The sequence below is a fragment of the Sphaerimonospora cavernae genome, assembly GCF_042435035.1.
Taxonomy (GTDB): Bacteria; Actinomycetota; Actinomycetes; order Streptosporangiales; family Streptosporangiaceae; genus Sphaerimonospora; species Sphaerimonospora cavernae.
Map to the genome: position 1 here is coordinate 92,956 of NZ_JBHMQT010000037.1, position 92,857 is coordinate 185,812.

Sequence of the window (92,857 nt, forward strand, 5' to 3'; positions counted from 1 at the left end):
CAGCGCGTCAACATCGCCCGCGCGCTGATGAACCGGCCCGAGGTGCTGCTGGTGGACGAGCCGACCAGCGCGCTGGACCACCACCGCGGCGAGCGGATCGTCTCCCTGCTGGCCGACCTGACCAGGCAGAACGGCCTGGCCACCGTCATGGTCACCCACGACCTGGCCACCCTCGCCAAGGTGGACACCGTACACACCATGTCCGACGGCAGGCTCGCCGCCGGCGACGATGCCGAGGCGGTCGCGGCCGTGGGCGGCGGCCGTTCCCCGCTCTGATCCGGCCCGTTCGACTGTCTGCCGGGGAGGGGATGCGGGCTGCTCGGGCCGTCCGCTAGTGTCTGCTATTACCAAGCGTTTGCTTGCGTAAGACGCTGGGAGGCTCGTGCGGTGAGGGACTTCGAGGGCAGGCCGGGCGTGGCTCTGGTCACGGGAGGAACCGGCGGCATCGGCGCGGCCATCTGCCGTCACCTGGCCCGGCGGGGTTCGGCCGTCGCGTTCACCTACCGGTCCAACTCCGCGGGCGCGGAGGCGCTGACCGCCGAGATCGCCGAGATCGCCGAGCAGGGCGGCGCGGTGGCGGCCGAACGTGTGGCGCTGACCGACGCCGACGCGGTGCGGGCGTACGTCGAATCGATTCTCGAGAGGTTCGGCGCGATCCACACACTCGTACACGCGGCGGGCCCGCACGTGCCGATGATCCACCTGTCCCGGGTCAGCCCCGAACAGTTCGCCGACCAGCTCCACGCCGACGTGTCCGGCTTCTTCACCATCGCCGCCGCCGTACTGCCCGCCCTGCGCGAGACCCGGGGATCGATCGTCGCCGTGACCACCGCGGCCACCCGCCGGTATCCCGTACGCGACGGCCTGTCCGCCGGGCCCAAGGGGGCCGTGGAAGCGCTGGCCCGCGGGCTCGCCGCCGAGGAGGGCCGTTTCGGCGTCAGGGTGAACTGCGTCGGCCCCGGCATGCTCACCGACGGCATGTCGGCCCGTCTGCAGGCGTCCGGCGACCTCGACCAGCGGGCCCTCGACGTCGCCATGGGCAACATCCCGCTCCGGACCTTCGGGTCCGCCGACGACGTCGCGGAAGCGGTCTGCTTCCTCGCCTCCGACCGGGCCCGGTTCGTCACGGGTCAGAAGCTCGACGTGGACGGCGGATACGGCCTCTGAAGCGACGAAACGATCAGGAGTGGACGTGGCGAACGGCATTCATCTGGGGTTCACCGCCGGGGACGTCGTCCTCGTCACCGGCGCCGGGAGCGGCATCGGCCGGGCGACGGCCCTCCGGGCCGCCGAACTCGGCCTGCGTGTGGCCGCCTGGGATCTCAACGGGACGGCGGCGGACGCCACGGTCGCCCGCATCGCCGAAGGCGGCGGCACGGCGATCGCGGTCAGCGCCGACGTGTCGAACCCGGCGGACATCGCGGCGGGGTTCGCCGCGAGCCGAAACCGGCTCGGGACCATCCGGTACCTGGTCAACAACGCCGGGCCCTCCTCGGCGGACGAGTTCGAGTTCGACGAGGCACTGCGGATCGCGGTAGGCAGCATGCGCCGGATGACCGACGCCTGGCTGTCCGGCGGCACGCCCACAGGCGCCGCCCTGGTCAACGTCGCCTCCGTCGCCGGCAACGTGGTCGGCACCGCATCGGACTGGTACTGCGCGGCGAAGGCCGCGATCGCCGGGTACACACGGCATCTCGCGGCATACCGCAGTCACGAGGTGCGCAGCAACGCCGTGGCCCCCGGGATGACCGACACGCCGCGGCTGACCGGCTTCGCGGAGAGCGAGGTCGGACAGCGCGTCCTACAGCGGATCCCGCTGGGCCGGATGGCCGACCCCGACGACATCGCGCATGCGATCCTGTTCCTGCTCTCGCCGCTCGCCGCGTACATCAACGGCGTCGTCCTCCCCGTCGACGGCGGCTGGACCATCACCCAGTGAGCACATCCTGAAACTTCCCGGCCGAGTCGGACAATCCGTCTTCAGCCCCATTTAGTTGGATTTTCACGTGATAATCTTCGCGTGAATCGGCTGAATGGGCGGACCCTGCATTCCAGGCGATTGTTTCTCCAGCTCGGCGGGGTCGCCGCGGCTGGAGTGCTCATCCCGGTGGCCTGTGCCGTACGGGCCTCATGCGCCGGACACGTCGGAGAAACGGTCGACCGGGCGTGGGATGGTTCCTTCACGGATGCCTTCGCCCTGCTGCGCCGCAACTGGCGGGATGTGATGGCGGGGTCGGGGTTCGACGCGGCGGCCGAGCCGTACAGGAAACGCCTGGCGGCGCTGGGGCGGACGGCTGCCCGGCACCGGGACGCCATGGCACCGACCGTCACGTCGCTCTGGCCCGATCTGGCGTTTCCCTCCTTCATCCGCATCCCGGCGCGGCTGCTGGCCATGGCCCGCGCGTACGTCCTGCCGGGGACCGGGGTGACCGGCGACGCGAGCTTGGGCGCCGCCGTCGCGGCCGGCATCGACCACTACCGGCGGCACGTGTACGTCGCGGGTGCCGACCCGGTCGGCAACTGGTGGGACTGGGAGATCGGCGTCCCGAAAAGGCTGCTTGACGCCGCAGTGCTGATCGGTTCACACCTGACGGATGAGCAGGGCGGGGCGCTGGCGAAGGCCGTGGACCATTTCGTCCCGGAATGCCGCCTGGACGATTACAGCGGCACCAGCACCGGGGCGAACCGTGTCGACCTGTGCACGGTGACCCTGCTGCGCGCCGCCCTCGGGTCGGACCCCGGCAGGGCGGCGCTGGCCGTCGCGGCGCTGGCCCCGGTGTTCTCCTACGTCGACGAGGGGGACGGGTTCCACCGGGACGGCTCCTTCCTGCAGCACACGAGGGTCCCCTACCAGGGCGGGTACGGCGCCGTGCTGCTGACCGGCGTCGCGACGCTGCTCGCGGTGCTGCGCGGCTCACCGTGGGAAATCGACAACCGGAGCAGGCAGTTCGTTTTCGATCTCGTGGAGAAGTCTTTCGCGCCATTCGTACACGACGGTTTCTGCATGGACGTCGTCCGGGGGCGCGGGATAGGACGGGAGCCGTACGGCGACCACCGGCGGGGACGCGAGATCGCCGCCGCGATCCTGCTGCTGAGCGAGGCGGCCCCGGCGCGTGAGCGCATCCGCTGGCAGGGCATGGTGAAGGGGTGGGCGGTGCCGGACAGCGGCAGGCCCATGCTCAAGGCGGCGCTGAACAGCGATCTGGGGTTCCACGCCCGCCTCGCCTCGATCATGACCGATGACGCGATCCCGGCGGCGGGCGAGCCGACCGGCCATCGGCTGTTTCCGAGCAGTGCCCGTGCCGTGCACCGCGGGCCGGACTGGTGCGCGGCGCTCAGCATGGCCTCCAGCCGGGTCGCGCACTATGAGTACGGCAACGGCGAGAACCTGCGGGGCTGGCACACCGGCTCGGGAATGCTCTGCTGGTGGGCCGGCGACGGCCACGGCGACCAGTATTCGGACGGCTACTGGCAGACGGTCGATCCGTACCGGCTGCCCGGCACGACCGTCTCCACTCGGCGACTGCCCGACGGCGCCGGCGAGGAGTGGGGTGAAACCTGTCCGCCGGCCCGCTGGGTGGGCGGTGCCACCGATGGCACGTACGCCATGATCGGACAGCATCTGCACGGCTTCGAGAGCAGCCTGGAGGCGTTCAAGTCGTGGCTTTTCCTCGATGACGCGGTGGTCTGCCTGGGCGCCGGGATCACCTGCGCCGACGGCGTCCCGGTCGAGACCGTGGTGGACAACCGGAGGACCGACGCGACGCTGATCGTCCACGAGGCCGCCGGCTGGGCCCACCTGGAGGGGCACGGCGGCTACGTCCTGCCCGCTCAAGCAGGTGGCGGGCGGATGCACAGGCTGCGCGAGGAGCGTAAGGGCGACTCGACGACCCGGAGCTATGTGACGCTCTGGCTCGACCACGGCGTCGACCCGGCATCAGCCGGCTATGTTTACCTGCTCCTGCCGGGCGCGAGTCCAGCGCGGACGTGTGCCCGGGCTTCCGATGCCGGATGGGTGCGGGTGCTCGCCAACACGGCCCGCCGGCAGGCGATCCAGGTTCCGTCGCTCGGCATCACCGCCGTCAACTTCTGGAACGCCGGAACCGTGGGCGGGTTGACCGCCGACGGTCCGTGCGCGGTTCTGGTCAGGGAGATCGGCGACGGTACGGCGACGCTGACCGTGTCGGACCCGCGGTGTGATCTGAGCGGGTTGACCGTCACCTGGGACCGGCCGGTCGCCGGGGTTCACCCGTCGCCGGTTGACGACCTGGTGAGCGTCACGACCGGGGACAGGCTCACGTTGACCTTCGGCCGTCTCGCGGACCTGGCCGGCTCGTCGACGACGGTCACCGTACGAATGTCGTAACGGCGGTAGTTCATTTCAGGCTTCTCATGACGCGCCGGACGGACCGAGAACGTACGGTGGTGTCATGCGGAAGATCATTGAGTTGCTGGGTTATGCCGTGGGCGCCTATCTGGTCGCCCGTGCCATCATCGCGCCGTTCGTCATCGACATGTCGGACCCGGCAACGTATCGAAACGACTGGGGCGGACCCAGCCTCGCGGGTGTGCTCGCAGTGCGCTGCGGACTCGGTGTCATCGCGGCCATGCTGATGGCCTGGCCACTCATCCGCCGCCGCTCTCGCCGCAGCCGCGACCAGAATCAGACGTCGTCGAATTCGATATGAAAGCTGCTCGAGTAGCCCGGGCCGGAATTCTCGGTCTCCCGGCCCCAGGACGGGGCCTCCCCTGCGATGAATATCTCGATCGCACTGAACGCGTACCCGTCCTGAGGGCGGTCCTCCCAGGTGAAGTGCACGTGCTGACCGGGTGACAGCGACCGGTAACCTCGTCCGAGCTGGGAAATCATGGAGAAGTGCGCGAACACCTCGCCCGGGACCTCCGGTGAGTCGAGCACTCCCCACCCCTCCTCGTCGTACCAGGCGGCGACCACACCACGCGTCATCACTCCACGATCGCACGCGCTCAGCCTCGTCTTGCCGTCGATTTCCCAGCAGCAGCGATCTCTGTGGGTAGGGTCAGGACATGGAACTGGTGGCCTGCGCCCTGATCGTGTTGACCCTGTTCGAACGTCTCTGGAGGTGGGCGGCCAAGGTACGGAAATCCGGTCGCTCCATCTCGGCGAGCGGATTCGACGAGTTCACGGCCGCATTCCTCGCCACGAAACGGACGCAGCTGGAACAGCAGCAGAGCGAGACGATGCTCCGCGACGACGAGACCGATGGCGCCCCACCCGCCAACCGCATCGACCTCACCCGCGACAAGATCACCATCGTCGTTCCGGACCAGAAATAGCTCCCTCACCACGACGCCGCGAAGGTGTCTCCCCCCGACAGGCGCTTGATCAGCCGCAGCGCTGCCCCCCGCGGGTCGTCCGTCCCCAGTTTTCTGCTCACCTGGCATGCGGCCTTGCCGTACATCCGCTGATCCGCGAACGCCGCCCTCAACCAGGCCGCAAGGGTCACGGGAAGCGCTTCCCGGGAGTCGACCAGGCATCGGTCCCCGGCTGTCTTGGGGGCGAGGTATCGGGGGTCATCGCTGACCAGGACGGCAAGACCTTCGTCGAACCACTGCGGGACCCGGCTTCCGCTTCCTCCGAGTCGGGCGTGGAGCTCGACGTGGGACAGCTCATGTGCGGCGATCACAGGGTCGATGCCGCGCGGGGACAGCATCACCGCGCGGTCCAGCACCGCGATGCCACGCTCCCGTCCGCCGCCGATCCGGCGGTAACACTCGTCCGTCAGGCATGCGAGGATGCGCGGCGAACTCTCCCTGCCTCCGTAGAAATCGCTCACCCGCTGATTCGCCTGCTCGGCGATCGCGACCACCTGTCGGCGCTGCGCATCCGACAGGCCCGACTCGACGTACAGGCCGGGTCCCAGCCGCTCCATCCGATAACAACCGGGGCATATCGTGGCCGCGACAGAGGGGAATGCCACCGCGACGACCACCGCTGCTGTGACGACGAGTACGGCGGCGACCCCGCCCAGGAGCAGCAACCTTCTTCTACCGCGGTTGCCGCAACCGGGGAGGCGAACCTACAAGACTCTGTTGTAGGTTCGCTAGACCTACAACATGCTGAGTCTTGTGTCTCGCAGTGCGCAGGCACCGGTGTCCTACGCGCCTCCGTATGGTCGCTACCCTCACTCGCCACACCTCCAGCCAGCGCCCGCGCGATCCCATGTGCAGGGGGCGATGCCGCCGCGCTAGGGAAGCATGCGAGTTCCACAGCACGAGACCGTGTCCCGAATATGCCCTGAGCCGTGGTCAACCACGAGGAAACACGGGCACTGACGGATCAAGGAACGAAGAAGCCCCCGACTGGCATCTCTGCTGGTCAGGGGCTCTTTTTTCTGCTGGTGGCAGGTCCAGGGTTCGAACCTGGGTAGGCTGAGCCGACGGTTTTACAGACCGCTCCCTTTGGCCGCTCGGGCAACCTGCCTCGTCTTCCGCTCGTTCGCGGCGACAGGTAGAAGAATAGCGGACTTCCCGGGTGCACGTGACATGCATTATCCCTGGATGCGTCTCCGGCGACCGCTGAGCCCACATCGGCGCACGTGACGACAGCGCGGGCCATAGTGGAGAAATGATCAGATGGGCGCGACACGAGGACCTCGCGGGACTGGCGGATCTGGAGCGTGCCGCGGACGGGATGTTCGCCGACGTGGGCATCGTCTTCCCGCCCGGGACGATGATCGAGGAATGCGATGATCCCGGGCGGGTCATCGTCGCGGGCCGGCCTCCGGTGGGTTTCGCCATGCTGGGACACGTCGACGACTGCGTGCACCTTGATCAGCTCGCCGTAGATCCGGAGCACGGCCGTCGGGGGATCGGGACACGGCTGCTCGACGCCGTGTGCGAGGCGGCGGCCGCCCTCGCGCCGGCCGTGACGCTGACGACCTTCCGGGATGTCCCGTGGAACGCCCCCTGGTATGCCCGCCGGGGCTTCGCCGTACTGCCTCCCGAGCAGTGGGGGCCCGAACTGGCCGCCCTGGTCGAGCATGAGCGGGCGCTCGGGATCGAGCTCGCGCCCCGTGTTGTGATGCGCAAAGAGCTCTGGCCACGCGAAGGCCACTAATGTCGGAGGGAACGAGGAGAGGACACTGACACCGATGGCCGACAGCAGTTTCGACGTGGTCAGCAAGATCGACCGGCAGGAGGTCGACAACGCTCTGAATCAGACGGTCAAGGAAGTTGGGCACCGTTTCGACTTCAGGGGCACCGGCGCGACCATCTCCTGGTCCGGGCAGCAGAATGTCGAGATCAAGGCGAACAGCGAGGAGCGGGCGAGCGCCGTGCTTGACGTCTTCAAGGAGAAGATCATCAAGCGTGGGCTGTCGCTCAAGATCCTCGATGCGGACGAGCCGAAGTTGTCCGGCAAGGAGTATCGCCTGATGGTCGCCCTCAAGGAGGGCATCGACCAGGACAACGCCAAGAAGATCTCGAAGATCATCCGGGACGAGGGGCCCAAGGGCGTGAAGGCCCAGATCCAGGGCGACGAACTCCGGGTCAGCTCCAAGAAGAAGGACGATCTCCAGGAGGTGATCGCTCTGCTGAAGGGCAAGGATCTCGAGATCGCCCTCCAGTTCACCAACTACCGTTAGCTGGGCGAAGCGCGAGGCTGTGACCTGCATGATGAGCGCACCCCTGTCTTCGAGGTGCACATCGAGTGCACACCGCCGAGCGCCAAGTTCACGATCGTGCTCGTGCGCTCCTGCGCCTCGGGCCACTCCCCCACGTACGTGTTGAGCGTCACCGTCGGAGTGGAGTGGCCCAGGGCCCTCTGCTCCGTCTTCACCGATGCCCCCTGATGGATCACCGCGTCGCGAGGTAGCGCCGAAGGCAGTGCAGGCCTGTCCCCTTCGGGATGCCCGCCGATCGGGCGGGTGGCGACCAGTAGTGCGACCAGGTCGCCCGGTGGATCGGGTTGAGCGTCGGCAGGCTGAATAGGAGCCGTACCGTGCGGCGTACCGGCTTACGCGGGTCCGTCTCATCGTTGATCTCGACCTCGACCGGGCCGTACGTCTCCAGGTGCCGGGCCAAGGCCACGCTGACCACATCGGGCAACTCGACCGTGCGCGCCGAGGTCTTCGTCTTCGGCGGTCCAAGGTACGGCTTCCGCCCTGTCACCGAGACGAGTTCATCCCGACGGCCGACCAAGTGCACGCCCTCGCGGACGCGCTTCCCGGAACGGTTCCACGCGATGGTCTACCTCGCCGCGGGCCGCGTTGTTCCCGGCCTCATGGATCGGCGGCCATCACCAGCGGACGTGTTCGGAGGCGTGCGCGCGGCTCGCCCGCCGTCGCGCGCTGGCCGTGGCACGCGAGAGGGCCGCCGCCAGGAGTTCCTCAGAGAACGCGGCGGCCCTGGCCTCGTAAAGGCCAGGGCCGTTCCGCGCTTACGGGTCAGGCACGTTCAAGTGGGCGGACGTTGACGCCAGCCTCGTCGATCTCGTAGACGATCGCATACTGCCGGGGGCCGGAGTCTTCCCAGCCTGGGGTGTAGCCGCCAGTCGCGTGAATGGCCGTGCGAAGCCAGCTGCCTGCGGTCTCGATAGTTTCGTCGACACTGCCGGCCTCAACGGTGAGCTCGAACTGAACGGCGTTGTCCGTCGCATCGGAGCCATAAGCAAAGTCCAGGAGCTTCCCGTTGCAGTCCTGGAGGCTGGCTAGTTCGTCAGCGATCTCATCGACGACGTCACCGAGGTCGTCGAAGTCGCCTCGTACCGATAACGCGGCCTTCATCGCATACTTCACAGAGCGTCTCCATTCCAGCAGCCAGTGCGCTTAAGCCATCCCCTTGCATTGCGTTCGTAGTTGGGATCGGACGGTGTTAGGTGTACCCCTCGCTGGTGCTTCCCGCACGGGCAACGCATTGAGTAGTATCGCTTACGGCGAGTAACCGTCCAACCCTTACCCTCGCCCTCTTTGAGGAGATCCTCCAGCTCCTTGACCGGATGCTTAGGTCTCTGCGGCATATGTCCGCTTCGCCTTCTCTATGCTCGATATTACGAAGCCAATGCGCGGAAGCGTAGACGGGGATGTTCCAACCTCGTGACGAAACGAAGATTTCTCACCTTTGAGATGAGATCGTCACCTTTGCGTCACTAGCGGCCCCGAGACGAGTGCGCCACCACAGGCCGACCAGAGCCCGCCTGCCGGAGCTCGTGGCAGGCGGGCGGTTGGATGGGCACACCTGGTACGCGGTTGCCGACCGAGCTGGAGATGGCAGGCCAGTACGGCGTCTCGCGGATATCCGTCCGCCGCGCCGTGAAGGAACTCGCCGCACAGGGCCTGCTCACCGTGGTGCACGGCCGAGGGACGTCCGTGAGCGACCGGGCCGGCGACGTCGGCCAGGCCGACGCCAGCGAGTAGCAGCGCGGCGGTGCGCGCCTGGGAATGGACTGCGCCGCCGCTGGGCCAGCCGCCCTATGCTCCGCCGGCCCGACAGCCAATCCCTGTTTCGCCCTGCCGTTCAGGGTCACGGGCCGGGCGTGACGAAAGCGTTCGTCATACTTCGCCTATCTCCCAGGGCATGAACAGGTAGAAACCGGGGCCGTCGTCGCTCACGCCGCATCGTCCGTCAGGAGCAGTCCGGCCGCGCGGGTCAGGGCGAGGCCGAGCCGGTGGCCGGGGCCCGAGGTGGCCGCCAGCGCCACGACGCGGCCGAGGGTGGCCGCCTGTGCGGGGGCCCGCGTCCCCGCGCCCCCTCCCCCGCGGTCCTGCGGCGATCTTGCCGCCTCTCTCGCCACGAATCACCGCCACCTCACCGCCACGCACCCTAGCAGTTGCCTTAGGCAACGATCTTATATACTTGCCCAGGGAAACCAATTTCGGCGGCCGCGACACCACGCCGCGGGCCTCTGCCGTACGACCCGCACACCGTTCACCGGCACATGCCCATGCCGTACGGCACGGCCAGCGAAAGGACTTTTATGGCGACGGGGCGACACACCCAGACAAGGAAGGCCACCGGCCACCAGGAGGCGGCCGTCCCGATGACTCATCGGGAGATCATGGAGGCCTTGTCGGGGCTGCTCCTCGGGATGTTCGTGGCGATTCTGTCCTCGACCGTGGTGGCGAACGCACTCCCGACGATCACTGCGGAGTTGCACGCGGACGAGACCACCTACACCTGGGTGATCACCGCGGCTCTGCTGGCGACCACGGTCTCCACCCCCATCTGGGGCAAGTTCGCCGACCTGACGAGCAAGAAGCTTCTGGTCCAGATCGGTCTGATCATCTACGTCATCGGCTCGGCGATCGCCGGCCTCGCGCAGAACCCCGGGATGCTCATCGGCGCGAGGATCATCCAGGGCCTCGGGGCAGGCGGCATGAGCGCCCTCTCCCAGGTGATCATGGCGGCGATGATCTCACCGCGTGAACGCGGACGCTACTCGGGCTACCTCGGCGCGGTGTTCGCCGTCGCGACGATCGGCGGCCCGCTGATCGGCGGCATCATCGTCGACACCTCGTGGCTCGGCTGGCGGTGGTGCTTCTACGTGGGCATGCCGTTCGCGATCATCGCGCTGATCGTGCTGCAGAAGACCCTGCACCTGCCCGTTGAGCGACGCGAGGTCAGCATCGACTGGGGCGGGGCGACGCTGATCACCGCCGCGGTCTCGCTGCTCCTGATCTGGGTCTCGTTCGCGGGCGACAAGTACGAGTGGATGTCGTGGCAGACCGGGGCGATGGTCGGCGTCGCCGTCGTGCTGACGCTGCTTTTCCTGCTGGTGGAGTCGAGGGCCCGTGAGCCGATCGTCCCGCTGCACCTGTTCCGCATCCGGACCCTCAGCCTGGCCGTGGTCGCCAGCGTGCTGGTCGGCATCGCGATGTTCGGTGCGACCACGTTCCTCAGCATGTACTTCCAGCTCGCCCGCGGCGAGACGCCGACGAAGGCCGGGCTCATGACCCTGCCCATGATCCTGGGCCTGGCGGCCTCCTCGACCATCGTCGGGCGGATCATCACGAGCACCGGACGGTGGAAGGTCTTCCTGGTCACCGGGGCGTTCTCCCTCACCGCCGGGTTCGCGCTCATGGGCACGCTGCGCTACGACACCAACTTCTGGCTCGCCGCCGTCTACATGTTCTTCGTCGGCGCCGGGGTCGGCATGACCCAGCAGAACCTCGTGCTGGCCGTACAGAACGAGGTGCGGCCGGAGGAGCTCGGCGTGGGCAGTTCGGTGGTCTCGTTCTTCCGTTCCCTCGGCGGCGCCATCGGTGTCTCGGCACTCGGCGCGGTGATGGGCGACCGGGTCGCGATCTACCTGCGGGACGGCCTGACCGCGCTGGGCGTGCACGCCACGGCGAGCGGCGACGGCGCGATCCCCAAGCTCTCCTCGCTGCCCGCCCCGGTCCGCACGGTCGTCGAGGCGGCGTACGGCCACGGCGCGGCCGACCTTTTCCTCTACACGGCGCCGGCCGCGTGCCTCGCCCTGATCGCGATTGTCTTCATCAAGGAGGTCCCGCTCAAGACCGTCGGCGCCCTCCACCAGCGGGCCACCGCGGAAGCACGTGCGTAATCTTCACCCCCGATTTGATCATTCCGACTACGTTGGGGCGTGTCGGTGGGAGCCAACGGGAGGAGGCGGCGGACCATGCCGGAGCCGGCGGACCTGGCGGCGTCCGAGGAGTACGCGGCGTTCTGCGAGGTCGAGCACGAGTTGGGCGTCCTCTTCCGGCGCGCGCACGCGCTCTCCGCACAGATGGGGCGTAATGTGCACCCCGAGCTGGAGCCCGGGGCGTACGGGCTACTCGTCCGCATCGACCGGGTCGCGCCCGTACGGCCCAGCGATCTCGCCGCCTATGTGGGTGTCGGCAAGGCGACCATCAGCCGGCAGGTGAAGGTGCTTGAGGGGCTTGGCCTGGTCGGCCGGGAGCCCGATCCGCTCGACCGGCGGGCCCATCTGCTGGTCCTGACCGAGGAGGGCGGGCAGCGGCTCGGCCGGGCGCGGGCCGCCCGCCAGCAGCAGCTCTACGCCCTGCTCGCCGCCTGGCCGGAGGAGGACGTACGGCTGCTCGCCCGGATGCTCCGGCGGTTCAACGCCCTCACCGAGACGACGCCGCCGGCGCCGCCCCAGCCGGGCTCGGCTCAGGACCCGTCTCAAGAGCCGACGAGTCCGTAAAGGGGAGATCGGCGAAAGGACAGCTGGCAAGCCCCGTTAGGCGTGTGTTACCACATCCTCCCCAACCAGGGGCCAAGCCGTCACCTCAGGTCCTCTACACTGCGCCTACTACGCAGTACGGCTCGCACCAAGAACTGAGGAGGCCGTGTGGCTCCCTGGTCCACTTATCGGAAAACGGCGGGAATCGGCGCGGTCGCGCTGGCGACGGCTCTCCTGATCTCCGCCTGTGGCGGAGAGTCCACCACGACCACGGCGGAGGGTTCGGCCGCCCCTTCAGCCGCCGGAGGCGTCGAGCTGGTCAACCCCGGCAAGCTCACGACCTGCACGAACGTCCCCTATGAGCCCTTCCAGTTCAACGACGAGAACGGCAAGGTCGTCGGCTTCGACGTCGACATCGTCGATCTCGTCGCCAAGAAGCTCGGTGTGACCCAGGACATCGTCGACATCGACTTCGCCGCCATCAAGAGCGGTGCCGCGATGAACGCCCGCAAGTGCGACCTCGCCGCGGCCGGCATGACGATCACTGACGAGCGCAAGCAGAACATCGACTTCTCCGTGCCCTACTTCGACTCCACCCAGGCGCTGATGGCGAAGAAGGGCAGCGGCATCACCTCGCTCGAGGACGTCAAGACCAAGGGCCTCAAGCTGGGCGCCCAAGCCTCCACCACCGGTCTCATGTACGTCAAGGACAAGGGCTACGACCCGGTCGAGTTCGCCGACTCGCCCAAGGAGCTGAACGGCCTGCAGGCCGGACGCGTCGACGTGATCATTCAGGACCTCCCGGTCGTGCTGACCTGGCTGAAGAAGTCGGACGTCGGCGAGAAGTTCGAGATGGTCGCCAGCCTGGACACCGGCGAGCAGTACGGCGTCGGCATGAAGAAGGGCAACACCGAGCTCCTCAAGGTCGTCGACGAGGCCATCAACGCGGCCAAGGCCGACGGCACGTACAACGAGATCTACAAGAAGTGGTTCGGCACTGAGCCCCCCGCTTCGTCATGAATTCCGTGAGTGAGCAGGAGGCGGCCCTCCCCGCAAAGGGAGGGCTCAGCCCGCGCAAGAGGCAGCAGATCGGGCGGGGCGCCCAGTACGCCGTGCTGGTCGTCGTCGTGGTCGCCCTCGTCGCGATCGCCGACTGGGAGCAGATCCGCCAGAACTTCCTCAACGGCGACGTCGCGGCCAAGGGCCTGCCCGATCTCTTCACGGTGGCATTGAAGAACACCGTGATCTACACGGTCTGCGGGTACATCCTCGGCTTCGTGCTCGGGTTGCTGCTGGCGCTGATGCGGCTGTCGTCGGTCGCACCGTACCGGTGGCTCGCGGCCGGCTACGTCGAGGTCTTCCGCGGCCTGCCGGCTCTGGTCATCTTCCTGATGATCATCAACCTGCCGATCGCCTTCCCCGGGCTCGACATCCCCGGAGACGTGTACGGTCAGGCGGCGCTCGGCCTCGGCCTGGTCTCGGCCGCCTACATGGCCGAGACGTTCCGCGCGGGTCTGCAGGCCGTTCCGAAGGGGCAGATGGAGGCGGCACGCTCGCTCGGCATGCCGTACATGCGGGCGATGGTGTCGATCATCATTCCGCAGGCCGTCAGAATCGTGATCCCGCCGCTCACCAACGAGTTGGTGCTGCTGTTCAAGGACAGCTCGCTGGTGTTGTTCCTCGGGGTCACGGCCGGCCAGGTAGAGCTGGCCAAGTTCGGCAACGACCAGGCCTCCACGTACGCCAGCCCGACGCCGATCTTCGTGGCCGGCGTGACCTACCTGCTGATCACGATCCCGCTGGGCTACGTCGCCCGGCGGCTGGAGGCGCGTCAGGGGGCGGGCAGATGAGCACGGTCGAGATCAAGGACCTGCACAAGTCGTTCGGCAGCCTGGAGGTCCTCAAGGGCATCGACTTCGCCGTCGAAACCGGTCAGGTGGTCTGCGTCATCGGGCCGTCCGGGTCGGGCAAGTCGACGCTCCTGCGCTGTGTGAACCTCCTCGAGCAGCCGACCTCCGGCAAGGTGGTCGTCGAGGGGATCGAGCTGACCCATCCCGACGTGGACATCGACGCCGCGCGGCGGCGGCTCGGCATGGTGTTCCAGCAGTTCAACCTGTTTCCGCACCTCACCGTGGTGCGCAACATCACGATCGCGCAGGAGCGGGTGCTCAAGCGCAAGCGCGCCGAGGCCGAGCGGATCGCCAGGGAGAACCTGGAGAAGGTGGGCCTCCTGGAGAAGGCTGACGCCTACCCGGCCCAGCTGTCCGGCGGTCAGCAGCAGCGCGTGGCGATCGCCCGGGCCCTGGCCATGAACCCGACGCTGATGCTCTTCGACGAGCCGACCTCGGCGCTCGACCCCGAACTCGTCGGCGACGTGCTGGGGGTCATGCGCCAGCTCGCCGAGGACGGCATGACCATGCTGGTCGTCACCCACGAGATGGCGTTCGCCCGCGAGGTCGCCGACCGCGTGGTGTTCATGGACCAGGGCGTGATCGTCGAGGAAGGCCCGCCTCAGCAGGTCATCGGCGACCCTCAGCATGAGCGGACCCGCGAGTTCCTCCGCCGCGTCCTCCATCCTGGGGACTGAGGGTCCCGGCTCCGCGGCGAACCAGCGCAAAGGCGGCCCAGCTCAAAGGCGGCCCGGCGATACCCGGCGGTGGAGATCCTGCCGGGTGTCGCCGTGGCCGTCGGCCACGCTTGCCCGACGTTCCGCCCCACACACGCGCCTGGCCACCCGGCTCTTTTCCGGCAGACCCGACTAGTGATCACAAATGCCGAATGCAATCATGTTTCGGCACAAACGATCACTAGGTGGAACAAAAACCATGAACAACCCGGAACTCGAGGAGAAGGCCGGCGTCGTCGACCTGCTCGAGCGCAGCGGCTCGGTCATCCTGCCCGTGGGCATCTCCCTCTACGCCCTGCTCTACCTCGGCATCCAGCAGGTCTACGGCATCTTCAACGTCAGCCCCGAACAGGCCGGCATCGACCAGGCGACGATGTTCGGCCGCCTGGTCGGCACCCTGATCCTGCTCGTCATCGGCGGCACACTGCTCATCGGCGTCGCGGTGGCGGGTTTCTGGCTGCTGGACAAGGCAACTTTCGGGCGGCTCGCCCGGTTCGCCCAGGCCGTACGGCAGCGCCCCTGGGCGGCGGCCGCCGTAGGGGCGCTGTGGTGCGGGGCGAGCTACTGGGGCTTCCTGGGCTATCTGGGGTTGGGCGACGGCACGACGCTGACCGCGATCGTGATCACTGCGGTGTCCATCGGCGTACTGTCGTTCCTCGTGCCGTTCCGGCTGCTGCGCTCGCGCCCGGTGGGCCGGGCCGGGATGAAGATCGTGGTCGCCGCGTTCACCGGCATCGGTCTGGGTTTCGCGTTGATGGGCCAAATGGAGAGCGACGCGCTCGCCGTCGCCGAGAAGGGCGAACCGGCCAGCCTGCTGCTCAGCATGGTCGGATTCCAGGACCAATGGGTCGTCGCCACCGACCGCGAGAGCGGCGAGCCGCTGCGGGACGGCGAGGAACTGCTGCTGCTCGGCGAACGCGAGGGCGCCTATGCGCTGTACGACTGCGCGAACCAGGAGACCTTCCGCAGATCGATCGATGCGACCGTGCTCCAGCAGATCGTCCTCGAACCCGATCGTCCCGAGGGTTACAGCTGCCATGCGAAGCAGAAGCGGAAGTCATAGTGACCCGCGGTGGGCCGCGGTGGGCCGCAGTGGGCAGCCGCACAAGCGAGTACGTGGCGACGGCTTTCGTGGCTCATTCGTGACGCAACCTTTCGCCCGGTAGCCGCATCTACCGAGATAACGAAAGGACTCGCCATGAAAAAGCCAGCCCTCCTCACCCTGGCGGCAGCGGCCGCCTCCGTCGCCTCCGTCGCCTCCGTCGCCTTGGTCGGTGGGACGCAGGCACAGGCGCTCACGGTTTCCGCCTCCGCCACCTCGGTGACCGCCTCGGCCGCACGCAACACCCTGGCAACCTCCATCCCATCCGCCGCCCGCACCGCCACCACCTCGGCGGACAAGCGGATTCGGTACGTCTGGGTGAAGGAGTGCGGCAAGGGGGACGCCACCGTTCCATGCGGCCCGTGGACCGTCACGCTCGCCAACGGCAAGGACGTCCGCCTGACCGACGCGCTGGTCTTTTCCCTGACGGCCAAGGGCAAGGTCGACACGGGAGTGATGGCTCCGGTGACGGTCAGCGGCGACGGCAACCGCGTCGCGTACTTCCGGAAGCCGGACGGCAAGCTGGTCGTCCGGGACGTCGCGAAGGGCCGGGTCCACGTGCTGCCCGGATCATCGGCCAAGCCGCCCAAGGGCGTCACCATGTCCGACGTCGTGCTGACCCTGTCGCCGGACGGCGAGATCGTCGCGATCGACTATGGCGACAGGAATGAAAAACTACCGAGCCTGCTCGTGGACCTGCGCAGCAAGAAGATCGGCAAATTGAAGGGCAACCTCACAGTCGAGGGCTTCAGCCCGGACGGCAAGCACGTCCTCACCAGACGGGTCACCAGCGAGAACACTACGGAGTTCGCCGCCTACGACCTGGACGGCAACAGGACGAACAGCCAGGTCGTCCCCCAGGTGGTGGCCAACAACTCCCCGATCGCGCTGGCCGACGACGGCACCTCGATGGCGCTGATCATCAACATGTCCGGCACCAAGAGGCGGCTGCGCACCTACGACCTCGCCAGCGACACGGTCGGCGACTACGTGGACGTCACGGCCCCGAAGGGTGAGGACGCATACAGCCTCCGATGGACGCCGGACGGCGGCCTGGCTCTCTGGGCCCTGCGCTGGGACCGCGAGATGAACTTGCGTGGCGTAACCCTCCGCGGCCTCGATCCGGCCACCGGCGCCACCACCAAGATCGACTCCTTCAAGTTGCGGTCCGACCTCTGGAACTGGTATCTGCCCAGGTGACCCGTAATGCCCTCTCGCCTGGGCATTCAACGACGGTAGCCGGCCATCCGTTCGAGGCGGGCGATGCGCTCGGCGATCGGGGGGTGGGTTGAGAACATCCGTCCGATCCCGGCGCCTCGGAACGGGTTGGCGATCATCATGTGACCGGCGGAGGCGAGCCGGGGATTCTCCGGCAGCGGCAACCGGCGGACGCTCATCTCGATCTTGCGCAGCGCGGAGGCGAGCGCGAGCGGGTCGCCCGTCAGCCGGACTCCGGACTCGTCCGCCGCGAACTCACGCGATCGCGAGATGGCCATCTGGAGCATGCTCGCGGCCACCGGACCGAGGATCATCAACAGCAGGGTGCCCAGGAAGCCCGGCCCCTCATCGTCATCGGAGCCGAAGAACATCCCGAGGTAGCCGAAGTACGTGATCATCGTGGCCAGCGCGCCGGCGATCGACGAGATCAGGATGTCCCGGTTGTAGACGTGTGACAGCTCGTGCCCGATGACCCCCCTGAGCTCACGCTCGTTGAGTATGCCGAGAATGCCGTGCGTGACGCACACCGCCGCGTTGCGGGGGTTGCGTCCGGTCGCGAACGCGTTGGGCTGCATCGTCGGGGACAGATAGAGCCGGGGCATCGGCTGACGGGCGTCATAGGACAGCTCCCGGACGATCCGATAGAGCACCGGCTGCTCGACCTCGGACACAGGTCGCGCCCGCATGGCGGACAGCGCGATCCGGTCGGAGAAGAAGTAGGCGACGCCGTTCGTCACCAATGCGACCACCAGGGCGACCCGTACCCCCGCGCCGCCCCCGAGCCAGGCCCCCGCCAGCAGGATCAACGCGGACAAAGCCCCCAGAAGGACCGCCGTGCGCAAACCGTTGCGGTGCACACCCCCTCCTTCCGACGCGGTGTGTTCCGCCATACCAACGTGCATGGCCTGGGCGAACGTTCCCATCGGCGTCTTGGGACGTGCTCAGCCGACGGCGGACAGCACCACCTGCGGGGCCACGGAGAAAACGACGGAGACGAGCGCGGCCACGCCGACGGCGATGACGGCGGGGACGGTGGAACCGGCGCCTTCTCCGGCCTCACGCGCCCCGAGGACGGAGCCGGTACGGCTCTCGCCCGCGGCCTCCGGGGTGAAGAGCCGGGCCGTCCAGGCGATGTAGTAGTAGAGCCCGATCACGGTGTTGACCGCCATCACGACGGCGAGCCAGCCGAGCCCGGCGCCGACGACCTCCCGGAACACCACGATCTTCGCGAACAGTCCGGCGAGTCCGGGCGGCAGACCGGCCAGGCAGACCAGCGCGAACGCGAGCGCGAGACCCGCCGCCGGGCTCCGGTGGACCAGACCCCGATAGTCGTCGATCTCGTTCCGGCCATGGCGTCGTGAGACGACCATGACCACCGCGAAGGCGGTCAGGTTCATCGCCGCGTAGAACACCAGATACGCGACGGACGCGGCTACCGCCCCGCCGATCCCGTCCCCGCCCGCCGCGTCGACCGACGCCCCGATCTCAGACGCCCCGATCTCGGTCGCCCCGGTTATGGTCATCCCAGCTCCGGACGTCTCAGCCCTGCTGGAAGCGACCGCGGCGAGCGGCGTCAGGATGTACCCGGACTGGGCGACCGACGACCAGGCGAGCAGCCGTACGGCATGGCGCTGCCGAACGGCGAGGACGTTCCCCGCGGTCATGGTCAACGCCGCGACGACCGCGACGACCGGGGTCCACACCCCGGCGAGGCTCGGCAGTGCGGTCGTGAGGACGAGAATGAGCCCGGCGAAACCGGCCGCCTTCGAGACGACCGACAGCAGCGCCGCCACCGGAACCGGCGATCCCTGGTACACGTCTCCGGCCCAGGTGTGGAACGGCACAGCCGCGATCTTGAAGGCGAAACCGGCCACCACCAGCACGACCGCCACGATCGTGACCTCCGAGGTCGTCCCGGCGGCGTGTCCGGCTTCGTAGGCTCTCGCGAGACGGTCGAGATGCACCGAGCCGGTGATGCCGTACAGCAAAGACACCCCGAACAGCGTGATCGCGGTGGAGACGACGGACACCAGGAACAGCTTCAGAGCGGCCTCGGAGGCCCGGCCGTCATATCGCCTCAGGCCGATCAGCGCGAAGACCGGCAGTGACACCAACTCGAGCGAGACCACCAGCATGATCAGATCGCGGGACGCCGGCAGCAGGACCGCCCCGGTGAGCGTGGCGAGCAGCAGGAAGTGCCACTCCCCGACCGGGATGCGCCCGCCGGACAACTCGGTCATCGACAGCAGCACGATCACCGTTCCGGCGGCGAGCACCAGCCCGGCGAACAGCAGCGCGAACCTGTCGGCCACGAATGAGCACGAAACGGCGTCGCCCGCTCCGCCCAGCGAGGACGGCACGCAGAACGTGCGCCGCGCTCCGCCGGGAAGGCGTGAGCTCGCCGCCGCCTGAACCGCCACTACGGCGAGGGCCGCCAGGACACCGCCGAGCGCCACCAGTCCGAGTGCCCTCCCCATGCCGGGCCGCCGCGGCAGGAAGGCGTCGAGCAGCAGCACGAGACCCGCCGCGGTCGCGAGGATCAGCGGCGCGGCGATGGCGGCGTAGTCGATCGACTGAATCACCGGAGCCGCTCCGGTCCCCAGGGCGCTTCTCAGCGTGCCATTCAGGGTGCTACTCAGTGTGCTACTCAGGGCGCTGTTCATGGCGCCACCGTCCCCGAGGCGAAGACCGCCTGAACCGCGGGCGTGGTGACGGCGAGCAGCGCCTTGGGCCACAGGCCGAGAAGCACGATCAGCACGACCAGCGGCACCCAGGCCGCCAGCTCATGCGACGTGACGTCGACCGCTCCCCCGGACTCGACCCCGTGAACGCCGTGGGTGACCCGCGACAGCATGCGGAGGAAGTAGGCAGCCGTCAGCACCGCTCCGGCGCCGCCCACCGCCATGAACGCCAGGAACAGCGGGCGGGGCAGCACGGCCGCCGGCTGGAACGCCCCCAGAAGGGCGAGCATCTCGCCCCAGAACCCGGCGAGGCCGGGCAGTCCGAGCGAGGCGACGCACGCGAAGGTCAGCAGCGACCCCATGTGTGGCAGCCGGCGGAGCATTCCCCCACCGAGCCGGGCCATGTCGGTCGTGCCGTACCGCTCCTTGACCGCGCCGGCGAGAAAGAACAGCAGCCCCGTGATCAGCCCGTGCGCGACGTTGGCGAACAGCGCGGCGTTCATGCCGACGGGGGTGAGGGTCGCGAACCCGAGCAGCACGAAACCCATGTGGCCGACGGACGAGTAGGCGATCATCCGTTTGAGGTCCCGCTGGGCGAGGCAGGCCAGCGAACCGTAGATGATGCCGATCACCGCCAGCGCCCCCAGCCAGGGGGCGAATGCCGCCGCGCCCTTCGGAAGAACCGGGATGGCGATCCGGGCGAAGCCGTACGATCCCATCTTCAGCAGCACACCGGCCAGCAGCACGGAGCCGACGGTGGGGGCCTCGGTGTGCGCGTCGGGCAGCCACGTGTGCAGCGGCCACATGGGCGTCTTGACCGCGAGCCCCGCCCCGATGGCGAGGAACGCCAGAATCTGTGCCGATCGGGACATCCCGCCACCATGCCGCTGGGCCAGCACGACCATGTCGAGCGTCCCCACCTGAGCCCAGACCACGAGCAGGCCGATCAGGAGCACGGCGGAACCGAGCAGCGTGTAGAGGATGAACTTCACCGCCGCCGCCCGCCGCCGCGTGCCGCCCCAGAGGGCGATCACGAAGTACATCGGGACCAGCACGACTTCGAAGAACACGAAGAACAGCAGCAGATCGAGCGCGAGGAACGTGCCGACCATCCCGACTTCGAGCACGAGCAGCGTGACGACCAGGGCCCTAGGCCGTCCGCCCACCGGGGGGTGGCGGGTCAGATGGACGAAGCACAGGAACGTGAGCAGCGTGGTCAGCACGACGAGCGGCAGCGAAATGCCGTCGACCCCGAGATGGAACCGCAGGTCCAGACCGGGGATCCACGGCAGGTCGGTCTGAAGCCGCATGTCCCCGCCGAGTCCGCCCCCGCCGGAACCGCTGGGGCCCCCGGGACTGCTAGGACTGCTGGAACCGCCCTGGCCGTACGGCACGGCGAACGCCGCCACGGCCGCCAGAGCGAGAGCGAGGACCACCCCGGAGACAGCGGTCCCGAACGTGACGGCGATGTCGCGGGCCCGGAAGGCGGGCAGGGCCAGGGCCGCCGCCCCCGCCAGGGGCACGGCCACGAGGACGATCAGGAGCCAGCCCATGCGCCCTCCCACATTCCCCTGATCGCGCCGTGGTCAGTCCTGCGTGTCATGTCAGGATCACCGCCGCCATCACCGCGATCAGCAGCAGCCCGGCCACCAGACCGGTGACGTAGAGCTGGGCGTTGCCGTTCTGGGCCAGCCGGACCAGGCCGGACAGGCCCATCGTGGCCCGGCCCGAGCCGCGGACCGCACCGTCGATCACCTGTGCGTCGGCACGCACGACCCCCCGGGCCAGCCGCAGGATCGGGCGGGCGACCAGCGCCGTGTACGCGGAGTCGACGTGGAACGCCCGCTCGCACGGCACCCGGAACGGGCCGAGCAGCCTGGCCGGATCCTGGGCAGGGTCGCTGCGCCACAGGGCGTAGACGATGCCCGCGCCGAGCAGCGCCACGACGAGGCTCACCGCCGCCGATCCCCAGTCGACGCCCCAGTTGAGACCCCAGTCGACTTCCGAGCCCACGCCGCCCTGCCACGTGAGCCACAGCCAAGCGAATCCGAACAGCAGGGCGGGCACGGCCAGCACGACGATCGGCCAGACCATCGATCGGGGCAACGATCGAGGCACCGGCGGCGGCCGGACGCCGCTCGGCCCGAAGAAGGTGCGCAGCCAGGCACGGGCGGCGTAGGCGCCGGTCACGCCGATGGTCAGCAGCGCCGAGCCGTACAGGAACGGCTGGGCGGCGCCGTTCGAGTGCTCGATGACCGAGATCACCGCGTCCTTGCTGAAGAAGCCGCTGGCCGGGGGAAGCCCGATCAGCGCGGCGAAACCGATCGTCATCGTCCAGAACGTGACGGGAAGCGCCGTGCGCAGCCCGCCCATGCGACTCATCAGGTTCGACCCGGCGTGGTGGATGACCGCGCCCGCGCACAGGAACAGCAGCGCCTTGAACGCGCCGTGCGACAGCAGATGAAAGATCGCCGCCTGGTCGCCGCCGACACCCCCATGCGCCGCGACGCCGACCCCGGCGGCGAGCGCCCCGGCCATGTAGGCGAGCTGGCTGATCGTGGAGTACGCGAGCACACGCTTGAGATCGTCCTGCGCCAGGGCCGCGAGCGCCGCCCCGAGCATGCCGATCGCGGCGATCACGGCCAGCACGTCGAGCGTGGGCCGCGCCCCGAGGAACAGCGGATAGAGCCGGGCGACGACGAAGATGCCCGCCGCGACCATGGTGGCGGCGTGGATCAGCGCGCTGATCGGGGTCGGACCGGCCATCGCGTCCGGCAGCCAGGTCTGCAGCGGCACCTGCGCGCTCTTGCCCGCGACCCCCATGAGCAGCAGCAGCGTCGCGGCGATCAGCGTGCCGGTCGGTATGTCGGCCCGCAGCACGTCGTCGATCCGGAAACTCCCCGCCGCCATGCCCAGCGTGAAGATCCCGAACAGGAACCCGACGTCACCCAGCCGGGTGACCAGGAACGCCTTGACGGCGGCCCGCGAGTTCGCCCGGTCCTCCCACCAGTGCCCGATGAGCAGGTACGAGCACAGGCCCATGATCTCCCAGCCGACGTAGAGGACGATCAGGTCGCCCGAGTAGACCACGAGCAACATCGCGGCGGTGAACAGGCTGATGAACGCGCTGTACGACGGATAGCGGGGATCACCCCGCATGTACCCCACCGAGTAGACCTGCACGGCCAGCGCCACCACGACCACAAGGATGCCGGTCAGCACTGACAATCCGTCACCGCGCAGTGACACGGAGATCGGGACCGATCCCGTCTCGACCAGCGTCAGCGTGCCCTCCACCCGGCCCGGCAGGAAGGAACCCCAGAACCCGGACCCTCCGGGCCGGAGGGGGGCGACGCTTGGTGGCAGGTCGAGGGCCAGCCGCAGGGTGAGCCACAACGTCAGCGCCGTCGACACGGCCGCGGCGGTGACCGCGAACCACGCCGCCCGGCGGCCGGCCACCGGGTCGCGAGGTTCCGTACGGCTCCCGCCGCCGACACGGCCCGCACTCCATCGCCACCCGACGCGGGAGCCCAGCAGGCCCGCGACGGCCGCGGCGAACGGCAACAGAATGATCAGGGCCACGATCGCGATCACGTCGCGGCCTCCCCGCCCCCGTTTCCGCCTCCGCTCCCGGTCTCGGCGGCGTGTTCGGCGGCGTGTTCGGCGGCGTATTCCGACAGGGCCCGCAGACGGTCCACGTCGACCGTCCGCCTGGTCCGGAACACGGCCAGCACGATCGCCAGCCCCAACCCCACCTCGGCGGCGGCGATCACGATGACGAACAGCGTGAGCACCTGCCCGGAATGCAGCCGGTCCCGCAGCCACACGTCGAACGCGACCAGGTTGAGGTTGACCGCGTTGAGCATCAACTCAACCGACATCAGCACGAGGATGGCGTTGCGCCGGGCCAGCACACCGTACACACCGATCGAGAACAGCAGCGCGGACACGACGACCGGATAGACGATGTGCACCCGGGTTCACCGCCCCGGGCCGTACGGCGGGCTCGTGGCCGGCTCGCGGTGGACCGGCCTCACTCGCGCGCCCCGATGTCGGTGCGGGACAGGACGATGGCGCCGACCAGGGCGGCGAGCAGCAGTACGGACAGCGCTTCGAACGGCAGCACCCAGGTGCGGAACAGGCTCGACCCGAGAGTCCCGGCCGTTCCCTGACCCGGTTCGAGTGGGATGTAGGCCGCGTGGAATCCGGACACCACGACGCTCACGAGCACGCCGGCGGTCGCGACTCCCACCACCGCGGCCGCCCAGCGGTTACCCGAGTCGAGGTCGGCCGACCGTCCGATCGGCGCACGGGTCAGCATGATGCCGAACAGCAGCAGCACGACGATCGCGCCCACATAGATCAGCACCTGCACCCAGGCGACGAACTCGGCGGTCAGCACGAGGTAGCCCCCGGCCAGCGCACCGAAGCAGACGACCAGCCAGAGCGCGGCGTGGACGAGTTGCCGCGTCGTGACGACCAGCAGAGCGGAGCCGAGCGCCACCATCCCGAGCAGCAGGAAGACGATCTCGGGCCCGGACGGCGGCCAGAACCCCGGCTGCGCCTGGGAAGTCACGACTCCTCCTTAGGCCCGTCCTTCTTCCTCGTCGACGGTTCCTGTGAGTCTTGGGAGCCTTGCGAACCTCGCGGCGGCTCCGGCTCCGCGGGCCGGGAAGGCTCCGGCTTCGGGTCCTTGGGAGCCTTCGGCAGCGCTCCCGGCGGTCGGATGGAGCGGATGTCGCGCATCGCCCTCGGCGGCTCCCTGCGCGCCGACGCACTCGGGCCCGGGGAGACCTCGGCCGTGCCCGACGGTACGGCTGTCGCCGCCTCGCCGGCGGACTCCGTCCGTGCCCCGGCCGCCGTTTCCGCCTTCTCCGCCTCCGCCGTACGGCCCGGCGGTGCCGTACGGCCTGGCCGGGACGGCGTACGGGTGGCGGGACGTGAGGCCGCGGCGATCTCCTTGGGCGGCTCGGCGCCCACCTCGTGTGATGGCGGAGGAGGAACGGTCTGGGCCCATTCGCCCAACCGGTCCTTCTCGTGGATGAGGTCGCGAATGTCGTACTCGGCGTATTCGAACTCCGGAGACCAGAACAACGCGTCGAAGGGGCAGACCTCGACGCAGATCCCGCAGTACATGCACAGCGAGAAGTCGATCGCGAACCGGTCGAGGACGTTGCGCGCACGGGGGCGCCCGCCCTCCGGCGCGGGGAGCGTCTCCTTGTGCGAGTCGATATAGATGCACCAGTCGGGACACTCTCGGGCACAGAGCATGCACACGGTGCAGTTCTCCTCGACCAGGGCGATCACGCCCCGGCTGCGAGGAGGAAGATCGGGATGGACCTCCGGGTACTGCTGCGTCTCCGATTTGCGCAGCATGTGCCGGAGGGTCACGGCGAGGCCCTTGGCCAGCCCTTCTCCTGGTATGCGCGCCACATGCAACATCATGGCGCACTGTCGGCCCGAGGTGAACGCGCACCCCCAGGTCTCCACATGTCCACAGCCGGCCGCACGGTTGTCCACGGGTTGTTCATAATGTTGCGGGACGGAACCAGCAAAGTTCGCGACAAATACATAGGGTCGGCACATGACCGGTGTTGGAGGACAAGGGCCCTACGAGCCCTATAGGGGGCAGCAACCATATCCATCCGGACAGCAGAACGGCTCGCCGAATCCCTACCAGGCCTATCCGGTGCCGCCTCCGCAGCCGTTGCGGCAGCGGCCGCCGAGACCGATGCCCCCGCAGCAGCAGCCGTTCACCCCTCCTCCACCGCAGCAGCCGTTCATTCCTCCTCCACCGCCACAGGCACCACAGCCCCAGCCGCAGGGCGGTCCCGGCGTCGGAAGCGTCCTCTGGGCGCTGACACCCATGCTCACCTGCGGTTTCGGCTCCCCGTTCACGATGTTGTTCGCGGCGGTGAAGCGCCGTAGTGCCTGGCTTGGACTGGCCTCCGCCGCCTATGCGATGGCCATCGCGCTGTGGATCGTCATCGTCGACTCCTACGACTCGGAGGACATCCCGGTCGGGCCCGGCCTTCTCATGTTCGCCGGCTTCCTCGGCAGTTGGGCCGGTGCCACCGTGCACTCCTTCATCATCAGACGCCAGGTGTTCGGGGTGCCCGGGGCGAGCGCGAACGACCAGGCGGTCGCGTACGCCCAGCACCGGCGCGCGCTGCGGGAGCAGGCGAGGGAACTCGCCGAGCGCGACCCCTCGATGGCGCGCGAACTGCGGATCGGACGGCCCGATCTGCCCCGACAGTACGACGACGGTGGGCTCGTCGACGTCAACCACGCCCCGGCGCGGGTGATCGCCGACCTGCCCGGGATGACTCCCGCCCTGGCCGAGCAGGTGGTGAAGGTCCGCGAAACAGTCGACTCCTTCGTCTCAGCCGAAGACCTCTCCGCTGCGGCGTCCCTGCCGCCCAATCTGACCCCCGAACTCGCCGAGTACACCATATATCTCCCCTAGTAATCGGGTAATCGCCATTACCGGGGCGCATATCCCTGGCTGATCCTCCGACGCTTCCCTACGCTTGACAAAGCGTCAGCCGTCTCGCTGGAGGAACCGGTGCCGTCACCTGAGGTCGTGCAGTGTAGAACGGACATGGCCGCCGCGGCCGCCGCCGTACACGAGGTCCTCGACGCGCTCGGCGCCGTACCGGGGATGTTCGGCGACGCCACCTGGAAGGGACCTGCCGCCGATCGTTGGGCGGCTGACTGGAACGCTCGAAAATCCCAGCTCACCGCGCTGCTGCACGCCGTGCTGAGCGAGCAGCCGCACCTGGTCGCCCGGCTGGAGGAGGCGACGCGCCGAAGAGCCGCCCTATAGGTACGTCGTGCCGAGAAGGGGATGTAGTGGGGGAATTCGTCGGCGTCAACCCCGTCAACCTTGCGGAGTTGGCCAAGCGTCTGCAACGGCTGCATGAGGTGCTGATCCGAAATGGGCCAATAATTCAGCAAAATATGCAGCAGTGGGGCAGCGACGTCAGCTTCGCCCCGTTGCCACGCCTGATCGACTCGGCGCTGAACGACACCCGGGACATGGACGCCCGCACCACCAAGGCGCACGGCCTGGCGAACGAGAACGGGTGGGATCCGGCACCGCTTTCGGAACTGCTGTCCCCGGGCCGTCGGCCCTCCCCGGCGAACAAACCCGGCTTCATCGGCCCGCGTTCGCCGTACGTGCAACTCGACTGGGCCACCACGGGTGAGAGCGGCTATCAGGCCGAGCAGGACGTCCAGGCGATGAAGGACGCCCTCACCGGCACGGACCCGGAGGCGGTCCGGGTGAGCCTGTCGGGAGTGCGGGAGCACCTCACCCAGCATCTCAACGACAAGCCCTACCTCGCCGCGTTCTGGGCGCAGGCCGCGCCGCTGGCACTCCAGGCCGCCCGGGCGCTCTACAACCGAACGGGAACCACGCTGTTCAGCGCGGAGAGCGTGAGCATCCTGCGGGCGCTCGGCTCGTCGCTGGCGGCGGCCGGCCAGATGCGCGTCGGCACGGGTAAGGACAGCCGTCCACTGCTGTCCCCGCAGGCCAGGGCCGCGATCACCAGGAGTTCCGACCCCTGGTCGGTCGGCATGCTCTTCAAGTACGGCCCCGACGGCAAGTCCTGGGACTCCCACTTCCTCGCCGAGGTCACCCGTTCCATGCTCGACGCCCGCGCCGCCGGCAAGGTCCACGTCCCCATCCCACCTGACCACGGCGGCATCCTTGACCGGGATCGCGCTCTGTACCAGAAACGCATCGCCGACTTCGACCCGGTCCTGGCGGTGATGGAACGGGCGACCCAGAACGGCCGGGCCGCCCGCCACGTGCTCGGCGACCCGGACAGCGGTCTCAAGTACGCGAAGATGCTCGTCAGCGACGACTGGCACACACCCGGTGTCAAGGTCGGACCGTACGGCAAGGCAAGCGGCGCGGATCCCTCACTCACGGTGGACCGGATCGATCTGACTTCCCATGCCGCCGAATTCCTCAAGGCTGCGGTGTCCGCACCGAGAGGCGCCTCCGACGACGCCAAGGAATCGGCCTGGTCCGTCGTCCATATCGTCCAGGCCACCTCCGAATTCACCAAGCTCCACCCCGACAAAATCCTCCCCCACGAGATCCGCCAATCCCTCATCTACACCGCCGACCGCTACCTCCCCGACTTCGCCATGGGAGTGACTCGCCCCTACGGCTCGGGCGCAGTTCCACTTGGTGACGTTGATGGGAATCCGTGGGTTTCCGTCATCGACGGCACCCAACTGGCGGATTTCTTCAACAAAACGCTCGGCGACCCAGAGGAGTTCGGCAGATTCAAAGGCATGCTGGATGCTCGAATATCTACTGCCGTCACCGCCACCATCAAGGATCCCTCAGACGCCAACTATCTCAGCGAAATGGCGGGTTTATATGGTTTGATCGAACGCGTTCAAGCCGATCGGCGTTTTGCTGAAGGAGAACTTAAGGACGAACAGGCGACACGGAACCAGGTGGCCCTCGCCGCGGTTACCGGAGGTTTCGGCGCAATCAGCTTCACCAACCCCTGGGGGCCCGGCACGATCACGCAGTTCCTCACTGGATCCGCTACACCCGTGGCGAGCGAACTCTTCGATACCGATAACGCCCTGAAAGCTCTCAAGAACAATGCCGATGCCTTCAGGAGTCAAGTTTTTCATGTCGAAATACCAGTCATCCAGGGATTGGTCAACGCAGGCGTTCTACATCCTCCGGAAAACGCTAGCTGGTTCAGCGGCGGCCAAGTATCGGCGAACCCTGCCTTAACGGCATGGCTGAGCCAACACACAGACACAAAGTATGGCGACAAAACCCTCGGGGAGTGGGTCAAGGAAGCCCAGATCGCAATGAGGTTCCAGCAATGAGTTCGCACGCGAAGACATGTGCAACACTGATCTCTGTCGCCCTGGTTCTTACGGCCTGTAACCGCGATCAAACACAGTCGCCTGATAGTGAACTGTCTCGCCGCGGTTTCGCTCTGACAGTCGTCATTCAGTGTTTTATAGACCATCGTCTTGTACCCCAAAGCGAGCTGCGAGGACGCTCTTGGCTGGAGAACGGGAGAGTCAAGCCCGACGCCAGTTTCACCGCATGGATCAGCACGCATCGAGACACCGTGTACCACGGGAAGACTCTGCACACCTGGGAAGATGAGGCGACGGCCGCTTGGCCTGACTGGAAGTGTCCGCTTTGATGGCTGACGGAGACTTGTGAGCAGCCCGCTGAATGAGGTCAATTGAGCTTCGCCTGCTCGTGGAGGAGTTCGACCAGGGTTGGCAGATCCTCGGCAGCCACGGTCTTGTACATACCTAGCTTGAGTTGCTCGCCGCTCAAGATCACGCCACGTCTGGTGGCGTAGTACGCCCCTTCGTCACTGCGGAACATCGCCCAACCGGAAAACGCTCTGCGGACCTCGTCAAGGTCTGCACTCGTTGAAGTTCTCACATGACTGAGCGTACTCCTCCTGTACATGCCTGTCCATGCCATCACATGGCATGGGCTGGTTAGGGGTAGCTCGGCATGTTTTCCTACGGTTGTCGACATGATGGAGTTCGAACCCGATCGCTACGTGTGGGTTCAAGTTGCTGAGCGACTACGGAATCGCATCGTCGATGGGACATACCAACCCAAACGCCTCCTGTCAGAGGTGCAACTCATGCAGGAGTTCGGCGTGGCTCGGGGCACGTTGCGCAAGGCGATGAAGAAGCTGAGAGAGGAGGGGCTCCTCTATACGGTTCCGAACCTCGGAAGCTTCGTCAGCCCCCAGGGCGAGGAGGACGGGGTTGAGAGCGACGAACCGGAGGCGGCGGGTTCGGCGACTGACTCCGCGTAGGCAGGCACCTGCTGTCGCACGTCCGCATCGGCAGTCACTCGGGCCCTGCTCGTGAGCCATCGGCGGTAACGAGCCTCACCACGGGAGATCGTCCGTGGTGTCGTCGAGCATGCCCCGCAACTCCTCGGCGAGGCCCGCCTGGTCATGACCAAGCAGCAGCAGTTCGCCGATGATTTCCGTGGCGGGCACCCAGCGGCGGCGCCGCTCGACCGGGATGGACTTCGCGACGGTGTCATCATCCCCAGCCATCTCTGTCCACTCCTCCCAAAACCGCCGCGGCATCGTTTCGTAGTGCCCACGCCAGAGTTCCCACCCAGCCACCGTAGGACGTCTGCCGTCGGTGGGACGGGCGTACGGTCAGGTCATGAGGACCTTGGTTACGCCGGTGAGGGCGAGTTGGAGGAGGGCAAGGGGGACGAGGCCGATCCAGGCGAGCTTCTGCAACTGGTCCTCCCGCAGCCGGGGATAGCTCACCCGGAGCCAGATCACCACGAACGCCAGGGCGAAGACCTTGGCGAGCGTCCAGACGGGCCCCGGGAGCAGCGGGCCGTGCCAGCCGCCGAGGAAGAGGACGGTGGTCAGCGCCGACAGCACCACGATCCCGGCGTACTCCGCGAGCATGAACAAGGCGAACCGCAGGCCTGTGTACTCGGTCATCGGGCCCATGATGATCTCCGACTCGGCGATCGGCATGTCGAACGGCGGCCTGCGCAGTTCCGCCAGCCCGGCGACGAAGAAGACCATCGCACCGATGGCCTGCCAGGGCAGCCACCACCACCGCCACTGCTCGACGATCCCCTGCAGCGACAGCGTGCCGGCGGCCATCGCCACGCTGGAGGCCGCGAGCACGAGCGGCAGCTCGTACGACATGAGCTGGGCCGCCGCCCGGATGCCGCCCAGCACGCTGTACTTGTTGGCCGACGCCCACCCCGCCATGATCACGCCGAGCACGCCGATGCCCATCACGGCCAGCGCGAAGAACAGCCCGGCGTCGAGGTCCACCCCCACCAGCCCGGGGCCGACCGGGATCACGACCATCACCACGAGGTACGGCACGAGCGCCACGGCCGGCGCGATGGCGAACACCCGTCGGTCGGCGGCGGCCGGGATCACGTCCTCCTTCTGGGCGAACTTGACCCCATCCGCGATGAGCTGCGCCCAGCCGTGGAAACCCCCGGCGTACATCGGCCCGAGCCGGGACTGCATGTGGGCCATGGCCTTGTGCTCCATCTGCCCGACGATCAGCGGTAGCAACAGGAACGCCGCCACGATGGCGACCAGCCGTACCGCGATGTCGAGCAGGTCAGCCACCGCCCGTCTGCTCCTCCCCTCGCGCGGACTCGCGTGCGGCTCCCCCGCCACCGCCGGCCCAGTCGGCGGGGACGCCGGGCGGCAGCATCTTGCGGCGGCTGGGTGACCCATGGCCGGACTCACCCGGCTCCTTGGCCCCCGGCCAGGCCTTGGCGACCCGGGCGGCGAGTACGAAGTCCTTGCGCAGCGGATGCCCCTCGAACCCGTCGGGCAGCAGCAGCGGCCGCAGATCGGGGTGGCCGTCGAAGACCACGCCGAACATCTCGAACGTCTCCCGCTCATGCCAGTCGGCTCCGCGGAAGACGCCGGTCGCGGTCGGCAGGCGGGGATCGGCGCGCGGCACCCGAGTTCTGACCAGCAGGTGCGCCATCGCGACCGGGTCGAAGACGTGGGCCACGACGTGGAAGCCGTCCGGCGGGTCGTCCACACCGGTCAGCCAGTCGAAGAACTCGAAGCCCCGGGACCTGGCGAAGGACAGCACCTCGACCCAGTCGTCCGGTGCCACGTCCACCACGAGCTCGCCGAACGAGTCGGAGAGCTGGACGCGCGAGCCGTACCGCTCCTGGACCGCAGCCGTAAAAGCGGGCGCGGCGCTCACGATTGCCCGCCCGGCAGGTACCGGTCGCTCAGCGTCTCACCGGCGATCTTCTCCTGGAGCTTCATGATGCCCTGGAGCAGCGCCTCGGGCCGGGGCGGGCAGCCGGGGACGTACACGTCGACCGGGATGATCTGGTCGACGCCCTTGGTCACGCAGTAGGAGTCCCAGTACGGCCCGCCGGTGTTGGAGCAGGCCCCGAACGAGATGACGTACTTGGGATCGGGCATCTGCTCGTAGAGCCGCTTGACCGCCGGGGCCATCTTGTCGGTCACCGTGCCAGAAACGATCATGAGATCGGCCTGCCTGGGGCCGTTCGCGAACGGGATCACCCCGAACCGGATGAAGTCATGCCTGCTCATCGACGTCGCGATGAACTCGATGGCGCAGCAGGCCAGCCCGAAGTTGAACACCCACAGCGAATAGCGGCGCCCCCAGTTCAGCACGAATTTCATGGGCTTGGGCGCCAGCCGGGATCCGGGCCCGACAGTCGGCGTCGGAAGGTCGCTCACCGCCATATCCCCATTCTGCTCTTCCGGCGGGCCTCCCGGCGAATGGTCGTGCCCGGCACGGACCGCGTCAGGTCCAGGTGAGCACCCGTTTCCGCCAGGCGTACAGGATGCCGAGGGCGATGAAGCCCAGGAAGACGAACATCTCCACGAGGGTGGCCATGCCGTACCCGGGCGCGGCGAAGATCGTGGCCCAGGGGAAGAGGAAGACCGCGTCGACCGCGAAGACCACGTAGAGATATGTGAAGACGTAGTAGCGGATCTGCGACTGCGCCCATCCCTCGCCGACGGGATCGATCCCGCATTCGTAGGTGAGCAGCTTCTCCGGCGTCGGCCGGTGCGGCCGGAGGGCGCGATTGGCCATGAGTCCCCCGGCGAAGATCGCCACGCCGATGAGGAGTAGGACCGCGACGACGGCATACGACCCGAAATATCCGTTCAAGCCGCCTCCCAGCCCGTACGACCTTCGGTACGCCCCCGGAGCCCTCACCATCGAGCCTACGCCGACGCCGAGCGGCCACACAGCGCCACTCAGCGCCGCACAGGGCCACACAGGGCCACACAGCGGCCATTCAGCGGCCACGCAGCGGCACGGCACGGCCACGGGCCGGAAGCGGCGATCCCAAAGAGTGGGCAATGAGGGACCGAGGTCGGCCTCCCGCATATAGTTGAGGATCGTGACCCGGAAGATGCTCTTCGCTCGCTTGCACGTCGACCTGTGCCGGCTCGCGGCGGGGCTGTGTCGCCCGGATGGCCCGCGAGCTTGATATGGCCGCCGACCTCGGTCCAGCCACAGACAGGGCGTCAGATGCGGGTTCCAAGCCCGCCTCCCCCCTGAACGGCAAGCCCCGATAGTACGCACGTCAATGTTCGCACGATGGAAAACAAGGCGTGGCCCCGATGGATCTAGCATGGATATAGGAACGCGCGCCGGGCAGGGCGGCCCGGGCGTGTCGAGGAGGATTGAGGAGCTGTGACCAAGCAGGTTCAGCAACTCGACCGTGTGATCATCCGGTTCGCGGGTGATTCCGGCGACGGAATGCAGCTCACAGGTGATCGGTTCACAGCGGAGACGGCTCAGTTCGGCAACGACCTGTCGACGCTTCCCAACTTCCCGGCGGAGATCCGGGCTCCCGCGGGCACGCTGCCCGGGGTGTCGAGCTTCCAGCTCCACTTCGCCGACCACGACATCCTGACCCCCGGGGACGCGCCGAACGTCCTGGTCGCGATGAACCCGGCGGCGTTGAAGGCCAACCTGTCGGACCTGCCGCGCGGGGCGGACATCATCGCCAACACCGATGAGTTCACCAAGCGCAATCTGACCAAGGTGGGGTACGACGGCAACCCGCTGGAGGACGACTCGCTGGCCGAGTGGCGTCTGCACGCGGTGCCGCTGACCTCGCTGACGGTCAAGGCGCTCGAGGGCTTCGACGTCTCCAAGAAGGACGCCGAGCGGGCCAAGAACATGTTCGCGCTCGGGTTGCTGTCGTGGCTGTACAACCGGCCGACCGAGGGAACGCTCGCGTTCCTGGAGGCGAAGTTCGCCAAGAAGCCCGAGATCGCCAAGGCGAACATCGCGGCGTTCCAGGCGGGGTGGAACTACGGCGAGACCACCGAGTCGTTCTCGGTGTCGTACGAGGTCAAGCCGGCCCGGCTCAAGGCGGGCGTGTACCGGAACATCTCCGGCAACCTGGCGTTGGCCTACGGGCTGGTCGCGGCGTCGGTGCAGGCGAAGCTGCCGCTGTTCCTCGGGTCGTATCCGATCACTCCGGCCTCCGACATCCTGCACGAGCTGTCCAGGCACAAGCGGTTCGGCGTACGGACCTTCCAGGCCGAAGACGAGATCGCCGGGGTCGGCGCCGCCCTCGGGGCGTCGTTCGGCGGGTCGCTGGGCGTGACCACCACCTCCGGCCCGGGCGTGGCGCTGAAGGCCGAGACCGTCGGCCTTGCGGTGGCGACCGAGCTGCCGCTGGTCATCGTGGACGTGCAGCGGGCCGGCCCGAGCACGGGGATGCCGACCAAGACCGAGCAGACCGACCTGTTGATGGCGATGTTCGGCCGCAACGGTGAGTCGCCGGTGCCGGTGCTGGCCCCGGCCACCCCGGCGGACTGCTTCCACATGGCGGTCGAGGCGGCGCGGATCGCGCTGAAGTACCGCACGCCGGTGATGCTGCTGTCGGACGGGTACCTGGCCAACGGGTCCGAGCCCTGGCGCATCCCCGAGATCGACGAGCTCCCCGACATCTCGGTGGAGTTCGCGACCGAGCCGAACGGCGAGGACGGCACGACCTATCTGCCGTTCCAGCGCGACCCGGACACGTTGGCGCGTCCGTGGGCGGTGCCCGGGACCGCCGGGTTGGAGCACCGGATCGGCGGCATCGAGAAGGCCGACGGGTCGGGAAACATCTCCTACGATCCGGACAACCACGACCGAATGGTTCACCTGCGTCAGGCCAAGATCGACGGGATCGACGTGCCCGACCTTGCCGTGGACGACCCTGACGGGGACGCCCGGGTGCTCGTGCTCGGCTGGGGGTCGACCTACGGCTCGATCGCGGCAGGAGTACGGCGGGCCCGCGCGGCCGGGCACAAGGTCGCCCAGGCCCACCTGCGGCATCTGAACCCGCTGCCGGCCAACACCGGCGAGGTGCTGCGCGCCTACGACAAGGTGCTGCTGCCGGAGATCAACCTCGGCCAGCTCGCCATGCTGCTGCGGGCCCGGTTCCTGGTCGACGTGATCAGCTACAACCGGGTGCGCGGCCTTCCGTTCAAGGCCGAAGAGCTCGCCGGCGTGATCAGTGACGTCATCGGGGACGTGATCGAAAGTGACTGAAATCCACAACGGCAACGGGAGCCTGAACGGCAAGGGCCTGGCCCTGGTGCCCCGGGCCGAGGGCAAGCAGACACTGAAGGACTTCAAGTCCGACCAGGAGGTCCGCTGGTGCCCCGGCTGCGGCGACTACGCCATCCTGGCGGCGGTGCAGTCGTTCCTGCCCGAGCTCGGACTCAAGCGCGAGAACATCGTGTTCGTCTCCGGGATCGGTTGCTCCTCACGTTTCCCGTACTACCTGAACACCTACGGCATCCACTCCATCCACGGCCGCGCCCCGGCCATCGCGACCGGGTTGGCGGCCTCCCGGCCGGACCTGTCGGTGTGGGTGATCACCGGGGATGGCGACTCGCTGTCGATCGGCGGCAACCACCTGATCCACGCGCTGCGTCGCAACGTCAACCTCAACATCCTGCTGTTCAACAACCGGATCTACGGGCTGACCAAGGGGCAGTACTCCCCGACCAGCGAGGTCGGGAAGATCACCAAGTCGACCCCGATGGGATCGCTGGACAAGCCGTTCAACCCGATCTCCCTCGCGCTGGGGTCCGAGGCCTCCTTCGTGGCCCGGACCATCGACTCCGACCGCAAGCACCTGCAGGGCGTGCTGCGTGAGGCGACCGCCCACCAAGGCGCCTCGCTGGTGGAGATCTACCAGAACTGCAACATCTTCAACGACAACGCCTTCGAGGCGCTGAAGGACCCCGCCACCCGCGACGACATCACCGTCAAGCTCGAGCACGGGCAGCCGATCGTGTTCGGCACCGGTGACAACGAGAAGGCGGTGCGGCTGTCGCCGACCGGCGGGGTCGAGGTCGTACGCCGAGCCGACATCGCCGACAGCGAGATCCTGGTCCACGACGCGCACAACCCCGACCCATCGGTGGCGTTCGCACTGTCGCGGCTGGACGACCCGGCGTTCGAGCACGTACCGATCGGGATCTTCCGCTCGGTCGACCGCCCCGCCTACGACCAGCTCCTCAACGAGCAGGTCGACACCGCCATCGCCACCAAGGGCCCCGGCAGCCTCGCCGGCCTGCTCCACTCCGGCGACACCTGGCAGATCAACTGAACAAGGACCACCTGACGAAGGGACTCGCCATCGCGCGAGTCCCTTCGCATATGTCCGCCTATGTCCGCGTATATCCGGGGCTCGTCGCCCGGCGCCCGCCTTCCGCCACCTCACGGTTTTCTGAAGATCTCCCAAGGGGGGGCGGCGACCTGCGACAATTTCACTTCCATCATGCGAAACGGCCTAGGAGATCAGATGACCCACGCATGCCCGGTCAGTGATCTAACCGGAATCCCGTCGATACAGGACCACGAAATGGGCACGCTGCCTTGACAGTCGTCGACAGGGAAGAAGCGTGGGCGGGAACGCGGGCGCTGGTGACGGGCGCCACCGGTTTCATCGGCTCCCACCTGGTGGGACGGCTCGCCTCACTCGGCGCCGAGGTCCATGCGGTGAGCCGTCGACCCCCTGAGCGGGCGGGGTGCGGAGAGATCTGGCACCGCGCCGACCTGCGCGGCGCGGACGCCACCCTGGAGATCTTCGGGGTCGCGCGTCCGGACGTGGTGTTCCACCTGGCCAGTGAGGTGAACGGGGCCCGGGACCCCCACGTCGTGCTGCCGACGCTGGAGCACAACCTGATCAGCACGGTCAACGTGCTCAGTGCGGCGATCGCCCGACCGGACGTCCGCCTGCTGCTGTGCGGGTCGAGCGAGGAGCCGCGACCGGCCAACGGCCACTCGCCGCCACCCTCGCCCTACGCGATGGCCAAATGGGCGGCGACCGGCTACGCCCAGCTGTTCCAGCGGCTGTGGGACGTGCCGATCACGATCCTGCGGCCCACCATGGTGTACGGCCCCGGCCAGCAGGACACGGCGAAGCTGGTGCCGTACGTGACGCTCGCACTGCTGCGCGGCGAGGAGCCTCGGCTCACCAGCGGGGCGAAGCTGGTCGACTGGGTGTATGTCGACGACGTGGTCGACGCGTTCGTGACGGCGGCCCGGAGCGAGGGGGCGGTCGGCCAGATCTTCGACGTCGGCACGGGAACCCGGGTCTCCGTCAGGGAGACGGTGGAACTCCTCTTCCGCCTCGCCGGGCGCACGCGGGCACCCGAATTCGGCGCGGTCCCCGACCGTCCGCATGACATCTCCCAGACCGCCGACCTTGAGCCCGCGGCGAAGGCGTTGGGGGGGTGGCGTCCCGCTGTCGGCCTCGAAGAGGGCCTGAAGCGAACTTTCTCCTGGTACGCCCGGGAGGCAGTCGGGAAAAGGTAACAAAGAAAGGGAACGAGCGATAACTGTGGTGTGACCGTCACCTTCTCGAATCCTCGCTTCGATGACGCGGAACGCCGGACGCGCCTTTACGGCGGTCAGGTATTCCTCTATTCGGCCGTTCCGGAATCCCTCGCCCTGATCGAGTTCGCCCGGAGTCTGATCGCCGAGGCCTTCGACGGGTTGGACCCGGAGACCGCGCAGCACGAGATGCCCGTCGAGAAGTTCGCCGCCATCTTGGCCGAGCTCAAACCCAGGTTCATTCACCATCCCACATCAAAGGAACTACTTCAGGCACTACTGGTTTCTTTTGGCTGCAATCCCGACAAAACGTATTTCGACGTCCCCCGGATGCGTTCGTCCACGTCGGACGACTACCTCACCACTGGCATCGCCTACGCCTTCCATCCGCACCGCGACACGTGGTACTCGGCGCCGCTGTGCCAGGTCAACTGGTGGATCCCAATCTTCGAGGTGGTGCCGGAGAACGTGATGACCTTCCACCCGCGCTACTGGGACACCCCGGTGAAGAACGGCTCACATCGCTACGACTACTACGAGTGGAATCGCACCAGCCGGTTCAACGCCGCCCAGCACATCGGCAAGGACACCAGGGAGCAGCCCAAACCGGTAGAGCCGGTCGAGCTGGAACCCCGGGTCACGCTCGTCCCCGAGCGGGGCGGCATCATGATCTTCTCCGGCAACCAACTCCACTCCTCGGTGCCGAACACCTCGGGGAAGACCCGGTTCAGCATCGACTTCCGCACCGTTCATCTGGACGACGTGGTCGCCAGGCGTGAGGCGCCCAACGTCGACTGCGCGTGCACCGGCACCACGCTCCGCGACTTCCTGCGCCTCCGTGACCTGGAGCGGATACCCGAGGACGTGGCGCTCGCGTACGAGGGGAAGGCCTGATGCCCGCCGCTCCCCAGAAAGCCTCCGAAAAGGTCGTCAACCTCACGGTTCACGGCATCGGCCAAGCACCTCGCGCGCTTGATCCCGGTGAGGACACAACCTGGGTGAGCGTGGCACAGTTCGAGCAGGTGCTCGACGCGATCGTCGGCCGTCCCGACGTCCGGATCACCTTCGACGACGGCAACGCGTCAGATGTGGAGATCGCCCTTCCCCGGTTGATCGAGCGTGGCCTCACCGGGGAGTTCTTCGTGCTGGCGGGCCTGCTGGGAGAGCCGGGAAGGCTGACGGCCGACGGGGTACGCGAGCTCATGTGCGCCGGGATGCCCGTCGGCTCGCACGGGTGGGCACACCGCGACTGGCGGCGGATGAACGCGAGCCAGGCGCATGAGGAGATCATCGAGGCAGGCGCCGTCATCGAAGCCATCACCGGCCGGCCGGTCTCACGGGTGGCCGTCCCGTTCGGGTCCTACGACAGGCGGGTCCTGCACAGCTTGCGGAGGGCACGCATGACGCGGGTGTACACAAGCGACGGCGGGCCCGCCCGACCCGGTTCCTGGCTCCAGCCGCGCAACAGCCTGCGTCACGATCTCGATCCCGCATGGACCCGAAGCATCCTCGACGGCGTGGACCCGCTTCGCGTCAGGGCACGCAGACTCGCCTCGCGCACATTCAAACGTGTGCGCGGCTGACTGGGAGGCGGTCCCGCATGAAGTCGAGCACGAAGCCGAACGTAGATCCCGGCATGGAACCGAACGCGGAGTCCAGCATGCAGCCGAACACGGAAAAGCGCCGGGACGCACACGTCCGTCCCGGCGAAGACGGCACGCCGCCGGACGCCCCCCGGGTGGCCATCGTGATCGTCACCTACAACAGTGTCGACGTCCTGGAGGGATGCCTGAAATCCCTGACCGACGGGGCGCGCGGGGCGGAGCTCACCGACGTCGTCATCGCGGACAACGCGTCGGAGGACGATTCGCTCGGCATCGCCGAGCGGGCGGACGGCCTGCCGGTCAGGATCGTACGGCTCGGTCGTAACGCGGGCTACGCGGCCGCCGTCAACGCTGGTGTGGCGGCGCTCGACCTCACTCGCCTGAACGCCGTGTTCGTGATGAATCCGGACTGCCGGTTGCGACCGTGCTCGCTCGCCGTGCTGGCCCGATCTCTACGGGAACCGCGCCGCGGCATCGCCGTACCACGGCTGGTCAACCCTGACGGCAGCCTACAGCCCTCGCTCCGCAGAGAACCGACCGTATGGCGAGCCCTGGCGGAGGCGCTGATCGGTGGGGATCGCGCGGGACGCATCGGCCCACTCGGCGAACTCGTCACCGACCCCCTGCGATACCAGGCCCCCGGCACCGCGGCATGGGCGACCGGAGCGGCCATGCTCATCGCGACGGACCTGATCCGCGATATCGGCCCCTGGGACGAGTCGTTCTTCCTCTACAGCGAGGAGACCGAGTACGCGCTGCGCGCCGGGGACCGGGGCTGGTCGCTGTGGTACGAGCCAACGGCCGTGGTGGAGCATATCGGCGGCGACTCCGGGGTCAACCCGAGACTCGCCGCGATACTCGCCGTCAACAAGGTGCGACTGTTCCGGCGACGCCGGGGCGCGCCGGCGTCCGTGGCCTACCGCCTCGCTCTCGTGTTGGGCGAGGCGGTGCGCGCGCTCACGGGCCGGCGAACGTCGAGAGCGGTGGTCCTCGCGCTCCTGCTGCCGTCACGGCGGATCCGGGCGCTCGAAAGCTGATCCGCCCATAGGGAGCAACGATGACGACGGTGCGGCTGACCACCCTTGACGCGCTGACCGCGCGAGAAATCGATGCCTGGCACCTGTTCCGCGACGCCAATCCGCTGCTGGCCAGCCCCTATTTCCATCCGGGTTTCGCGCACGCCGTCCATGCCAGCGGTCGGGAGGTGCGGGTGGCCGTGGCCTGTGACGAGACGGGACAGGTGACCGCCCTGCTGCCCTGTCACCGGGAGCGCGCGCTGCTCCGGCCGGTCGGCTGGCCGGCGGCGGACTTTCAGGGGCCGGTGCTCGCCCCGGGGTCGCACTTCCCACCGCTGCGGCTTCTCACCGGTGGCGTCCGCGGCTTCGAGTTCGACCACCTGCTGGATGGCTACCCGGAGTTCGAGCCCTGGGTGGAGTCCAGGCGTCCATCACCGTTCATCGACACGGGCGGCGGCCTCGAAGGCTACCTGGGCCGTGCCTCCCGGGCCGGCAAGGACAACATGGGGCAGGCGCGCCGCCGTACGGCGAAGGCGGAACGGACCTACGGCGACGTACGGTTCGCGGCCGACTCGGTCGACGTCACGATGCTGGACCGTGTGATCGACCTCAAGCGGGCCCAGTACGCCGCGACCGGTGCCGCCGACTATTTCGCCGACCCCGACCGGCGAGACCTGGTGGTCCGGCTGTTGCGTACCCGCGGCTCGGCTTTCCAGGGCATGCTGTCCACCCTGCACGCCGGCCCCCACCTACTCGCCGCGCACTTCGGACTGCGATCCGGCGGCGTACTGCACTGGTGGTTCCCGGTTTACGACCCGGGCTTCGGTCATCTGGCTCCCGGGTGGATGCTGCTGCGGGAGTTGGTGTCCGCCGCCCCCAGCCTCGGAATCGAGCGGATCGACCTCGGGCGGGGAGAGGACGAGTACAAGAGGCGTGCCAAGACCGGCGAGATCCTGGTGGGCCAGGGCCTGGTCACCGGGAACCCGGTCAGGAGGACCGCGCGTCATGCCCGAAACGCCATGATCCAGGCGGCGAAGTCGTCGGCGCTGGGTCCCGGCCTGCGCCAGATGCTCCGGACATTCCGCGCGATCGGACGGTGACCCTCCAGTTTTCACACCCGGCCATCCAGTTGCACAGACAGGCCGAAATCGGAAGAGAGAGGATTATACCGTCGACCAGAAATCGATGATGCGACAAAGATATTAAATCCCCTCCCATAACCATGTTTGCCGATCGCCGAAACCAGACCCGCCTCAGAACTTTCCGATTCCCGGTAACACGGCGACGAGCGGCGGCGATCCATTCAGTGTGACCGCACATTACTCCGCCATGCAGAGCTCAACAGTGAGCGATATTCATATTTTCTGCGGACCGAATCGGTCACTCAGCCGCACCACACTCTGCTCGATCTCAAAGCACGTAACCTCGATCAATTCACGCGCCACCGGCTGACGGAGGACAGCGCACAGTGAGGATCAGCGTTTTCGGGCTCGGCTACGTCGGTTGCGTCTCAGCCGCCTGCCTGGCATCCCGTGGGCACGAAGTGATCGGCGTCGACGTGAACCCGGTCAAAACCGGGCTCATCACACAGGGCGTGGCACCCGTCGTGGAGGAGAAGATCGGAGAGCTGACCGCTGACGCGGTGCGGTCCGGCATGCTCCGCGCCACCGGCGATGCTACCGAGGCGGTTTCGGCCACCGAAATGTCGTTGGTCTGCGTGGGCACGCCGTCCGCCTCCAACGGGAGCCTTTCGACCGCCTACCTCGAACGTGTCGCCCAGGAGATCGGAGCCGCGCTCGCCGGGCGGCACGAGTGGCACACCGTGGTCTTCCGCAGCACCATGCTGCCCGGCACCTGCACGGATCTGCTCATCCCAATCCTCGAGAAGGCGTCCGGCCGGTCAGCCGGTGTGGACTTCGGCGTCGTGGTCAACCCGGAGTTCCTTCGGGAGGGGACGAGCGTGCGCGATTTCTTCGAGCCGCCCAAGACCGTGATCGGAGAGCTCGACAGCGCGAGCGGGGACGCCGTGGCCGAGCTCTACGAAGGCCTCCCGGGCGAGGTGTTCCGCGTGCCCATCCCCGTCGCCGAAATGGCAAAATACGCGGACAACTCTTTCCATGGCATGAAGATCGGCTTCGCCAACGAGCTCGGAGCGATCTGTCACGCGCTCGGGCTGGACAGCCACCGGGTCATGGACGTCTTCCTCGCCGATCGCAAGCTCAACATCAGCCCCGCCTACCTGCGGCCCGGGTTCGCCTTCGGCGGCTCCTGTCTGCCGAAGGACCTGCGAGGCCTGGTGTACGCGGCCCGACGGGCGGACGTCTCCGTACCGCTGCTGGAGCACGTGCTGCCATCGAACGACGAGCACCTGCGCCGCGCCCTCGACCTGGTGACGGCCACCGGCCGACGGAGGGTCGGGCTGTTCGGCCTCTCCTTCAAACCGGGCACCGACGATCTGCGGGAAAGCCCGCTGGTCGAGCTGGCCGAACGGCTTCTCGGCAAGGGATACGACCTGCGCATCTACGACGCGAACGTCTCACTGTCGCGGCTGATCGGCGCGAACCGCGACTACGTCGAGGAGCGGCTGCCCCACCTGGGACAGCTGCTGAGTCATTCAGCGGGCGATGTCTTCGCGCACGCGGAGGTGTGCGTCGTCGGCTGCACGGAACCCGCCGTGTTGAGCGTGCTCGAGGCCGCGGGAGATCGCACGATCATCGACCTCGTCCGCCTCCCCGACGCCGAGAGGCGCCGGGCACAACCGGGATATGTGGGCCTTGGCTGGTAGAGCACTCATCCTCGTCGAGAATCTCTCCGTCCCGTTCGACCGCCGGGTGTGGCAGGAGTGCACGTCTCTGCGCGACGCCGGATGGGAGGTCCATGTCGTCTGCCCCAAGGGGGCCAAGCGCGACACCGAGGCAGAGGTCGAGATCGACGGGGTGCGGATCCATCGCTACCCGTTGCGGCCCGCGACCGGCGGCCCTCTGGGCTACCTGCGCGAGTACGGCTGGTCACTGCTGCACACCTTCCGCCTGGCCCGCCGCGTCGGACGGACCGGACGGATCGACGTGGTTCACGCGTGCAACCCGCCCGACCTGCTCTTCCTCGTGGCCCGCGCGCTGAAGCGGCAAGGTGCCCGCTTCGTCTTCGACCAGCACGATCTGGTTCCGGAACTTTACCTTTCCCGCTTCGGCCGCGGCGAGGACGTTCTCTACCGGCTGGTCCGTCGTCTCGAACGGCTCACCTACCGTGCCGCCGACGTCGTCATCGCGACCAATGAGAGTTACCGCGAAACCGCCCTGACCAGGGGAGGAAAGAGGCCGGAGGAGGTCTTCGTGGTGCGCAGCGCCCCCACCGTCGAGCGCTTCCACGAGGTCCCCGCCGAGGAGGCGTTGAAGCGGGGCATGCCGCACCTGCTGTGCTATCTGGGGGTGATGGGTCCGCAGGACGGCGTCGACTATGCGCTGCGGGCGCTCGCGCTGCTCCGCGACGAGCTGCGACGCACCGACTGGCACGCGGTCTTCATCGGCGCCGGCGACGCCTTCGACGCGATGGTCGCGCTCTCCCGCAAGCTCGGCCTGTCTGACCTGGTCGAGTTCACCGGCCGCATCCCCGATGAGGACCTGCTTCGCTATCTGTCCACGGCGGACGTCTGCCTCGCCCCCGACCCGTACAATCCGCTGAACGACGTCTCGACGATGAACAAGATCATGGAGTACATGGCGATGGGCCGTCCGGTCGTCTCCTTCGACCTGCGAGAAGCGCGGGTGTCCGCCGGGGATGCGGCAGTTTACGCACCGCCCAACGACGAGTCGGAGTTCGCCAAGCTGATCTCGTTCCTGCTCGACGCCCCCGAGGAGCGGCACCGCATGGGCGAGATCGGACGGGCCCGGGTGAGCGGTCCCCTGTCATGGGAACATTCGCGGAAGGCGTTGCTGGCCGCCTACGCCGCCGCCTGCTCCTAGGGGCTGTCCGAGGGCGTGCGACGGGATTCACATGCTATCTGTCGGCTTTCCTTCGGCTGCCGGTGTCGGTACCCCAATCCCCGTGCGCCCAATCTCCGTGCACCGTCCGCGACCGGGTGAGTGCCCGCAACCGGGTGAGAGCACGGTCGAGGACGAGCACGGCGAGGTAGCAGCCCGCGTCGAGCGGGCTCGCCTTCCCCCGGATCACCAGGCCTACCAGGGATCGCAGCCCCAGCCGCCCCTCGTGCAGCGGCAGTCCCATGGCGTCGAGTTGCCGGTTGCCCTGCCGCACGCGGATCCGGCGCCGCAGGTGCGCCCGCACCGTCGCGGCCGGCCGTACCAGAGTCCGGGCCTCGGCGACGACCGTGCGATCGGCCGGGGCGAACGTACGGTGTACCAGTCCGTCATCGGAGATCACGTCCGGGATGGGGAAGACCCGGGCGTGCCCCTGCTCGGTCAGCACGTACGCCCCGACGCCGGCCAGACCCCGGGACGGCGCGACGAGCAGATCGTGGACCTTGTGCACCCGCCTGGCGACCGGACCGGCGTCGGCCAGGTCCCAACGGGGGACCGGCGCGCACGCGAGTGCTCCCGGCCGGGCCGCCGCACCGACGAGGGCGTACACCGACGTTGCCGTCAGCTCCACATCCGCGTCCAGGTAGATCCGGGGAAACGTGCGGCAGTCCCGGTCGCCGAGCCGCAGCGCGTTCGCCTTGCCCGGCGTGGCGGTCTCCACGACGCGCACGCCGGCGTCCCTCGCCACCTCCGCCGTCCGATCGGTGCAGGCGTTGGCGACGACGACGATGTCGAACTCGCCGGGCGCCGTCCCCTCACGCAGGCGGCTCAGGTTGGCGGCGAGGACTCCCTCCTCGTTGTGCGCGGGCACGACGATGCTCACGATCGGAAGGGCCACCAGATGAGAGTAGAACGAACGGCGATCGACGGGGTGCTGCTTTTCATCCCGACACCGCACCGTGACGAACGGGGGCTGTTCACCCGCACGTTCGACGTGGAGATCGCCGCCGGGGTCGGGCTCGACCCCGCGTCCTTCGTGCAGGACAGTCAGTCGCGCTCGCACCGCGGCACGGTACGCGGCATGCACGGGCGGGCGGGCAGGGGCGAGGCCAAGCTCGTGCGATGCGCCCGCGGCGCGATCCACGACGTCCTCGTCGACGCCCGGCCCGACTCGCCCACGTTCGGCGAGTCGTTCTCGGTGCTGCTCGACGACGAGGCGTTCGTGACACTTTATGTGCCTCCGGGGCTCCTGCACGGGTTCCAGGCGCTTTCCGACGTGGACGTCTGCTACCGGATCGACCGGGGGCACGACCCCGCCGAGGATCTGTCGGTCCGCTACGACGACCCCGATCTCGGCATCGGGTGGCCGATTCCGGTCACCCTGGTGAGCGAACGAGACCGTGCGGCGGAGTCCTGGGCACAATTGGCAGGCCGAATCCGAGCCTGAAAGCGAGCGTGACGCCATGCGGGGGATCATCTTCAGGCCGGCCGTGCCACGAGGCGTAACCACCTTGCTGGCCGGGGCCCTGTTGCTGGCCTCCACGGCACTCATCGGATGCGCGAGTTCCGCCGCCGACAGCGCTGAGGGAACTGACGGAGCTGCCAGGAGCAACGAAGGGGTGCGTCCGCACCCCGGCGCCCCCTCGGCCCCTGCCGTCGGCTGCCCGGGATATCCCGCCCCCGCATGCACCGGCGTGTCTCCCGGCACCCGGCTCACGACGCTGCCGCTCAACAGCGACGGCATCTACCGGGTCACCGTCCCGGGCACCGTGCTCGACCGCGTGTACATCGCCAGCGACCTGCTCATCACCGCGCCCAACGTGACGATACGGAACAGCCAGATCGACGGCAGCGTGCTGGACAGCTACGCGGACCAGAGATACTCCTTCACCATCATCGACTCGACCGTGGGAAGGGCCGACACCTGCCAGACCCTTCCCGCCATCGGTGACACCGACTACACGGCGATCCGCGTGCACGTACGGGGCCACGGCGACGGCTTCCGCGTCTCCGGAGACCACGTCACGATCCGGGACTCCTACGTCCGCCTCTGCTCGCGGCCCGGCGACCACTCCGACGGCATCCAGACCTACGGCGGCGGCAGGCATCTGACCTTCCATCACAACACCGTCGACCAGCGCTACGCCAGGGACATCACCGCCCCGATCTTCATCACCGACCCGCACGCCGCCGATGTGAGCGTCACCGACAACCTGGTCATGGGCGGCACTTACAGCATCCAGGTCAGAAACGCCAAGGGCAGGGTGGTCGTCCGTGGCAACAGGCTCGTCGACCACTCCTGGGTCTACGGACCGGTCGACTCCGAGTGCGCCGCCGTCGAATGGTCCGACAACACGCTGGTCACCATCGACGCGGACTATCGCATCACCTCGACGGTGGGTCCTCTTCGCTGCGATGGATGAGGCGTCGTCGCCTCACTCTGGGCGACCGGCGTTGTGATGATGACCGTCAGTGTGAGCCGGCATCGGCCCAGCGACACGATCGGCGGCGACCTCAGGCGTCATGGTCTGCTGACGATCCTGATGGTGCTTCGCCGGGTCGAGCTGGCGGCTCCGGGCCGTGCCGTTCCTCTACGGCCATCCTCAGCAGGGACCCGGCCGCCCCGATGAGGAGGAACGACACACCGGTCACCGTGGCGAACGACAGCAGGTCGAAGGTGGCCGAGCCCACCAGGGGCACGATCAGGCAGGCGGCCAGGGTGAGACCGAGATCGCGCCGACCCGGGTCCCTACTCAGGTAACGGGCCCGGAGCCCCGAGTAGGCGCCGGTCAGGAGGACCCCGGCGAAGGCCGTGACACCGATCAGCCCGGTCTCCACAGTCGTCAGAATGTACTGGTTGTCGAACACCTGATACTTCGGTGCGTACCAGGTGCCGACGCCGCGGCCGAGCCAGGGGTGCTTGGCGATCTCACTGGCGGCGACCGCGTAGTCATGTGTGCGGTAGAGCACGCTGTTGTCGGTGCCGAAATTGGCGAACAGGCCGTAGATCGTGCCGAGCAGTCCCGGAACGAGAACCTTCATCAACGCGAGGAACACGGCGGCGACGATCAGCGCCCGGACCCTGCGGCGGCCGGGCCAGCCGGAGAACAGGATGACCGACACGACCACGACTCCGAGAACCGCCGATCGGGAGACGGAGAACATGAGGCCCATACCGATCAGCGCGGTACACAGCCACCAGCGCAGCGCGGGCTCGCCACGCTCCCGCGCCTGGAACCCGTAGTGAGCGGCGAGCGGCAGCAGCATCGAGCACAGCACGCCGAACTCGATGGGATGGCCCGTCGTCGCGGCCACCCGGCGCAGCGAGTCACGGGCCTCGACGATTCCGCCCTCGCTGGCGTAGCGGAGCCCGGGTAGCACGAGATAACGGGTCAGATCCAGATCGATCACGAACTGAAAGGCCGCGATGATGGAGATCAGGGCGCCGCCGACCACGACCGTCTTGAGCACGAGGTCCAGGCGGTCGGCTCCGCGGACGCCGTCGCACACCGCGAGTGCCAGCCCCACGCCGGCCATGACCAGGACCAGTGCGTGGTCGGCGAGCTTCAGCTCATCCGCTGGGAGGAAACCGTAGGAGGCGACGCCGTACGTGGCGAGCATCGCGGTCATGTAGACGAACAGTGCGGTCCGCACCGGGGTACGGCCCTTCGCCGCACCCAACGTGGTCGTGAAGGTCGCGCACACCCAGCTCATGCCCGCCAGCAGGCTGAGGATGTCCGCGGGAGTCAGCGACAGCGGCAGGCCCCTGAGGACCAGTCGCGCCGGGACGAGAAGCAGCGACAGGGCGAACAGGACGGCGAGGGACGCACCATCGGCCCGCATGCGGCCGCGCGTCACGGAACTCGTGGCGAGGCCGGCGGCGAGGGTCGTCATCATGCCGGCGCACCGCCTTCGGCGCTCGTGCGGGCGGTCCTCCTGCCGCGCCGCGCCTGGGCGATGCTCTCGGCGGCGAAGGCGGCCGTAAGGCTGGCCACGCACCCCAGCGCCACCGCGACAGCCGCCGCACGCAGACGTCGACCACGCTGCGGCATCGGGGGCGTCGGTGGCACGGCTTCGCTCATCAAGATATACGTGGCGGGCGGCGTATCGAGGCTCCTTTGCCGGTCGTCCAGCACCTGCCTGGCCTCGATCATGACCCGCTTGACGATGTCGCGGGAGACCTCCGGGGATGTGCTCTCGCCCGTGATGAACACGAACGGCGACTGGGTGAGCGACTCGAGATTGCTGCTCCCGTTGGTGACCTGGAAGGCGGGGTCGCCCCCGGGTGCCACCCCGAGCTTGGCCGACACCTCGGGCGTGCCGAGCGTCGTGATGACGATCGACGCGGCCATGCTCAGCCCCTTGTCGAAGTTGAGCAGCGGGTTGGTGAGGTCGCCAGGGCGCTTCAGGTCGTGCGGTTGGGTCCCGCCACTCGTCGGGACGGTCAGCATGAGAACGGCGCTCGAAACGTAGGTCGTCGGGATCGACGTGTAGACGGCCGAGGCCGCGCCCATGGCCAGCAGGAACGCGGGCAGCGTGACGTACCAGCGCCGGAACACGACGACGACCGTCCCCCAGAAATCCATGGGCTACCCCTCCGCGTTCACGTGCCTGGTTCGTGTCGGGCAGCGCCGTAACCACGAAGGAAGGCCACCGGAACGGGCGATCTCGTTACCATGGCGCTCACCATCATCGATCAAGGCACAACGACTGGGAGCCGACCATCCATGAGCGAGCTTGCCGTCATCACGCCTAGTTACGCACCGGACGCGGACCTCTTCGCCGAACTGCACAGGTCCGTCCTCGCCCACACCTCGGACGACACGGTGCACCACGTCATCGTCCCTCCGGCGGACAGAGCCCTCTTCTCCCAGTACGGCGGTCCGCGCTGCCGCGTGTGGACGTATCCGGAACTCCTGCCGCGACGCTACACGCATCTGCCAAGGACAGGGCTGTGGATGAATCTCCGCCGCCCCTGGCCGCCCGTCCGCGGCTGGGTGATGCAGCAGACCTTGAAGATCGCGGCGGCAGGGGCGGTCGACGCGGACGTCGTCCTGCTGGCCGACTCCGACGTGGTGCTGGTCCGGCCGACGGCCTCGGAGAGATTCACCACCGATGGACGGTTGCGGCTGTATCGAGAGGAGAAAGCGGTCACCTCCGGGATGGATCGGCACGTGCGATGGCACCATGTCGCCAGGAGGCTGCTCGGGCTGCCTCCCGCCCCGGAGCCGCCGCTGCCCGACTACGTGAGCCCGCTGAACTTCTGGGACCCCCAGATCGTCCGGGCGATGCAGCAGCGCATCCGGGAGACGACCGGCCGGGACTGGATGGACGCTTTCAACTCTCAGCTGCATATATCCGAGTTCATCCTGTACGGCGTGTTCGTCGACGAGATCCTCGGCGCGTCTACTGCGCCCCCGCTCTCCGACATCACGATCTGCTACAACAGGTGGGATCGGACACCGCTGGATCACGACGAGGCCATGGCGTTCGCCGACCGACTGCCATCCGATGCGATCGCCATGATGATCTCCGCGAAGTCGAACACCCCTCAAGGCGTACGGCTCGCCGCCGCACGCAGATGCGCCGAGCTGGTCGGCGAGTGACCTCGGCCGGCCGCTCACCGGGCACTCGGCGTCGTCGACTGAACCTCGTCCGCATGCTCTGCGGCCGCCCCCTTGTCCCACAGTTGGGGCTCGACGGCCCATGAATCGCGCTCGGAGCGCTTCTCGCGCCGATCGCCCCTGAGCCTGTCCAGGAAATAGGCGAGGCCGAGACCGGCGGCGACCATGGCCAGCAGCACCCCGGCCGCGGCACCCCACTTGCCCGTACGCCGCGCCTCCGGAACCGTCGGCGGCACCACCTCCGTCATCGCGATGTAGGTGGAGGGCGGGGCCTTGAGCGCCTGCTGCCGCGCATCCAGTTCCGCACGGATGAGCCGTACCGCCCGCTCGGTCACCGCACTGGCGGTGGCAGGCGAGTCGCTGTCCACCTCCACATAGAGGAACGGGCCGTTCAGGTTGATGCCGAGCAGTTCCGGGCTGGTGCGTCCGTCGTTGATCGTTACTCTCGTCGGGTCGCCGTCGGCGATGCCGATCCGCTCCAGCATCTGTGGCGTGTTCATCGAGAGGACCAGAATCCCCGCCGTCGTTCGCAGGCCTTCGTTGAACTGGAGCAACGGGTTGGTCAGGCCAGGCGGCTCCTGGGGATCGGAAGAAAGGGTGCCGCCGGTCGCGGGAGTGGTCAGCACCATGGAGCAACTGGACACATAGTGAGTGGGCACAACAAAATAGGTGATTAGGGCGGCCAGAATCCCCAGGGCGATCAACGGCGGCCCGACGAATTTACGTCGTGCGAGCTCGAGGATGCTCTTCCAGAAGTCCATGCTTCCTCACCCTCCGAGCGTTCCCGTGTACGACGAACACCGGAGAATGTACTTTACCAATCGGGAGTCCGCGCCCCCGGTTTGAAACGATCCAACAACCGTTACCTGTGACATCTCGCGGCCGTCCGACGATAATCTGGCGTGGATCGAATGAAGTCCTCCGCCGAACGAGGTCGCCTGGCGGGATTGGACGGAATCCGGGGGCTCGCGGCCCTGTTCGTCGTGCTGCATCACTGCCGGCTGATGTCGTTTCCCGGATTTCCCGCCGACACCGGGCCGGGGTGGCTGAGCTGGCTGCTCTACGGGCACTTCGCGGTCGTCCTCTTCATCGTGCTCTCGGGCTTCTCGCTCGCTGTCTCCCCCGCCCGCTCCGGCTGGCGGCTCGGCGGCCTGCGCCGGTTCGCCACCCGCCGGGCGTGGCGCATCCTCCCGCCGTACTGGGGCGCGCTGGCATTCAGCCTGGTCGTCGCGTGGACGCTGGTGCCGCAGCCCGGCGAGGGCGTGCCCACCATCAGATCGGTGGTGCTGTACGGCCTGCTGCTGCAGGACATCGCCGGATCTCCCAGCCCGAACGGCGCCTTCTGGTCCATCGCGGTTGAGGCCCAGCTCTACCTGGTCTTCCCCGTCATGGTCTTCGTACTGCGGCGGGCCGGGGCGGCGGTGCTGCTCGGCGTCGTGACGGCGCTGGTCGCGCTGGTCGGGCTGCTGGCCCCCGCGGTGCCCGCCGTGGCCATGTTGATACGGCTGACGCCGCAGTTCGCGGTGCTGTTCGCCATCGGCATCGTCGCCGCGGTGATCCTCGCCCTGCCCGAGCGGACCTCCCGGTCGTGGCCTTTCGCGGCTCTCGCGGTGCTGACCGCCGTTCCGGTGGTCGTGCTGATCTGTGTCAACGGACCGGCGTGGACGGTGGCGCACTTCTTCTGGGTCGATCTGGCGATCGGGCCCGCCGCCGGCCTGGCCCTGGCATCGGTCGCGACGGGCCGTCCCACCAGCCTCGTCCGGCTGCTCGACGCGACACCGATCCGCGCCCTGGGCCGGATTTCCTACAGTCTCTATCTCACCCACGCTCCGATCGTGGTGGTGCTGAGCACGATGGTGATCTCCCCGCGGGTCACCCCCGGCATACCTGCGTTCCTTGTGACGGTGGCCGTAGCCGTACCCGCGAGCCTGCTCGTCGCGTGGCTGTTCGCCACAGTTTTCGAGTTTCCGTTCCTGCGTCACCGGAGCTGGGCCGCCCTCCGCACCGCGGCGAAGGATCGGTTGTCCCGGCGGACCTGCAGGCCGGGCGGGAACGCACCGGGACGCGCCCGGCCACCGGTCAGCGTTCAACCGCCGACCGGGGAGTGAGCGCTCCGACCGCCATCCTGGCGATCTTGCGGCCGCGGTGTGCGGTGGTCCGCCACTGACGACGGGCGTACCACCGGTACACAACCCGCCGGGCCCGACGACGCTGCTCGGCGGTGAGTCGCACCGCTGACAGCCAGCGGAGCATCTCGGCACCCTGGAGCGCCGTGGCGAGATGCGCCTGCCACGGCGGCACGCCGAGGCGCCGGGCGATCTCCGGCAACCTCTCGTGTTTCCAGTGCCGCCGGCCGAGCACCTCGGGCACGTGTGCCCACGGGCCGGCCAGCGCCAGCTTCGCCGCGAACACCTCGTCCTCCCGAAGCATGTTCCGCCGTGCGATGGCGACCACCCGGTCGCGCCGGACCATTCCGTACAGGGGATCGATGAGAAGGTGACTCTCGTTGAGCATCCGCAGCATCTCGGCGAACCGGTCCACCGGGTCCTCCGACGTCAGGCCGGTGCCGACGTATTCGGCGCTCTCGGTCACCCCGTCCGGGCCGGTGTAGGCGATCTGGGAGGTCACCAGCAGGAGCCGCTCATCCCGGGCGAACACCTCGACCATCCGGGAGACGCAGTGGGGGGCCAGCCAGTCGTCGTCTCCGACCCAGCGGAAGAAGTCCCCCTCGGCGAGCCGCATGGCCGTGATGAAGTTGTTGAGGATCCCGACGTTCTCCGCATGTCTGTGGTAGACGATCCGGCCGTCCGACCTCGCCAGTTCCCGGCACAGCTCCTCGGTGTCGTCGGTGGAGGCGTTGTCGGAGATGACGAGTTGGATGTGCTCGTGGTCCTGGGTGAGCACCGATCCGATCACATGCTCCAGCCGATCGGCGGCGTTGCGTACCGGGAGCCCGACGGACACCAGGACGTCATTGCCCGGCATGTTCTTTCCTTTCAGATGAGCCGGACCACGCGCGTGGTCAACTGCCTGATGCGGCTCATCGGTACGACGACGAGTACGTAGACAAGCAGGCCGGCACCACCGGCCACCGACAGCTCGACCACTGGGAGATCACCGGTCAGCGGCGCCGACACGGCGGCGATCACGGTGATGACCAGGGCGGCGAGTGCGGCGCCGCACAGTGGCCGCACCAGTCCGGGCAGCACCGGCCACAACCGGACGCCGGCCCGGCTCAGGGCCCATGCCGTGAGCGGAAGTGCGACGAGCACGGCGACCACGGCGTGTCCGATCGCGGTGCCGCGGATGCCCGCCAGGTGAGTTCCCGCGAGCAGGGCGCCCACCAACGCCACGACCCAGCCCAGGTTCACCCAGACCGTCCACTTGGTGGCGCCGATCGAGGTGAGGATGTCGAAAGCGAAGGAGACCAGCATCCGGACCACCATCAGCACCGCGAGGAAGCGCAGGGCGTCGGCGGCCGGAGCCCATTTCGCGCCGTACAGGAAGACCACGATCTCATGCGCGAGCGTGCACATGAGCACGGCCGCCGGCAGCACGCCCGCGACCAGTAGGGGCACGGTCCGTCGTACGCCCAGCTCCAGCGCCTCCGGATCGTTTTCGGCCAGTCGGGAGAAGCCCGCGACGGAGACGTAGCGTACGGCGGTGCCGACGAGACCCGGCACCCAGCTCGACACGTTGAACGCGAGCAGGTAGTAGCCGAGGGCGGCCGGACCGAGTACGTCCCCGACGATGACGTAGTCGGTGTTCACCAGCAGCGACTCGATGCCGAGGCTCCCCGCCAGGGGCAGGCCGAACCGCAGGAGCCTGGCGGCGATCTCACGGTCCACGGCGATCCGGACCGGCAACCTGGCCGCCAGGAACACCAGCACCCCGGTGACCACCGACGCCGCGACCTGCCCTGCGGCGAAGCTGTACGCTCCGGCGCCTCCGGCGGCCAGCGGTATGGCCAAGGCGGCGTTCGCCACGAAACCCACCATGTTGGCCTTCGTCAGCTTGTCCTGCTCGAATCTGCGCAGTAGTGCCCCGCTGCGGACCGCCGTCAGCCCGTCCACCAGGATGATCACAGTCAGCAGGCGCACGACCGGGGTCGCCGCCTCGTTTCCGGCCAGGCGGGCGAAGGCCGGTGCGATCACCCAGAAGATCCCGTAGACGGCGGTGCTGAACGACACGGCCAGCACCGCCGCGGTCGGCGCCATGTCCTCCAGCTTCCCCCGCCACTGCACGGTCGCCGCGATGATGCCCGCGTCGTTGATGTGCATGACGAACTGGGAGGCGGCCAGCGCGATGGCGTAGAGGCCGAAGTCGGCGGGCGCGAGCAGCCGGGCGAGCACCAGGCCCATGGCGAGAGAGCCAATCTTGGTCACCAGGGTGCCCAGCAGGCTCCACCCCAGACCCCGGCCGGCCTTGCGGCCGATGGAGCTCAGCCCCGCATCCCGTTCCCGTTCCTGTTCCTGTTCTGGGGAGCGGCTCATGCCGGCCGCGTCTCCTCGACGCGCTCGAGCCAGATCTCCCGCCAGAACGGCACGAACTCACGGGGGCAGTTGGCGTTGTAGACGCCCCCGCAGACGATGTCGTCGAGGATGACGCAGGGCGTCTTCATCCGCAGCATCCGCCCGGTCCTCTCGTCGATGCACTGGTCGACCCTGGCGCGCACCCGCGCCGTCCGGCCGCAGTGGCGGCTCATCTCCTCCTCGAATCCCATTCCGCGGTTGAGCAGGTCGTCGTTGAGGGTCTTGAGGATCTCCTCCTTGGACTTGACCCGGACGAGCTCGCCCGGTCGCAGCCCGAGATGCGCGACCGGGGTGCTGGCGCCGGCGCCACCCTTGAGCCAACCCCAGCGCAGCCCGCCCCGGATCCGCAACCGCCGCGGGAGCACCCGCCTGCTGATGCTCTGGTAGCGGTTGAAAACTTGGACCAGAAAGGTACGCAGCACCGCGAAGGCTCCGGCGTTGCCGCTGCGCACGTCCGTGACGTACTGTCCCAGGTTCTTCAGCGGCAGGCAGACGGGGGCGGCGCGCAGGAGTTCGGTCGCCTGGCAGGAGAAACGCTCCTCTCCGTCCGGGCCGGGCTCCTTCCTGCTGTTGACCTCCAGCAGGGGCAGGAGCGGCCGGGACGGCCGGGGGGTGACGGCATCCCCAGTTTCTGGGGTCCCGGCTTCCACTCGTTTGAGCCAGGCCTCCTTCCAGTACAGCGAGCATGCGGTCTGGCATCCGCCATGAGCCGATCCGTCACACCGTGCCCCGGCCAGATGGACGGCGCCGTCCATGCGCCGCATGCCGCTGCGGCTGATCGTGTCGCACAGCTTGTGCGCCACCTTGTGCACGGTCATCCGCTGCCCGCAGTACTTCAGCATCTCCGGCATGAAGGGCAGGCTGTCCAACTCACCCCTGTCGTCCAGGGTGGCGAGAATCTCCGCCTCGCTGCGGACCTCCACCAGTTCGCCGACTCTGAGGTTGAGGCCCAGCGACGTGGGGGTGGCGAATTGCGTCATCTATCGCTCCTTGAGCAGTCCGGCACCCGCGAGCGCATGCGCCGCATCGGCCACGAGGTCGAACGGGAGCCCGGATCGTTCCGCTATGTCCAGTAGGCCGTGGTCACCGTCGGAGAGGTTCAGCACCCAGAGCATCGCCATCTGGTCGTCTCTGGTGTCGCTGCGACCCCCCAGCGAGCCGTACAGTCCGCGTCTGCCGAGTTGGGGTTCTCCGTAGGGGCTGAGATTGAGGTAGCGGCGGTCGCGTTCCAGCACGCCCAGCACCTCCCAGCAGGTCTCCAGCGTGTCGGCCATCGCCTCCGCCGAGACGAACCCGGGATCGTCGGCCGAGGTGTGATATTCGGGGTAGGCGCCGTACGGCGTCCGGGTGAGCGAGCCGACTCCGAGGTCGAACCCGGGCGAGCAGAACTGCCGCTCGTCGTAGCCGTACGGCGAGAAGCCGATGATCGTGTGGGGCCGTCCGGAGGAGCGGAGCACCTGCTCCACCGCACGGTCGATCTCGGCGTTCGCCCGCCTGCTGCGCTTGTAGGTCAGCGGACCGCCGTCCCCGGCACAGGCCAGCACGAGCCCGGCCCTGATGCGGCCGGCCCGCTCCCGATTGCGCGCGAGCCAGGTGATCGCCCCGATGGTGCCGGGCGCGAACAGGAACCGGTAGGTATGCCGGGGGTTCGCCCGGGCGATCCTTCGGGCGAGCTCGACCGCCACCGCGACACCGGCCAGGTTGTCGTTGGCGAGCGACGGATGGCATACGTGGCACGAGACCAGCACCTCGTCGGCGGACTCCCCCGGCACCACGTACTCGCCGTACGTCAGGTGACCGTCCGCGAGCGTCGAGTCGATGTGCACCTCGTACGGCCCCGGGCCCAGCGCTGACAGCGTCTCGTGCCTGAGGCAGAACCCCCAGGTCTCCGCGTAGTAGCTGGTCCGGTACGGGATCAGGTCCGGCTGCCCGGGCAGCGTGTGCAGGTGCGGTCGCAGCTCGTCGAGGGTCATCGTGGCCGACACCGGCACGCTGTAGCCGACCACGTGCAGGTTCGACTCGGCGAAATCGATCACTTTGGCACCCGCGGGATCCCGGACGAAGGCGTCGCGGATGTTCCACTCCTTCGGCACCGTCCAGTCGAGCACCTGGGTCCCGGTCGGCACCTCGTGCACGTCCAGTGGGATCGACTCCCCGATGATCTCCAGCGTGCGTCGCACGCCGTCCCCGGTGATGCTGCGGCACAGCGGATAGAGCCGCTTCACCAGGTCGTGCATCTCGCGGCCTGTCACGGGCGCAGGCTCTCGTCGAGGGTCCCCGCCGCGCGCCGGTCCGACAGCCGGGCCAGCCGGGTGAAGCGGGTGTCGAAGTTCTCCCGCGTGAGCCCGTGCCGACGGTAGGCGGCCACCAGTTCGGCCGCGCCGTCCGCCACGGTCCAGGCACAGTCGAAACCGGGCAGCGCCCCGCGAAGCCGGGAGAAGTCCACCCGATAGGACCTCGGATCCGCCCCGGTCTCCCCGGTGATCAGCAACTCGGCCTCCGGGACCGCCCGCACCACCTCGGCGGCGATCTCCGCGACGGTCACGTTGTTGCGCTCGGTCCCCACGTTGAACGCCCGGAGGTGTACGGCCTCGCGCGGGGCGACCAGCGCCAGCCGGAACACGGCCGCGATGTCCTCGGCATGCACGAGAGGCCGCCAGGGCGTGCCGTCGGACAGCACCTTCACGACCCCGCTGAGCACCGCGTGGCCGACCAGGTTGTTCAGCGCGATGTCGGCGCGCAGCCGGGGCGAGAACCCGAACGCGGTCGCGTTTCGCAGGAACACCGGGCTGAAGTCCTCGTCGGCCAGCTCGGCCAGGTCCGCCTCGACCCTGACCTTCGAGACCGCGTACGGGGTCACCGGCCGCAGCGGGGCGTCCTCGTTCACCAGTTCGCCGCCGCCCGAGGCGCCATAGACCGAGCAGGTGGACGCGTACAGGAACCTCCGCACCCCGGCGTCCCGCGCGAGCTTCGCGAGCCGTACCGAGGCATGGTGGTTGATGTCGTACGTCAACTCGGGGGCCAGCGAGCCCAGCGGATCGTTGGACAGCGCGGCGAGGTGGATCACCGCGTCGAAGCCGGCCAGCTGCTCGGGGCGTACGTCCCGCAGGTCCACCGCGTACGCCTTGGGGTCGGCCGGAGCGGGACCGAGCACGCAGTCGGCGAAGAGCCCGGAATCGAGCCCGACGACGTCGTGGCCGGCCTGCGCCAGCGCCGGGGCCATCACCGTGCCCAGGTAGCCCTGGTGTCCGGTCAGTAGAACGCGCAACGAAATCTCTCCCTAGAAACGGCCGCGGAAACCGGCCTCGAAACCGACGGCGATCTTGGCCGCGTGGAACGCCTCCGCGTAGCGGCTCTGACACTGCACTCCGCGGACCCGGGCGAGCCCGCGGAACGTCTCCTCGTCGAACCAGCTCCGCGCGTGCTGGGAGGGGTAGTGCGCGTGCAGCAGGTCGATCTTCTCCCGCACCGTCCCCTCGGGCAGCGGCACGAAGACGGCGGGCTGGGCCAGGTCGGACTCCCACTTGAGGATCTCGTAGCCCAGCGTCAGGTGATCGCGGAACACCGTGGGCACCAGCCGGGCCAGGCCCCGGTGGTCCTGGTGCGCGTCGTGCGTCGCGGGGGCGAACACCACGTCGGGGTCGCACCGCCGCCGCAGGTCCTCCAGCGCCTCCTTGGCCCGCTCCCAGTGGGCGGGGAGCCGGCCGTCCGGCAGGTCCAGCACGGTCAGGTCGACCTCCGCCTTGGGGCAGAAAGCGGGCAGCGCCCCCCGCTCCTCCGCCTCCCTGCCGGTGCCGCCGCCCGACAGCACGAGCGCGGTGACCCGCAACCCGGGACGGGCCCGGCACAGCTCAAGCAGCGTCCCGCCCGCCCCGATCGGCAGATCGTCGCAGTGCGCTGCGAGGAGCACGATCTCCTCGCAGCGATCGGGCACCAGCCGCGGCATCATGTCGCCTCCCACAGCGCCCAGGGCCGATCGCCGCGGGCCCACGCGTGATCCAGCTCCAGCCGCTGGTTGACGGTGTCGGTCGGCCGCCAGTAGCCGCGGTAGGGATAGGCCAGCAGCCTGCCGCGCTTGGCCAGCTCGGCGCAGCCGTCCGCGACCAGGTCGCCGCCCTCGGGGATGTGCTCGAAGATCTCCTGGCGGAGCACGAAGAAGCCGCCGTTGACCCACAGCGGCACCTGGCTGACCGGGGTGATCCCGCCGACCAGCCCGCCCTCGCTCAGATCCACGCAGTGGAAGGTGTTACCCGGTGGGACCACCAACATCGAGGCACCGGCGTCGGCTGTCGCGAACCGGTCGATGACGTCAGACAGCGGCACGTCGCACAGCACGTCGGCATAGTGGGCCAGGAACATCTCCGCACCGCCGAGGTGCGGCCGCACCCGGCGCAGCCGTTCCCCGATGGGGGTGTCGAGCCCGGTGTCCACAAAGGTGATCGACCAGTCGGAGATGTCGCCCGACAGCAGCTCGACCCGGCCGCCGTCCAGTATGAAGTCGTTCGAGTCTGTCTCCCGGTAGTTGAGGAAGAACTCCTTGATGTAGTGGGCGCCGTAACCCAGGCACAGCAGGAAGTCCTTGTGCCCGAAGTGCGCGTAGTAGCGCATGACGTGCCAGAGCAGCGGCCGGGGGCCGACGAGCTGCATCGGCTTCGGTAAGTCGCCGCCGGGCAGCTCGCTCCGCATCCGCGTGCCGCGCCCGCCGCAGAACAGCACGACCTTCACACGACCTCCAGGTGGGGGATGGGGAAGACCAGCCGGCCACCCCAATCGCGGACATAGGAGAGCTGCTCGGTCAGTTCCTGGCGGAGGTTCCACGGGAGAACCAGGACGTAGTCGGGCCGGTCGGCGGCGAGACGCTCCGGCGGCAGGATCGGGATCCGCGTCCCCGGGGTGAACCTGCCGTGTTTGTAGGGGTTGCGGTCCACCGTGTACGGGAGCAGGTCGGGCCGGATGCCGCAGTGGTTGAGCAGCGTGTTCCCCTTGCCCGGCGCGCCGTACCCGGCGATGGTCCGGCCCTCGTCGGCGGCCTCGATGAGAAACCTCAGCAGGTCCCGCCGGACGCGGGCGACGCGGGCGGCGAAGTCGGCGTAACCGGACAGCTCGTGCAGGCCGGCCGACTTCTCCCGGGCCAGCACCTCCAGGACGCGCTCGCCCGGTTCTCCGCCGGGGCGTGCCCACAGCCGGATCGAACCGCCGTGGGTGGGCAGCGGCTCCACGTCCACCAGCGTCAGGCCGCCACTCGCCAGCGCCCGCTGCGCGGAGGCGACCGTGTAGTACTGGAAGTGCTCGTGGTAGATCGTGTCGTACTGGTTCAGCTCCATCAGCGAAAGCAGATGCTGCACCTCGATGGAGACCAGGCCGTCGTCCGCGACCAGCGCCCGCAGCCCCTCGGTGAACCCGACCACGTCGGGGATGTGGGCGTAGACGTTGTTGGCCACGACGAGGTCGGCAGGCCCGTGCTCGGCCCGCACGGCCGCGCCGACCTCCGGGGTGAGGAACTCGGTGAGCGTGGGAACGCCCCGGTCCCTGGCCGCCTGCCCGACGTTCGCCGACGGCTCGATGCCCAGGCAGCGCACCCCGCGTTCGACGACGTGCCGCAGCAGGTAGCCGTCGTTGCTGGCCACCTCCACCACGAACGAATCGGGGCCGAGCGAGCCGGGGCCTGCGAACCGGTCCGCGACGAACCTCCGCGCGTGCTCCACCCAGGACGTCGAGTAGGAGGAGAAGTACGCGTACTCGGTGAAGGTGTCCTCGGGAGTGATCAGCGGCGGGAGCTGCGCCAGCCGGCAGACGGTGCAGACCCGTAGGTGCAGCGGGTAGGTGGGCTCCGGCTCGTCGAGCTGATCCGCCGTCAGGAAGCGTTCGCACGGGGGGGTGGCGCCGAGGTCGACGACCCCCGTCAGATTAGCCGAGCCGCACAGTCGGCAGATTGTCATCGATGTTCTCCCTCGCCCGCGTTCTCGCCGTCGGAAGACGCGCGAAATCGAGCGCTGTTCGTCGTTGATCGAGTCCTTGCGACTACTACGTAGAGGGCCCTCATGCTCAGTAGGCCCCGTCTCCGCGGGTGATCGCCGACCACGTCTTCCACAGCAGTTGCAGGTCCAACATGAGCGACCAGTTCTCCACGTAACGCAGATCCAGCCGGACCGACTCCTCCCACGACAGGTCCGATCTTCCGCTCACCTGCCACAGTCCGGTCATCCCGGGCTTGACCACCAGGCGACGGCGGACGTCCGTGCCGTACCGCTCCACCTCCGCCGGCAGCGGCGGGCGCGGGCCGACCAGCGACATCTCGCCACGCAGCACGTTGATGAGTTGAGGGAGTTCGTCGAGGGAGTAGCGGCGCAGCACACGGCCCACCCGGGTGATCCTCGGATCATTCCTGATCTTGAACAGCACCCCGTCGGACTCGTTGTCGTCGAGGAGGTCCCGTTTGATCCGCTCGGCGTCGACGACCATCGTGCGGAACTTCAACACCTCGAACTCTCGACCGTGCCGCCCGACCCGGGTCTGCCGGAACAGAGCCGGGCCCGGACTGGTCGCCCGGATGACGAAAGCGATGGCGAACATCGGCACAGCGGTGACCAGCAGCGCGACGGCCGCCACGATCTTGTCGAACCCGCTCTTCACGAGCTGGCGGATCCCGTCGATGTCGGGATGCTCGACGTGCAGCAGCGGCATGTCGGCGACGACACGGACGCTGATCCGCGGCCCGGCGACATCCATGAGCGCCGAGGCCACGAACAGGTCGGTGCCCCCGGGCTCGATCCCCCAGGCCAGCCGCCGCAGGGCGGCACCGTCCAGTTCCGGGCAGGCGAGCACGGCGACGGCGTCGGCCTCGACTTTGTCGACGACGGCCGGCACATCACCGAAGTCCCCCAGCACCGGCACCCCGCCGACCTCGCGCCGCCGCAACTGATAGTCGTCTCGCGGCAGGCACGCCGCGACCACCCGCATGCCGTGGTACGGCTGCCGCCGGAACTGAGCGATCAGGTCGAGGACGGACGCGCGATGTCCCACCGCCACGACCCGGCGCATGAGTTCGGCGCGGGCGCGCAACCGGTGCAGGCGCTTGCGCAGGCAGTAGCGGAAAAGGAGGGTGATCACGGTGGCCAGCGGCATCATGGCCATCACGTGGCTTCTCGCCACCGTGGCCTGGGTCGCGTAGGCTCCGATCGCGGTCGCGGCGATCAGCCCCACACCCCCCTGCATGACGGCGCGAAACTCCTCGGTCCCCTCGCCATGGGTCTTCCTGTGATATGCCCCCACCACCCCCATGACCGACGGCCACAGAACGGCGAGGGACAGCCCGAGCAGGAAGTCCTCGACCGGGATGAACATCCCCAGCCCGACCCGGGTCAGCACGACGGCGGCGAACGCGACGATCGCGCAGGCGAGATCGCCCAGAATCAGCAGCCATGTACGGCGCACAACCGGCACGCGTTTCGCCTGGCGCGCCCCGGCGGTTCCGACTGAGGCGGAAGGGTCGGGCAATCCCAATCGCGTTTCCATTCACCACGCCCCTCGCACACCGGACCTTCCGCGAAGTTGACGCCTCTATCGCCTCTCAGGTTGACCCAAGACTCGCCCATATCGGAACCGGCGCTCCTAGCTGATATTAAAGAGCAACCCACAGGTATGGAATGTGGCCCCGTGTCCACATTTGGTCGCGAGAAATCCGTCCAGAACTCTTGACGGAACAATGTGGAAGTGCCCACAGGATGCCGATCCGGTGGCGAAACACACCTTCAGGCAGAAACCGGGAGGATATGCCGAAGTGCAGACGCCACGACCCTCATTCATGGCACCCAATTGTGAGTTTTTATCATGTTGACCGCGGCTGGCATTTCGGTCAAGCAGATATCGAACGCCAATCACGCCGAATTCTGGTGACGCGCTGCCCGCCTCCCGGCCGAGGCGGCCCCGAACATGCCGGAATTCCCTCCCCAAACGCTACGACGAGCGGAGCTTCTCGTAGTATTCCCGGCATCGGTGGTAGTCGGGGAGTATGCCGCGGGAGCGCGCCTCCGACAGCGTGGGCGCGACGGCGTCCTTCGGCGACAGGACCGGCTCCAGACCGTCCGGCCACGCGATCCCCAACTCGGGGTCGAGCGGATGCACCCCGTGCTCTCGCGCCGGAGCGTACGGCTCGGAGCACAGGTAGACGATCGTGGCCTGCTCGCTGGTCGCCATGAAGCCGTGTCCGAGTCCCTCCGCGAGATAGACCCCGCGACGGGTCACGTCGTCCAGCGCAACCATCTCCCACCTGCCGAACGTCGGTGACCCGACGCGCAGGTCCACGATCACGTCGAGGACCGAGCCGGCCACGCACGTGACGAATTTCGCCTGCCCTACCGGCACTTCCGCGAAATGGACACCCCTGAGGACTCCCCTGCCGGAGACCGAGCAGTTCGCCTGCGCGAGCCCGAACCGGTGCCCCACCACCTCGGTGAACTCACCCGCGCGGAACCACTCGAAGAACAGACCACGGTCGTCACCGTGGATGGCAGGAGTGAAGACGTAGGCATCACTGATCGACAACGGTTTCATGCATCACACTCCAACAAGTCGCACCTCAACAAACCCACCCCAGCATGTCGTATCCACCAAGCCGTGCCGGCGCAGAAGGAAGGCCCCGCAGCGGCGCCGCGGGGCCTTGACGACGACAACCGCTAGGAGACCGTAACCGTCTGGGTGGTGACGTTGGTCAGGTCGTCGGTCCCGGTCACGGTCAGCGTGATCCGATACGTCCCCGCCTGCGCGAAGGTGTGCGAGGCGGTCTGACCGGACTCGACGACTCCATCACCGTAACTCCAGGTGTAGGAGGCGATCGGCTCGGTTCCCGGGGCCGATCCCGAGGCGTCCACCGCGCAGGTCAGGCCGGTGCAGGCGACCGAGAACGCCGCGGTCGGGGCGCTGGTCATGCTGCTTGAGGACAGGTCGTCCACGGTGGCGACGACCGGCGCGTCGGTGGCGCTGCCGGACAGGAACACGCCGAACCCGACGCCGCCCGGCGCCTGCAGCCCGGCCGTCGAGTCGGTCGTGGTGACCTGCCAGTCGACCGGCTCCGCACTCGTGGCGGGCCAGACCTTCGCCTGGACCGTCGTGGGCGAAGTCCCGAGCACCTGCAGCCGGACCTTCAGCATGGTTCCCGGGCTGTAGGCCAGACCGGGGACGCCCTGCTCGGGCACCATCAGCACCTCGCTGTTGGACGTGTCGACACGACTCACCGAGAGGCCGACCGCGTTCGAGGAGAGGAGCCGGACCCGGGCCCGGTAGTCACCCTGGCCGCTGACACTCCGGCCGATGGCCCAGAGGTAGATGCCGTTGCCCGTGGCCGCCTTGTCGGTGGTGACCGAGAACGTGGTGTCCGAGGTCGTGCTGGGCACACTGTTCAGGTACGCTCGCCGGTTCGCACCGGCCGAGGGCATCGTGATCTTCGCCGCATCGCCGTCCACCGCGAACCAGGTGGCGGCGCCGGAAAGCGTGTACTCGCCACCGGTGTCGGCCGAGCCGAGCCCGCTGGAGACCGTACGGCCGAAGGTGTCCGAGGCCAACGTCGACGACGGGTTCGCCGGTGGCTGCGGCGCGACCACATCAGCGTGCGTCCCAATGGCGCTCGCGTCGTCGGTGACCGTCAGCGTGACCGTGTAGTCGCCCGCGGCCGGGTAGGTGTGGGTGACCGTCTGGCCGGCGCCCGTGCTGCCGTCACCGAAGTCCCAGGCGTACCCGGTGATCGAGCCGTCGGGGTCGCCGGACGCCCCGGCATCGAACGAGCAGTCCAGATCCGTGCAGGTGGCACTGAACGACGCCGTGGGGGCCTGGTTGGCGGGGCCGTTGCCCGAGCCCTTCTGCCAGTGCTCGGCGATCTGGGAGTCGGACAGCACACTCCCGTAAACGGCCACCTCGTCGATCTCGCCGTTGAAGTTGTTGCCGGTCGGCCGATCCGGCCAGGAGTTGATGTTGTCCCCGCCCACTCGCCAGTAGCCGGTGTAGCTCTGCGCGCCCGTTTGAGGGTCACTGCCCACCGGAGCACCGTCGACGTACAGCTTCATGCCGCCGGAGCCCTGAGTGGCCACCACGTGATGCCACTGATCGTCGTTGTAGCTGTTCGGCGAGGTGATCACGTTGATCGCGCCGGTATACGTTCCGAACACCAGCTTGCCGCTGTTCGTCATGTAGATGTGGCGGTCATAGTTGGAGCTGGTGCCGGAGGCGGCGTTGCCGAAGCCGAGGAGCTTGCCGCCGCTGGTCGTGGTCGTCTTGAACCACAGCTCTCCCGAATAGGTCGTCGGGTTGACGTACGACACCTTGGAGGCGACTCCGCCGTTGTTGAGTGCGACCGCCTTGTCCGTGCTGTCGGTGATGGCACCGGGCCGGCCGTAGGTGACGCCGGTCGCGGTGTAGGTGCCGTCGACACCGCCCTTGCCCGCATCCGCGGCGACTGTGCCGTTCTGCTCTCCCAGTCGCCAGTAGAACGTCGGCTCGGCGTTGTAGACGGCCTTGCCGTACGCGTCCGCGGGGGCGGGTGGGATCGGGCTGGTACGGCCGGCGGCGACGTAATGGTCGAGCAGCTTCTCGTGCGACAGGGCCGCCGGGTAGATCGCCACGTCGTCGATGTCGCCGTTGAGGTAGGAGCTGGACGGCTGGTTCGGCCATCCACTCAGGTTGTCTCCGCCGATCCGCCAGTAGCCGGCGTAGTCCTGGGCCGTGGTGGTGCCGGTGTTCTGGTCGACCCTGCGGCCGTCGACGTAGAGCGCCATGCCGGCCGTGTCGCTGAGCGTGGCCGCGACATGGTGCCACTGGCCGTCGTTGAAGCCGGGAGCGGAGTTGACCGTGCGGACGGCGCCGGGATAGACGCCGAACCAGATGCGACCCGCGTTGTCCATGTAAACGTGCCGGTCGTAGCTGCCGCTGTTGCCGGTGGCCGCGCTGCCGTAGCCGACGAGCTTTCCGCCTCTGCTCGAGGTGGTCTTCACCCATGCCTCGACGGTGAAACTCGGGGTCACCGGGACCTGGGTGCCGGTCACGCCGAAGCCGTTCGTGGTGCCGTTGTAGCGTGACGCGGTGTCGGTGTCCCCGATGATCGCCCCGGCGACGCCGTAGGTCACGCCGCTCTTCTGGGTCACGTCGGTGAAGCCCGAGTAGTCGTATGCCGTGGGTCCGCCGCCCTCCCCGAGCCGCCAGAAGCTCGTGGGGGAGTCACCGAGGACGGCGTCGGCGTAGGCGCTGGACGACCCGGCGGCGGCGATGGTGACGGGCACCGACGTTCCACTGCCGACCGAGTTCCCCTGAGGGTCCTTCACTCGGATGCGGTAGGTGTGCGTGGTGCCGGGGGTGAGTCCGGTGTCCTTGAAGCCGAGCGACGGCAGCGTCCAGAAGTTGGACGTGGCGGTGACGGTGCCGATCGGGGTGCCGGACCCGTCACGCAGCACTTCGTAGGTCAGCTTCTCGCTGTCCCGATCCCACGTCGCCGGCCAACTGACCCGTGCGGTTCCCGCCTGGAAGGAGGCCACGTTCGGGGTGAGACCGGCGGTGGGGATGGGGCCGGACTTCTTCGGCGCCACCGACTTGATCGCGAATCGGGTCAGCCCCTGCTGCGGGCTGCCGTTGACGGCGGTGAACTCGCCGCCCATCGACAGGTACCGGTCGTTCCCCGTCAGCGACCAGCCTCCCTGATACATGCCGGTGTAGCTCCCGGCGTTGATCGATGGGAACCAGTGCAGCAGGCTCGGGACGGGCTGGCCGCTGTACTTGCTGTTGTTGGACGGCGGGGCCTGGTCGGTGCCGGTCGGATAAGTGGTCTGGGCCAGCGCGCGCTGCCACGTCTGCGGGTTCGTCTCCGGAAACGCGCCGAGCGAGGCGCAGTCGTGCGCGTGCCCGACGCTGTAGAGCACCTGGCCGGTGACGAAGAGGCCGTACGTCGCGCCGTAGCAGTTGTCGAGCCAGACCAGGTCGCCGGTGTACGGATCCGCCGCCCAGCGGCCGTCGAACCAGTGCCAGCCCTCGCCGTCGTTGGCGCCGTAGACGAGCGTGCCGTCGGTGACGAGGTCGTCGACGTAGGAGAAGTTCGTACTGGACTGGCGTGCGGGGGTGGGGCTGCTGCTCCAGGGCAGTGACGCGGCGGTGACCGGGTCGACCGCGGCGATGCCGACACGGGCCTCGCCGTTGAGGTTCTGGAACTTCCCGCCGATGAGCACCCGGCTCTGGTCGGGGGCCATGAGCATCGCGTGGATCTCGTCGTCGGGTTCGGGCCGCCATGACAGCAGAGTGCCGTTGCTCCGGGCGAGAGCGGCCGTGCGGTTACGCGAGTAGCCGTTGACGTTGAAGAAGTTGCCGCCGATGTAGACGGTGGAGTCGGAGGCCGTGATCGCCCACACCGCCGAGCCGACCGAGGGGTTGAAGGCGGTGTCGACGGCGCCCGTCGCGGTGTTGAACGCGACGAGGCGGTTGTGGGTCACGCCGTCGACGGTGGTGAACTCGCCCCCCACGTAGATCCGCGACCCGTCGGGGGATGCCGCGATCGAGCGGGCCTGCGCGTTCAGCGTGTGGTTGAACGGCAGCAGGTTCCCGGTGGTGATGTCGTAGGCGAGGATGTTCGCCCGGTTGACCTCCTGCGGGTCACCCGGGCTGGTCCCCGGCGGGCGGGCCTTGGAGAAGCTGCCCACCGCGTACACGGTGTTCCCGACCGTCACCTGCTTCCAGACCACGCCGTTGATCTGCCAGGTGGGCAGAGCGTCGGCCGTGACGGTCTCGGGAACCCCCGGCTCGGGGTCGATGTCCGCCGACGCGGTCCCGCCCTGGACGAGACCGAAGCCGGCGATGAGTAACGCGAACGCGGAACGCTTGACGAGGTCTAGCTTTTTACCCATGGGTATCCTACACGTCGTTCCGTATGCCCTACTGGCCCGGATTCATCTAAATCGTAGTGGAACGATACAGATGCGGAATCGACTCCATTGATTCGTAATGCAACATATTCGTTTCAATGGATCATGATTTAGCCTAAGGGGCGCCGACCTGGACAGATCGACCGGCCTGGGCGTTGAGCCAGGTGGCGACGTCGTCCGGGAGAGGAGCGCCATTAGGCAATCCCTCTCCGACGGCCAAGGCGCCGGGGTCGGTAAAGGGAATGGGGCCGCGGGCTTCCCGCCCGTGGCGTTCGATTTTGGCTCGATCCCGGACGGTGCGAAGGTCCGTGAACGAACGGTGCCCGGCCCGGCGGTCCACCCATTTGATGGAATCGGCGCCGCCACCGCCTGCGAGATAGTAGACGTTGTAGTCGAAATCGGCCATTTCTGGCGCAGTCCGCCTGCCAGTCAGGTCCTCGACCGACACGAGGGGCTGGGGTCCGCCCTGGACGAGGTTGTTGCGCACCTCCACCCCGGACACGTTCCACGGCATGCTCGGGTCGGCCTGTTCCCGCGCGCCGTCGATGACATTGATCTGCGTGCCGCCGTTGCGCAGCACCGTGTTGTTCCAGAGTCTGACATCGCTCGACTCGTTGACGTACAGTCCGTTCTTGCCGTTGTCCGCCACGACGTTCCCGACGATCAGCCCGCGCGCCGAGATCTCGTAATGAATGCCGTGCCCGAAGTTGGCCAGCGCCAGGTTGCGGGCGACCACCGCGTCGGACACCGACTCGTCGAGCCAGAAGCCCGGCCCGAAGTTGCGCTCCGAACGGTTGCCGGCCAGTTGGAGCCCAGCCGACGTGGTGATCTTCATGCCGCCCGAGACGGGAGCCATCTCGAAGTGCTCCCAGTTGTTGCCCTCCATCAGGTTTCCGGCCACGGTGGCCTGCTGCGTGCGGTGCCCGTGCAGCCCGAGCTGTCCGTTGCGCAGGAAGGCGTTGTTCCGCACGACGATCCGGTCGCCCTTGATGCTGAGCCCGGCGAGCGCGGTGTCGGCGAAGACGTCGTTCTCGAACCGCAGATCGTTCGCGAACCCCTTCACCGCGCCCATCCTCCTGATCGGCGTGGCGTAGCGGCGGAAGCCGATGCCGAGGACGGCCGAGCCGTCCGCCTGGTTGAGGTAGAGCGCCTCGGCCAGGGTCGTGGCCCGCACGTCGTGGCCGGTCGGGTCGGAGCCCAGATAGAGCTTTCCGCTGTCGTAGTCGACGAAGAACGTTCCGGGCTTCAGCAGGTCGCGGCCGACCACCTGCTTCTGCTGCTGCCCGTCGACGAAGACCTGGTCGGGCCAGTTGGCCACGGGGTTCTCCGGGCCCACCATGCGCCAGGCTTCGCCGCCTCCCGCCGTCGGGTCGGTGTTGTCGAACCGGACGTTCCAGCCGTCCCTGCGCCAGACCGAACCATCCCGGACCCAGCCGTACACCGCCTCGGTGCCGTCGAACCACACCGCCTCGCGCGGATAGGCCTGCAGGGTCAGTTGCTTGCCGTACACCTCGACGGACTCGTGGTAGACGCCCCCGCGGAGCACGATGACGGCACCGGCCGGGACGGCCCGCACCGCGTGCCCCACGGTGCGCCACGGCGCCTCCCCGGTGCCCGGGGCGACGTCATCCCCCCAGGGCGCCACGAAATACGCCCCCTGCGGAACGGGGTAGGCGGCGGTTCCGATGGCGAGCGGCCCTGCCGTGCGCCAGTCGGCCACGACAGGGCCGGGCGTGTCGTTGCTCCACGCGCCCCATCCGGTGCCGAGGACCGCCAGCGTCGCCAGACCGGCGACACCGACCCTCCTGTTGACACGCAGCCGTCTCATCTGACCACCCTCGGGGACACCACCTGTGCGGGGAGATCCGGAGTGTCCACCCCGGAGTCAGTTTCTGGACGCCTATCGGCCGCCGGCGGTTTACGCGCCAGAAGGATCGTCCAGGCGATCACCGTGTAGAGCCAGACGGACGCGACATTGGCCGGCGCCGCCACCATCTCGGTGGTGACTCCGTCGACCAGGAAGAAGACCATCACCCCGAGCAGCATCGTGGCCTCCGCCCGGACGTGTCGGGCCCGGACCAGCACGAGCAGACGGACGATCAGGGCCAGGATCAGCATGCAGAACAGGGCCAGGCCGACGATGCCGCCCTCGACCAGGACATTGACGAAGGCATTGTGGCCGCCCCCCAGCCCGATGTCGTCGAGGAAGAGCCCTCGGGTCGACGACAGGCCGTTGCCGAAGAAGGGCTCCGCCCTGAAGGCGCGTAGCGCGAACGTCCACAGGTCGGTTCTGGCGTTCAGACTCTCCAGCTGCTCGACCGTCTCACCGCGAGTGGCGAAGCCGATCAACCGGTCGCTGAAGGCCAGCGCAGCCACGATCACACATGGCAGCGTGATCATCAGGAAGGTCGCCCTGCCGCGTGGGCCGCTGGCCAGCAGGAACATCACCACCAGCCCGGCCAGGCAGCCGCCGGCCGCGCCTCTGGTGCCCGTGCCGATCAGGGCCGCGGCCAGGATCACCCCCGCGATCAGGTACGCGGGCAGCGGCCAGCGCCTCGGCAACCCCCCGGGCAGCGCGAATCCCACGACCAGCAAGATGGCGATGCCGAGGAAGATGCCCGCCGAGACAGGGTGAACATAGAGCCAGTTGAACCGGTTGACGGTCAGCGGCGTGCGGGGGAACGGAACGGCGACACCGATGCCCACGGAGACCAGCACGAGCAGGATGAACGCGTGCGCCAGCCGCCACAGGTCCTCCCGCTCCGCCCGGGCGACCAGCACCTGGGAGAGCGCGGCGATGATGAGGAGTTGCACACCGCGCACCGCGGCGAAGGTGGGGAACGGGGTCCAGAGCACGCTCATCGCGGAGAACGCGGCGAACCCCCAGCCGAGCAGCCGGATGGTGGATCCTCGCCGACGCGGCGCCCTGATTCCGAAGCGGCGGTACAGGTAGAGCGCGACCAAGCCGTAGACCCCGATCTCCAGGAGGATCGTCGCGTCCACGCCTCCGCCGATCGACTGGTTCACCGGCCTGGAACGGACCTTGTACTCACTGGCGAGGATGAGACCGATCGGCACCAGAACGGGCCACCAACGGACATGTTCGCGGCGATGGCGAGCCTTCAACACGCAGCTCTCCTCGCTTGTGCCGCCGTCCTCTCGGCGCGTACCAGGAACGATGAGATAGTAGGCATTCAGTGGTCACCAAGCAAGGAGAGCGCGACATATGGGCACGCGAGACCTCTTACCGGAGTCTGTCCTGAACCTGGGACGCAGCGTGTTCAGAGCGTACGGAATGGCGACCGCGTGGGCGAGGCCGGACCCTGATTTCCTCCTCATCGGCGCGAAGCGCGGCGGTTCGACCTCGCTGTACTACGCGCTCCTCGATCACCCGAACATCATTCCGCTTTTCCCCTCGGCCGACCTGCTTCCCAAAGCCAACCACACCAAGGGCGTGCACTTCTTCGACAGCAACTATCGGCGCGGCATGCGCTGGTACCGGTCGTACCTGCCCAGCAGGGCAGCCCGCTCCCGTGCGGCCCGGCGTGCCGGAGGGCCGGTGATCGCGGGTGATGGCTCGCCCTATTACCTGTATCACCCGCTCGCGGCGCGGCGCGCCGCCCGGGACGTCCCCGAAGCGCGCATCCTGCTGGCCCTGCGCGACCCGGTGGAACGCACCTTCTCGCACTACCGGGAACGGGTGCGGGCCGGTGTCGAGAAACTGTCGTTCGAAGAGGCGCTGGCCGCGGAGGCGGAACGGACCGCGGGCGAGGAGCAGCGTCTCATCTCCGACCCGACCTACTACAGCTATGCCCACGAACAGCAGTCCTACGTGGCGCAGAGCGAGTACGACCGCGCCTTGCGGCGCTGGTTCGACCATTTCCCGGCGGACCGGTTCCACGTGGTCAGCAGCGAGGAGTTCTACCGCGACCAACAGCGCGTGTGCGACGAGGTGGCGGCATTCCTCGGTCTGCCGCACGCCCCGCTACCGGAGGCCGGGAAGGTATGGAATCCCGCCCCCAAGTCCGAGTTGCCCGCGTCGGTCAGGCGTCGGCTGATCGAGCACTTCGCGCCGCACAACGCCGCTCTGGAGAAGATGCTCGGCCGTTCGTTTCCGGACTGGGCCGCGCCCTAATCGATCATCCTGCCGAGGATCTCCAGGAGCCGTCGGGTGAGTTCCACATCATCCGCGACCCGGCGGCTCACCCGGTCGCGCCAGTAGGCGGCGGCTTCGCCGTGCGTCCGAGCAGGAGGCGTGCCACCGTACACCGCGAGGCGGGTGGCCGTGTAGTAGGTCTCGTCGGCGTGCGGCGGGGCGTATCCGGCATCCTCCCAGTCGATCAGCCACGGCACGGGAGTCCGGGTGAGCCGCAGATTCCACGGGGTGAGATCTCCGTGCATCGGCTGCCAGTGCGCGGGTACGTCAGGTGGCCGGGGTAACCGTGCCGCCAGGCGAGAGCTGATCCGCTCACTCAGCCCGGCCGGCTCGATATTCCGAACGGGACGTGCCGGCACCGGCTCCATGGGCGACAGCAGCAGCCAGTGGAGGCCGTCGACGGATCCGGTGCCGAGAACTTCAGGAACCCGGAAGCCGATGTGATCTCCGGAGGTAAAAGCGGCCAGCGCCGTCGCCTCTCGCATCAGTTCCCCTGGGCGCTCCCGTATCTTCAGGAACCCGATGGGGCGTCCCGCCCGGAGAAGGAGCAGCGCGGCGCCTCCGGCCCGCGACGACTGCGGGCGCAGGTAGCCCGCCACGGCGTCCGAGGGTCCGACGACCGCCGCGATCTGCTCGTTTATCGTCGCCCAGGCCTCCTGCGCCACCGGTGGACGCCAGCGCCTGCGCCGGCCCGGCAGCACCCACGGGCCTGCCACGCGGGCAGCGGCGAACAACGCGAACTGCAGTGCCAGCGGCACCGGCTTGGAGAACGTCAGCAGTGAGAGGCCGGCACCGGCGGAGCGGCCGTCGCGGGTGGGGATCCAGACGTTTCCCCGGCCCGGGGGGTAGGCCAGGTATCGAGCGGCCGCAGAGTCGCTCACGTCACCACACCCGGTTTTCCGCTCGGACCACAATGATCAGGGAAGCGGTGAGGACAAGCAGCGCCACCCCGCCGATCAGGGCCCAGAGCCGGTCCGGTGTGAGCGCCGAACCGGCTTCCGACGCCGGTGCCGCGCCGGTCGCCTCGTTCGCCGGAGCCACCTCCTGGGGCCCCAGAGCGGCCGGCAGTTCCATCTGCCACACGGGTGATGACACGCCTTCGCTGGAGATCAGCAAGGTCTTTCCGTCCGGAGTGATCGCGATGCCCTCCCCCTGCTTCTGTTTCGGGAGATCCATGACCCAGGTGAGGTCACCCCCTGGGCTGTCCCAGACCCGGGCCTTGTTGTAACTGCGCAGAATCATGGCACCGTTTGGTGTGATCAGCCCATCGCTCACCACATAAGGCAGATTCCGCACCAGGGTCAGCGTGTTGGTCCCGGTCTCGGAGAGCTCCTCGGGGGCTCGATAGACGTTTCCCCCTTTCGGGCTCTTGGTCACGACGTAGAGCTGCCGAGTTCGCGGGTCGACCAGCAACGCCTCCGCGTCATGCGCTCCGTCCGGATAGGTCAACCGGTACGCGGTCGCCTTGACCGACATGTCGGCCAGCTTGGTCGGCTCGGCGATTCGGTAGATCACGACGGTCGAACGAGGGGTCGCGTTCCCGCCGATGTCTCCGACGTAGAGATAGTCCGTGCCGTCCGCCCCGACCACGGCCGCCATGGCCTCGGGGTCGACGCCCTTGACTCCGACGAGGGTGACCACCGCCCGGGTCCTGCCGTCGGCTCCGACGGCGAACAGCCGTATCGGGCCCTCGGTGTCGTTGAACGTCCACACCACGCCGGGATTGACACGGCTGGCCGCCAACCCACTGGACTCGTCGATCCGCTGGTCGGCGAAGACGAAGGCCCGCTTCCATGCCGAGCTCGGCACGGCGGAGGGCTGAGGCGCGGGCTCCCGAGCCGCGGCGTCCGTCGGCGCCATCATCGTCACCCCGGCCAGCAGGAGGCCGCTAATGATCAGCTTGGGCCACATGGCTCATCCTCTCCCCAGGCAGAGTGGGCTCCTCATGCCGCAGAGCGCGCAGCCGTACGACAAGGATCACCGAGGTCACGACACCCCCGATGCCGATACAGAACGGAGCGAGGTTCACCAGGTCCGGCCGCAGAGCCAGCAGCAGAAGAAGAAGAGTGACGCCGACCACAGACTCGATCAGCCGGACGACGAAAACCAGCCGGGAGTGCCGGTAGGCGGTGGCGAGCATGCTGACCGGAAGCGTCGCCGCGATGCTCACCGAATAGGCGGCCCAGCCGGCCACCGCGATCGGCTCGATCGGGAAGTTCCCTCCGGTGATGAACGGCTCCAGCGGTTTCGCCAGCGCGACCACGACCACGCCACCGACCGCGGTGAGCGCGGTGAGCGCGAGCGAGGCGGTCAGCGCCAGCCCCAGGCGCAGCGGTGTGCCGCTCTGGCGGAGCCGTACCATCCGGGGCAGCAGGAACGCGCCCACCCCGTTGATCAACGTGAGCGCCGGAGCCAGCAGCAGGCGGGCGCCCTCGACAGTGGCGAGAGCCACGCTGGAGACCATGGCGACGATGGCGACCCTCGTCAGCATCAACGTCAACGGGCGCAGCCCGGCCTGGGCCGTTCGCCACGTGGCGAACGAGACGATCCCCCGCAGATCGGCCTCCCGCAGGGTAGCCCGGCGTAAACCCGGCCAGGCGAGCTCCTCATGGGGCAGGCTGACGACCGCCAGCACGACCCCGGCCAGGGAGCCCGCGCACATGGCGGCGAGCACCGTCTCCAAGCGCAACGCGCCGGACAGCCAGAACGCGCCCAGCACCGAGAAGACCACGACGAAGTCCACAACCGCATTCGCGGCGAGCCGGCCGAACTCCAGCCGGGCGGCGAGTATCCGCCGCCCGGTGTCCTCCAGCAGCCAGAGCACGACGAGCACGCCGAACAGCAGGACACCGAGCCCACTCGCCGCGTCCAGCACGATCGCCAGGACCGTGCCCACGACGGCGCCGAGAGCGAGTGTCACCACCGACGATGCCGCGAGTGCGGCCCGGACACGCGGATCGAAGCGGTCCAGCACGGTGAGAGAGTCGCCGACCCACGCGGTGTGCAGCGTGGTGATCACTGTCAGTGTGGCGATCAGAAGCGTGAACGCGGCGAACCCGGCCGAACCAAGCTCTCTGGCCGCGATGAGTTGGAGCAGCAGGCTGCTGAGCGCGGCGACCACCTGGGCGAGAACCGACCCCCCTGCTGAGGCGACGGTCTTGCTTACCCGCTCCCCGAGACCCGGCACCCGTCAGTCCCCGGCCCCGGCTCGTCCGGCCCGGAGATCTCCGGTCCCGAGATCTCCGGTTACGAGATCACGACACAGCCGTTCGTACCGAGCCGCGACGTCGTCCCAGCGATATGCGGTGCGAGCACGCTCCCGGGCCGCCGCGCCGCGGGCGGCCTCCTGATCACGTCGCTTCTCCACTGTTTCCAGCGTCTCGGCCAACATGGCCTCATCGCCGAAGAACAGTCCGGTGTCGGCCAACACCTCACGGTTGAACACCACGTCGTAGGCGATCACCGGGGCACCGGCGCCCATCGCACGCAGCAGCGACGGATTCGTGCCGCCCACCGAGTGGCCGTGCAGATAGGACGCGCAGCCGGCGTACAGCGCGTCCAGCAACTCCTGATCCCAGATCCCGCCGACCAGACGGACCCGCGGATCCGAGCCGGCGATCTCGTGGACCCGCTCGGTGTATTCAGCCGCGTAGGGCGCCGACCCCACGACGACCAGCGGATATTCCGCTCGACTCCGGACATAGCCCGCGACGATCTCCGCCACGTGGTTCTCCGGCTCGAAGCGCGCCACCACCAAATGAAAACGCCCGGGCTCGTACCCCGCCCGTTTCAGTAACTCCGTATTCGCCACGTCCTGAATCGGTGCGCCGTACGGAATCAGCACGCTTCCGATTTCATAACGTTCCTGGTAATAATCTTGGATGGCACGGGCGTCTGCGATAACCGCGTGCGACCAGCGTACGGAGAGGCGCTCCGCGATGAGGTAGTAGCGTCGCCCCGCCCCGCTCCACTTGTCCCGTTTCCACTCCAGACCGTCGACATGGGTCGCGACGGGGATCCGTGCGGCGCGGATGAACGGCAACAGCGGCGAGTTTGCGGCGTTGAAAACGAGGGCGACGTCGGTCCGGTGGGCCAGCAGATGTCCGACGGACAGCGCGGTGTGGCTCAGCGTCTCCAGCGTCTTGTGTCTGAGGGCCGGGAGGTGAACCAGGCGCATGCCCCTGTGCTCGTCCTGCCGCTCCGCCGCACCGCGGCAGTAAACCCGGACCTGGTGTCCCGCGTCGACCAACCGGGCGCCGATTTCCTCGACCGCGGTTTCAAAACCGCCATACCGGGCTGGAACACCTCTTGTCCCGATCATGGCGATGTGCACGCGACTCCCCCACGACTGAACGTTCTGCATACCATTGCTGAAGCCTCTTGAACCCGGCATTGCCCCGACCTGGGGCAAGACTATCGAAGGGAAGGTCACTTGAGGGTGGAGCATGTTGTTGTCACCCATCCGTCACCTGATCTCTACGGTTCCGACCGGATGCTGCTCGAGTCGGTGCGGGCGCTGACCGAGGCGGCCGAGGTCACGGTCGTGCTGCCGGAGGAGGGGCCGCTGGGCGATCGCCTGCGTGAGACGGGCAGCGAGATAGCGATCATGCCGTCGCCCGTGCTCCGAAAATCCCTGCTCTCCCCGCGAGGCGTGCTGACACTCACGTGGCAGACGCTCACCACCCTGCCGCGGATCGTCGCGATGCTCCGGCGCATCAGGCCGACGGCCCTCTATGTCAGCACGCTCACGATTCCCCTGTGGATCGTGGCCGGCCGCCTGGCCCGGGTCCCGGTGATCTGCCACGTGCACGAGGCCGAGCAGCACATCTCACCACTGCTGCGCCGCCTTCTCACCGCCCCCGTACGGCTCGCGCACCAGGTGGTGGCCAACAGCGAGGCCTGCCTGCGGACCCTGACCAGCGGAGGGGTACGTCCCGGCCGCATAACCGTGATCTACAACGGCGTACCCGACCGGGGCGACTCGACGCCTCTGCGCGACGTGCCCGAGGGCAGGCTGGTGCTCGTCGGCAGGCTGTCTCCGCGAAAAGGCAGCGACGTGGCGGTCCGCGCGGTCGCGCTGCTGCGTGAGCGCGGACGGCAGGTCACGCTCACGCTCGTCGGCTCGATCTTCCCGGGTTACGAGTGGTTCGAGAAGGAGCTCCAAGAACTCGCGGCCGACGGGGTCGTCTTCGCCGGATTCCAGGACCCGGTCGCTCCTTTTCTCGCCGATGCCGACATCGCGCTGGTGCCCTCACGAGAGGAGCCGTTCGGCAACGTCGCGGTCGAGGCGATGCTGGCCGGGCGCCCCGTGGTGGCCAGCGAGGTACAGGGCCTCACGGAGATCATCCAGACCGGTGAGACCGGGGTGCTGGTCCCGCCCGGCAGCCCCGAGGCGCTCGCCGACGCGATCGAAGCACTGCTCGACGACTGGCCGCGGACCTGTGCTCTGGCATGCGACGGGCAGCGAATCGCGAGAGAGCGGTTCGCCCTCTCGCGGTACCACCGCGAGATCGCTCGTGTTCTTGGGGTGCCAATCACCTCTGCTTAGACTGCCGATGGGACCAAAACGAGGGGGAAGTCGACGGTGGCAACCAACGGGACCGAGGACATGCTGCCCGAGGTCGGACTCCTCGAAGCGGTGTGGCGCTACCGCTGGTCCTCGCTTCTGATCATCATCCTGTCCGGCCTGCTGGCGGCGGAAGCGACGTTCCTGGTACTCAACAAGGCCGAGGCCGTCGCCCGCTTCGCCGTCACCGACCCGCGAAGCACCACGTTCCTCCGCCAGGGTGTCTCCTCCGACAGCAGCTACATCGCCTACACCGCGCAGCGTGCGGTGTTCGCCGAGTCCGAAAAGGTGCTCACCCGCACGCAGGAGATCCTCAAGGCCAAGCATTCGTACGCGATTGATCTGGAGACGCTGCGCGACTCTGTACAGGCCGCCCCCGGTTCGAGCGGCGGCATCATCGAGGTGCAGACCACGGCGAAAACCGACCAGGTGGCCGCGAACATCGCCAACTCGGTGGTCCAGGCCTACCAGGAGCTCACCGCGACGGCGGCCGAAGTCGAGCAGGCCAAACTGGTCAAGAGCATCAAGACGACCCAGAGCCAGGTGCGCGCCAGTCTCAAGTCGGCTCCTGAAGGAAGCGCGCTGGCCAACTCGCTTTCCGAGGTCCTCGCACAGTTGCAGCTCAAGGAGAGTGACGCCCAGATCGACCTCGCCACCTACAGCAACGGGACGCGCTTCGTCGACCAGGCCAACCCAGAGCGGATCACGCCGAGCAAACTACCGAAGAACATCGCGATCGGCCTGGCGCTCGGGGCGCTCATCGCGATCGTGATCGCATTCCTACGCGCGACCAATCCCATCGCCCGGGTTCATCGCGTGACCACGGGGGACGGGCAGCGCAAGCGCCGACGACGCGCCGCACCGGACGAACCCGCACCGCCGGAACCCCCGATGGCAGACCCCCCGCCGGCCAGACCGTCCCCTACCAGACCGTCCCCATCACCCCGACCTATCGATGAGGATGACGATGGTGACCGCACCGACGTCTACGATCGCGACGCGCTGCTCACCTACAGACCCAACGGCAACAGCGGCCTCTCCCGTGACGCCACGGGCAACCGCTCGAAAAGCGGCAGTGGCGGTTCCAAGAGCAACGGTTCCAAGAGCAACGGTCCGAAGGCCTACGGCTCCGAGAACGGCGACGAGAAGCTCGATGTCGCCGACCCGAGCGCCGAGGCCAACACCCCTTAGTCCATCCGGAGTCGGGACCACGCGGCGTGAAGGGCGTGTCTCCAGTCACGGATCGGCGGCAGTCCCGCCTTCGTCCATCCCGCATGGCCGAGGACACTGTAGGCGGGCCGGGTAGCGGGCCGCACGAATAACGCACTGGAGGTGGGACGGACCCGGTCCGGGTCGGCGCCGAGCAAGGTGAAGATCTCGCGTGCGAATCCATACCAGGTCGTCTGCCCCGAGCTCGTACCGTGATAGACACCCGGCTCGGCCCGGGAGTCGATCAGCCGCACGAGTTGATCCGCGAGATCGGCCGTCCAGGTCGGCTGACCATGCTGGTCATCCACGACATCCACCGTTCGCCGCTCACCCGCCAATCTGATCATGGTGTGGACGAAGTTCGGCCCGGCAGCGCCGTACAGCCATGCCGTACGGACCACGTAACCGCCGTTTTCGAGTGCCGCCCGTTCCCCCGCGAGCTTCGTACGGCCGTAGGCGTTGATCGGTGCGGTCGTGGCGTCCTCCTCGAACGGGTGGTCCGACACTCCCGAGAACACATAATCAGTGGAGATCTGTACGAACCGGGCGCCCAGCTTGGCAGAGAACCCGGCGAGCGGCTCAACCGCGTGGCCGTTGACGGCCAGCGCCTCGTCTTCGCGAGACTCGGCGTCGTCGACGGCCGTCCAGGCCGCGCAGTTCACCACGACGTCCGGGCGATGGGCCGAGAGACATGCCTCCACGGCATTCGCATCGCGGATGTCCAGCTCTGTCCGGCTCAACGCGACCGCGCCCCCGCCCAGGCGCCGTACCAGGTCGGTGGCGAGCATCCCGCCGCCACCTGTGATCAGCCATCGCATCATCGTGCGGTGAGGAGCGGCGTCCACCACTCCCGATTGGCGACGTACCAGGAGATCGTGTCCTCGAGCCCGTCGTCGAAAGAGATCGACGGGCGGTAGCCGAGCCCGCGGAGCTTGGCGTCGCTCAGCGAGTACCGCCGGTCGTGACCTTTGCGGTCCGCCACGTACTCGACCATGTCCCAGCCGAACCCGAAGGCCTCCAGCAACCGCGTGGTCAGCTCCTTGTTCGTCAGCTCCGCGGTTCCGGCGATGTTGTAGACCTCGCCGGGTGTGCCGCGCTCCGCGACGAGCTGGATGCCCCTGCAGTGGTCGTCCACGTGGACCCAGTCCCTGACGTTGCCGCCGTCGCCGTAGAGCGGAACCTTCCGCCCCTCCATGAGCCTGGTGACGAACAGCGGGACGAGCTTCTCGGGGAACTGGTACCGACCGTAGTTGTTCCCGCAGCGGGTGATCGACACCGGCAGTCCATAGGTCACACCGTAGGCTTGGGCGATCAGGTCACCGCCCGCCTTCGCGGCAGAGTACGGCGAACGCGGCCGCAGCGGCGCCGCCTCATCCCAGGACCCGGATTCGATGGATCCGTAGACCTCGTCCGTGGACACCTGAACGACCTTGGACGCGCCCGCCTCCAGACACGCCTGCAAGAGTGTCTGCGTGCCGAGCACGTTGGTCCGCACGAATTCGGCGGCTCCATCGATCGACCGGTCCACATGCGACTCGGCCGCGAAGTTGACGACGACGTCGTGCCCGGGAACAACCTCAGCGAGCAGCGCGGCGTCACCGATGTCGCCGTGGACGAAGTCGTACCCACCGGCGACCGGCTCCAGGTTGGCGAGGTTGCCGGCGTACGTCAGCTTGTCCAGGACGGTGACCCGTGCCCCGGCGAAGGCCGGATAGCCGCCGGAGACGAGGGTTCGGACGTAGTGCGAGCCGATGAACCCGGCTCCGCCTGTGACGAGGATCCTCACGACGAAATCTGCACCTTACTGTGGTCGCCGAGCAACAATCTGTGGGCTCGGGGAGTGTTGGGCGCGGGGGTGACCTCGACGTCACGCCCGATGAGGGACGCCTCGACCCGGCGGACACCGGTGATCGAGGAGCGGGACAGCACGATGGAGTACTCGATCTCGCTGTCGCTGATGGCGCAGTCGGCGCCGATGGAGGTGAACGGGCCGACGTAGGAGTCGGCCACCAGGGTCCCGGGACCGATGAGCGCCGGCCCGACGATCCGCGAGTCGCGGACCGACGCGCCTTCCTCTATCACGACACGCCCGATCAGCTCGCTGTTCTCATCGACCTGCCCACGTACGGCAGGCTCGAGTGACTCCAGGACGAGGCGGTTGACCTCGAGCATATCGTCGACGTTCCCGGTGTCCTTCCAGTATCCGGAGATCACCGTCGCCTCCACCCGCCGGCCCGCGTCGATCAGGCCCTGGATCGCGTCGGTGATCTCCAGCTCGCCTCGCCACGACGGCTTGAGCTCGGCCACGATCCCGTGCACCGCCGACGTGAACAGGTAGACACCCACCAGAGCCAGATCACTCTTCGGGATCTCGGGCTTCTCCTCCAGACGCACCACCCGTCCCCGGGCGTCCATTTCGGCGACCCCGAAGCTGCGCGGGTCGGGAACTCGGGTGAGCATGATCTGGGCGGTGGGACGCTCGGCTTTGAAGCGGTCGACGAGAGCGTTGATCCCGCCGATGATGAAATTGTCCCCGAGATACATGACGAAGTCGTCGTCACCGAGGTAGTCGCGCGCGATCAATACGGCGTGGGCGAGCCCGAGGGGGGCCTCCTGGCGCAGGTAGGTCACATCGAGCCCAAGGTCGGAACCGTCGCCGACGGCCGTTTCGATCTCCGCCTGGGTCTCCCCCACCACGATGCCGACGTCTCGGATGCCCGCCGCCGCGATCGCCTCAAGCCCGTAGAAGAGCACAGGCTTGTTGGCCACCGGTACGAGTTGCTTGGCCGAGGTGTGTGTGATGGGCCGCAGGCGGGTACCGGATCCGCCCGCGAGGACGAGTGCCTTCATCTAGTAGGCCCCTTCTCCGCCGATGACCGCAGACCACGTCTTCCAGAGGATCTGGAGGTCCATGGTGAAGGACCAGTTCTCCACGTAGCGCAGGTCAAGCCGCACCGACTCTTCCCAGGACAGATCGGACCGACCGCTGACCTGCCACAGCCCCGTCATCCCTGGCTTGACGAGCAGCCGACGCCGCACGTCGTCGCCGTACTGCGCCACTTCCTCGGGCAGCGGAGGCCGAGGCCCCACGAGGGACATCTCACCGCGCAGCACGTTGATCAGCTGTGCGAGCTCGTCCAGTGAGTATCTACGCAGCCAGCCGCCGACCCTCGTCACCCGCGGGTCTTTGCGCAACTTGAACAGCACGCCGTCGCCCTCGTTGTCGCGCAGCAGCGCGTCCTTCGCGGCCTCGGCGTCCGGCGTCATGCTCCGGAACTTGTAGAGGGTGAACTCTTCGCCGTCCTTGCCCACGCGGCGCTGCCGGAAGAGGGCAGGCCCCCTGCTGTCGCCGACGATCAGCAAGCCGATCATCAGCATGGCCGGCAACAGGACGAACAGCATCGCCGCCGCGACCACACGATCGAAGATGCTCTTGACGATCTGTCGCGTTCCCCGCAGATCGGGGTGGGCGACGTGGAGCAGCGGCAGTCCGGCCACCGGCCGGATGCTGATGCGCGGCCCGGTCACCTCCATCAACGCCGAAGCCACGTAGAGGTCGGTCCCCGTCTCCTCGAGCTGCCAGGCCAGACGGCGCAGTGCCGTACCGTCCAACTCGGGGCAGGACAGGACGGCGACCGTGTCCGCCTGCGTCTTCCCCGCGACCTCGGCGGCGGTGGTGAAGTCACCCAGCACGGGGAAACCGTCGAACTGCGGGGGCAGGTCCACGTGCTGCTGCGGGGGAACGCAGGCGGCGACGATCCGCATGCCATGATGGCGTTCGCGGCTCAGTTGCCTGTGCAGTTCGAGCACCGCGGCCCAGTGGCCGACCACGACGACATGGCTCAGGCATTCACCGTCGCGGCGCCGCCGGTGGAGCCGCTTGCGTAAGCCGTACCGCCACGCGAAGCAGATCACGCCGGCGAGTGGGACGGCGACCATCACGTAGCTGCGGGCTATCGGGGTCTGGGTGAGGTAGGCGGAGATCGCTACAACGGATGCGAGGATCCCGGCGGCGTGGAAGACCTTGCGGTACTCCTCGGCGCCGTCTCCGAGATGGCGCAGGTCATAGCCGCCGATCAAAGCGAGGACAATCGGCCAGCCGACGGTGAGAGACGCCGCGAGAACGGCCTCCATCACCTCGACTTCCGTGACCAAGGCCCTGACCGTCAGGACAGGTAAGATCGCCGCCCCTCCGCCGAGGGCATCACCCGCCACTACACGGCGAATGTATCGCCGCCGCCAGTCTGCTCTGCTCGTGCGCCCACCACTTGAGAGCATGGCACTTTCAACGGCAACGCCCATATACCCCGCCCTGCGTCGTTAGTCGATCACTAAGAAGACGCGCCGCAGCCCGTTCGGTTCACCACGGCTTCCGGAAGTGGCCCCTGGAACGCTCCCAGTAATACCTGAAGTTCCATGAAACTTCACCTTCGCGTCCTCATGTGGCCATATGCCTTGCCATCCTATGGAGCGCACCTCAGGATGAGGCCGGGCCCTCCCGGCGACCAGACATTCATCACCGAATGTACTGTTTGTACTATTTGCCCAAGCAGCTGGTCCCCTCCGGCACCTTGGCGAGCCGCTGAGGCGCCGGCGCGAGGCCCCCTTACGCCTTCACCATTTCTTCGGTTACGTTCATGACAGCAACGGATCGCCGCATTGGACCCCCTGGTGACGACCTCCAACGAACTCCCCGTCCGCACAGACGCACGACCACCGACCTCACGCCGGCGCAAAGTCCTGATCATCGTCTCCCTTGTACTGCTGCTGCCGCTCGCGGCGCTGTTCGCACTGGCGATGCAGCGCCAGTACGTCTACGACAGCAACATCCAGCGAGTCCAGGATGTCTTTCCGGCAGAGCAAGACCGACCGGCGAAAGCGGTCAGATCGGCACAGAATTGGCTGGTCATCGGGGCTGACCGCCGTCCCGACGAAGGGGGGTTCCAGCGGTCGGACTGCATCATGATCGCGCACATTCCGGCGGACAGGAAGCGCGTCTATCTGATCAGCATCCCGCGCGACTCCTATGTCGCGATCCCGGGTCACGGCAAGGACAAGATCAACTCCGCTTACGCCTACGGCGGCCCCCGCCTGCTCATCACGACCGTGGAGAAGCTCACCGGTGTGCGGATCGACCACTTCGCCGCACTCGACTTCGCCGGCTTCGTCGCGATGACCAAGGCGCTCGGCGGTGTCACCGTCTACATCTCGAAGGATTCGTACGACTCGGCCAACAAGGTCACCTGGCGGCAGGGCGAGACCCTCCTGGAGGGCGAGCAGGCACTGCTGTTCGTACGGCAGCGTTTCGGCCTGCCCGGCGGAGACTTCGATCGGATCAAGCGTCAGCAGGCCTTCCTGCGCGCCATGATGCAGAAGGCCCTCAGCAAGGGCATGCTCACCGACCCCTTCGCGCTCGACGAATTCCTGCAGGCACTGACCAAGTCGGTGACCGTGGACTCCAGCGTCACCATCAGCACTTTCCGCGACCTGGCATTCGAGTTGCGCGGTGTCAGAGGCGGCGACATGCTCTCCACCACCATGCCTGTCACGGGGTCGGACACGGTCAAGGGGATGAGCATCGTCCGGCTCGACGCGCGCGAGGGTGCCAGGCTCGCTGAGGCGATCAGGAACGACACCCTCGATCACTACTTCACCGACAACGGTGGACTCAACGACACCTCGACCGTTATGTGATGCGGCACCGTCCGTGGTCTCCCACCCCAGGCGCCATCACGGATCAGTCGTACTCGAGGTCGGGAATCGATGAGGGAGGGTCCGGGCTACGCCATACCACGACATATCCGTCATGGGCATCCTCAACAGCAGCACTCAATTGATCAAGGTCGAAATCCGGCAAATACCTCAAGCGTGTCAGGAAAGAGGCGTCGGTCGCCGACCGCGGGACGACGCAGCCCTCACCCTCGCTGTCCAGAAGGACGATGAAAACGTCGCCGTCGGCGGGCACGTGGCCGCCGACCCTGACCTCCACGACGTCTTCCCACGCGAGGGCCTCGACGCTGCCGTCCGCGTAATGGCGGGTCACGCCTTCTTCGGTGACGTACACATAGGAATCCGGCACTGGGTCGCCGTGCATGGGCGCGATTGTGACGACTTGACGCCGCACCCGCAAGCGAACCGGCGGAAGGTCGTACGTGTCACGGAAGGATCCGGGGCGCGATCGTCGCGGGCCGACGCCGGTCTCCGAACCTGTCGTACGACCACGCGTCCCGGTCGGCATCGACAGCACCCCACCTCAAATCTAGGACAAAATCGTATAAGTCGCCATAAACAGGATGTTACAGCGAACTGTCCCCCAACTGTTAAGAACCCTCGCTGGTGGTGCGCCTCACGGATTGCTAGGGTTTCGCCACTATTAAGTGAGGGGTCAGGACGGGCAAGGTTTATGGCTGGCCGAAAGCGCTCTATTCGATTCAAGATCACGGCGATCCTGCTCGTGCCGACCATCGCTCTGGTGATGACGTGGGGGTTCGCCGCCACGCTCACCATTCGGCAGGGCGTCGAGCTGCTCCGGATCCAGACCGTCTTCACGAACGTGGTGCAGCCCATGGCGGGCGTGATCCTGCAACTGCAGCGTGAGCGCCTGCTGACCGCCGAATGCCTCAACTCTCCCGTCCCGCTCAAGAGTGAGCTCGACAAGGAGCGTAAGGTCACCGACGAGGCGGTGGCGGAGCTCGCCCGGTCATCCTCGAGCGTCAAGGACGACACGCCTCCCGGGATGTGGAACCGGATCCAGGAGCTGATCAGCCGGGCACGCAAGCTCGACGGACTGCGCGACCGGGTCGACCGCCACGCGCTGCACAGCCTCGATGCCATTGAGGAATACACCGCGGTGGCTGACATCGGCTTCCTGGCCTATGACTATCTGATGATCTCCGCGGACATCGACATGATCGAGCAGACCAGGGCGATCGTCCTGATAGTCCGCGGCCACGAGCTGGTGAGCCAGCAGTCGGCGCTGCTCGCCGGGGTGCAGACAGCGGGCCGGATAACGCAGGACGAGCGCGACGCCTTCGCCGCGATGGTCGGCAAGCGGCGGCTGCTCTACAGCCTCGGCACAGGTCAGCTCGACGCGGAACTGCTTCAGCCGTTCACCGACCTGAACACCAGCGCCCTCTACAGCTCGTTCACGTCGATCGAGGACCAGATAGTCAAGCGGATCAAGCCCGACAAGCCGCTGCCGTCGAGCGCGCAATCCTGGCCGACGGTCGCCGAGGGGCTGTCCAAGAAGTTCGAGGAGCTCACGCTCGGGGTGGGCATGACCCTCACCGCGCGGGCCGCCCCGCGGGCCCAGGGCATCCTCATCAGCATCGCCGTCATCGGCGTCGCGGGACTCCTCGCGATCCTCGCCACCGCCTTCGTCTCACTCCGGTTCGCGAGGAGGATCACCGGCGAGCTCACCGGGCTCCAGCATGCCGCGACCGAGCTCGCCGACCTGCGACTTCCCCGCATCATCAACCGCCTCCGACGCGGCGAGGACGTCGACGTGGCGGCCGAGACCCCGCCCGCGCTCAAGACCGCCGAGACCGTCGAGGTGGAGAGCGTCAACAATGCGTTCACCTCGGTGCAGCTCACCGCGATCGAGTCCGCCGTCCACGAGGCCGAGCTGCGCAAGGGCGTCAACAAGGTCTTCCTCAACCTGGCGCGCCGCAACCAGTCGCTCCTGCAGCGGCAGCTCGGCATGCTCGACGGCCTGGAGCGGGAGGTCACGGACCACGAAGTCCTGGAGAAGCTGTTCGGGATCGACCACCTGACCACCCGCATGCGTCGGCACGCCGAAGGCCTGATCATCCTGTCGGGTGCGGCCCCGGCCCGGGGCTGGCGCGACCCGGTCAACCTCTTCGACGTGGTCCGCGCCGCGATCGAAGAGGTCGAGGACTACCTGCGGATCGACGTGATCGTGCCGCACGGCCACGCTCTGGTCGGCAGCGCGGTCACCGACATCATCCACCTCCTGGCCGAGCTGATCGAGAACGCCGCGATCTTCTCGCCGCCGCACACGCGGGTCCAGGTCCGCGGTGAGATGGTCGCCCGGGGCTTCGCCCTGGAGATCGAGGACCGCGGCCTCGGCCTGGCGCCGGAGGAGCTGGCACGGATCAACGAACTGCTCGCCAACGCGCCCGAATTCGATCTCGCCGACAGCGACCGGCTCGGCCTCTTCGTCGTCGCGCGCCTCGCCCATCGTCACAACGTGCGCGTCTCGCTGCGGCCCTCGCCGTACGGCGGGACGAGCGCGGTCGTGCTCGTCCCGCAGGAACTGGTCGTGGAGACCGAGGCCCGGGATCTTTCCGTCGAGCGAATCGCCGCACCGCACCCCGCTCCCGCTCTTGCGCTGACCCCGCCGGCCGTCGACATCCCCGCCGCTGATCCGCGAGGCCGCGGTGAACTGGGCAACCGGGATGACGACGGGGACGAGTTGCCAAGGCGCGTCCGGCAGGCGAACCTTGCACCACAACTGCGTGACGAGCGGGCCGACTTGTTCTCCTCCTTCCAGGCGGGCTGGCAGCGCGCTCAGGAGGACGACACATGACGGAGCAGGAATTCGGGCCGCTACTGCGGCCCTACACCCTCACCCGAGGTCGGACCCGCCCGACGGGGCCCGAGTTCGACATGATGATGATCATTCGGGCCGCCTCCTCGGCCTACGACCGCACCGCCGGGCTCGCCCCCGAGCACCTGCGGATCCTCAACCTCTGCCAATCGCCGGCCTCGGTCGCGGACATCGCCGGGGAGTTGAACCTGTCGCTGAACGTCGTACGGATCCTCCTCAGCGATCTACGCGACCAGAGCCTGATCACGGCTCGCCCGCCGGCGACCGTCGCACAGCTTCCCCAGGAGCACATCCTCCGGGAGGTGATCCAGGGCCTGCAGGCGCTGTGACGGCAGCCTGCCTCCCGCCCACGTCCAGGCCCGGGCGGGCGAGATCAGGACGGGCACTCCTCGAGCAGCCGGTTGACATGCCGGCGTGCGGGCGCGATGAGCTCCTCCGTGTAGCGGTCGAGCGTCGTCGCGCACGCCGCCACGTCGGCGGTCTCGGCCAGGGGCAGAACAAGGCAGGCTTCCGCACCGTCCAGCACGATCTCGCCCCGCACCGCGAATCCCCCATCAGCCGGGACCACGACCGACATCTCGAAGACGATCTCGTGTCCGGGGAGCGTGAGCTCCAGGCCCAGCCGTACGGCCCGGCCCGCCAGATCTGAGATCGGCGCCCAGCGGACGTGGGGGAAGTTGGCATCGGAAAGCGACCGGCCGGTGTCGCTGAACCGCGCCGCCGTCCGCATCAGAGCTCTCAGGAGATCGGCGGCGCCCTTGCTGTTCGCGTCCACCCCGGAAGGTTAGATCATCCGAAGTTCACAATCAGCCAAATTCTGGTTGTTCAGCGTGATTTATCCCCGTCACGGGCGGATCGACGGGACTCGGCCGAGCATCGCGCCAGTCAGCGGAAGGCGTAGCACTCCACCTCGGCGCGGCGATGGGTCATCCCGCCCTGCACGGACTCCTGGACGCAGGCCTGCTCGCGTTCGCTCAGCTTCAGCTCGCCGCAGACGGTGACGCCGGAGTAGGCACGGCAGTCCAGCGTGGGGTCGTGCTTGCCGACGCGGTACTGTTCGGCGACGTCCGCCCGGCACTGTTCGCGGGCCTCCTGCGTATCCGCGTAGCGGCACTGGTTGAGAAGGATCTTGTACTGGTCCTCGCTCACCTGCCGCGGCGCCTTCGCCGGCTGCTGTGACGCCGTGCCCGACTGGACACCCGGCTGGACACCCGACTGGGCGCCCGGCTGCGGTTCCGGTGGCCCCCCGGCCCGCGATCCGGCGTGCGAATGGACGTTGCCTGCGCCGGCGGCGGTCGTGCCCAGCATGGTCATCGTGGCGAACACGGCGACTGCGAAGATCTTCTTCATGGCATTCCCCCTCCTGGGAACGTACCCGCCGAGAGGGAATACCGACCTCCATGCGGCTTTCGGCGGATCCACAGCGATCTATCGGCACGCGTTCAGCGGGACGTCCGCAACGTGCTGGTCGACGCGGACGGCGCTCAGGCCGAGGTTCGGGGCGAAACTGATCGCCACATTCGCGACGGATAACCCCGGGCCCTTGGGCGGCGCGGCATGGACTGACGGCCCGCTCGGCTAGCGCGGGTTCGAACGGAACTCTGCCCACAGATCGACTGCCTGCTGCAAATCGAGAGCGGCGACGTCCTCGCGAGACATGCCGACCGTATAAATCAGACGCTCCGCGAGCCAGTCCGGGACCGGTTCCCGGGGAGACGGTTGATTGACGCGGACGTGGTCGGCCATCGCACCGAGGCGTTCAATGATCTGGCCAAGCAGCACTGTTTCGGGACGCCCCTCCCCGGCGGCACGGACCCTGGCCGTGGCCTCGGCGTACACCTCGGCGTCGGCTTTTTCGCCAACGGCCCACGCCTCGCAGATCTCGATCGACTTATCGGCAACGATGCGGTAGACGACCCGCCATGTGTTGCGCCCCACCACAAGCTTCCGGAATCCGGTCAGCTCTCCAGCCAGGGGATAGCCCGCCTCGGGATCGTCGAGCAGAAGGAGGATCTTTTTGAGCACCTTTGGCGCGGCATCGGGGCCGATCCGCCGCAGATCATCGACGGCCGGATCGGTGAAGACGATATCGGCCACGGCTACTCGTCGTCCGGCATCGCCGCCAGGGATTCACGGGTGTGTCCGAAAGCGGTGAGCACATCGTTGAGCGATACACGCTCCCCGGTATCGGTGACCGAGCGTGCGAGCACCAGCGCCAGATCCCGCAGATCGGCCGCCGCCGCCTCCAACTCCTCCAGCCGACGAATGCTCACGACCGCCGCCACCGGTCGGTGCCGGCGAGTCACGACCAGATCGTTCCCCTGCTCGGCGTCGGCGACCAGTCGCGCGACTCCGCGCTGGGCCGCCTCCGTGACGCTCAACTCAGTGGCATCATGCAACATCGTCATGCAGCTACTGTATAGAAACCTGTACAGAAACTCTATCGCCTCGCCGACCGACTGAGGTCACCCGCACCCGCGGCACGGGCCGAATCTTCGGCATTCATGCCGAAGAGTGCGTCAGTCCTGGCCGGTTCGTCGCCGGGTGACAGCCTCATGGACGTCGCCGAGGAAGGCTTCGATGGTCGCCTGGTCCGCGGCGTCGAACCGTCCGAGGACGGCGACGACCTCATGGATGAGCGGGCCGAAGAAGCCCCATCCGAGCGCGACCGCGCTCTCATCCACTTTCAGCAGCACACGCCGGCGGTCTCGGGTGTCGCGTTCCCGGCGCACATGACCGAGTCTTTCCAGCCGGTCGATCACCGCAGTCGTACCCGCGGAATTGAGGCCGAGATGCGCCCCCAGCGTTCCCGGGGTGGCGGGCGCGCCTGTGCGTGCGGCGTCCAGGAGGCAGATGAGCGCGCGCACATCGGTCGGATGGAGGGCATGCCGGGCGGCGAACTTCTCCCCGATCCGGTCGAGTTCCAGGGTGATGGCGCGCAGCAGGTGCACCACGCGCATCCCGGCGTCCTGTTCGTGCACGTCGCCTGCCGCCTTCCTCCGTCATGGCCACCGCAATATTATGGCAATATCTCGTTCAACGAGATACTTGTTGGGCGAGTTACCTGTCGAGGTGAGGTATGTCCGATGACGGTCACGCCGCGAGCGCGGCCTTCCTCGCCGCCTATGACGCGGTCCTGGAACGTTGGCCGGTCAAGGTCGAGCCGATCGACCTGCCGTCGGCGTACGGCACGACCCGGGTGAACGCGTGCGGACCCGCGGACGCCCCGCCACTGATCCTGCTGCACGGCGGCGGCACCACCGCGGCATCGTGGTTCGCCAACGTCGCGGAACTCGCCCGCCGGCATCGGGTGTACGCCGTGGACCGCATCGGTGAGCCGGGACGGAGCATCCGGGGCGAACGACCTCCTCGCGACGTCCCCGGCCTGCTCGACTGGCTGGACGGGGTGCTCGACGGGCTCAGAATCGGGAGCGCCGCCGTCTGCGGGCACTCCTACGGCGGGTGGATCGCCCTGACGTACGCCCTCCACGCGCCCCAGCGGGTCCGGCGGCTCGTTCTCCTCGACCCGACGCAATGTTGCGGCGGCTTCCGGGTCGGATACCTGGCACGCGCGCTGCCGTCCCTCATCAGGCCGACGGGCTCGCGTGCACGAGCCTTCCTGGCGTGGGAGACCGGCGGCGTTGAAGCCGACCCCGCCTGGCTGCGGCTGTACGGCCTGGCCGCGGAGTTCCCAGACACAAAAGTCGTGATCGGCAAACGGCCCAAGCCCGGATCGCTGCGCGCACTCACGACACCGACCCTGGTGCTCCTCGCCGGACGCGGCAGGGCGCACGACCCTTTTCGCATCGCATCCGCCGTCATGCGCGTCCTGCCGCACGCGGAAACCACGGTGCTACCGGACCTCTCCCATCACGCGATGCCCTGGCACGAGGCCGCCGACATCAACACCCGCATCGTCGATTTTCTCGACAGGACCGCGACCTGAAACCGAACCCCAGGCCGCCGTCGGGCAAAAGCCGTCAGGACGTACCGTGGCGTAGTTCGAGGGCGAGCGAGCGCAGCCACGGCTGGGCGAACGAGGGCTCCTCGGCCATTTGACGGGCAATCCTGGTCCGTACGGCGGACGTACGGCCCCGCTCGACGAGGGCGACGGCCTCCGCGAGAGCGTCAAGCGTCTTGTCGTCGCGCCGGGGCGCGGTGACCGTCTCGTCCGCCCAGCGGATGCGCCGGAACGACAGCGTGAGCTTGTGCTGGTGATTTCCCAGATAGCTCCAGGCGTACGGGTGGATCGACACATTTGTGACGTTCCTGCGGGGCAGATCGGTCGTCCACTCCGCGGCCTGCCACCAACGCCAGGTCTTCGGGCTGGTCTTCCCGCGTGCGGTGATGCCGAGGAAGCGCAGCTTGAGCCGGATGACATCCCAGGGCTCGCGCTCTTCGTCCACCCAGTCTCGGAGGAAGCCGTAGAGGTGGGTGAAGGTGTAACCGGCGTGGACGAGGTCGGCCAACACGAACGGCCTCCTGCGGCGGGCCAGCCGTCGAGGGCTGAGGCCCATGGCGTCCAGGTTGGCCCGCATCTGGCGGACCTCATGGGCGAGCAGCGGCCGTTCGAGCCGGTAGGAGAACGGCAACAGGCGCACCCGGTCGGGCCGCGAGGTGGCCGACAGCGCGCCCGACAACAGATCGAAGACGCTGTCGGTCGAGCGCCCGACGAAATGCACGTCGCCGTCGCCGCTGCGGGCCAGCACCTTCGCCCCGCACTCGATCAGGGCGTCCAGGTACGGCAGCGCGGGCTCGGGACGCCCCTCCAGCAGGTTGCCGAGTTGGTCGCGGCGGACCAGATCCCATCGGAACGGCAGGTTCGGTGTCGCCATTCCCATCATGATGGCGTTTCACGGACCGTCGGCGCTTCTGCTTTTTCGCTCGTACGCTCGGCAGGAGACACCGTTCAACTGACTTGGTTCGCGAACGCGGGATTTAGGGACGCTGCTTCTGGCAGAGCTTCGGCCGATTGACCCGACGGATCCGATCACGCTCCTGGAACTGTCCGATCCGGGTGCGCCATCTTCCCGCGTTCCTTAGATCCGCTGCCACAGAGCGGGAACGATGGGGGGCTCCCAGCCGGGCAAGGACGTGTGCGCCTGGATGCATCGGTAGCGCTGCCCGACGTAGGTCACGGTGTCTCCCACCTTGTAGGGGGTCCAGGTCGCCCAACTGCTCGCCTTGGTAACGGTCAGCGAGAGCCTCGTCCTGGTCATCTGCCACTCAACACTCGCCAGAAGAGTGATTTCGTGGGATCCCGCCACGAGGTCTTCGGCCGTGGTGATCGTCACCGTCGACGCTTCTCCCGCCATGACCGTGGACGGGTTGAAGGTCACGGTTGCCCCGTACGGCGCGATAGCCGACAGCGTCAGGGGAACCGGACCGCTGGACACGATCTCGGTGTTGAGAGTCACGGTGGTCGACTGGCCCGCCTGGACCGTGACCGACGACGGCTCCACCGATGTGAAGATGGTCGGCATGGGAGGAGGCTTGTGGCCGTCGATGGTCAGGAAGAACGTCGCCTCCCGGGTCACCGAGGCGCCAGTGGCCACAACAGTGATCTGATAGGTCCCCTTCGGGATTTGCGACGAAGGAGCGATTGCCAGCGTCGAGTACTGACCGGCCATGATCGTGGGCGAGTTGAAGGAGAAGGCAAGCCCGCTGTCAGGCAGCGGGGGGGTATGCACGCTCAGATTGATCGGCTGGGCACTGCCGTCGGTGACCACGGTGTTCACCCGCGCGAGCACCACCTCGCCCGTCCGGACGGTGACGGCAGCGGAATCAGGGTTGAGCGAAACCGAAAAGTCATCGGCCATGGCATTGCTGTACCGATCGAGCGCCTGCGCCTGGACAGCACCTGCCCGCGCTGTGGGGGCTGCCGAGACGGCAGAGGTCGCCGTCAGCGAAGCCGCGATCATGGCAACCGCCGCCAGTACGGCGACGACACCCGACCTCATCCTGATATTCACTTACGACTCCTGGCTATGGGGGGGTAAAGGAGCTCGAAAGTCCAGACTAGACCCGAGTTGACACCAAGACCATAGGCGGATGCCCTACAGATTTCCGTAGGCTTGGAACTAGAGGATATCGCTCAACAAAAAGTATCATCAACAGCGAAAACCGACGGAATGCATCGGCATTTATTATGCACTGAAAGCTATGGACCGCTCCGAGTTGTTCGCCTCGGCCAAAGTAAGCGAACCGAACAGCTTGCCTGAACCTTGTAGCGAAGGCTTGCCGCAAAGCTTGCTCATGTCGTCCTCGTCTGAGGTGAGGACGATGACGGGACGGGCGGAGCGAAGAGCCGTGGCGGCCGCGACGGCATCGATCGCGTACTTGTGGCCATGGAGACCACTCTCACGAAGCAGGTCCATCGCGCAGGCGGAGACCTCCTCGGTCACCGGTTCGACTCGCAACCGGGACAGGTACCAGCGCAACCGTTCGTTCGTCACCCGGCCGTCGAAAGCCTCGATCGGCGTCAAGGCGCTGATGGCGACGCGGAAGTCATTGTTCTGTGCCTCTCGCACTATCGCCGTGACACGTTGATCTGCCGCATACCATTTTGAGAGGCCCTCGGA

At 67.8% G+C, this 92,857-nt stretch carries 93 protein-coding genes and 1 tRNA gene (1 of these 94 cut by a window edge); 41 read left to right on the plus strand and 53 right to left on the minus strand.

The window, feature by feature from the left end; all coding sequences use genetic code 11:
* The 5 genes from ACFHYQ_RS17555 to ACFHYQ_RS17575 all read left to right on the plus strand — a co-directional run.
* Positions 1-276, plus strand: partial view of an ABC transporter ATP-binding protein gene (locus tag ACFHYQ_RS17555; RefSeq protein ID WP_394302228.1) — the end only. 444 nt of this gene lie to the left of the window's left edge; 276 of the gene's 720 nt are visible here — the last part of the coding sequence; the start codon falls outside the window, past its left edge; the stop codon is at positions 274-276.
* A 111-nt stretch (positions 277-387) separates the two neighbouring features.
* Positions 388-1,167, plus strand: a complete 780-nt coding sequence (locus ACFHYQ_RS17560) for an SDR family NAD(P)-dependent oxidoreductase (RefSeq protein WP_394302229.1) — start codon at positions 388-390, stop codon at positions 1,165-1,167.
* Between the two features lie 25 nt (positions 1,168-1,192).
* The gene (locus tag ACFHYQ_RS17565; protein WP_394302230.1) at positions 1,193-1,939 is read left to right on the plus strand and encodes an SDR family NAD(P)-dependent oxidoreductase; all 747 of its coding nucleotides are present in this window, start codon (positions 1,193-1,195) and stop codon (positions 1,937-1,939) included.
* Between the two features lie 81 nt (positions 1,940-2,020).
* Positions 2,021-4,366: a polysaccharide lyase 8 family protein gene (locus ACFHYQ_RS17570; RefSeq protein WP_394302231.1), complete on the plus strand. Its 2,346-nt coding sequence runs from the start codon at positions 2,021-2,023 to the stop codon at positions 4,364-4,366.
* A gap of 64 nt (positions 4,367-4,430) precedes the next feature.
* Positions 4,431-4,688 (plus strand): hypothetical protein, encoded by a 258-nt coding sequence (locus ACFHYQ_RS17575; RefSeq protein WP_394302232.1) that lies wholly within the window; start codon positions 4,431-4,433, stop codon positions 4,686-4,688.
* Here the strand turns inward: ACFHYQ_RS17575 and ACFHYQ_RS17580 are convergent.
* Positions 4,664-4,966 (minus strand): cold-shock protein, encoded by a 303-nt coding sequence (locus ACFHYQ_RS17580; protein WP_394302233.1) that lies wholly within the window; start codon positions 4,964-4,966, stop codon positions 4,664-4,666. The two genes, ACFHYQ_RS17575 and ACFHYQ_RS17580, sit on opposite strands and share 25 nt — an antisense overlap.
* An 80-nt stretch (positions 4,967-5,046) precedes the next feature.
* On the opposite strand from ACFHYQ_RS17580, the gene ACFHYQ_RS17585 reads away from it, so the two are divergent.
* Positions 5,047-5,316 carry a DUF6191 domain-containing protein gene (locus ACFHYQ_RS17585; RefSeq protein ID WP_394302234.1) on the plus strand — a complete coding sequence of 90 codons (270 nt, stop codon included), beginning with the start codon at positions 5,047-5,049 and terminating at the stop codon, positions 5,314-5,316.
* A 5-nt stretch (positions 5,317-5,321) separates the two neighbouring features.
* On the opposite strand, the gene ACFHYQ_RS17590 is transcribed toward ACFHYQ_RS17585, so the two are convergent.
* Positions 5,322-6,020, minus strand: a complete 699-nt coding sequence (locus ACFHYQ_RS17590) for a hypothetical protein (protein WP_394302235.1) — start codon at positions 6,018-6,020, stop codon at positions 5,322-5,324.
* Positions 6,021-6,378: 358 nt separating this feature from the next.
* Positions 6,379-6,463: transfer RNA gene (locus ACFHYQ_RS17595), tRNA-Tyr, on the minus strand.
* Between the two features lie 144 nt (positions 6,464-6,607).
* Here ACFHYQ_RS17595 and ACFHYQ_RS17600 point away from each other — a divergent pair.
* Both ACFHYQ_RS17600 and ACFHYQ_RS17605 read left to right on the plus strand, forming a co-directional pair.
* Positions 6,608-7,099, plus strand: coding sequence for a GNAT family N-acetyltransferase (locus ACFHYQ_RS17600; RefSeq protein ID WP_394302236.1), 492 nt, complete (start codon positions 6,608-6,610; stop codon positions 7,097-7,099).
* Between the two features lie 34 nt (positions 7,100-7,133).
* Positions 7,134-7,625, plus strand: a complete 492-nt coding sequence (locus ACFHYQ_RS17605; RefSeq protein WP_204012876.1) for a YajQ family cyclic di-GMP-binding protein — start codon at positions 7,134-7,136, stop codon at positions 7,623-7,625.
* Between the two features lie 211 nt (positions 7,626-7,836).
* Here ACFHYQ_RS17605 and ACFHYQ_RS17610 read toward each other — a convergent pair whose 3' ends face one another.
* Positions 7,837-8,151 carry a site-specific integrase gene (locus ACFHYQ_RS17610; protein ID WP_394302237.1) on the minus strand — a complete coding sequence of 105 codons (315 nt, stop codon included), beginning with the start codon at positions 8,149-8,151 and terminating at the stop codon, positions 7,837-7,839.
* 275 nt (positions 8,152-8,426) lie between these two features.
* Positions 8,427-8,777, minus strand: a complete 351-nt coding sequence (locus ACFHYQ_RS17615; protein WP_394302238.1) for a hypothetical protein — start codon at positions 8,775-8,777, stop codon at positions 8,427-8,429.
* Between the two features lie 429 nt (positions 8,778-9,206).
* Here ACFHYQ_RS17615 and ACFHYQ_RS17620 point away from each other — a divergent pair, with 429 nt between their 5' ends.
* The gene (locus tag ACFHYQ_RS17620; RefSeq protein WP_394302239.1) at positions 9,207-9,395 is read left to right on the plus strand and encodes a GntR family transcriptional regulator; all 189 of its coding nucleotides are present in this window, start codon (positions 9,207-9,209) and stop codon (positions 9,393-9,395) included.
* A 191-nt stretch (positions 9,396-9,586) separates the two neighbouring features.
* Here ACFHYQ_RS17620 and ACFHYQ_RS17625 read toward each other — a convergent pair whose 3' ends face one another.
* Positions 9,587-9,772: a hypothetical protein gene (locus ACFHYQ_RS17625; protein ID WP_394302240.1), complete on the minus strand. Its 186-nt coding sequence runs from the start codon at positions 9,770-9,772 to the stop codon at positions 9,587-9,589.
* A gap of 246 nt (positions 9,773-10,018) precedes the next feature.
* Here ACFHYQ_RS17625 and ACFHYQ_RS17630 point away from each other — a divergent pair, with 246 nt between their 5' ends.
* From ACFHYQ_RS17630 to ACFHYQ_RS17660, 7 genes are all read left to right on the plus strand, one after another.
* Positions 10,019-11,542 carry an MDR family MFS transporter gene (locus ACFHYQ_RS17630; RefSeq protein ID WP_394302241.1) on the plus strand — a complete coding sequence of 508 codons (1,524 nt, stop codon included), beginning with the start codon at positions 10,019-10,021 and terminating at the stop codon, positions 11,540-11,542.
* A 75-nt stretch (positions 11,543-11,617) separates the two neighbouring features.
* Positions 11,618-12,145, plus strand: a complete 528-nt coding sequence (locus tag ACFHYQ_RS17635; RefSeq protein ID WP_394302242.1) for a MarR family winged helix-turn-helix transcriptional regulator — start codon at positions 11,618-11,620, stop codon at positions 12,143-12,145.
* Between the two features lie 147 nt (positions 12,146-12,292).
* Positions 12,293-13,144, plus strand: coding sequence for a transporter substrate-binding domain-containing protein (locus tag ACFHYQ_RS17640; protein WP_394302243.1), 852 nt, complete (start codon positions 12,293-12,295; stop codon positions 13,142-13,144).
* Positions 13,141-13,974: an amino acid ABC transporter permease gene (locus tag ACFHYQ_RS17645; RefSeq protein WP_394302244.1), complete on the plus strand. Its 834-nt coding sequence runs from the start codon at positions 13,141-13,143 to the stop codon at positions 13,972-13,974. Before ACFHYQ_RS17640 ends, ACFHYQ_RS17645 begins: the two co-directional genes overlap by 4 nt.
* Positions 13,971-14,711, plus strand: coding sequence for an amino acid ABC transporter ATP-binding protein (locus tag ACFHYQ_RS17650; RefSeq protein WP_394302245.1), 741 nt, complete (start codon positions 13,971-13,973; stop codon positions 14,709-14,711). Before ACFHYQ_RS17645 ends, ACFHYQ_RS17650 begins: the two co-directional genes overlap by 4 nt.
* 238 nt (positions 14,712-14,949) lie before the next feature.
* Entirely contained in the window at positions 14,950-15,813 is an 864-nt protein-coding gene (locus ACFHYQ_RS17655) for a hypothetical protein (protein WP_394302246.1), read from the plus strand.
* A gap of 135 nt (positions 15,814-15,948) precedes the next feature.
* Positions 15,949-17,052 (plus strand): hypothetical protein, encoded by a 1,104-nt coding sequence (locus ACFHYQ_RS17660; protein WP_394302247.1) that lies wholly within the window; start codon positions 15,949-15,951, stop codon positions 17,050-17,052.
* Between the two features lie 26 nt (positions 17,053-17,078).
* Here the strand turns inward: ACFHYQ_RS17660 and htpX are convergent, their stop codons facing one another.
* The 7 genes from htpX to ACFHYQ_RS17695 form a co-directional block, all read right to left on the minus strand.
* Positions 17,079-17,927: a zinc metalloprotease HtpX gene (gene htpX / locus ACFHYQ_RS17665; protein WP_394302248.1), complete on the minus strand. Its 849-nt coding sequence runs from the start codon at positions 17,925-17,927 to the stop codon at positions 17,079-17,081.
* An 84-nt stretch (positions 17,928-18,011) separates the two neighbouring features.
* On the minus strand, positions 18,012-19,652 hold the full coding sequence (locus ACFHYQ_RS17670; protein ID WP_394302249.1) for an NADH-quinone oxidoreductase subunit N: 1,641 nt from the start codon (positions 19,650-19,652) through the stop codon (positions 18,012-18,014).
* A 77-nt stretch (positions 19,653-19,729) separates the two neighbouring features.
* Positions 19,730-21,304 carry a complex I subunit 4 family protein gene (locus ACFHYQ_RS17675; protein WP_394302250.1) on the minus strand — a complete coding sequence of 525 codons (1,575 nt, stop codon included), beginning with the start codon at positions 21,302-21,304 and terminating at the stop codon, positions 19,730-19,732.
* 46 nt (positions 21,305-21,350) lie between these two features.
* Positions 21,351-23,345, minus strand: a complete 1,995-nt coding sequence (locus tag ACFHYQ_RS17680; protein WP_394302251.1) for an NADH-quinone oxidoreductase subunit 5 family protein — start codon at positions 23,343-23,345, stop codon at positions 21,351-21,353.
* Positions 23,342-23,725, minus strand: a complete 384-nt coding sequence (gene nuoK, locus ACFHYQ_RS17685) for an NADH-quinone oxidoreductase subunit NuoK (RefSeq protein WP_394302252.1) — start codon at positions 23,723-23,725, stop codon at positions 23,342-23,344. Before nuoK ends, ACFHYQ_RS17680 begins: the two co-directional genes overlap by 4 nt.
* A gap of 59 nt (positions 23,726-23,784) precedes the next feature.
* Positions 23,785-24,258, minus strand: coding sequence for an NADH-quinone oxidoreductase subunit J family protein (locus ACFHYQ_RS17690; RefSeq protein WP_394302321.1), 474 nt, complete (start codon positions 24,256-24,258; stop codon positions 23,785-23,787).
* A gap of 65 nt (positions 24,259-24,323) precedes the next feature.
* Positions 24,324-25,271 (minus strand): NuoI/complex I 23 kDa subunit family protein, encoded by a 948-nt coding sequence (locus ACFHYQ_RS17695; protein WP_394302253.1) that lies wholly within the window; start codon positions 25,269-25,271, stop codon positions 24,324-24,326.
* Positions 25,272-25,335: 64 nt separating this feature from the next.
* Here ACFHYQ_RS17695 and ACFHYQ_RS17700 point away from each other — a divergent pair, with 64 nt between their 5' ends.
* From ACFHYQ_RS17700 to ACFHYQ_RS17710, 3 genes are all read left to right on the plus strand, one after another.
* The gene (locus tag ACFHYQ_RS17700) at positions 25,336-26,217 is read left to right on the plus strand and encodes a ComEA family DNA-binding protein (RefSeq protein ID WP_394302254.1); all 882 of its coding nucleotides are present in this window, start codon (positions 25,336-25,338) and stop codon (positions 26,215-26,217) included.
* A gap of 117 nt (positions 26,218-26,334) precedes the next feature.
* Entirely contained in the window at positions 26,335-26,577 is a 243-nt protein-coding gene (locus ACFHYQ_RS17705) for a hypothetical protein (protein WP_394302255.1), read from the plus strand.
* A gap of 26 nt (positions 26,578-26,603) precedes the next feature.
* Entirely contained in the window at positions 26,604-28,616 is a 2,013-nt protein-coding gene (locus ACFHYQ_RS17710) for a hypothetical protein (RefSeq protein WP_394302256.1), read from the plus strand.
* Positions 28,617-28,983: 367 nt separating this feature from the next.
* Here the strand turns inward: ACFHYQ_RS17710 and ACFHYQ_RS17715 are convergent, their stop codons facing one another.
* Positions 28,984-29,136, minus strand: a complete 153-nt coding sequence (locus tag ACFHYQ_RS17715) for a hypothetical protein (protein WP_394302257.1) — start codon at positions 29,134-29,136, stop codon at positions 28,984-28,986.
* Positions 29,137-29,293: 157 nt separating this feature from the next.
* Between ACFHYQ_RS17715 and ACFHYQ_RS17720 the strand changes: the two genes are divergently transcribed.
* Positions 29,294-29,584 carry a GntR family transcriptional regulator gene (locus tag ACFHYQ_RS17720; RefSeq protein ID WP_394302258.1) on the plus strand — a complete coding sequence of 97 codons (291 nt, stop codon included), beginning with the start codon at positions 29,294-29,296 and terminating at the stop codon, positions 29,582-29,584.
* A gap of 75 nt (positions 29,585-29,659) precedes the next feature.
* On the opposite strand, the gene ACFHYQ_RS17725 is transcribed toward ACFHYQ_RS17720, so the two are convergent.
* The 5 genes from ACFHYQ_RS17725 to ACFHYQ_RS17745 form a co-directional block, all read right to left on the minus strand.
* Entirely contained in the window at positions 29,660-29,833 is a 174-nt protein-coding gene (locus ACFHYQ_RS17725; RefSeq protein ID WP_394302259.1) for a hypothetical protein, read from the minus strand.
* A gap of 108 nt (positions 29,834-29,941) precedes the next feature.
* Positions 29,942-30,895 (minus strand): NADH-quinone oxidoreductase subunit NuoH, encoded by a 954-nt coding sequence (nuoH, locus tag ACFHYQ_RS17730; protein ID WP_394302260.1) that lies wholly within the window; start codon positions 30,893-30,895, stop codon positions 29,942-29,944.
* Positions 30,888-31,493 (minus strand): NADH-quinone oxidoreductase subunit C, encoded by a 606-nt coding sequence (locus tag ACFHYQ_RS17735; RefSeq protein ID WP_394302261.1) that lies wholly within the window; start codon positions 31,491-31,493, stop codon positions 30,888-30,890. Before ACFHYQ_RS17735 ends, nuoH begins: the two co-directional genes overlap by 8 nt.
* A complete protein-coding gene (locus ACFHYQ_RS17740) occupies positions 31,490-32,008 on the minus strand; it encodes an NADH-quinone oxidoreductase subunit B (RefSeq protein WP_446746303.1) in 519 nt (172 codons plus the stop codon). Before ACFHYQ_RS17740 ends, ACFHYQ_RS17735 begins: the two co-directional genes overlap by 4 nt.
* 61 nt (positions 32,009-32,069) lie before the next feature.
* Positions 32,070-32,441 (minus strand): NADH-quinone oxidoreductase subunit A, encoded by a 372-nt coding sequence (locus ACFHYQ_RS17745; protein WP_394302262.1) that lies wholly within the window; start codon positions 32,439-32,441, stop codon positions 32,070-32,072.
* Between the two features lie 247 nt (positions 32,442-32,688).
* Between ACFHYQ_RS17745 and ACFHYQ_RS17750 the strand changes: the two genes are divergently transcribed.
* From ACFHYQ_RS17750 to ACFHYQ_RS17795, 10 genes are all read left to right on the plus strand, one after another.
* A complete protein-coding gene (locus tag ACFHYQ_RS17750; RefSeq protein ID WP_394302323.1) occupies positions 32,689-32,766 on the plus strand; it encodes a putative leader peptide in 78 nt (25 codons plus the stop codon).
* 206 nt (positions 32,767-32,972) lie between these two features.
* Positions 32,973-34,832: a 2-oxoacid:acceptor oxidoreductase subunit alpha gene (locus tag ACFHYQ_RS17755; protein WP_394302263.1), complete on the plus strand. Its 1,860-nt coding sequence runs from the start codon at positions 32,973-32,975 to the stop codon at positions 34,830-34,832.
* A complete protein-coding gene (locus tag ACFHYQ_RS17760) occupies positions 34,825-35,901 on the plus strand; it encodes a 2-oxoacid:ferredoxin oxidoreductase subunit beta (protein WP_394302264.1) in 1,077 nt (358 codons plus the stop codon). The genes ACFHYQ_RS17755 and ACFHYQ_RS17760 overlap by 8 nt, the downstream gene beginning before the upstream one ends.
* Positions 35,902-36,170: 269 nt before the next feature.
* Positions 36,171-37,112 (plus strand): NAD-dependent epimerase/dehydratase family protein, encoded by a 942-nt coding sequence (locus ACFHYQ_RS17765; protein ID WP_394302265.1) that lies wholly within the window; start codon positions 36,171-36,173, stop codon positions 37,110-37,112.
* A 30-nt stretch (positions 37,113-37,142) separates the two neighbouring features.
* Complete coding sequence (locus ACFHYQ_RS17770; RefSeq protein ID WP_394302266.1) at positions 37,143-38,024, plus strand: phytanoyl-CoA dioxygenase family protein; 882 nt, start codon at positions 37,143-37,145, stop codon at positions 38,022-38,024.
* Positions 38,024-38,713 carry a polysaccharide deacetylase family protein gene (locus tag ACFHYQ_RS17775; protein ID WP_394302267.1) on the plus strand — a complete coding sequence of 230 codons (690 nt, stop codon included), beginning with the start codon at positions 38,024-38,026 and terminating at the stop codon, positions 38,711-38,713. Before ACFHYQ_RS17770 ends, ACFHYQ_RS17775 begins: the two co-directional genes overlap by 1 nt.
* A gap of 17 nt (positions 38,714-38,730) precedes the next feature.
* A complete protein-coding gene (locus ACFHYQ_RS17780; protein ID WP_394302268.1) occupies positions 38,731-39,771 on the plus strand; it encodes a glycosyltransferase family 2 protein in 1,041 nt (346 codons plus the stop codon).
* A 20-nt stretch (positions 39,772-39,791) separates the two neighbouring features.
* The gene (locus ACFHYQ_RS17785) at positions 39,792-40,850 is read left to right on the plus strand and encodes a GNAT family N-acetyltransferase (RefSeq protein WP_394302269.1); all 1,059 of its coding nucleotides are present in this window, start codon (positions 39,792-39,794) and stop codon (positions 40,848-40,850) included.
* 368 nt (positions 40,851-41,218) lie between these two features.
* Positions 41,219-42,535, plus strand: coding sequence for a nucleotide sugar dehydrogenase (locus ACFHYQ_RS17790; RefSeq protein ID WP_394302270.1), 1,317 nt, complete (start codon positions 41,219-41,221; stop codon positions 42,533-42,535).
* Positions 42,516-43,712, plus strand: a complete 1,197-nt coding sequence (locus tag ACFHYQ_RS17795; RefSeq protein ID WP_394302271.1) for a glycosyltransferase family 4 protein — start codon at positions 42,516-42,518, stop codon at positions 43,710-43,712. The genes ACFHYQ_RS17790 and ACFHYQ_RS17795 overlap by 20 nt, the downstream gene beginning before the upstream one ends.
* 34 nt (positions 43,713-43,746) lie before the next feature.
* Here the strand turns inward: ACFHYQ_RS17795 and ACFHYQ_RS17800 are convergent, their stop codons facing one another.
* The gene (locus ACFHYQ_RS17800) at positions 43,747-44,625 is read right to left on the minus strand and encodes a glycosyltransferase (RefSeq protein WP_394302272.1); all 879 of its coding nucleotides are present in this window, start codon (positions 44,623-44,625) and stop codon (positions 43,747-43,749) included.
* A gap of 3 nt (positions 44,626-44,628) precedes the next feature.
* Here ACFHYQ_RS17800 and ACFHYQ_RS17805 point away from each other — a divergent pair, with 3 nt between their 5' ends.
* Positions 44,629-45,174, plus strand: coding sequence for a dTDP-4-dehydrorhamnose 3,5-epimerase family protein (locus ACFHYQ_RS17805; protein ID WP_394302273.1), 546 nt, complete (start codon positions 44,629-44,631; stop codon positions 45,172-45,174).
* Positions 45,175-45,190: 16 nt separating this feature from the next.
* Positions 45,191-46,150 (plus strand): right-handed parallel beta-helix repeat-containing protein, encoded by a 960-nt coding sequence (locus tag ACFHYQ_RS17810; protein WP_394302274.1) that lies wholly within the window; start codon positions 45,191-45,193, stop codon positions 46,148-46,150.
* Positions 46,151-46,241: 91 nt separating this feature from the next.
* On the opposite strand, the gene ACFHYQ_RS17815 is transcribed toward ACFHYQ_RS17810, so the two are convergent.
* Positions 46,242-47,624 carry an O-antigen ligase family protein gene (locus tag ACFHYQ_RS17815; RefSeq protein WP_394302275.1) on the minus strand — a complete coding sequence of 461 codons (1,383 nt, stop codon included), beginning with the start codon at positions 47,622-47,624 and terminating at the stop codon, positions 46,242-46,244.
* Complete coding sequence (locus tag ACFHYQ_RS17820) at positions 47,621-48,313, minus strand: hypothetical protein (protein ID WP_394302276.1); 693 nt, start codon at positions 48,311-48,313, stop codon at positions 47,621-47,623. Before ACFHYQ_RS17820 ends, ACFHYQ_RS17815 begins: the two co-directional genes overlap by 4 nt.
* Positions 48,314-48,454: 141 nt before the next feature.
* Here ACFHYQ_RS17820 and ACFHYQ_RS17825 point away from each other — a divergent pair, with 141 nt between their 5' ends.
* A complete protein-coding gene (locus tag ACFHYQ_RS17825; protein WP_394302277.1) occupies positions 48,455-49,333 on the plus strand; it encodes a DUF6492 family protein in 879 nt (292 codons plus the stop codon).
* A 14-nt stretch (positions 49,334-49,347) separates the two neighbouring features.
* Here ACFHYQ_RS17825 and ACFHYQ_RS17830 read toward each other — a convergent pair whose 3' ends face one another.
* Positions 49,348-50,112 carry a hypothetical protein gene (locus ACFHYQ_RS17830; protein WP_394302278.1) on the minus strand — a complete coding sequence of 255 codons (765 nt, stop codon included), beginning with the start codon at positions 50,110-50,112 and terminating at the stop codon, positions 49,348-49,350.
* Between the two features lie 150 nt (positions 50,113-50,262).
* Between ACFHYQ_RS17830 and ACFHYQ_RS17835 the strand changes: the two genes are divergently transcribed.
* A complete protein-coding gene (locus tag ACFHYQ_RS17835; RefSeq protein WP_394302324.1) occupies positions 50,263-51,459 on the plus strand; it encodes an acyltransferase family protein in 1,197 nt (398 codons plus the stop codon).
* Here ACFHYQ_RS17835 and ACFHYQ_RS17840 read toward each other — a convergent pair.
* The 13 genes from ACFHYQ_RS17840 to ACFHYQ_RS17900 form a co-directional block, all read right to left on the minus strand.
* Positions 51,431-52,336: a glycosyltransferase family 2 protein gene (locus ACFHYQ_RS17840; RefSeq protein ID WP_394302279.1), complete on the minus strand. Its 906-nt coding sequence runs from the start codon at positions 52,334-52,336 to the stop codon at positions 51,431-51,433. The genes ACFHYQ_RS17835 and ACFHYQ_RS17840 overlap by 29 nt on opposite strands.
* Positions 52,337-52,347: 11 nt before the next feature.
* The gene (locus ACFHYQ_RS17845; RefSeq protein WP_394302280.1) at positions 52,348-53,844 is read right to left on the minus strand and encodes a lipopolysaccharide biosynthesis protein; all 1,497 of its coding nucleotides are present in this window, start codon (positions 53,842-53,844) and stop codon (positions 52,348-52,350) included.
* A complete protein-coding gene (locus ACFHYQ_RS17850; protein WP_394302281.1) occupies positions 53,841-54,863 on the minus strand; it encodes a hypothetical protein in 1,023 nt (340 codons plus the stop codon). The genes ACFHYQ_RS17845 and ACFHYQ_RS17850 overlap by 4 nt, the downstream gene beginning before the upstream one ends.
* A complete protein-coding gene (locus ACFHYQ_RS17855; RefSeq protein WP_394302282.1) occupies positions 54,864-56,135 on the minus strand; it encodes a DUF4910 domain-containing protein in 1,272 nt (423 codons plus the stop codon).
* Positions 56,132-57,151, minus strand: coding sequence for an NAD-dependent epimerase/dehydratase family protein (locus tag ACFHYQ_RS17860; RefSeq protein ID WP_394302283.1), 1,020 nt, complete (start codon positions 57,149-57,151; stop codon positions 56,132-56,134). The genes ACFHYQ_RS17855 and ACFHYQ_RS17860 overlap by 4 nt, the downstream gene beginning before the upstream one ends.
* A 12-nt stretch (positions 57,152-57,163) precedes the next feature.
* The gene (locus ACFHYQ_RS17865; protein ID WP_394302284.1) at positions 57,164-57,832 is read right to left on the minus strand and encodes a PIG-L deacetylase family protein; all 669 of its coding nucleotides are present in this window, start codon (positions 57,830-57,832) and stop codon (positions 57,164-57,166) included.
* Positions 57,829-58,608: a glycosyltransferase family protein gene (locus ACFHYQ_RS17870; protein ID WP_394302285.1), complete on the minus strand. Its 780-nt coding sequence runs from the start codon at positions 58,606-58,608 to the stop codon at positions 57,829-57,831. Before ACFHYQ_RS17870 ends, ACFHYQ_RS17865 begins: the two co-directional genes overlap by 4 nt.
* Positions 58,605-59,822 (minus strand): class I SAM-dependent methyltransferase, encoded by a 1,218-nt coding sequence (locus tag ACFHYQ_RS17875; protein WP_394302286.1) that lies wholly within the window; start codon positions 59,820-59,822, stop codon positions 58,605-58,607. Before ACFHYQ_RS17875 ends, ACFHYQ_RS17870 begins: the two co-directional genes overlap by 4 nt.
* Before the next feature lie 106 nt (positions 59,823-59,928).
* Entirely contained in the window at positions 59,929-61,326 is a 1,398-nt protein-coding gene (locus ACFHYQ_RS17880) for a sugar transferase (protein ID WP_394302287.1), read from the minus strand.
* A 513-nt stretch (positions 61,327-61,839) separates the two neighbouring features.
* Complete coding sequence (gene rfbC / locus ACFHYQ_RS17885; protein WP_394302288.1) at positions 61,840-62,436, minus strand: dTDP-4-dehydrorhamnose 3,5-epimerase; 597 nt, start codon at positions 62,434-62,436, stop codon at positions 61,840-61,842.
* Between the two features lie 122 nt (positions 62,437-62,558).
* Entirely contained in the window at positions 62,559-66,758 is a 4,200-nt protein-coding gene (locus ACFHYQ_RS17890) for a LamG-like jellyroll fold domain-containing protein (RefSeq protein WP_394302289.1), read from the minus strand.
* A gap of 133 nt (positions 66,759-66,891) precedes the next feature.
* On the minus strand, positions 66,892-68,604 hold the full coding sequence (locus tag ACFHYQ_RS17895; RefSeq protein ID WP_394302290.1) for a right-handed parallel beta-helix repeat-containing protein: 1,713 nt from the start codon (positions 68,602-68,604) through the stop codon (positions 66,892-66,894).
* Positions 68,601-69,905, minus strand: coding sequence for an O-antigen ligase family protein (locus ACFHYQ_RS17900; RefSeq protein ID WP_394302291.1), 1,305 nt, complete (start codon positions 69,903-69,905; stop codon positions 68,601-68,603). The genes ACFHYQ_RS17895 and ACFHYQ_RS17900 overlap by 4 nt, the downstream gene beginning before the upstream one ends.
* 148 nt (positions 69,906-70,053) lie before the next feature.
* Between ACFHYQ_RS17900 and ACFHYQ_RS17905 the strand changes: the two genes are divergently transcribed.
* Complete coding sequence (locus tag ACFHYQ_RS17905) at positions 70,054-70,911, plus strand: sulfotransferase (RefSeq protein WP_394302292.1); 858 nt, start codon at positions 70,054-70,056, stop codon at positions 70,909-70,911.
* On the opposite strand, the gene ACFHYQ_RS17910 is transcribed toward ACFHYQ_RS17905, so the two are convergent.
* Genes ACFHYQ_RS17910 through ACFHYQ_RS17925 form a run of 4 tightly spaced genes read right to left on the minus strand, consistent with a single transcriptional unit; the run spans position 70,908 to position 75,265 of the window.
* Positions 70,908-71,813, minus strand: a complete 906-nt coding sequence (locus ACFHYQ_RS17910) for a phosphotransferase (RefSeq protein ID WP_394302293.1) — start codon at positions 71,811-71,813, stop codon at positions 70,908-70,910. The genes ACFHYQ_RS17905 and ACFHYQ_RS17910 overlap by 4 nt on opposite strands.
* A 1-nt stretch (position 71,814) precedes the next feature.
* Complete coding sequence (locus ACFHYQ_RS17915) at positions 71,815-72,843, minus strand: YjiK family protein (RefSeq protein ID WP_394302294.1); 1,029 nt, start codon at positions 72,841-72,843, stop codon at positions 71,815-71,817.
* Positions 72,821-74,119 carry an MATE family efflux transporter gene (locus ACFHYQ_RS17920; RefSeq protein ID WP_394302295.1) on the minus strand — a complete coding sequence of 433 codons (1,299 nt, stop codon included), beginning with the start codon at positions 74,117-74,119 and terminating at the stop codon, positions 72,821-72,823. The genes ACFHYQ_RS17915 and ACFHYQ_RS17920 overlap by 23 nt, the downstream gene beginning before the upstream one ends.
* 3 nt (positions 74,120-74,122) lie before the next feature.
* Complete coding sequence (locus ACFHYQ_RS17925; protein ID WP_394302296.1) at positions 74,123-75,265, minus strand: DUF1972 domain-containing protein; 1,143 nt, start codon at positions 75,263-75,265, stop codon at positions 74,123-74,125.
* 105 nt (positions 75,266-75,370) lie between these two features.
* Here ACFHYQ_RS17925 and ACFHYQ_RS17930 point away from each other — a divergent pair, with 105 nt between their 5' ends.
* A complete protein-coding gene (locus tag ACFHYQ_RS17930) occupies positions 75,371-76,480 on the plus strand; it encodes a glycosyltransferase family 4 protein (RefSeq protein ID WP_394302297.1) in 1,110 nt (369 codons plus the stop codon).
* Between the two features lie 36 nt (positions 76,481-76,516).
* Positions 76,517-77,689 carry a GumC domain-containing protein gene (locus ACFHYQ_RS17935; RefSeq protein WP_394302298.1) on the plus strand — a complete coding sequence of 391 codons (1,173 nt, stop codon included), beginning with the start codon at positions 76,517-76,519 and terminating at the stop codon, positions 77,687-77,689.
* Here ACFHYQ_RS17935 and rfbD read toward each other — a convergent pair.
* Genes rfbD through ACFHYQ_RS17955 form a run of 4 tightly spaced genes read right to left on the minus strand, consistent with a single transcriptional unit; the run spans position 77,686 to position 81,862 of the window.
* The gene (gene rfbD, locus ACFHYQ_RS17940; RefSeq protein WP_394302299.1) at positions 77,686-78,552 is read right to left on the minus strand and encodes a dTDP-4-dehydrorhamnose reductase; all 867 of its coding nucleotides are present in this window, start codon (positions 78,550-78,552) and stop codon (positions 77,686-77,688) included. The two genes, ACFHYQ_RS17935 and rfbD, sit on opposite strands and share 4 nt — an antisense overlap.
* Entirely contained in the window at positions 78,525-79,493 is a 969-nt protein-coding gene (rfbB, locus tag ACFHYQ_RS17945; protein ID WP_394302300.1) for a dTDP-glucose 4,6-dehydratase, read from the minus strand. The genes rfbD and rfbB overlap by 28 nt, the downstream gene beginning before the upstream one ends.
* Complete coding sequence (locus ACFHYQ_RS17950; RefSeq protein WP_394302301.1) at positions 79,490-80,557, minus strand: glucose-1-phosphate thymidylyltransferase; 1,068 nt, start codon at positions 80,555-80,557, stop codon at positions 79,490-79,492. The genes rfbB and ACFHYQ_RS17950 overlap by 4 nt, the downstream gene beginning before the upstream one ends.
* Complete coding sequence (locus ACFHYQ_RS17955) at positions 80,558-81,862, minus strand: sugar transferase (RefSeq protein WP_394302302.1); 1,305 nt, start codon at positions 81,860-81,862, stop codon at positions 80,558-80,560.
* A 516-nt stretch (positions 81,863-82,378) separates the two neighbouring features.
* On the opposite strand from ACFHYQ_RS17955, the gene ACFHYQ_RS17960 reads away from it, so the two are divergent.
* The gene (locus ACFHYQ_RS17960) at positions 82,379-83,401 is read left to right on the plus strand and encodes an LCP family protein (RefSeq protein WP_394302303.1); all 1,023 of its coding nucleotides are present in this window, start codon (positions 82,379-82,381) and stop codon (positions 83,399-83,401) included.
* A gap of 43 nt (positions 83,402-83,444) precedes the next feature.
* Here ACFHYQ_RS17960 and ACFHYQ_RS17965 read toward each other — a convergent pair whose 3' ends face one another.
* Positions 83,445-83,801, minus strand: coding sequence for a hypothetical protein (locus ACFHYQ_RS17965; protein ID WP_394302304.1), 357 nt, complete (start codon positions 83,799-83,801; stop codon positions 83,445-83,447).
* 309 nt (positions 83,802-84,110) lie between these two features.
* Here ACFHYQ_RS17965 and ACFHYQ_RS17970 point away from each other — a divergent pair, with 309 nt between their 5' ends.
* Both ACFHYQ_RS17970 and ACFHYQ_RS17975 read left to right on the plus strand, forming a co-directional pair.
* Positions 84,111-86,255, plus strand: coding sequence for a sensor histidine kinase (locus tag ACFHYQ_RS17970; RefSeq protein WP_394302305.1), 2,145 nt, complete (start codon positions 84,111-84,113; stop codon positions 86,253-86,255).
* Positions 86,252-86,605 carry a DUF742 domain-containing protein gene (locus ACFHYQ_RS17975; RefSeq protein WP_394302306.1) on the plus strand — a complete coding sequence of 118 codons (354 nt, stop codon included), beginning with the start codon at positions 86,252-86,254 and terminating at the stop codon, positions 86,603-86,605. Before ACFHYQ_RS17970 ends, ACFHYQ_RS17975 begins: the two co-directional genes overlap by 4 nt.
* A 44-nt stretch (positions 86,606-86,649) precedes the next feature.
* On the opposite strand, the gene ACFHYQ_RS17980 is transcribed toward ACFHYQ_RS17975, so the two are convergent.
* The 5 genes from ACFHYQ_RS17980 to ACFHYQ_RS18000 form a co-directional block, all read right to left on the minus strand.
* The gene (locus tag ACFHYQ_RS17980; protein ID WP_394302307.1) at positions 86,650-87,051 is read right to left on the minus strand and encodes a hypothetical protein; all 402 of its coding nucleotides are present in this window, start codon (positions 87,049-87,051) and stop codon (positions 86,650-86,652) included.
* 110 nt (positions 87,052-87,161) lie between these two features.
* Positions 87,162-87,626 (minus strand): hypothetical protein, encoded by a 465-nt coding sequence (locus ACFHYQ_RS17985; protein WP_394302308.1) that lies wholly within the window; start codon positions 87,624-87,626, stop codon positions 87,162-87,164.
* A 228-nt stretch (positions 87,627-87,854) separates the two neighbouring features.
* A complete protein-coding gene (locus ACFHYQ_RS17990) occupies positions 87,855-88,373 on the minus strand; it encodes a type II toxin-antitoxin system RelE family toxin (RefSeq protein ID WP_394302309.1) in 519 nt (172 codons plus the stop codon).
* A gap of 2 nt (positions 88,374-88,375) precedes the next feature.
* Positions 88,376-88,684, minus strand: coding sequence for a type II toxin-antitoxin system Phd/YefM family antitoxin (locus ACFHYQ_RS17995; protein ID WP_394302310.1), 309 nt, complete (start codon positions 88,682-88,684; stop codon positions 88,376-88,378).
* A gap of 111 nt (positions 88,685-88,795) precedes the next feature.
* Positions 88,796-89,257: a MarR family winged helix-turn-helix transcriptional regulator gene (locus ACFHYQ_RS18000; RefSeq protein WP_394302311.1), complete on the minus strand. Its 462-nt coding sequence runs from the start codon at positions 89,255-89,257 to the stop codon at positions 88,796-88,798.
* A 98-nt stretch (positions 89,258-89,355) separates the two neighbouring features.
* Between ACFHYQ_RS18000 and ACFHYQ_RS18005 the strand changes: the two genes are divergently transcribed.
* Positions 89,356-90,222, plus strand: coding sequence for an alpha/beta fold hydrolase (locus tag ACFHYQ_RS18005; RefSeq protein ID WP_394302312.1), 867 nt, complete (start codon positions 89,356-89,358; stop codon positions 90,220-90,222).
* A gap of 34 nt (positions 90,223-90,256) precedes the next feature.
* Here ACFHYQ_RS18005 and ACFHYQ_RS18010 read toward each other — a convergent pair whose 3' ends face one another.
* From ACFHYQ_RS18010 to ACFHYQ_RS18020, 3 genes are all read right to left on the minus strand, one after another.
* Complete coding sequence (locus ACFHYQ_RS18010) at positions 90,257-91,111, minus strand: hypothetical protein (protein ID WP_394302313.1); 855 nt, start codon at positions 91,109-91,111, stop codon at positions 90,257-90,259.
* Positions 91,112-91,315: 204 nt separating this feature from the next.
* On the minus strand, positions 91,316-92,197 hold the full coding sequence (locus tag ACFHYQ_RS18015) for a carbohydrate-binding protein (RefSeq protein ID WP_394302314.1): 882 nt from the start codon (positions 92,195-92,197) through the stop codon (positions 91,316-91,318).
* Positions 92,198-92,422: 225 nt separating this feature from the next.
* A partial coding sequence (locus ACFHYQ_RS18020) for a hypothetical protein (protein WP_394302315.1) occupies positions 92,423-92,857 on the minus strand: 435 nt, incomplete at its 5' end.

Bases quoted from the DNA above. Each gene is read 5' to 3' on its own strand.
- ACFHYQ_RS17950 (WP_394302301.1), bottom strand. From the start codon at position 80,557: ATGAAGGCACTCGTCCTCGCGGGCGGATCCGGTACCCGCCTGCGGCCC.
- ACFHYQ_RS17895 (WP_394302290.1), bottom strand. From the start codon at position 68,604: ATGAGACGGCTGCGTGTCAACAGGAGGGTCGGTGTCGCCGGTCTGGCG.
- ACFHYQ_RS17810 (WP_394302274.1), top strand. From the start codon at position 45,191: ATGCGGGGGATCATCTTCAGGCCGGCCGTGCCACGAGGCGTAACCACC.
- ACFHYQ_RS17585 (WP_394302234.1), top strand. From the start codon at position 5,047: ATGGAACTGGTGGCCTGCGCCCTGATCGTGTTGACCCTGTTCGAACGT.
- ACFHYQ_RS17575 (WP_394302232.1), top strand. From the start codon at position 4,431: ATGCGGAAGATCATTGAGTTGCTGGGTTATGCCGTGGGCGCCTATCTG.
- ACFHYQ_RS17995 (WP_394302310.1), bottom strand. From the start codon at position 88,684: ATGACGATGTTGCATGATGCCACTGAGTTGAGCGTCACGGAGGCGGCC.
- ACFHYQ_RS18005 (WP_394302312.1), top strand. From the start codon at position 89,356: ATGTCCGATGACGGTCACGCCGCGAGCGCGGCCTTCCTCGCCGCCTAT.
- ACFHYQ_RS17975 (WP_394302306.1), top strand. From the start codon at position 86,252: ATGACGGAGCAGGAATTCGGGCCGCTACTGCGGCCCTACACCCTCACC.
- ACFHYQ_RS17580 (WP_394302233.1), bottom strand. From the start codon at position 4,966: ATGACGCGTGGTGTGGTCGCCGCCTGGTACGACGAGGAGGGGTGGGGA.
- ACFHYQ_RS17970 (WP_394302305.1), top strand. From the start codon at position 84,111: ATGGCTGGCCGAAAGCGCTCTATTCGATTCAAGATCACGGCGATCCTG.
- ACFHYQ_RS17815 (WP_394302275.1), bottom strand. From the start codon at position 47,624: ATGATGACGACCCTCGCCGCCGGCCTCGCCACGAGTTCCGTGACGCGC.
- ACFHYQ_RS17650 (WP_394302245.1), top strand. From the start codon at position 13,971: ATGAGCACGGTCGAGATCAAGGACCTGCACAAGTCGTTCGGCAGCCTG.
- ACFHYQ_RS17875 (WP_394302286.1), bottom strand. From the start codon at position 59,822: ATGACAATCTGCCGACTGTGCGGCTCGGCTAATCTGACGGGGGTCGTC.
- ACFHYQ_RS17630 (WP_394302241.1), top strand. From the start codon at position 10,019: ATGACTCATCGGGAGATCATGGAGGCCTTGTCGGGGCTGCTCCTCGGG.
- ACFHYQ_RS17655 (WP_394302246.1), top strand. From the start codon at position 14,950: ATGAACAACCCGGAACTCGAGGAGAAGGCCGGCGTCGTCGACCTGCTC.
- ACFHYQ_RS17660 (WP_394302247.1), top strand. From the start codon at position 15,949: ATGAAAAAGCCAGCCCTCCTCACCCTGGCGGCAGCGGCCGCCTCCGTC.
- ACFHYQ_RS17775 (WP_394302267.1), top strand. From the start codon at position 38,024: ATGCCCGCCGCTCCCCAGAAAGCCTCCGAAAAGGTCGTCAACCTCACG.
- ACFHYQ_RS17825 (WP_394302277.1), top strand. From the start codon at position 48,455: ATGAGCGAGCTTGCCGTCATCACGCCTAGTTACGCACCGGACGCGGAC.
- ACFHYQ_RS17965 (WP_394302304.1), bottom strand. From the start codon at position 83,801: ATGCACGGCGACCCAGTGCCGGATTCCTATGTGTACGTCACCGAAGAA.
- ACFHYQ_RS17635 (WP_394302242.1), top strand. From the start codon at position 11,618: ATGCCGGAGCCGGCGGACCTGGCGGCGTCCGAGGAGTACGCGGCGTTC.
- ACFHYQ_RS17850 (WP_394302281.1), bottom strand. From the start codon at position 54,863: ATGACGCAATTCGCCACCCCCACGTCGCTGGGCCTCAACCTCAGAGTC.
- ACFHYQ_RS17605 (WP_204012876.1), top strand. From the start codon at position 7,134: ATGGCCGACAGCAGTTTCGACGTGGTCAGCAAGATCGACCGGCAGGAG.
- ACFHYQ_RS17890 (WP_394302289.1), bottom strand. From the start codon at position 66,758: ATGGGTAAAAAGCTAGACCTCGTCAAGCGTTCCGCGTTCGCGTTACTC.
- ACFHYQ_RS17985 (WP_394302308.1), bottom strand. From the start codon at position 87,626: ATGAAGAAGATCTTCGCAGTCGCCGTGTTCGCCACGATGACCATGCTG.
- ACFHYQ_RS17645 (WP_394302244.1), top strand. From the start codon at position 13,141: ATGAATTCCGTGAGTGAGCAGGAGGCGGCCCTCCCCGCAAAGGGAGGG.
- ACFHYQ_RS17840 (WP_394302279.1), bottom strand. From the start codon at position 52,336: ATGCCGGGCAATGACGTCCTGGTGTCCGTCGGGCTCCCGGTACGCAAC.
- ACFHYQ_RS17795 (WP_394302271.1), top strand. From the start codon at position 42,516: ATGTGGGCCTTGGCTGGTAGAGCACTCATCCTCGTCGAGAATCTCTCC.
- ACFHYQ_RS17720 (WP_394302258.1), top strand. From the start codon at position 29,294: ATGATGGAGTTCGAACCCGATCGCTACGTGTGGGTTCAAGTTGCTGAG.
- ACFHYQ_RS17700 (WP_394302254.1), top strand. From the start codon at position 25,336: ATGACCGGTGTTGGAGGACAAGGGCCCTACGAGCCCTATAGGGGGCAG.
- ACFHYQ_RS17820 (WP_394302276.1), bottom strand. From the start codon at position 48,313: ATGGATTTCTGGGGGACGGTCGTCGTCGTGTTCCGGCGCTGGTACGTC.
- rfbC (WP_394302288.1), bottom strand. From the start codon at position 62,436: ATGAAACCGTTGTCGATCAGTGATGCCTACGTCTTCACTCCTGCCATC.
- ACFHYQ_RS18015 (WP_394302314.1), bottom strand. From the start codon at position 92,197: ATGATCGCGGCTTCGCTGACGGCGACCTCTGCCGTCTCGGCAGCCCCC.
- ACFHYQ_RS17740 (WP_446746303.1), bottom strand. From the start codon at position 32,008: ATGGCGGTGAGCGACCTTCCGACGCCGACTGTCGGGCCCGGATCCCGG.
- ACFHYQ_RS17785 (WP_394302269.1), top strand. From the start codon at position 39,792: ATGACGACGGTGCGGCTGACCACCCTTGACGCGCTGACCGCGCGAGAA.
- ACFHYQ_RS17780 (WP_394302268.1), top strand. From the start codon at position 38,731: ATGAAGTCGAGCACGAAGCCGAACGTAGATCCCGGCATGGAACCGAAC.
- ACFHYQ_RS17725 (WP_394302259.1), bottom strand. From the start codon at position 29,833: ATGGCTGGGGATGATGACACCGTCGCGAAGTCCATCCCGGTCGAGCGG.
- ACFHYQ_RS17830 (WP_394302278.1), bottom strand. From the start codon at position 50,112: ATGGACTTCTGGAAGAGCATCCTCGAGCTCGCACGACGTAAATTCGTC.
- ACFHYQ_RS17690 (WP_394302321.1), bottom strand. From the start codon at position 24,258: ATGGTGGCGCTCGGCTCCGCTCTGCTGGTCGTCACGACGCGGCAACTC.
- ACFHYQ_RS17600 (WP_394302236.1), top strand. From the start codon at position 6,608: ATGATCAGATGGGCGCGACACGAGGACCTCGCGGGACTGGCGGATCTG.
- ACFHYQ_RS17805 (WP_394302273.1), top strand. From the start codon at position 44,629: ATGAGAGTAGAACGAACGGCGATCGACGGGGTGCTGCTTTTCATCCCG.
- ACFHYQ_RS18010 (WP_394302313.1), bottom strand. From the start codon at position 91,111: ATGGCGACACCGAACCTGCCGTTCCGATGGGATCTGGTCCGCCGCGAC.
- ACFHYQ_RS17915 (WP_394302294.1), bottom strand. From the start codon at position 72,843: ATGTGGCCCAAGCTGATCATTAGCGGCCTCCTGCTGGCCGGGGTGACG.
- ACFHYQ_RS17620 (WP_394302239.1), top strand. From the start codon at position 9,207: ATGGGCACACCTGGTACGCGGTTGCCGACCGAGCTGGAGATGGCAGGC.
- ACFHYQ_RS17845 (WP_394302280.1), bottom strand. From the start codon at position 53,844: ATGAGCCGCTCCCCAGAACAGGAACAGGAACGGGAACGGGATGCGGGG.
- ACFHYQ_RS17835 (WP_394302324.1), top strand. From the start codon at position 50,263: ATGAAGTCCTCCGCCGAACGAGGTCGCCTGGCGGGATTGGACGGAATC.
- ACFHYQ_RS17715 (WP_394302257.1), bottom strand. From the start codon at position 29,136: ATGTTCCGCAGTGACGAAGGGGCGTACTACGCCACCAGACGTGGCGTG.
- ACFHYQ_RS17750 (WP_394302323.1), top strand. From the start codon at position 32,689: ATGCTCTTCGCTCGCTTGCACGTCGACCTGTGCCGGCTCGCGGCGGGG.
- ACFHYQ_RS17865 (WP_394302284.1), bottom strand. From the start codon at position 57,832: ATGATGCCGCGGCTGGTGCCCGATCGCTGCGAGGAGATCGTGCTCCTC.
- ACFHYQ_RS17675 (WP_394302250.1), bottom strand. From the start codon at position 21,304: ATGGGCTGGCTCCTGATCGTCCTCGTGGCCGTGCCCCTGGCGGGGGCG.